We start from the raw sequence: 115,343 nt of genomic DNA, 5'->3' as shown, positions 1-115,343 counted from the left end.
CCGCCTGTACGACCTCAAGGTGCCGGAGACCGCCCTGTCGGCCGCCGCCACCCCGACCGCGAAGATGTCCGCCGGGCAGGTGCCGGCATGACCCCGGTCACCGCCGCGAGCGCACCCCCCACCGGGGCCGCCGAGCGGTCCGAGGCGGTCACCGCCGCCCTGGGCACGGTGCTGGACCCCGAACTGGACCGGCCCATCACCGAACTCGGCTTCGTCCGCAGCGTCAGCGTCGACGGCGGGCGCGTGGCGGCGCGGCTGAGGCTGCCCACCTACTTCTGCGCTCCGAACTTCGCCTGGCTCATGGTGGAGGGCGCCCGCCGGGCGCTCGCGGGCCTGTCCTGGGCCACCGAGGTGACGGTCGTGCTGGAGGACCACTTCTCCTCGGACGAGATCAACCACGGGGTCGCATGCGGCCAGGAGTTCGCCGAGGCGTTCCCGCTGCTGTCCGACCCCGACCGGCTGGAGGAACTGCGCCGGACGTTCCTGCGCAAGGGGCTCCTGGCCGTACAGGAACGCCTCGGGCGGCGCCTCACCGACCACGGGTGGACCACGGGCCAGATGGCCGAGGCCCGTCTGGGGGACCTGCCCGGCCGGCTGACCGTCACCCTGGTGCGCCGGCGGAAGGCGCTCGGCCTGCCCGCCGCCGACGGTGATCCCGTCTTCACGGACGAACGCGGGCGCGCCGTCCTCCCCGCCGGCATGGAGGCGCACCTGCTGCGGTGCCGTACCACCGCCGTGGGCATCGCGGCGAACACCGAGATCTGCGAGGGGCTGCTCGTCACCCGCTACGGCCCGGACCCGAAAGGCGGCATCGCGTGAAAGCCGTACGACTGCATGCGTACCACCGCACACCGGTGGTCGAGGAGGTACCCGAACCCACGATCACGGGGCCGCTGGATGTGATCGTCCGGGTCGGCGGAGCCGGGCTGTGCCGGACCGACCTGCATATCGTCGAGGGCCAGTGGGCGGAGAAGTCCGGCGTGGGGCTGCCGTACATCCAGGGCCACGAGAACGCCGGGTGGGTGCACGAGATCGGCAGTGCGGTGACCGGCCTGGCTGTTGGCGACCCGGTGATCCTGCACCCCCTGGCCACCTGCGGCCTGTGCCCGCCCTGCCGCCGCGGCGACGATGTGCACTGCGAGAACTCCGCCTTCCCCGGCATCGACTCCGATGGCGGATTCGCCGAACTGATCAGGACCAACGCACGCGCCGTGGTCAAGCTCGAGGACGGGCTCGCCCCGGCGGACGTCGCGGCCCTCGCCGACGCCGGGCTGACGGCGTATCACGCGGCGAAGAAGGCCGCGCGGCGGCTGGCCCCCGGCCGGCGGGCGGTGCTCATCGGGGCGGGCGGACTCGGCCACATCGGAATCCAGGCCCTGCGTGCGCTGAGCCCCGCCGAGTTGATCGTCGTCGATCGCTCGCCGGAGGCCCTCGAACTCGCCGGGACCCTGGGCGCCCGGCACACCGTCGTCGCCGACGGCACCCAGGTGGAGCGGGTACGAGAGCTCACCGGCGGATACGGCGCCGAAGTGGTCATCGACTTCGTCGGTGAGGGCGGCGCCCTGGAGGACGGCCTGGCCATGCTGCGCCGGGCGGGCGACTACCACGTGGTGGGCTACGGAGGGCTCCTGACGGTGCCCACGATCGACATCATCTCGACCGAGATCAACTTCATCGGCAACCTGGTCGGCTCCTACACCGACCTGGCGGAACTCATGGCCCTGGCCGCCCAGCACAAGGTCGCCCTGCACACCGCCGTCTACCCTCTGACCGACTTCGCCGAGGCCCTGCGCGACCTGGACGAGGGCAAGGTCCGCGGCCGGGCCATCCTCGTTCCCTGATCCGGGCGTCCTGCCCCCGCGTCCGGACAGGACGTTTCGTTCGCGGCAACCGCTGCACCACATTCACCACCGGCCCGAGAGGCGGTTACGAAAGATGGCAAAGGATCTGCGTTTCAACGTCGATGCGCGACGTCTCCTCGAGGGAGGCGTGAACGCCCTCGCCGACGCGGTCAAGGTGACGCTCGGCCCCAAGGGACGCAACGCCGTCATCGAGAAGCTGACCGGCCCACCCACCATCACCAACGACGGCGTCACCATCGCCCGCGAGATCCAACTGCGCGACCCGTTCGCCAACATGGGCGCCCAACTGGTCAAGGAAGTGGCCAACAAGACCAACGGCGTCGCCGGAGACGGCACGACCACCGCCACGGTGCTCGCCCAGGCCCTCGTGCGCGAAGGACTGCGCGCGGTGGACGCCGGCGCGAACCCGATGCTGCTCAAGGCGGGTATCAACCAGGCGGTCGCCGCGGTGATCGAGGCACTGCAGGAGAACACCCGGCAGATCACCGGCCAGGCCGACCTCGCCCATGTGGCCACGCTCTCGGCCAACAACGACGCCGAGATCGGCGAGACGATCGCGACCGCGATGGACCGCGTGGGCCGCAGCGGGGTCGTGACGGTGGAAGAGTCACCCTCCTTCGGGCTCCAGGTGAGTTTCGCCGATGGCATGGAATTCGATCACGGCTATATCTCGCCCTACATGGTGACCGATAAGGACCGGATGGAAACGGTCTTCGAGAACCCCTACATCCTGCTCACCAACGAGCGGATCTCGACGGTCCAGACCCTGATGCCGCTGCTGGAACAGGTCACCCGCGGCGGCAGCCCGCTGGTGATCCTGGCCGAGACGGTGGAGGGCCCGGCCCTGGGCATGCTCGTGGCCAACAACGTGCACGACACCTTCAAGTCGGTGGTGATACGGGCTCCGGGTTTCGGCCACCGGCGTATCGCCGAGCTCGAGGATCTCGCCGCCTTCGTCGGGGGACGCGTCGTCACCGGGGACGCGGGCCTGAGCCTGGACGCGGTGCGGCTGGACCAGCTCGGGCGGTGCCGCAAGATCACCGTCACCGAGTCCGGCACCACGCTGGTCGGCGGCGCGGGTGCGCTGGAGGACGTCTCGGCCCGCATCGAACAGATCAAGCGCGAACTCGAGCGGGCCGAGCACGAGCACGACCAGGACCACCTCCAACTGCGCATCGCCCGCCTGTCCGGCAGCGTCGCGGTCATCCACGTCGGCGCGGCCACCGGCGTGGAACTCAAGGAGAAGCAGCACCGCGTCGAGGACTCGCTGTCCGCCACCCGGGCGGCCATCGAGGAGGGGGTCGTCGCCGGTGGTGGAACGGCACTGGCACAGTGCGCATCGGTGCTGAACGGGCTGGAGCTGACCGGTGACCACTCGGCAGGACGGGACATCGTCCGCAGCGCCCTCGCGGAGCCGCTGCGCTGGATCGCGATCAACGCCGGCTACGACGGTCAGGAGGTCGTCGACCGCGTCGCCGCGCTGCCGGCGGGACACGGATTGAACGCGCTCACCGGGGAGTACGGCGACATGTTCTCGCTCGGCGTGATCGATCCGCTGAAGGTGACCCGCTCGGCCCTGCACAGCGCGGCCTCCATCGCGGCGCTGCTGCTCACCACCGAAACGCTGGTGGTCGAGGAGATCATCCAGAACCCGGGCGCGATCGTGGCCCCCGGCTTCGGCGACCTGGCCGAAGGCATGGTCCGGCCGTCGAACATCTACTGACCGGCCGGAGCGGACACCAGGAAAGCTGCTGCCGCGTTCACGAAGGGCCCGTAACGCGTTATGTACACCATCGACCCCAGACCGGCCGCAGGGGCAGAACCCCAGACATCCACTGCCCCTCGTCTGCGGCGGCTCCGCCTGGTCGGACCGGCGTTCGTCGCCGCGATCGCCTATGTCGACCCCGGCAACGTGGCGACCAATGTGACCGCCGGCGCCCGTTACGGCTACCTGCTCGTGTGGGTGGTCGTGGCGGCCAATCTGATGGCGTGCCTGGTGCAGTACCTGTCGGCCAAGCTGGGGCTGGTCACCGGGCAGTCACTGCCGGAAGCCCTGCGCGACCGGATGTCCCGAGCCGGCCGGCTGGCCTACTGGGCACAAGCCGAGTTGGTGGCGATGGCCACGGATCTGGCCGAGGTACTCGGCGGAGCGATCGCTCTGTACCTCCTGTTCGATCTGCCACTGCTCGTCGGAGGGCTGATCACGGGCCTGGTGTCGACCGCGCTCCTGGCCCTGCGGAGCCGGCGTGGACAGCGGTCTTTCGAACGGGTGGTCATCGGCCTGCTCGCGGTGATCGCCCTGGGGTTCGCCGCCGGACTCTTCGTGGCCCCGGCATCGGCAGCGGGTACCGCGAACGGCTTCGTCCCCCGGTTCGACGGCGCGGACAGTGTGCTCCTGGCGGCGGGGATGCTGGGCGCCACCGTCATGCCGCACGTCGTCCATCTGCACTCGGCCCTGGCCCGGGATCGGCACGGAAGACAAGAGGGCGAGCGGCGACGGAGACTGCTGTCCGCGACCAAGTACGACGTGGGCATGGCCATGCTGGTAGCCGGCGCCGTCAACCTGGCCATGCTGCTCCTGGCGGCGACCGCGTTGCGGGGCACTGGGACCGGCGGCTCTCTCGAGGGCGTGCACGCCGCGATCGGTGCCCGTCTGGGCGGCGCGGTCGCGCTGCTCTTCGCCGTCGGTCTCCTGGCGTCAGGACTCGCCTCCACCGCGGTCGGATGCTACGCCGGTGCGGCCATCATGGGAGGCTTGCTGCGCCGGCGGATCCCCCTGGTGGTCCGTCGGGTCATCACGCTGCTCCCGGCCCTGGCGATGCTGGCCGCTGGGGCCGATCCGACGCGGGCGCTGATCCTCTCCCAGGTCGTGCTCTCCTTCGGAATCCCATTCGCTCTCGTACCGCTGGTGATACTGACCTCGCGTCGCACCGTCATGGGTGCCTGCGCGAACCGGCGCCCGGTGACCGTGGCGGCCGCGCTCGTGACCGCCATCGTCATCGCGCTCAACCTCGCACTGGTCTGTCTGACCGCGACCGGCACCGCCTGACCGGGTCGCGCCGCACGCGCCAGTGGCCATCCGCAGCGCGGTCACCGTCATCGGAACCGGGGCGTGGTCCCCGAACTCCGCCCCCGAAGAAGGAGACCGAATGGACGCGCCCACACTCAGGGCGATCGCGGGCGCCCTGGCCATGGCCGGCCTATGGGGCATCGTGGCCATGAGCATCTACAAAGCCGGCTTGCGCCGCGTGGACTGGAGTCTGATTCCGGCCTCGGCCATGCCCCGCGTGCGCTGGTGGAGCACTCACGCGTCCTGCGTGCTCCGGCTCAGCCTGACCCTGGCGGGCCTCGGCCTGACGGTTCTCGGCTTGGCCGATCTCGCCACCACCTGAACGCCCGTGCGGAGCGGAGGGGCCGGGGCCACCGAGCACATGGACGCGGCCGAAGAACATGCGCCCGACCTGAAGAACATGCGCCCGACCTCCCCAGCCTGTGCCGTGTTCCCGCGCGAGCCGAAGAGCTGGGGCACGGGGCGCGGGCGCCGGCGCCGATCAAAGAAAACTTTGATGACGCCAACTTCTATTGTGCCAAGGTCAAAGTGCTGTTAGTTTCCGGCCATGTCGAACGAGCATTCTGATCTCCCTGTAAGCGTCGGTGCCCGCCTGCGCCGCCGCAGACGGGCCCTCCATCTGACGCTCAAGGACGTGGCTGACCAGGCAGGTCTCACCGAGGGGTACCTCTCCCAGGTCGAGCGGGATCAGGCCAACGCGAGCGTGCGTACCCTCCAGCGGCTGTGCGAGGTACTCAAACTCACCGTGGGGGACCTCTTCGCCCAGGGGGAGGCCAGGGCCGGCACGGTACTGCGCTTCCGTGACACCCACGGCATGTCGTTCGGCGAGGGTGCCACGAAGATCAAACTCACCCCTGGGACCTTCGACCACCTGGAAGTGCTCCTCGGCCACTTCGCCCCGGGCGGCTCCACCGGCGTGGAGCCCTATACCCACGGCAGTTCGGAAGAACTGCTCCTGGTCCTGTCCGGCGAGGTGGAGGTATGGGTCCGCGAACAGCGCCACAGGCTCTCCGCCCTGGACTCGATCCACTACCTCAGCAGCGACCCCCACCGGATCGTCGAGGTCACCGGCGCGCAGGAGGCCAGAGTCCTGTGGGCCATGGCACCCCCCACCTACTGAATCCCCACCCACCGAACCACCGCGCCCCCCTGTTGGAGTTTGCTGATGACCCCCTATCGCAACGGCGAGATATCGCACTGGATGCGGGCCTCCCGCACACCGGACGCGCAGGCCGGCCCGGCACGTCACCGGACCGGCCTGCCCGATGAGCAGCAGGACCTCGTCATCGTCGGCGGCGGCTTGACCGGGCTCTGGGCCGCATACCACGCGGCCGTGGACCGCCCCGGAACGAAAATCACCGTCCTGGAGGCCAAGGAGGTCGGCTACGGCGCCTCCGGGCGCAATGGCGGCTGGCTCTCACCGCTCATTCCCGGCAACCGGGCCGTGTACGCCAAGGCCGTACGCAAGGGGGGAAGGGACGGTGCCGCCGCTGTCATCTCCTTCCAGCAGGAGATGGACAGAGCCATCGACGACACACTCCGCATCCTGGAGCAGGAGGGCATCCAGGCCGACCAGTACCGGGGTGGACACCTGCGCGTGGCCACCACCCCGGCCGCCATGAAGCGCCTCGAACTGAACCACGCGGCGGACCTCAAGAACGGTTACCGCACGGAGGACCTCGCACTCCTCGACTCCGACGCCGTCCGCAAGCGGATCGCCATCCGGCCGGCGCTTGGCGGTCTGCTGACCCGAACCACGGTGCGCGTCGACCCCGCGAAGCTCCTCCACGGCCTCGCGGCGGTCGTGGAGGCCAAGGGCGTACGTATCGCCGAAGGCACCCGCGCCACCCGCATCGCGCCCGGAGCCGTGACCACCTCGCGCGGAACGGTGCGCGCCACGACCGTCCTGACCTGCCTCGAGGCCTACTCCGGCCAGGTCGACAGCGACGCCCGCGGCCTGGGAAAGCGCGATGTCATCCCCGTCAACTCCTCCATGGTCGTCACCAACCAGCTCCCGGCACGACTGTGGGAACGGATCGGCTGGCAGGAGCGGGAGTGCCTGGGCGATGCCGCGCACACCTTCGTCTACGCGCAGCGCACCGCCGACGACCGCATCGCGATCGGCGGCCGCGGCACCCCGTACGCCTTCAACTCCGGCACTCCTGGCCAGGGCAAGGTGGACACCCGCACCGTACGCACGCTGAGCGAGCGGCTCCGGCTCTTCTTCCCCGACGTGCCGTTCACCATCGAACACGCCTGGCGGGGTGCCATCGGCGTGACCCGTGACTGGTGCGCCGGAATCACCTTCGACCCCGCCACCAGGATCGGCGTCGCACGCGGCTTCGCCGGACACGGCGTGACCGCCACCCACCTCGCCGCACGGACCCTGCTGGACCGGGCCGCCGGACACGACACCGCACTGACCCGACTGCCGTGGAACGACCACGACTCCGGCCGCTGGGAGCCCGAACCCCTCCGCTGGATCGGGGTCCACGGCATGTACCGGCTCTTCGGCGTCGCCGACTGGTGGGAGGAGAGCCGGCACTCGGAGCACACCTCCCTCATCGCCCGTTTCGGCTCGCGATTGGCGGGACTCAGCGAATGAGATCACAAGCGCACTACATCAGCACGGCAGCCGACCCCGAGCCCGGCGGGAGCCCGGCCGAGGCGTCCGGCCATCCGTTCCGGCGCGGCCTGCTGAGCATGGCCTTCACCGAACTCTGGGAGCGCTACTCCTTCTACGGCCTCCAGGGCATCCTCTCGTTCTACCTGCTCTACACGCGCGCGGACGGCGGTCTCGCCATGGACCCGGCCGTCGCGGCGGGCATCGTCGGAGCCTACGGCGGCGCCGTCTACCTGTCCCAGATCCTCGGTGCCTGGCTGGGCGACCGCCTCGTCAGTCCGCAGAACATGGTGTTGTACGGCGCCGTCGTCATCACCGCCGGGCACGTGGTGCTCGCCTTCGCGCCCGGCCTGACCGGCCTCGGCGTAGGCCTGGTGTGCATCGTCCTCGGCACCGGCGCGCTGAAGACGAACATCACCTCGATCGTCGGCTTCGTCCTCGACCAGAACGAGGACGAGGGCTATCGAGACGCCGGATTCTCCTACTTCTACATGGCCATCAACATCGGAGCGGTGGTCGGCCCGCTCACCACCGGCCTCGCCCAGAACGAACTCGGTTTCCACTACGGGTTCGGCCTGGCCGCGATCGGTATGGCCGCGGCGCTCGTCCAGTACATCGCCTCGATGAAGAAACTTCCCGAGCGCGCCCGGACCGTGAACAACCCCCTCCCCGCCGGTCGCCGGCCGCTCGTCGCCCTTGCGGCCCTCGCCTGCCTCGCCGCTGTCGGTGCCGCCGTGGCCGCCGGCCTGCTCCGAGCGGAGAACCTGTCCACCGTGGTGACCGTCGCCGCGCTGGTGGCGGCCGCCGCCTACTTCCTCACCATGACCACGTCATCGGCGGTCAGCGCTGACGAGCGCAGGCGCATCCTCGGCTACCTGCCGCTCTTCCTGGCGTCCGGGATGTACTTCGGTTTCCTGTTCCAAAAGTTCACCGCCATTTCGATCCTCATCACCGAGCGCATTGATCTGCACATCGGCGGCTGGAGGTTCCCGGTCGCCTGGGTCACGACCGTCAGCCCGCTGGCGGCCGTCCTCATCACCCCGCTCATCGCCAAGGTGTGGAAATCCCTGGGGGAGCGCCAGCCCGGGCCGGTGGCCAAGATAGCTGTCGGACTGATCCAGATCGGCTGCGCCTATCTGTTCCTGCTCGTCATCTCCGAGGCCACCGGGAAGGCCGACATCCCGCTGGTCCTCATCCTTCTGTTCATGATGGCGGCCGGTTCCTCCGAGGTCTTCGTCGGCCCGATCGGGCTGTCCCTGGCCACGCGGATCGGCCCCGGGACGTTCCGCGCCCAGATGGTCGGGCTGAACTTTCTCACGCTGGCCCTGGGGTCGTCCCTGTCCGGCCTGCTCGGCCAGCTGTTCACCTCGATCGACAACGCCTCCTACTTCGCCGTCACCGCCGTGTGCGGAATCGGGATCGGGTCGGTGCTGCTCGCGGTACGCGGACCGCTGGGACGCCTGCTGACGGCGGGGCTTGATCGCTGAGTGGGTCAGCCCGGACAGGTGACCGGAGGAATTTACGAATCGCGGACGCCGAGGCGTCCGGCCTCGGCGCCTGGGCCGGCCGCGGACACCGACCCCGGGCGGCCTGCTCTGCCTGCCCGGCGCGGCGCTTTCAGCCGATCAGAGACAGAAGACGCCGCTCGTTGGCCGCGATGTGCTCCACGATGGCCAGCTGCGCGCCGAAGGCGTCCCTGGCGAGCAGATGGTCGTGAATCCGGCGGTGGTCGGCGACAACCTGGTCCGGAGTGGTGCGCGTGGCCATCTCGTCCTGGCGGATCATGGTGAGCGCCATCCGCATCTCGTGGCTGAACCGGGAGTAGAAGGCGTCCAGCCGCGGGCTGCCGGTCAGCCCCACGACCGCACCGTGGAAAGCGAGGTCGCGGAGGATGATGTCCTGCGCGTCGTCCGCGTGCGCGGCCGTGGCCAGGGCCTCCAGAGCGCTCGTCAGGCGCGCCCGGAGGCCGTCCTCGGCATCGGTGCAGGCACGCGCCCCCTGCACCTCCAGAGTGCGGCGGACACGGTAGAGGTCCACCACGTCCTCGGCGCGCAGGACTCGTACCGAGGCGCCGTGGTTGCGCACGTGGTCGACGAGCCCCTGGGACACCAGCACCAGGAGCGCCTCGCGCACGGTCCGGCGCGAGACCTGGAACTCCTCGGCGATCGGGATCTCGCGAAGGGGGGCACCGGGGAGCAGTTCGCATCGGTAGATGCGGTCGCCGAGCGCGTCGGCGACTTGCCGGCTCGTGGACACCGCGGCGCCGGTACTCCCCAACCGGGAGCGCGCCGTCATGCGGCTGCCCGCTGGGGGACGGTGGCGGCCTCGATGACGCGGGCGTCAGCCGCGTCCCAGTCCGCTGATGCGAGCGTGTGCAGGGCCGGCCACGTCCGTTTCATCCGCTGGGCCCCGTACGCGCTGTTGTGAGCACCGGCGCGGGCCGTCCACAACGTGGCGTTCAGCGCCAGCCGCGCCGCGCTGCCCGGCAGCAGCAGCCGCGCCTCTTGCTCGGAGAGCGGCTCGACGTCCGCGAGGCCACGCGCGACCTCCACCAGGGCGGAGACCGGGTCGCGCTGTCCGAGCATCGCGTAGGCGGAGGCGATCGCGGCCTCCGCGACCAGCGGGCCAGTACGGGCGTCGTCGAAGTCGATGACCCCGGTCACCCCCGGGCCTTCGGGAGTGACCCCGATCAGGACATTGAAGTCGTTGAGGTCGTGGTGGGTGACTCCGCGGGGCGCCTGCCGCACCGCCTCGGCCAGTCCCTCGAAACGGCTCACGACGGCTTCCACGGCCTCCAGACCAGCGCGCCCCATGCGGGAGCGGACGCCCGGATCGGCCAGGGTGTCCGAGATGACCGTCCCTGTCGTCTCGAACGACCACTCGTGGTCGTTGGCACGCGGGGGAGCGGGGTGGCTGGTGAACGCCTGCCGCAGCCTGGCCGCGCCGGCCCCGAGGGAGCGGCGGACGCGCAACGCGGCGCTGCCGGCGACGGGATGGTGCGCCAGGGCGGTCCCCGGCAGCCACGCCGACAGCTGGATGAGCAAGAAACGGCCACGGTCCTCGACGACCGCGACGGTGCCGCCCCGGGGAGCCGTCCTGGCACGGGCCACGGGGAGGCCCGCGCGGGCCGCTGCCGCCACGAGGGAGCTGCGCCACTCCAGCAGTGCCGCTACGGCCTCGACGTGAGCGGTAGTCCGTGCGGCGACGGCCTTGAACATGCAGGCCGTGCCGTCCGCCAGTACGACCTTCGCGTTCGTCGCTGTCTCGCCGCCCAGACGCGTGAGGCGGTCGACCGTGACGTCGAACCCCGCGTGCGCGGTGCGCACGATTTCCGCGTCCGTCAGCAACGGCGGCAGCGGTTGGAAGTCTCCCTCGGGCACCAGCGCCCTCCCCTCGTTGAAATTGATGACCAATCCTAGTCCGAACCGCTGAGTGATGGCCAGAATATTCCGGAGTTCAGGACCATCACCGTCCTTCCGAGCAAATATTGGTCATCAATCTTGCCTTGACATCAGCAATGAAGCTTGGGAAGTTTCACCTGTCTGCCGGTGGCCGGAAAGAGGCGATGACGTCTACGGCCCCGGGCTCCGCTCCGCGCCGGTGCGGCGCTGCCGCCCCCGCTCTCCCGGAGCGGCGGCGCCCGGACATCGACAACCCACGGAGCCCTGATGAGCGATTCCCTTGGTGCCGCCGGCGTCCACATGGCGAACGGGTTCGACCCGCGCGAGGGCGCCGACGTCGCCCCCGAGGTCGCGCGGCTGCTGCAGCGTCGCGACCGTGTCCTGGGACCGGCGTACCGGCTGTTCTACGAGAAGCCTGTCGCGGTGCGAGAGGCACACGGGGCGCGCCTGACCGGACACGACGGCCGCGTCTACCTGGACGCCTACAACAATGTGCCGGTGATCGGGCATAGCCACCCGAAGGTGCGGCAGGCCGTCGCGGAGCAGCTCGGCCGCCTCAACACCCACACCCGCTACCTGACCGAGCCGATCATCGAGTACTCCGAGCGGCTGCTGGCCACCTTCCCCGATCCGCTGTCACGCGTCACCTACGCGTGTACCGGAAGCGAGGCGGTCGACCTCGCCATCCGGATCGCCCGCCACCGCACCGGGCGTAGCGGCATCATCATCTCCCAGCACGCCTATCACGGCACTACGGTCGCGGCGGCGCAGCTGTCGCCCTCGCTCGGCCCGAACAACCGGCTGGGCGAGCACGTTGTCACCGTCCCGTCGGTCGACACCGCCCGCACTCCGGTGAGCGAGGTCGGGCCGCGCATGACGGCGTCGGTACGCCGGGCCGTGGAGGAACTTGAGGGACGCGGGGACGGGGTGGCCGCCGTCATCTTCGACTCGGTCCTCTCCAGCGACGGCGTGCAGACGGAGCCGGCCGGCTTTCTGCGCGGCGCCGCCGAAGTGGTCCGGGCCGCCGGAGGGCTGTACATAGCCGACGAAGTGCAGGCGGGCTTCGGGCGGACGGGCGGCTGGTGGGGGTTCGAGCGGCATGGACTCCTGCCGGATCTCGCGGTGCTGGGCAAGCCCATGGGCAACGGAATGCCGATCTCCGCGGTCGTCGGCACGCTGGACGCACAGGAGCGCTTCGGGAGCGAGGTTCGCTACTTCAACACCTTCGGCGGCAACCCGGTCAGTATCGCCGCCGCCGCGGCCGTGCTCGATGTCCTCGAAGAAGAAGGGCTGCTGGCGCACGCTCGCCACACCGGAGACCGGCTTCTGGCCGGGCTGCGCCGCATCATGGCCGACAACGAGCGCGTCTTCCACGTCCGGGGCGCGGGCATGTTCCTCGCGGCCGACCTGGGACAGCCTGATGACCCCTCCGCCCCGGACCCCAGGCTCGCCACCCGCGTGGTCAACGGCATGCGGGAGGCGGGAGTGCTCATCAGCGCCTCGGGCCCGGCAGCGGCGTCGCTCAAGATCCGTCCGCCGCTGGCGTTCACCGAAGACGACGCCGACGAACTCCTGGAGGTGCTCGAGAAGGTCGTCGCCACGGAATCGCGTCAATGAACCGCGCCCCGCATGGTCACCACCGGCAACATCCGCCGGAACCAGCCCGAAGCGGCCAGAACTTGATAGAGCAGAGCATGTGAAAAGGGCATGGACCGGGGTCGTTCAGCCGCTCGGGGCACCTGCGGCAGCCAGTTCGGTGGCGATGCCGTCCAGCAAGGTGTCAAGGACCACCGGGTAGGCGCTGTGCAGCATCCGGGCGGCGAGCAGGGGGGCGGTGGCGGCGATGTTCGGGTGGGACGTGGCCGGCAGCCGGGCGTAGGTGGAGTCCCACATCTCCTCGTCCCGTGTGCGGGCCTCCTCGGAGAGTGCCAGCTCCCCCGCGTCGAGCGCGGCGAAGGCCAAGGCGAGGTCGATGAACGCCTGGTAGAAGCGGACCGCGGCGGGATCGGGCAGGCCCGCCCCGCGCAGAATGCCGAGGATTGTCTCGTCGACCGCGATCTCCCGCGGACGTCCGCTGACCCGGCTGGCTGTGAGCACGGCGGCCTGCGGGTGTGCGAGATAGGAGGAGTGGAGGGCGAGCCCGAGGGCGCGCAAGTCGGCCCGCCAGTCACCGGTGGCCGTCCACCTGTCCAAGGCCCGGCCCATCAGCTCGTCGCCGATGGCTCGGGCCAGGTCGTCCATCCCCGCGAAGTAGCGGTAAAGGGTGCTCGGGTCCGCACCCAGCGCGGCTCCCAGGCGCCGGGCGGTCAGGCCGGCGCTGCCGTGCTCGCGCAGCATCCGCAGCGCGGATTCCACGATGAGCGTCTCGGACAACACCACGCCCTGTCGCGTCGGCCTGCGCCTGCGCCGTGCCTCTTCGGGCACCACCCGCTTCGGCATCCCCTTCTCCTCCTCCGTCACCGCCGGCACCCCTGGCTTATGCCAACACAGTTGACCTTACAGCGCCTCGTGCCGTTGCATCAGGGGCAATCCGGAGGCGCCCCGCTCCCGGAAGCGAAGAAGGGTCACTGACATGCGAGTACTTCTCGTCGGCGCGGGCGGCGTCGGCACTGCCGCCACCCGGATCGCGGCACGCAGGGAATTCCTGACCCATATGGTCGTGGCCGACTACGACCTCTCCCGCGCTGAAGCGGCCGTCGCCGCGCTGAAGGGGCACGGCGACCGGTTCAGCGCGCTGCGCCTGGACGCTTCGGACGAGGACGCGGTGCGGGCCGCGCTCACCGAGCACCGATGCGACGTCCTGTTCAACGCGACCGATCCGCGGTTCGTGATGCCTTTGTTCAACGCGGCCCTCGCGGCCGGGGCACACTATCTGGACATGGCGATGTCGCTGTCCGTTCCGCACCCCTCACAGCCGTTCGAGAAGTGCGGGGTGAAGCTGGGTGACAAGCAGTTCGAGCTGGCAGATCGCTGGGTGGAGTCGGGGCGCCTGGCTCTGGTCGGCATGGGCGTGGAGCCGGGGCTGTCGGACGTCTTCGCGCGGTACGCCGCGGACGATCTCTTCGACGAGATCGAGGAGATCGGTGTGCGCGACGGCGCGAACCTCACTGTCGAGGGCTACGACTTCGCGCCCTCGTTCAGCATCTGGACCACCATCGAGGAGTGCCTGAATCCGCCGGTGGTCTACGAGAAGGAACGCGGCTGGTTCACCACCGCACCGTTCAGCGAACCGGAGGTTTTCGACTTCCCCGAGGGCATCGGGCCGGTGGAGTGCGTAAACGTCGAGCACGAGGAGGTGCTGCTGATCCCTCGCTGGGTGGACGCGCGGCGCGTGACGTTCAAGTACGGGCTGGGCGACGACTTCATCACGAGGCTGAAGACCCTGCACGAGCTGGGCCTGGACTCGACCACCAAGGTCACAGTGCCCGGCGAGCACGGACCGGTGAAGGTCTCGCCGCGTGATGTGGTCGCCGCCTGTCTGCCCGACCCCGCCGCCCTCGGCGACCGGATGACCGGCAAGACCTGCGCCGGCACCTGGGCCAAGGGCACCAAGGACGGCGAGTCCCGTGAGGTGTACCTGTACCACGTGGTCGACAACCAGTGGACGATGCGCGAGTACGGCTCACAGGCCGTCGTCTGGCAGACCGCGATGAACCCGGTCATCGCCCTCGAACTCCTCGCCACCGGCGCTTGGTCCGGCGAGGGTGTTCTCGGCCCCGAGGCCCTGCCGCCCCGCCCGTTCCTCGACCTGCTCACCGAGTACGGCGCTCCTTGGGGCCTGCGCGAGGAGGGATGACCTCTACGCGAGCCGCGCGAACACGCCGTCGTTGCGAATGGCGCGTCGTGCTCCAAGGCCGGCAGGCGGAGTCGGCCTCCAAGGTCAGCAGCCGGAGTCGGCGAGGACGAAGTAGCCCGGGGAAGTCTCCTTGAGCGTGTGGATGACGGCGAGGTTGTACAGACCGAGGCTCTGGTTGGAACCGTTGGCATACGTCCGACCGAGGCTCTGGTGGGCGCGGCCGGCCTTGACCTGGTTGTAGTTGTTGTCGGTGTAGCACGTGGGTGCCGGCTCGGCGCCGGTCGTCGTCGCGGTGACCGGCGAGGACGCGGCGCCGACCGCGCCGGTGGAGTCGACCGCGGCGACGGTGTAGCGGTAGGAGGTGCCGGCGGACAGGCCGGTGTCGGTGTAGGAGGTGTTGGCCGGGGAGCCGACCTTGGTGCCGTCGCGGTAGACGTGGTAGGAGGCCGCCCCGCTGACGGCGTTCCAGGTCAGTGAGACGCCGTCGTCGGTGGTGCCGGTGACCGTGACCCCGGACGGCTCCGGCAGGGAGCCGCTGCTGGAGCCGTCCAGGCCCCAGAACTTCGCGGTGTGGTAGCTGGAGCAGATGGAGTCGATGTAGTAGGTCCCCGTGGTGCCGCACTGGTCGGCGCCGGAGCCCGGGTCCACGGCGAGGCCATGGGCCATGCCGGAGATCGAGAAGTGGGCGACGGCGGGCTTGCCGGCGGAATCGTTGTAGATGCTCTCGGTGGTGCCGCCGGTCAGGTCCCGTGTGCTGGAGGGCGTCTGGCCGATGCCCCAGACATCGGTCCACTGGTCGCGCAGCTCGGTGCCGTTGACCGGCCTGACGGTGGTGTCGGAGGTGCCCTGCCAGATCGCGACCCGTGGCCAGGGGCCGGTGTACCCGGGGTAGGAACCGCGGACCTTGTCCCCCCACTGCTTGGGAGTGAGGTTCTGGCCGGTGTACTGGCAGCTGGAGGCGGCGATCACGGTGGTGGCGCACTGCGCGGGGAGGCCGGAGTCGACGGCGCCGCCGGCGAACACGTCCGGGTAGTCGGCGAGCAGGTTCGCGGTCATGCCGCCGCCGGCGGACAGGCCGGTGACGAAGATCCGCCTGCGGTCGGAGCCGTACTGTGCCGTGGCGTGGTCGACCATCTGCACCATGGAGGCCGCTTCGCCCTTGCCCCGGGTGTCCTTGGTGGCGTCGAACCAGCTGAAGCAGGACAAGCTGTTGTTGGCCGAGCTGGTCTGCGGGTAGACCACGGCGAATCCCCACTGGTCGGCGAACTTCTGCCAGCCGGAGTGGGTGTGGTAGTCGCTCGCCGACTGGCTGCAGCCGTGCAGGGCCACGACCAGTGGCGCGTTCGCGGGGAGGTTCGTCGGCGCGTACTCGTACATCGCCAGATTGCCGGGGTTGGAACCGAAGTTGGTGACCTGCTGGAGAGTGCCGCCGGCCGTGGCCGCGGCATCGGCGACGGGGGCGAGCGGGGTGATGACGGTCAGGCCCGTGGCCAGCGCGCCGAGCGCGGCGGCCAGAGCAGTGCGTCTGAAGACTCTGCGCACGGTGGCGAAACGCATGGGGCAGCTCCATCGAGTGGGGGAGTGGAGGGAGTACGGACGCCGTACGGCGCCTTGCCATGCCACTTCACGGGACCGGCCGGGCCGGTCCTGTTGGCCGGTGCGTGGCGCTGACGCATCGGCGGGCTGACATACCGGCTTGCTGTAAGCGGACCGTACGACCGGGCGACCGGCCGCGATATGGGAGGGGCGGCCAGGGAAACGGCGGCCGACGTGGCTCGCGTACCCATGGTGTGGGCGGTGCGGCCATGACACGGGGGGCGGGCCAGGCGTCACGACCGGCCGTATGCGCCGGGCACTTCGGGCGGTCACCGCCCCGCGCCTGGCACGGTCCGTCGGCGCCCGGCCCGTCACAGGGCCGCCTTGCCGCCGGTGGCGGCGCGCAAGGTGCGCGCCGCGCGCAGCCGAGCCGGCAGCCGGACCAGGCCGCCGGGCAGCAGGTAGATCACCGCGACGAACAGCGCGCCGAGCAGGAACAGCGGCTGCGACAGTGGCACTCGCAGCACGGCGGGCAACCCGGTGACAGCACCGGAACCCGACAGGTCGCCGAGCCGGTGGTCGGCCCAGGTGTAGAGGATGCCGCCGGCCAGGGGACCCCACCGGGTGCCGGAGCCGCCCAGTACCACCATCACCAGCAGGGAGAGGGTGAAGTCGGAGGTGGTGGTCTGCGGGGTGGCGCCGCCGGTCAGCAGCAGGTGGACGATGCCGCCGAGCGCGGCCAGGGCACCGGCCAGGACGAAGGCGGTCAGCTTGAAGCCGTAGGGGCGCAGCCCCAGCACCTCGACCCGGCGCTCGTTCTCCTTGATGCCCTCCCAGACCCGGCCGGTGGGTGAGCGGACCGCCCATTGGACGACGAGCAGCACGACGACGAGGTAGGCCAGGGCGACCCAGTACAGGTTGGCGGTGTGCTCGATGCCGATCAGCGCGGCGGGCAGCTTGTCCGCGGGGGCGGCCCTGCCCTCCTCGCCACCCGTGACGCCGCCCGGGTCGCGTTGTACGAGGATCGAGGCGGCCTGCGCGAAGGCGAGGGTCACCATGGAGAAGCCGATGCCCGTCACCCGCAGGCTGACCGCGCCCAGCAGTGCGGACAGCGCCACCCCGGCGAGCAGGCCGAGCGGCGCGGAGACGGCGAAGGGCAGCCCCGCCTCCAGCATGATGGTGTTGGTGACGTAGGTACCCGCGGCGAAGTAGAGCGCGTGGCCGAACGACAGCAGCCCGGTGCGGCCGAGCAGCAGGTCGTAGCCGGTGGCCAGGGCTCCGAATACCAGGCACAGGGAGAGCAGTTGGAGGTTGCCCGGGCTGCCGATCGGTCCGTCCAGCAGGCCGGGCAGGGGCAGCGCGCTGTAGGGGACGAGGAACAGGACCACCAGCGGCAGCGCCGGCCACCAGCGGGTGGCTCGCCTGAACCTTTCGGAGCGGGTGACAGGGGGTCGGTCCGCCGCGCGGGTCTCACCGCGCGGCCGGGTGGCGGTGGTCATGCGAGTCTCCCGGTCAGCCCACGCGGCCGGATGAGCAGCAGGGCGGCGAGCAGGACGACGACGGCGAGGTCGCCGAGTCCTGCGGTGGTGTAGTAGTTGGCGAACTGCTGGACGAGGCCCACGGCGACCGAGGCCAGCGCGGCACCGGTGAGCGAGCCCATGCCGCCCATGACGACGACCACGAAGGCGAAGATCAGCAGCGAGGTGCCCTGTTCGGGGTCGACCGAGCCGAAATAGAGACCGCCGATCGCGCCGCCGAGGGCCGCTGCCGCTCCGCCGATGGCGAAGACCAGGGTGAAGGCTTTGCGCACGTCGATGCCGAGCGCGGTGACCATGGCCCGGTCCTCCACGCCCGCGCGGACGACCAGACCGTGCCGGGTCCGGCCCAGGAACAGCCTGAGAGCGGCCAGTACCACGAGGGCGGCGGCGATCAGCACCAGGCGGTTGAGCGGCACCTCGGCGCCCAGCAGGCCGACGGTGCCGGACAGCGCTTCGGGTCCGGGGAAGGGCCGGGCGTCAGCGCCCCAGATCGCGGAGAGCAACGCGGGAACGGCCAGGCCCACGCCGACGGTGGCCAGGATCTGCTCGCGGGGGCGGGCGTAGAGCGGGCGGATGACGGCGAGTTCGAGCAGAACCGCGGCGACGGTGCCGACCGCGGTGCCGAAGACGACCGCGAGGGCGAAGCCGGCGCCGCCGGGCCCGGCGCCGGGGAGGTGGCCGGAGGCGGCCCACCAGGTGCCGTAGGCGCCGACGGACATCAGGGCTCCATGGGCGAAGTTGAGCACGTCCATCAGGCCGAAGATCAACGAGAGGCCCGAGGCGACCAGGAAGTACAGCGCGCCCAGGCCGAGCCCGGTGAGGGCGAGCAGGACTACGGTGGACATCAGACCTCCGCTTCTTCGGTCCTGGTGGCGGGGTGGGCCGCGGGGCCGGCGGACGCGCCGGCCGGTGCGGGGCCGGCGCCGTCGTGGCCCGCCCGTCCGACACCGAGCAGCCGGCGAGCCGCGTCCGCGTCCGCGAGCAGTTCGGCGGCGGGGCCCCGGTGCGCGGTGCGGCCGTCGGCGAGCACGACGCAGTGCCGGGCGAGGCGGCGCACCACGGCGAGGTTCTGCTCCACCAGCAGGACGGGCACCGCCTCCGCGGCGCGCTCCAGCACCTGCGCGACCTCGGTGACCACTTTGGGCGCCAGGCCCTTGGTGGGCTCGTCGGCGATGATCAACCGGTTGCCGTTGAGCAGGGTGCGGGCGATGGCGACCATCTGCTGCTGGCCGCCGGAGAGAGTCCCGGCGGCCTGCCCGGCCCGCTGCCCGAGCTCGGGGAAGAGTTCGTGCACCAGATCGTAGGCCGGTTGGCCGGCGCCGGGCCGCTCGGCGAGCCGCAGGTTCTCGGCGACGGTGAGAGTGGCGAAGACGCCGCGGTCCTCGGGGGCGTAGCCGATGCCACGGCGGACCAGGGAGTGGGTGGCCAGTCGCACCGTCTCCTCGCCGCCCAGCAGCACGCTGCCGGTGCGCGGTACGAGGCCGAGGATTCCGCGTACGGTGGTGGTCTTGCCGGAGCCGTTGCGGCCCAGGAGCGCGGTGGTGCCACGGGCGGCGACGTCCAGGTCGACGCCGTGCAGGATGTGGCTGTCCCCGATCACGACCCGCAGGTCGCGCACCGTCAGCAGCGGCGCCGGGCTCGTGCTCACAGCTCCTCCCCGAGATAGGCCTGCTGTACGGTCGGGTCGGCCATCACGACCTGGGGGGTGTCCAGGGCCAGCAGTGTGCCGTGGTGCATCACGGCGAGCCGGTCGGCCAGACCCAGCAGGACGTCCATGTGGTGCTCGACCATGAGCACGGTGCGCCCCTCCTCGCGGTGCAGCGAGCGGATGAGTTCGGTGAGGGCGGGCACTTCCTCGGCGCTCACGCCCGCCATGGGCTCGTCGAGCAGCATCAGCCGGGGTTCGCCGACGAGCAGCACCGCGAGTTCCAGCTTGCGTTTCTCGCCGTGCGAGAGGGTGTCGGCGGCGGTGTCCGCGCGGTGCGCGAGTTCGGTGCGTGCCAGCACCTTGGCGACCAGCTCCGGGTACGGGTCGGCGCGGCGCCAAATCCGGTACGAGCCGCCGTCGGCGGCCTGGGCGGCCAGCCGCACATGGTCGGCGACCGTCATGCCCGGCCACAGGCTGGAGGTCTGGAAGGTGCGCCCGAGACCGCGCCGGGCCCGTACGTAGGCGGCCTCGTTCGTGACGTCGGCGCCGTCGAGCTCGATCGAGCCCCGGGAAACCGGGGTGATGCCGCTGACCAGGTTGAACAGGGAGGTCTTGCCCGCGCCGTTGGGACCGATGAAGGCCAGGAACTCTCCTTCGTGGAGGTCGAAGGAGACCGAGTCGACGATGGTCGCGCCGCCGACCGTCCAGCCGATGCCGCGCAGTCTGAGGACCGGCGCCGGGGAGGTGGGGGGCTCCCCGGCAGCCGTGGTCCCCGGAGAACTCGGCGTCATGTCCGAGGAGGTCATCCGCTCAGCCCGCCGCCTTCTTCACCGGGGGAGCGACCGTTGCCATCAGGACGCTGTCGACCAGCTCTGGTTCAGCGGCGCCGCCAGTGCCCTTCAGCTTGGCCGTGAACATCGGCTGCAGCAGGGCGTGGTCCGCGGCGCGGATCCGCTCCTTGCCCTTGGGCCCGTCGAAGCTCCAGCCTTCCAGTGCTTTGACCATGGCAGTGGTGTCGGTCGCGCTGCCGGACTCGATCGCGTGCACGATCATCTGGGCGGCGGTGAAGCCGTCGGGGCTGAACAGGTCGGGGGCGCCACCGGCCTTGGTGATGCTGTCGAGCATCGCCTTCTCCACCGGGTTGCCGCCGCCGGCGCCCGGGAAGTAGTGGGCGAGGAAGGAGACCTTGGAACCCGCCGCGCCGAAGATCGGGTACGAGGCGGTGCCGGCCAGTCCGGTGACGACCTTGCTCGAATCCAGTACGCCCTGCTGATTCAGCGCGGTCCACAGGGCGGGGGCGGTGGCACCGGCCCAGGCGACGAAGACCAGGTCCGGCTTGCGGGCCTTGGCCTGGCGGGCGAAGGGGGTGAGGTCGGTGGCGCTGGGTGGGGCCAGCACGGAGTCGACCCTCGCGCCCCTCCCGCCGAGTACGGTCTTCACCGCGGCCACGTTGGCCTGTCCGAACGCGGAGTTCTGGGCGAGCACGGTGACCTTCTTGCCCTTGGCGTCGCCGAGCATCGTTCCGGCGGTGAGGATGTCCTGGTAGGACTGCCGGCCGGAGCGGAAGGTGTAGGCGTTGACGCCCGTGACGGCGTCGGTGGCCGCGGGGCCGCTGACGTAGAGCACCTTGTTCTGGGCGGCCAGCGGCGCCATCTGCAGTGCCACGCCGGAGTCGGTGGTGCCGGTGATGATCTTGTACCCCTTGCCGACGAGGGTTTTGGCCGCGGCCACGGCCTTCGCCGGGTCGCCCGCGTCGTCCTGCTCGGTGACCTCGATCGGGTGGCCGCCGGCCTTGTTCGTCCTGTGCGTCGCGTAGGCCAGGCCCGCCTTGAAGCCCTCCTCGTACTGTTTGCCGTAGGCGGCGAGCAGCCCGCTGCGGGAGTAGACCAGACCCACCCGCACGGGGGCGGTCTTGCCGTCGGAACCGCCGGTCGCGGTGCCGGCGGTGCCGGCCGAGGAACAGCCCGCGACCAGGGCACCGACGGCGATCAGGGTGAGCGCGCGAACAGATCTGCTTCGCACGGTGTCCGTGGTGCTGCAACGCATGATGACCGGCTCCTGACGGTGTGCCGCCCACCCGCCGCCGCGGGGTGCCGCCCTCCCCCTTGAAGGCGTCCCCGCAGACCCGACGGCGGAAGCGCGGTGAGTGGTTGCCGGAACGATAGGAGTGCCCCGCGACCGGCGGCATGGTGCCGACCGCCGATCCTGGAGGCACCGTCATGGGGCCGGCACACATGGCCGGAACGACCGGTGCCGCAAGGTGGAGACCACCCGGTCTCCGCTGTGGCCGACGCCCGGACGCCGCGCGGCCCCGGGGCCGACCGGCGCGGTGCTGATCACTATGCGGATCGTCAGGGCCATGGTGGCGGACTACATACCCGCGGGGCCCTCCCGCGGTGAAAGGTGAGGGGAACCAGACCCCGGGCCGGGTCGCCGGACACTCCGTCAGGAGGCCGGTGAATCCTGGGCCGAGAAATTCGGAGAGACGACATGGACAAGGTGGTGGATTCGGTCGCGGACGCCGTGGCCGACATCCCGGGCGGGGCGACTCTCGCCGTCGGAGGTTTCGGGCTGTGCGGGATCCCGTCGACGCTGATCGCCGCGCTGGCCCGGACGGAGACGGCGGGGCTGCGGGTGGTGTCCAACAACTGCGGTGTGGACGACTGGGGCCTCGGTCTGCTGCTGCGGGCCGGCCGGATCGCCCGGATGACGTCGTCGTACGTGGGCGAGAACAAGGAGTTCGCGCGGCAGTACCTCTCCGGTGAGCTGGAGGTGGAGCTCACCCCACAGGGCACCCTGGCCGAGCGGCTGCGGGCCGGCGGCAGCGGGATCCCGGCCTTCTTCACCCCGGCGGGCGTGGGAACCCAGGTCGAGGAGGGCGGTCTGCCGTGGCGGTACGCCGCCGACGGCAGCGTGGCCGCGGCCTCCCCGCCCAAGGAGGTCAGGGAGTTCGGTGGCCGCAGGTACCTGCTGGAGGAGTCCATCGCGGCCGACTTCGCGCTGGTGCGTGCGGAGGTCGCGGATCGGCACGGCAATTGCGTGTTCCACAGCGCCGCCCGGAACTTCAACCCGCTGTGTGCGATGGCGGGCCGGACCACCCTGGTGGAGGCCGAGCGCATCGTGGAGGCGGGGGAGCTCGGCCCGGACGCCGTACACCTCCCGGGCGTGTACGTCGACCGGATCGTCGCCGCGGACCCCGTCGACAAGCGCATCGAACGCCGCACCGTCCGACCCGCCGCCCAGGAGGCATGATCCATGGCACTCGACCGCGACCAACTCGCCGCCCGCGCCGCCCGTGAACTGCGGGACGGACAGTACGTCAACCTGGGCATCGGCCTTCCCACACTCATCCCCAACCACCTCCCGGCCGACATCCACGTCGTGCTGCATTCCGAGAACGGCCTCCTGGGGGTCGGCCCCTACCCGGTGGACGGCACGGAGGATCCGGACCTGATCAACGCGGGCAAGGAGACGGTCACGCTGCGGAAGGGCGCCGCGTGCTTCGACTCCGCCTTCTCCTTCGGCATGATCCGCGCCGGGCGCATCGACGTGTCCGTGTTGGGCGCCATGCAGGTCTCGGCCCGAGGTGATCTGGCGAACTGGATGATCCCCGGGAAGATGGTCAAGGGGATGGGCGGGGCCATGGACCTGGTGCACGGGGCCCGCCGCCTGATCGTCGTCATGGAGCACACCGCGAAGGACGGCACCCCGAAGATCGTCGACGAGCTGGCCCTGCCCGCCACGGGGCGCGGCGTGGTCAACCGCGTCATCACGGACCTCGCCGTCATCGACGTGACGGCCGAGGGCCTCACTCTGGTCGAACTCGCGCCCGGCGTCGGCGTGGACGACGTACAGGCGGTCACCGTGCCCGAGTTGCGCGTCCCGGCCGATATCACGGCTCCGTGATCCCGTGCGGCCCGCGGCCGGTGCCGGGCCGCTCCGGGTTTCCACGGAGTGCGGACCGCTACGGGCAGGCCTGGGAAACGAGGTGGATCCGCAGCGCCAGCTGGATCTCCAGCGCGCGTTCCGGGTGGTCCCAGTCCTGCCCCAGGAGCGCGGCGATCCGCTCGATCCGCTGCACCACGGTGTTGACGTGGATATGCAGCAGGTCCTTGGCCCGAATGTGGCTGCCCTTCACGGCGAAATACGCCTGAAGGGTCCTGACCAGTTCGGTTCCCCTGCGTTCGTCCCACTCCAGGACGGGGCCCAAGACCCTGTTGACGAAGCTTCCGGTGTCCTGTTCCTTGCCCAGGAGAACACCGAGGAAGCCCAGGTCCGCGGCGCAGGCACCGTCACCGGTGAGGCCCAGCACACGCATGGCGCCCAGACAGCGGCGGCCCTCGGCGTAGAAGCCGGGCAGGGCCGCCAGCCCCTGGCACGGTCCCGAGGCGACCACGCTGACGGGTGTGCCGAGCCCCTGGGAGAGATGTTCGGCGGCGGCGCGGGCGGCCCGACCGGGCGCTGTTCCGTCGTCGGGGACCAGCATGACCACGTGCTGCCCATACTCGCAGCACAGGCCCTCGCGGCCGAAGAGGTACTGCTGGGCCCAGCCAGTCAGCCTGCCGTCCGGCTGCGTCTCGGCCTCGGCGACCAGCACCAGGTGCGGCCGGGTCAGGTCCACCCCGAGCCGGTGCCCGCGCTCGGCGAGGAGCGCCGGATCGCGGCCCGCCCCCTCCAAGAGGTCGGTGAGCAGCTCGCCACGCACGCGGTTCTCGGTTTCGACGACGGTACGGCGCAGCAGCAGGAGCAGCGCGGTGATGGTGCCGGTGCGCTCGAACAACCGGCGGTCGGGGCCGTCGAGGTCCGGGCGCCCGCGGAAGGCGAGGCTCCCCAGCAGCTCCTGTCCGGCCAGGACGGCGCAGTACCAGCACTCGCCGTCGCGGACGGAGCGGCCCTCGGCACGGGCACGGGTGACGGCTCTCAGGAGTGCGTCGGGATCCGGCGGACAGGCTTCCGCTTCGCCGCCCGCTTGGGCCAGCACGTCGCCGCGCGGGTCGAAGATGGTCAGTCGGCCGCCGAGGAACTCAGCCACCGCAGCGGCCACTTCGGATACCTCCGAGCCGCGCAGCACGAGGTCGGTCAGCCGGTCGTGCGCTTCCGCGGCGCGCTGCGTGGATGCCGCGTGTTCCTGGATGACGGCGTTGGCCTCGGTGAGTTCCGCCGCGGCGTTCTTGGCATCGGCGAGCGCCCTGGCGGTGTCGATCGCGATGGCGGCGTGCGCGGCGAGCGAGCTGAGCAGGGCCACCTCGTCCGGGGAGAAGCCGCGGGGGCCGCGGTCGGCCGCGAACAGGACACCGATCACATGGTGATCGCCGGCCGGGCCCGAGCCGAGGAGCAGCGGCACGCCGAGGATGGCGACGAGACCTTCGTCCAGGACTCCATGGTCGATGGTCTGGGTGTGCTGGAACCGTTCGTCTCTGCGGTAGTCCGGGGACGCGTAGGGACGCATGGTCTGGGCCACCAGCCCGCCCAGGCCCTCGCCCAGCTTGAGCCTGAGCTGTTGGAAGGCGAGGGAGACCGAGCCGTCGGTGACCCGCATGAAGGTGTCCTGAGCGGCCTCGTCCACCAGGGTGAGGTAGGCGGTGTCCGTCCCCAACAGGGTTCTGGCGCGCCGCACGATCGAGTGCAGTACCGCGTCGAGGTCACGCAGGGCGGCCAGATCGCCGGCGGTGTCGAACAGCGCCGTGAGTTCGGCTTCGCGGCGGCGTTGGCGATGGAGCACCCGCCGGACCCCGAGGGCGGTGGAGACGGCCCGGTCGATCTCTTGCAGCTCGTGGTCGTCGATGCCGTCGGCGCGGGCGCGCGAGGCCACCGCCGTTAACTGTTCGGCGGAGGCGTCCGTGGCCAGCAACTCCATCAGATGTCGTAGGGCGGCGGTGGAAAGAACAGTGGTCTGCGACATGGAACGAACCTCGGGGAGGGCGGGTGCGCGCGGCTCGATCCGCGCGCACCCGCGGGCATGGCGATTCGGGTCACGGGACGGTCAGTGCGCGGTCCAGCCACCGTCCAGGGGCAGCGAGGCGCCGGTGACGAAGCCGGCGCTCTCGGAACACAGCCACAGCACCGCGGAGGCGACCTCCTCCGGCTCGATGAGGCGTTTGATGGCGCTGCGCTCCAGCATGATCTTCTCCAGTACTTCCGACTCCGCGATGCCGTGCGAGCGGGCCTGGCCGGCGACCTGGGCCTCGACCAAGGGGGTGCGGACGTACCCGGGGTTCACGCAGTTCGACGTGACGCCATGGGGCGCTCCCTCCAGGGCGGCGACCTTGCTCAGCCCTTCCATCGCGTGCTTGGCGGTCACGTAGGCGCCTTTGAAGGCCGAGGCCCGCAGGCCGTGTACGGAGGAGAGGTTCACGATGCGGCCCCATCCCCGCGCGTACATATAGGGAAGGGCGCGCCGGATGATATGGAACGGCGCCTCGACCATGATCTTCTGGATGAGGGCGAAGCGGTCCGGTGGGAACTCGTGCAGCGGCGCGATGTGCTGGAGCCCGGCATTGTTGACGACGATGTCGATGGTGGTGGGGAGGCCGTCGATGGCCGTCGGGTCGGAGAGGTCGGCCACGCAGGGGCTGCCGCCGATCTCCCCGGCCACCCGCTCGGCGGCTTCCTTGGCCAGATCGACGACGTACACGAAGGCCCCGGCGTCGGCGAGGGCGACGGCACAAGCCCGTCCGATGCCACTCGCCGCGCCGGTCACCAGGGCGCTGCGCCCTTCCAGGAACTGGCTTGCGGGGACGAGGGACGGGTCAAGGCCGGCGTGCCGGGCGGCGTCGCCCTCGGTGGTGCGGGTGGTGTCCATGGCCGTCACGGTAGGCAGCGGGCCCACCCCCGGACATGGTGCGGGACGCCACGTTCGAAGCGGTCGGGGTGGCCACGTCCCACACGGGGAGCACGCATGTCGCGGGGTGGCGGCCCGACGCGGCCATGTGCCCGGTTTCGCCGGCACCGCACGTCGCGACCCCCTGTCCAAGGCCTGCACCACGCTGCCCCGCTCGGCTCACACGTCGGGCGAGGGCTCCCTTGATCACTCCGACCGCGTGGACCGGTCCCCGCGTCGGTGTCCGAGCGCCATCTTCACCGCGCGCCGGACCGGCCGGCGCAGCCGCCCCATCGCGGCGCCGGCCCTGCGCGTCTTCTTTTCGGGGGAAGCGGGCCCCGCACGCTCCGCGCGTGCGGGGCGGGCCGCGAGGGAGCCCGCGCCACGACGGCGCTCCTCGGACGCGGTCTCGTGGTCCGCGGGACACGCGTCCTGCCGCTGTCGCCCATGGGCCCCGAGCCATACGGCGAGGATCACACAGGTGGCCATGCACCCCAGGGCGGTGGTCTGCAACGCGGTGTCGGAGGCCGCTTCGGAACCCACGCCGCGTTTCTGGTCGGCGACGGCCCCGGCCAGGGCGATGCCGAGGCCCGCCGCCACCGTGATGACCGTCTTGGTGACTCCGGACGCCTCCCCGGCCCGCTCCGGTCTGATCACCCCCTGAGTGGCGACCAGGGTCAGTGAGTTGGCCGTGCCGAGAACCGCACCGCCCGCGGTGGCCGCGATCAGATACACATCGAGCGATGAGGCACGGGCAAGGCAGGCGAGGACGAGGGCTCCCGCGCCCAGGCATACGGTCATCACGCGCACCGCGGCGGGTGGCGGCACCCGGCCGGCGATCGGACCGGCGAGTGCCATGGCCAGCGCCGGGGCGAGGAAGGCGATGCCCGCCACGGCGACAGACAGGTCCCACTGCCCCTGGAGCGTCAGGGGCACGACGAACAGGAACATGACCGTCGCGGTGTTGGCCACGGCCCCGGCGAGCGTCAGCGCCACGTAGGGCCCGTTGCGGAACAGCGTGAGCTGGACCAGCGGGCTCGCCGCCACCCGTTCAAGCCGTACGAACCAGGTCAGCAGGGCCGCCGCGGCGGCCAGGCCGGCCAGGATGACGGGCCACTGCCAGTGGCGGCCGCGATCGACGACGACGGCGAGGGTGACGAGCGCGGCTGTCGCGGTGGCAAGCCCGCGCCAGTCGACCCTCCGGGGCGCACTGGTGTCATAGCTCTCGGCGGTACGCGAGGCCCATGCCGCGCCGAGCGCGGCGAGGGGGACGTTGAGCCAGAACACCGCCCTCCAGGACACCGCGTCGGTGAGGGCACTGCCGATGAACGGCCCGCAGGCGGTGGCGATTCCGCCGATGCCCAGCGCCCGGCCGGTGGCGCGGCCCCGCAGTTCGCTCGGGTAGACGTTCGTCAGCAGGGACAGACCCACCGGCATGACCATCGCGGCCCCCGCCCCCTGGACCACCCGGGCGCCGACCAGGACGTGCAGCGCCGGGGCGAGCGCGCAGACCAGGGACGACGCGCCGAAGACGGCGAGGCCCAGGATCAGCAGCCGCCGTCGTCCGAACAGGTCGCCGAGGCGTCCGGCACCCAGCATGAGGGTCCCGGTGGACAGCAGATACGCGCTGGTCACCCATTGCAGGCCGGCGCCTCCGGCGTGGAGATCGCGGCCGATCCGCGGCAGGGCCAGGTTCAGGGCGAACGCGTCGAGCTGGATGCAGAACACGCCCACGGACATGGCCAGCAGGGCCCATCGTCTGGTGGTGGGTGTCGATGTCACTGCGACCCCGGCCTCCTTCCTCACGCTGCGGCGGCAGCATCGTCGGGAACATCCGCACGGCTGTGCGGCGGTTGCGGTGCTGTTGGCGGAGGGGGAGGGCGCAGCCAGAGGTCGCCCCTGGACAGGGGGCGCCGCTGCTCGAGGAGGGGGATTGCGAGACCCGCAAGAGTGGAGACGTCCATGGAGACGCCGCAGAACGCCGCATCGCATGGGGCGGGCAACGCGGGCCCGCCGCTCGCCGAGCGGCTGAGGAACTCACCGTAACCGACACCGAACCGCTTGCCAACCTCGTTCCGGCAGGCGCGGAAGCCGATACGGATGCCATGTGAGGTGTTCGGCCATCACCGACCCGGTCCCGGCCCGCTCGCCCACCGGGGTCCCCGTGCGCTCTGCCGCCCGGTGGCGTGTCGTCGCGCGTCCGCCACTCGTACGGCAAAAGCCCAGTTCATCGCCCGTCATATGCGCGTGGCACGGAGCGGCGTCACGCGGGTGCCGACTCCCGGCGCGGCGAGGCCGCCGCCGCGCCCCGCGCCCCGCCGTGCCTGTGCCCATGACCCCGCCGTGACCTGCGTATTTCCTGTGGGGACAGGAGCTGATGAGCCATCAGGCCGAATTCAGTGCCCTGCCATTGGCCGACTCCAGGGCCGCCTGCTAACAATTTTGAGCGGCCTCCGGGTGCGATCCGTGGAGGTCTCGGAGACATGCCCACTTTCCTGGGCCATGTCAGGCTGCGCGTACATCCCAAAGAGAAGCCGAGAGTGATCCCTGCACTTAGCGACGAACTCAGGCGGATGCAATGGTGTTGGACACGCAAGCGATCTCTTCCCCCCGTCGACAGGTGGAGCCGGCGCGCAGGACGCGCTACAAGGCAGAAATAGCATCGGTCTCTCCCGCGACCAGCAGAACCACTTTCGAGCAGCACGACACATGCTTTCTCGGGGTCAGCCTCGAGAACAGCAACTTCACCACCGCGAAACTTGCGGGCATGGTCAAGTGGATCTCCCGGAGATTCGCCCGCTGCACCGTGCTCATCGGTGACAGCATTCATCGGCTCACGCTGGAATCAACCTGTGGAATGGCGCCAGAAGAGGCCCTGGAGCAGGCGCTTGAACTCGGCCGGCAGTTCGTCGAAAGCGAGCGGAAGGTATTTGACGAGTATGGCACATCGACCGACTTCACCTTCCTGAACTGCAGTGATGTGCAGCGCTGTCGTGAGTTCGCCGAGTTCCACGACGAGTTGCGGACGTTCTTCACCAAGGACGAGATGTTTCGCTCGTCGGTGGAGTCGTTCGGCCGCGCCTATCACCGCAAGCACTCTCACGGAATCAGTGGGGCCGAGTGGGAAAACCGTATCAGGACGTCCAGTGAGTACTTCCTGGAAGAATTCTCCATATTCGCCTGTCTCAAGCGGCAGGGACTTCCGGTCATGGTGTATCCAGGATCCTTCAGCACGCTCTCCGAGATAGCGAGAGGGGAACATCCGGGAGCACCGGAAGAGCTACGTGATCTCGTCGTCGTGTCCCTCCACCTGAAAGGCCGGTGAGCATGGAAACAACGCCTCGTGCACTGGCTCCGGAGATACGCCGGGGGAAGATATACAAGGACGTCTACGCGAAGCGTTCGCCTGGTCTTTCGGCCTTCGGTGAAGCGCGTCTCGAAAAAGCCAGGATGTCGAGTGGGGAGCTGTCCTTCGTGGATTCCGCTGCGCGGGATCAGGCATTCCGCGACGGAGTCTTCTTCTTGGAGATCCCTGCCGAGATCGACGTTTCGGCCGGTGACGCGTTCGCCCAGCAGTTCTACCGCGGCCCGTCCACCGCCCCGTACGGCCGGTTCAGCACCCTCGGCAGCGACCGCTTCGGGGACCCGCTGCTCGGCTTCCACCAGCGGATCAACCAGATCGAGCAGTTCCTTCTGGAACGGCGCTTCTGGGCCACTGACTATCCGCGAGAGATCGCCGCCCTCGGCGAGGCGCTCACTCGGCTGTCGGAGCAGGTGCTGTGCTCCGTGCTGCGCCACGTGGGCATACCCGAGCAGGACTGGGCACGGGCGACCGGCGGCTGCTCGCGGTCCGAGGGCGCGTACCACCTGACGTTCAATCACTACCGGCCCGCCCACGAGGACATCGGCCTCAGCTCTCACAAGGACGACGGCTACCTCACCATCCTGCGGACCACCTCCCCAGGGCTGGAGGTCGCCCGCGGCGACCACTGGGAGGTCGTGCCGGCCGACCCGGACTGTTTCGTCATCAACTTCGGCCTGGCCATGGAAATCCTCACCTCGGCGTGCGACACACCCGTCGCGGCGATCATGCACCGGGTCGCGCGCCAGCGGGAGGACCGGTCCAGCTATGGGCACTTCGCCTCCAGCGGCTGTCTGCCCGGTCAGGACCAGGGCATCTACCGCTACGTCCAGGGCGCCGGCCTGGAACGCGTCTGTGGCTCGCGTGAGCTCATCGACGAGAACGACTACGAGATCTACGCCGGTACCGAGGCCCCGAACGCGTCCGCCCGCACCACCGGGAAGGGTGACCGCGAATGACCACCGGGGCGATGACACTCCAACGTGCGTCGGTGCGCGGGACGGGCCTCGCGTTCGGCACCGAGGACGGCCTGTCCAAGGCGCTCGCGGACGGCTGCTTCCTGCTCGCCGTACCCGCCGGATTCGACCCCGGGCCCGGTATCACCCTGTGCCGGGAGTTCTACCGCGCCCCCGAGGACGGCCCCGAGGCGACCCGGCCCTATCGCGGCTTCCGGGCGCTGGAGGGCGTCTACTTCGACCGGGAGCACTTCCAGACCGAGCATGTGCTCATCGACGGCCCCGGACGCCGCAGCCACTTCCCCCCGGAACTCATCGCCATGACCGAGCGGATGGGCGAACTCACCCTGCTGGTGCTGCGGTGCGCGATGGCCGACCTGGGCATCGCCACGCACCTGTGGAGCGAGATCACCGGCGGGGCCGTCGACGGACGGGGCACACACTGGTTCGCGGCCAACCACTACCGCTCCGACCGGGCCCAACTGGGCTGCGCGCCGCACAAGGACACCGGATTCGTGACCGTCCTCTACAACGAGGAGCCGGGCCTCGAAGCCTTGGTGAACGGCGTCTGGGTACCCATCGATCCAGTGTCCGGCCACTTCGTGGTGAACTTCGGTGGGGCCTTCGAGTTGCTCACCGCCGCCCTGAGCCGGCCGGTGCACGCCATCCTGCACCGGGTCCGGCAGTGCACCCCGGACCCCGGAGCGGCCGACCGCTTCTCGTTCGCGGCCTTCGCCAACCCGCCCGCCACCGGCAACCTCTACCAGGTCCGCCGGGACGGTTCCGCCGCGGCGGTGCGCAGCTCCGAGGACTTCCTGCGAGAGTTCAACGAACACACCTGGTCCGACCGGCACACCGACTTCGGGATCGCCCGGTCCGTCGGCGCGGGCCGGGGTGAGCCGTCGTGACCACCTCGGCCGACGACCGCCACGCCGTCCGCAGGGCTACGACCGTGGCCCCGCCGGACCCGCCCGGCGCGCCATTCCCAGGAGTGCTGGCCCATCATCCGGGCCCCAGCCGGCTGCACGGCCACGCCCCGGCCTTCCACCAGGCGACCGTGGTACGGGGGGAACCCGCCTCGCACTACTTCCGCGCATCAGGCATCAGCGCCCTCGCCGAGGAGAACGGCGGCCTGTGCACGTTCTGGATGGGGCAGCGACTCGCCCTCTACCAGATCACCAACGTACCTCTGGCCGGCGACGATGCCCTGGCACCGTCCACCGATGCCAACCGCGAGCTGTTCGGCGACTTCATGGGCTCCATGCCCCACGACCACCCGGACCGCCCGGGGAAGCGGGCGGCGGTCGAACGCTCCCTCGGCAGCGCCAAGTTCGTGGAGCGCCTCGAGCCCGCCGTCCGGCGGCACACGGCCGACCACCTGTGCCGGGTGGCGGGGCAGGAGATGCCGCTCGACGACTTCACGCTGTCCCTGACCGCGTATGTGGACAGCATGATCCCCGGCGTTCTCGACCTCACCCGGCGGCCTCTGCCGGAATACCTGCGCTCGGCGGAGTACGGCCACGTGGTCCGTGGCTTCTTCGACCTCGCCTCCGATGTCATCAGCAACGACAACCCGCGGGCGATGCGGGAGTTCGACGTCATCGTCCCATTCGTACGCGATCTGCTGACGGCCAACTTCGAGTCCCTCGCCGAGGCTCCCGACTCCAACCTGATCCGGCGATACTTCGCCCTGTGGGGACGTCCGTTCACACGTGGTGGCGTCGCCGCTCTGGACCCGGCACAGATCAAGGAACTCGGCACGATCATCGTGGCGACGTACGACACCACAGCGCTGAGCCTGATGTGGGCACTGGGCTATGTGGAGAGCACACCGCGGGTCAAGAGCGCCATTGTGGCGGAGGCACGGAACGGCGGTGGCGACCGCCGGTGCCCGCGCGGCGGATCGTCCCCGTCCGTGATCGACCTCGCGGTCCTGGAAGCGGTACGACTGGGCGGCAGCAACCCCAGCGCCCTGTGGCGCCGCACGACCGCGCCCTTCACCCTGCACCACCGGGGAGCGCGGGTGACCGTTCCGCCGGGCACCATGCTGTGGCTGGACCGGCGGCAGGCCAACCGCGATCCGGCGGTCTTCCCGGAGCCGTGCCGCTTCGCCCCCGCCAACATCCAGGCCATCGTGCGCTCCGATCGTGAAACGGTTTCGTCCCTGCTCTCCCGGGGGCGCTACGAGATCAACTCATTCAGCATGATCAACGCCGAGCGGAACCCGCGTAAATGCCCCGGCCGCCTCTTCTCCGTGCGGATGCAGGCCCTCGTCCTCTCCGAGCTGTACGGCCACTACACGGTCAGTACAGAGGGCGCCGACCTCCGGCTGAAGCGCCACGCTTCCATGCCCCGCCCCGCACGGCCCGGAACGATCACAATCCACCGCGACACCGGCACACCGAGGGAGCCGAGCCGATGACGACTTTCAACCCCGTGACGGCCCGCCCACCCGTTGCCCTGCCCTCGATGCCCGGCGAGCGGGAGGCCCGCGCCGCCCACCCGCCGATCTCGCTCGAAAGGTCCTGGCTCCACGGCGAGGACCTGGTCTTCGACCGCGAAGAAGGGTTCGACCGGGCCCTGGCCCAGGGCTTCTTCCTGCTGCGTATCCCCGACGGCCTCGACACCGGGCCCGGCGACCGATTCGCGGCGCACTTCCACCAGGACCGGTGCGGCGACGCCCTCGACCGCTACCGCGGCTTCCGGAACGTCGACGTCCCCGGCGCCTACCAGGGTTACTTCGACCGCGAGCACGACCAGTGGGAGAACTTCTACGTCGAGCAGGCGAACTGGCCACTGCTGCCCGCCGAGGTCGCCGAGCTCGGGCGCGGGATGGCCGACCTCGGCATCGCCGTGCTGCGGGCGGTCTTCCGCCACCTGGAGATCGACCCACAGCTGTGGGGCGAGATCTCCAGCGGGCTCACCGACCACCGGGGCCACCAGATGCTCGCGTTCAACCACTTCCGTTCACACAAAGCCACCCGCGGCTGCAAGTTCCACCGCGACTCCGGATGGGTGACCGTACTCCGGTCCGTCGAACCCGGTCTGCTCGCACTCGTCGAAGGGAAGCTGAGCGCCATCAACCCCGCGCCGGGACACTTCATCGTGAACTTCGGCAGCTCCCTGGAAGTGCTCACCGCGGCCCTGCCCACGCCCGTGCGCGCCAATATCCACGGCGTGGTCGCCACCGAGCGGGCCCCCGGCCGACCCGACCGGACCTCGTACGTGACCTTCCTGGACTCCGGCCTCGACGGCACCGTCTACCGCTTGGAGAACGGCACGGCGTGTCCTGTTCAGTCTGTCGCCGACTTCGCCGCGCAGGAGGTGAGCCGGACCTACGACAACGATGCCGCGCTGTGAGCGCGCCGCGGCCACGACGGTAGTGACCAAACCACGATGGGAGAGTCCCAGCATGACGACGGATGTCGTTGAGGAAGAAGCCCACCTCACCCTCCCCGCGGCGACAGTGGAGGCGGGCAGACTGCGGTTCGCCTCGCCGGGCGACGCGGACCAGGCCCTCCGCCTCGGCGCGTTCAACCTGGCCGTTCCCGAGGACCTCGACGTGAGCGCGGGCCTGGCCTTCTGCCGCACCTTCTACCAGCCCGCCACCGGCGGCCCCGGCGACCGCCATCGCGGCCACCGGGAACACGGTCACCCCGAGTCCAAGCTGGGCTACGAGGACCGGCCCGACCAGGTGGAGCAGTTGCAACTGGAGAGCTTCCTGTGGCAGCGGTATCTGCCCGACGAGGTGACGGCCGTGCTCCGGAGGATGAGGGAGCTGACTCTGGACACCCTCTACGGAGTCTTCGACGCCGCGGGGATACCCGAGGAGGACCGGGAGCTCGTCACCGGTGGCGCCCGTCAGGACACCGGACTGTGCTACACCACGGTCAACCACTACCGCACGGGCCTGAGCGACCGCGCCGGGATCGTCGAGCACTCCGACAGCGGGTTCATCACCACGATCTGCACCGACCAGCCCGGCTACGAGATCCTGCACGAGGGCCGTTGGACGCCCGTCCGCGAACGGGCGGGGCACTTCACCGTCAACCTCGGCGACGCCTTCCGCGTCCTGACCAGGAAGCTGCCGCGACCGGTCACCGCCGTCTACCACCGCGTGCCCGAACTTCCCTCCGACGCCGACACCCCGGACCGGTCCTCGTTCACGATCTACATGGGACCGCGGTACGACATGTTCCTCTACCAGTACGACACGGAAGGGAGGCTGCGGAGGTTCCAGGACTTCCGCGCGTTCTCGGTGGAGAAGGCGGGCAAGCTCGGCTACGAGTTCCACTCCCGCGTATGAACACGGCGTGGGAACAGGCGCGGACCGCCTCACGACAGGGCTGGCAGCTGGCTGAACTGCACCACGGCGGTCTCGCCTTCACCGCCGAGGACGGACTGCGACGTGCGCTGGAGGACGGCTTCTTCTACGTGAGGCGGCCCGCCGGCCTGGATCTCTCCGCCGGAGACCGGTTCGCCCGCGGCTTCTACCTCCCCGCCCCGAGAGGGCATACGGACCCCTACCGGGGCTACCGAGGGTGGACATCGGAACAACTGGGCCCGCGCCAGGGCTACTTCTGCCGCGACGCCGACCAGACCGAACAGTTCTTCCTGACGAGCACCTGGTGGAACAGGGTCTACCCGGTCGCGCTGGCGCGACAGGCCGAGGCCATGCGCGACTTCGCGCTGGACATCCAGCGCGCGGTGCTCGCCCGTCTCGATCTACCGCGTGAACTCTGGCACGAGGCCACCGGGCACAGCCTCACCCCGCGGGGCACCCACACCCTCACCTTCAACCACTTCCGGCCGGAAGTGGCCGCCCGCGGCCTGAACATCCACAAGGACTCGGGCTGGGTGACGGTCCTGCGCTCCACCGAGGCCGGGCTCGAGGTGGACCGGGACGGTGACTGGTACGCGATCGACCCGATACCGGGCACCTTCATCGTCAACTTCGGCTGTGCGATGGAGATCCTGACGCGATCGACGGCCACACCGGTGGCCGCGGTCGCTCACCGGGTGGTGCGCCAGACGCGCCACGACGGGGCGAAGCCGGATCGCTTCTCCTACGCGCTCTTCGTCGACAGCAGCCTCGACAACAGTGTCTGCCCCGGCCTCTTCAGCTACGATCCGCGGACCGGCCTCCAGTTGGAGACGGGCTTCGGGGACTTCCTCGACGACATCCTGGACAACACCTACCGGCACGACACGACCGGACTGTACTGATCCCCGCCGTCACCCGGCTCGCGGTCGGTGTGCCGGGGGCGCGAGACCCCGCCGGACTTGCTCGGGACGCGCTCTTGTCCATGGTGGCCTTGAGTGCACCATGGACACGGGGGCGTCTCGGATGTCGATGCGAACAGCGAGTCCGTAACGTCTCCGACATGAGTGATGAGAGGCACAAATCCCAAGAAGAACAGACCAGTCGGCCGATACGGAAGCGGCTCTCCGCGGTGGCGGCCATGCTCCTCGCCGGATTGGCCGTCGCGCCGGTCGCCACGGCGGTGGAGCGCGGCACCGCCCACCGCGGCACCGCCCACCGCGGCACCCTCGTCTCCGTCGCCCCGGTCGCCGACCGTGACGCGGGGCAGGTCAGGGAATTCCTGGCCGAGAAGGGCATCGCGACCGATCCGGTGCGGTACGGCGTACGGGCGTACCGGCTGACGTACCGGACCGTGGACCCATATGGGAAACCCACGACCGCGACCGGTCTCCTCACCCTTCCCAAGGGCGGAACCCAGCGGCTCGACCTCGTCTCGGACACGCATGGCACCATGGTCAAGCGCACCTACGCGCCCTCCGCGAGCGAGGACTTCGGCCGTGTGCCGTCGTATCTGAACGCCTCGGCCGGGCGTGCGGTGGCCGCGCCCGACTATGTCGGGCTCGGTGAGGGGCCGGGCCCGCACCCGTACATGGACACCCGCTCCGCCGTCACCGCCTCCGTCGACATGCTGCGCGCCGCCCGCACGGTCGCGGACCGGCTCGGCCGTCCGCTCACCGGTGACGTCTACGCGACCGGCTTCTCGCAGGGCGGCCAGGTCGCGATGGCGCTCGGCCGGGCGCTGGACGGGGGTGCGGACCAGCACTTCCGGCTGACGGCGCTGGCCCCGGTGAGCGGGCCGTACGACCTGGCGGGCCAGGAGGTCCCGGCCCTGTTCGACGGTCGGATCAACGACATCAGCGGCGTCCTCTACATCTCGTACTGGCTGGTCGCCCAGAACCGGCTGCATCACTTCTACAAGGACCCGGGCGAGGTCTTCCGGGCGCCGTACGCGAGCCGCGTGGAGTCACTCTTCGACGGAGGGCACGACGAGGAGGACGTGGTCAAGGGCCTCGCCCCCTCGGTGAAGCAGTTGCTCACGCCCGCTTTCCACGACCGTCTGCGGCACCCGGCCGGTCCGCTGCTGGACGCCATGCGCTCGGCCGATCACACCTGCGACTGGAAGCCGGACGCCCCCGTGCGACTGTACGCGGGCGCGGCCGACACCGACGTGCCGATCGGGAACGCGCGCAGTTGCGCGCTCCAACTCGCCGCTCACCAGGCACCCGCTCCCGTCGTGAACCAGGGCGAGGTGGACCACTTCGGGTCCTTCGTGGTGTCGGCACCGCAGGTGGCGCGCTGGTTCGACGCGCTGGCCGGACGCGGGTCGACACGGTGACCACGTTGCCAATGCCGTGCGGCACTGTTCGACGACGGCATGAGTCGGTGAAGGAAGTTCCAGACTGAAGCCAGTGGATGATTCATCCTTCGTTCATCAACTGGAGTGAACTGTTTTCCACCAGAGGTCTACGGTCGCGTCATGGAACAGATGCGTGTAATGACCGTGGGAGACGTTGTCGGCCCCGAAGCGGCTGCGTGGCTCGGTGCCCGTCTGCCGGAACTGCGTGCCGAGTACGAGCTCGACTGGATCGTGGTGAACGCGGAGAACGCGGCCGTCACCGGCCCGTTGCCGCAGAACGGATTCGGGACCACCCGGAAGGAGCTGGATGCTCTCATCGCGGGTGGTGCCGATGTCATCACCGGCGGGAACCACTCGTGGGACGGTCCCGAGGTCGCGGAGTCGTTCGCGTATCCGCAGGTCGTCCGCCCGCTGAATGTGCGGGAGACGCGCGGGAAGGGGGTCCTGACCCTCGGTGAGGGCGACAGGACCCTGACGGTGGTGAACCTGCTGAGCCCCGGCGCGGTGGGCAAGGGGTGCCTGGCCCCGGCGCCGACCGACCTGTGGGACGCGTGGACGGAGCTGGCCGGGAGTGGTCTGCTCCGGGGGGCGGTCGTGGTCGACCTGCACAGCGGGTCGCCGTCGGAGAAGGCGTGGTTCTCCGGCGCCGTCGACGGGCAGGTCGCCGCGGTCGTCGGGACACACACCCACGACGGGACGATCCACGCGCACCTGCTGCCCGGCGGCACCGGCTTCGTCGCGGAACTCGGTATGGCAGGCCGGTCGGGTTTCAGCGGGTACGGGTTCGACCCGATCCACTTCGTCAAGGAGTTCCGCGGTGAGGACACCTCCTCACTGCCGCCTTTCCAGCTAGCCACCGGTGACTTCACCCTGGGCGCGGCGATCTTCGACATCGCCGGCGGGCTCACCACGTCGGTGGTCCGCGTCGATGCCGACTGATCACCGTTCCTCTCCTCTCCTTCTCGAACTCCCTCCGCAGAGAGCAGTCATGATGTCCATCTCCCAGGTGCGCAGACGGTCGCGGCGGCTTCCGGTCGTCGCCGTGACCGCGGCGGTCGCCGCGCTGGCCCTGAACGCGTGCTCGTCGCCGTCGGTCGGGTCGAACGCCGTGAGCGACGAGATCACGATCGCGGACCACGCGATTCCGCAGTCGCTGGACCCGATGAGCTCGGCGTCCTACGAGACGACGCAGCTGACCTTCCTGTGGGGTGGCTACCTCACGAACTACGCCGACGGGAAGGACAGCGGCAGCCCGCAGCTCGCCAGGTCGGTCACCGCCTCTCCCGACGGGCTGACCTGGACGGTCAAGCTGCGTTCCGGGCTGAAGTTCTCCGACGGGTCCGCTCTGACCTCCAAGGATGTCGTCGCGTCGCTCGATCGGATCCTGTCGACGCCGAACGTCGCCGGTGACAACTTCATCGGCCCGGTGATGAGCAGTATCAAGAAGGTCACCGCGCCTGACGGGCACACGGTGTCGCTCGCGATGAGCCGTCCTTATCCGGGTCTGCCGGCCGCTTTGTCGACGCCGGAGATGGTCATCCTCCCGGCGTCGGGCATCGCGAAGGGCGACAGCTTCTGGAAACACCCGGTCTCGGCCGGCCGGTTCAAGCTCGACACCCTCGACACGACCAACGGCAAGTTCACCCTCTCGGCGAACCCCAACTACTACGACACCGCGCCGCGCAGGATAAAGAAGATCAACTTTGTCGCCGTCACCGACGCCGCCACACGTCTCGCACAGCTCAAGAGCGGGCAGGTCGACTACGCCGACAACATCCCGGGGAACCTGCTGTCGCAGGTGAAGAGCCCGCTCACGCTCGACACGGCGAAGTGGAACGGCGGCCAGATGGGGCTGTCGGTCAACTTCAACGACCCCGTCGCCGGTGACAAGCGCGTCCGACAGGCGATCTCACTCGCCGTCAACCGTCAGCAGATCGCCGCCTCGGCGCTCGGCGGCGAGCGCGTCGGGCGGCCGCTTTACGGCATCCCGTGGAATCAGGACAACGACTCGCCGAACGCCAAGGCCACCAAGCGGGACATCGGCGCGGCGAAGGCGAAGCTCAAGGGCACCAAGTGTGAGAACGGGTGCACCATCCCGCTCGTCACCGTCACCGACTCCGCGTGGCAGGTGCCGCTCGTCGCGCAGGTCGTGCAGCAGCAGCTCAAGGCCATCGGCATCCGGCTCGAGATCGAGAACACGCCCTTCACCCAGGTCGGCGACCGTCTCAAACAGGGCGACTGGGGTCTGTTCACCCGCTGGATCGGCTACTACGAAAACACCCGGACCTACCTCGGTGGCTACATCTACGGCGACCCGACATCGGGCAACAACGCCAACTTCTGGGGAACGCTGCCGACGACGCCGGACATGCCGGGGCTGAAGGCGCTGTCCGACCGGCTGAAGACCGCCTCCTCCAGTGCGGCGCCCGGACTGGTCGAGAAGATCAACGAGGAGTACGCGAAGGAACTTCCGTCGATCCCGCTGACGACCCTGAGCTACGTGGGTGTGTCCCGGTTCCCGGGCAACGTCATCCACAGCGTGGGCGCTTCGTACCTGGTCCTGCCGTAACCGGCGCGAGGGGCTCGCGTCGCGGGCCCCTTCCTCCCTCTTCCGTACGGCTCACGCCGTTCTCCAGAGAAAGCACCACCGATGTCCTCAGCAGTCCTGCCCGGTCCGGCAGCCCGCCGGACCGGCGGCCGGGCGGGCAAGCGCCTGGCCGCCATGGCAAGTCCCCTCGTGCAGGCGATCGTCGTGACGCTGCTCGTCATGGTCATCACCTTCTTCCTCATCCGGACGCTGCTCGGCGACCCGGCCGTCGTCCTGATCGGAGGGAACACGGGCGCGAGCCCGCAGCGGATCGCGGCGCTCCGCGCCGAACTCGGACTCGACAAGCCCCTCCCGGCGCAGTTCCTCGACTACGTGGCCGGTCTTCTCCACGGCGACCTCGGCAACTCCTTCCAACACCCGACCACCACCGTCGCGAGTGTCGTCGTGAACGGCGCCGGGGTCACGTTCGCCCTCGTCGGCGTGGTGCTGCTGATCTCGTGCGTCGTCGGCATCGGGGTCGGGCTGCTCGCCGCGGGCGGCGACTGGCCGGTATTCGACAACATCATCCGCGTGTTCTCACTGATCGGCCTCGCGGCACCGGGCGCGCTGATCGGTCTCGTGCTCATCCTCACGGCCGCGCTCGGCGGTCGGCTGTTCCCCGCGGGCGGGTGGGGGAGCGGCTACCCCGACAACTTCCAGTACCTCATCCTGCCCGCGGTGACCGTGTCGTTCTGGCTGACCCCGATCATCCTCCGTGCGGTGCGCGAACGCGCCGGCGAGGTGCTGCACGAACCCTTCGCCGAATCCGCCGCGGCGCGCGGTATGTCGCGGACACGGCTCATGCTCCGCCACGTCGCCCCGAACTGTGCCGGTCCGGTGCTGGCCATCATCGGTGTCAGCCTGAGCTACCTGATCAGCGGCGCGGTCATCGTCGAGATCGTCTATGGCCTCCCCGGTATCGGACGGGCGATGACGACCGCGGTCGGATCGCTGGACTTTCCCGTCATCCAGGGCATCGTCCTCCTCACCGGCGCGGTCGTCGTGGTGCTCAACCTGATCATCGAGATCGCCACGCGTGTGATCGACCCGAGGGCCGCCCGGTGACCGCCGTCGTCGAGCCGCCCACCCCGGCGGCGATGCCCCGGCCCGCTTCCTCGCGTCGCCGTCGCACGCCGAACCTCCGCGCGGAGCGGCTGGTCGGACTGACGATCGTCGTGGGCCTCGCCCTGGCGTTCATCATCGTTCCGTTGGTCAGCCCGGTGTCGTCCTCCGACATCGGCGCGATGCCACTCGCTCCGCCCAGCGCCCGGCATCTGTTCGGCACCGACCAGCTCGGCCGGGACATCTTCGTCCGCACCTTCGAAGCCGGCCGGATCGACCTCGGGCTCATCCTCGTCAGCATCGCCGTCGCGGCATTCGGCGGTGCGCTCCTCGGCCTGGTCGCCGCCTATCTTCCGGCCGTGGGCCGCGCCGTGATCAGCAGGATCACCGACGCGACGATGGCGTTCCCGTACATCGTGCTCGTGATCGCGCTCGCCGCGGCGCTCGGTAACCGTGAGCTGATCCCCGGTCTGCCGCGCGGCGCCGCCGCGATCAGCATCGCGATCATGATCGCGTGCTGGCCCCCGTACACCCGGCTGACCATGTCCCGCGCGATCGTGCTCCGTCAGCGGGACTCCGTCGTCGCCGCCCGCGTCCTCGGATACGGGCCGATGCGCGTCCTGTTCCGGCACATCGGGCCGGCGCTGGTGTCGACGAACCTGTCCTACGCCGCCACGCAGGCGGTCGCGACGACCGCGCTGGTCGGTTCGCTGGCGTTCCTCGGCGTCGGCATCGCCCCGCCGACGCCCGAACTCGGCCGGATGATGGCCGACAGCATCGCCCTGCTGCCGATCGCCTGGTGGGTGCCGATCATTCCCGGCCTTGTCGTGCTCGTGCTCGGCATCGGCTTCGCCCTCATGGCCGACTCGGCCGGTGGAAGGAACTCCCGGTGACCGCTCTGCTCGACGTCCGCGACATCAACGTCACCATCGCACGGACCAAGGTGCTCACCGACGTGTCCCTCGCGCTGGACAGCGGTGAGGCGCTCGGCATCATCGGCGAGACCGGCTCCGGGAAGACCATGACCCTGCGCGCCATCACGGGGCTGCTGTCCTCGATCGGCGGCCGGATCGAGTCCGGCGCGATCCACGTCGACGGCCGCGACGTGACCCGTGAGCCCCTGCGGAGCCGGCAGCGCACCCTCCGCGGGATCGTGTCGATGGTGCCGCAGGCGAGCATGTCGAGCCTCGACCCGCTGCAGCGAATCGGCAGTCAGGTGCGCGAAGCCCTGCAGCTGAACCGGCGCACCCGGGCGACCGATGACGACGTCCGCCACGCGCTCGAGGCGGTGCGGCTCACCCCGACCGAAACACTGCTGCGCTCACGGCCTCACGAACTCTCCGGTGGGATGCGGCAGCGGGTGGTGATCGCGCTCGCGCTCGCGTCCGAACCGCGCCTGCTCCTCGCCGACGAGCCGACCACCGCTCTGGACGCGTCCGTCCGCTCCAGCGTGCTGAACCTCTTCACCGGGCTGCGGATCGAGCGTCAGCTCGGGCTCGTGATCGTCTCGCACGACATCAACGCGATCGCGTCCGCGACCGATCGCGTCGTCGTCATGCACCAGGGGCGGGTGGTCGAGACCGGCCGCACCGCCGAGGTGCTCCGAAGCCCGCGGGATCCGTACACGCAGATGCTCGTCGGTGCCCTTCCGGAACGCACGCCTCGCGGGTACTACCTCCTGGCCCGCCGGGGGAGCGAGGACGAGCGGGCCGCCACCGACGGCGGGTACGTGCCGGTTCCGGCCCGAGCGGTGCCGACCGGGAACGTGCCGGCGGTCGAGGCTCGTCGGCTGCACTTCTCCTACGGCGACCGGCAGGTTCTGCACGACATCCACGTCCGCGTCCGGGCCGGCGAGCGGCTCGGGATCGTCGGCGAGTCCGGCAGTGGGAAGTCCACGCTCGCCCGGCTGCTCACCGGCGTCCTCCCCTCGGACCAGGTGACCGTTGACGGCAGGCCGTGGCGCCGCTTCGGCGGCCGGCAGCCGGAGCGGCACGAGGTGCAGCTGATCCTGCAGGACCCGTTCGCGTCCCTCACCGAAACGCAGACCGCGCTCGCGAGCGTCGAGGAAGCATGCCGGACGGTACAGCGGCTGCCTCGGCGGGCAGCGCACGGGCGTGCCCTCGAACTGCTCGAGGCGGTCGGCCTCACCGGCGATCTCGTGCACAGGCGACCGGGCCGTCTCAGCGGTGGGCAATGCCAGCGCGTCTCGATCGCCCGCGCCCTGGCCGCGAATCCGTCCATCCTCGTCGCCGACGAACCGACGTCGGCGCTGGATCTCTCCGTGCAGGCGGGGATCGTGAACCTGCTGCTCACGCTGACCACGCGGCGTCCGCTCGGCCTCGTCGTCGTTTCGCACGACCTGGCGGTGATCTCCCATCTCTCCGACACCATCGTGGTGATGGAACGGGGGCGCATCGTCGAGGCCGGTCCCACCGAGCAGGTCCTCTTCCGGCCGGAACACCCGTACACCCGGCAGCTGGTGTCCGCGAACCCTTGGCTCGCACCGAACGCGGCACCCGGTCCGGACGCGGCACCCGGTCCGGACGCGGCACCCGGTCCGGACGCGGACCGGCCAACCGGGACCCGCACGCTGGAACGGACCGATGCGAAGCCGTGAACCGAACCGAACCGATTGCGGCGATGGCGCGTCCAGTGCCGACAGTGCTTGGATGTGACCATGTCCGCTGACCTGACATCGGCGCCGCACACGAGCCACGATCGCGGCACGCTCATCGCCCGGATACGGGCGCTCTCCCCATCGATGTCACCCACCCAGACAGCCGTCGCGAACGTCGTGCTCACCAATCCCGCGGGAGTCGTCCGCATGACGGTCACCGACCTCGCGACGGTGTCGCGAAGCTCTGTGGGCAGCGTGGTGCGGTTCTGCAAGGACCTCGGGCTCAAGGGGTTCCACGAGTTCAAGCTGCAGCTCGCGGCGGAGGCACCGGCCGGCGCAGGCGATCACGACGTCGCGCAGGACGGCACACCGAGCGCGATCATCGCGTCGGTGTTCCAGTCGACGTCCCGGTCGATCGCGGCGGCGGAGTCGAGCATCGACCCGAAGGAGTTCGAGCGCGCGGTCCACGCGCTCGACGCCGCGCGGCGGATCGTGCTGGTCTCGGCCGGCCCGTCCGCGCCGCTGGCGATGGACACCGCCCTGCGGTTCCGCAGCGCCGGCCTGCCGATCGAGAATCCCGCGGACCCGATCTCGCAGCACATCTGCGCGTCGATGCTCACCGGGGGCGACGTATGCCTGGCGATCAGCCACACCGGCAGAACGCGCGAGACGGTGGCCGCGGCGGAAGCGGCCCGTGATGTCGGCGCGACGGTCGTCGCGCTGACGAGCTTCTACCGCTCACCGCTGGTCGCGGCCTCGTCGGTGGCCCTTGTCGCAGGTTCCGGCGAGACCCGGTTCCAGATCGAGGCGATGATGAGCCGGTTCGTCCATCTCGCGGTCCTGGACGCGCTCTACTCCGCGGTGACCGCGGAGAACGCCGAACGCACCCTGCGCGGCGCGGCGCTGTCCGCGCGTGCCGAAGAGACGCACCGGATCTGACCACCCGCTCCCGCTCCCGCTGCCCGGCACCGGCCGGGCAGCGGGAGCGGGTTTGTCGTGCGCCGTGCGTCGGGACGCGGGCGAAACGGCGCGGCCCCCCGGGACAAGGGGAACCGCGCCACGGTCGCCGCTGACGCCTACGCCCACGCAGTGGGCTTGTCGAGCGCGTTGAACTCGAACTCGGTGAGCACGCCGTAGTGGTCGCTGGCGGTCGGGTACTCGTTGAACACGACCTTGCTGCTGTTGATCACGCTCTCCACCTCGAGGTGGTTCTCCGTCGAGCCGGCGAACACGTAGTCGATGCGGCGATGGTGCGGCTCCTGCACCCAGTAGTTCGGGACGATGCCCTGGGCGTCGACGACGCTGCGTGCCACCCACGGGCTGTCGGTCGTCCAGGTGTACCCGGGAGTGCCGTCCCCGGCGATCGCCCAGCTGTCGCGGAACGCCGCGCTGCGGCCGTTGATCGCGGACTTGCCGGTGTAGAAGCGGATGCAGTCCTGGTCGGGAGCCGCGTCGAAGTCGCCGGCGAGGATCGTCGGCGCCGCCTGGCGTCGCTTCTCCTCGAGCTCGGTGATGAACAACGCCTGCTCGACGCGGGCCGCCTCGCGGGTGAACTTGAAGCTCGGCCGGGCGCCGAGGAAGAGCATGTCCACACCGATCGGGAGAGGCAGAACCGCCTCCCACACATACGGTCCGTCCTCAGCCGGGAGCCGGTGCACGTCGATGCTCTTCGGTGCCCAGCGGGTGCCGACGGCGGTGCCCCACGCGGGCCAGCCCGACTGGGTGTAGTCGGAGGCGTGGTGCCAGTGGAGGGGCGAGTTGTCGGACACGAGCTTGAACGCGTCACGCTCCGGGGTGCGCATCACCTCCTGAAGGAACACGATGTCGGCGTCGAAGGTGCGCAGCCCCTCGAGCAGAAGGGAGTCCCGCTTCTCACGGTCCCGCGGGTCCAGCCAGATGTTGAGGGTGAGCACGCGGAGGTTCATTTTCTTGGACATGGCCGCGACCGTAGGACCCTTCGGTGAACTATCTTCCATCCATGGCTGAACGGCGGAAGTAGACTCAGCCCCTTCATCAGTGTCCGCCGAGGTCCTCGAGCGCGTCGAAATCGATGTCGAGCTCAACGCGATCGGCGCGGAAGCGCGTGTTCGTGTACTGCAGCGGCGTGCGGTCGACAAGCGTGTTGACGGACCGCACGACAAGGACGATCGATCCCGCCGGAAGGTTCATGTCCTCGGTTTCGGTCGCGTTCGCGATGCGGGAACTGACCGCGCTCCAGGTGCGGACGTAGTCGTCGATGCCGACCGCGCGAAGCGCCTTGGTGATGGATCGGGTCTGCCGCAGGTGGATGTCGAGGTCCGGCGTCAGAGCGACGTCAAACCAGGCGGTCGACCGCGCGACCGTGCTCCCGTTCACATCGGCGACCGTCTCGACCCGCAGTGCGGGCCGTCCGTCGAGTCGCAGCCGGGTGGCTACTTCATGCGGTGGGCTTGCCGCGATCTCCGCGGCGATCGGCCGGTGTGACGTCGCGCCCGGCCGGCCGCTCTCGCTGAGACGCGTGCGCAGGCTGATCCGGTGCACCAGGAGTGGGTGCGGGACGACGAACGTGCCGCTGCCCTGGCGGGTCGCCACCAGGCCCTCGGCGGCGAGAGCCGCGACGGACTGACGCACGGTGTTGCGGTGCACGCCGAACCGGTCGGCCAGCTCACCCTCGGTCGGCAGTTTCACTTCGGGCGGGAACGAGCCGTCGACGATCTCGCTGCGGAGTTGGTCGGCGATGAGGCGCCACGTCGAGTAACCGGTGGCGGAACGTGTCACATGAGGCATGGTGGCCGAACAGTACCCGCCTGCCCATGACCCCGCGGACAACTCGATCGCGCGTTCGCCTCGCGTCCATCCGATATTCGTCCAGCTAGATAGATGATTCCAAGAGGGCCTCGTTACGGTCAATTCATCCAAAGAGCTGGACAAATTTGGAGGTTCGAGTGACGACTCCGACTGAGACCCACGCGGCGCGAAGGCGGTGGATGCGGACCCTTGCGCAGGCGTCCGCCCGTCAGCTCGCCGACGCCTGGGGTGCCTGGGAAGCGCCCCCCGAGATCGAGGCGATCCGCGGCCCCGAAGCGGGGCTGGTCATGGTCCGCGGCCGGGTGGGCGCCGGTGGGGACCGGTTCAACCTCGGTGAGGCGACGGTGACCCGCGCCACAGTACGGCTTCACGGCGGCCCGCTCGCGGCGGCCACCGTCGGCAGTGCGTACGTGCTCGGGACCGACTTCGAGCACGCCTGGTTCGCGGCGGCGTTCGACGGTCTGCTGGCGGACGAGAAGTTGCGCGCACAGGTGCTCAACGACGTCCTCGCGCCGCTGGAGCGTGGCCAGGCGTCCCACGACGACGTCCGACACGCCGAGGCGCGCAGCACCAAGGTCGACTTCTTCACGGTCGCGAGGGAACACGTATGAACACCACGTCCACCGCCGTGCCGACGCCCGGGTTCGCCGATCCGCCGACGGAGGGGCAGCGCGTGTTCCGCGCCATCCTCGACGCGCTCGCCCACCCCGGCCGCTCGTATCGGATCGCCGGTCCCGCTCAGGCACCGGAGGCGCTCGGCACGGGGCTCGCGGCCGTCGCGCTGACCCTGTTCGACGAGGAGGTGTCGGTGTGGCTGCACCGGACGGCGGCGGAGAACCCCGACGTGACCTCGTACCTGGCGTTCCACACCGGCGCGCGGGTGGCCACCGGGCATGGGTCGGCCAACTTCGTCCTCGCCACCCCGGACACGCTCCCGGCTCTCGATGAGCTCGCGCTCGGCACCGATGACGCGCCTCACCAGTCGGCCACCGTCGTCCTCGACGCGCGGACCCCGGGCGTCGGGGCGCGTTTCACCGCGACGGGTCCCGGCATTGACGGCCAGGCCGAGATCGAGGCCCCGTGGGCGCCCGCGGGGTTCTTGGCCGCGTGGACGCGCAATGGCGCGCTGTTCCCCCGCGGCGTCGATCTGCTCGTCGCGAGCGACGACCGGGTCCTCGCACTTCCTCGCACCACGCGTCTGCGCGCGGTGTCCGACCAGGGTCAGGAGGCCTGATGTACGTCGCAGTCAAGGGCGGCGAGAAGGCGATCGCGAACGCGCACGCGTTGCTCGCCAAGGAAGGCCGCGGCGATCCCGGCATCCCGGCGATCGGCCGGGACGCCGTCGCCGGCCAGCTCCCGGTCCTGGTGTCCCGGGTGATGACCGAAGGGTCGCTCTACGACCCGAAGCTCGCGGCGCGAGCAATCCTGCAGTGCCAGGGCGACGTGCTCGAGGCGATCACGCTGGTGCGTTCCTACCGGACCACGCTGCCGCGATTCGGCTACTCCGAACCGATCGACACCGCCGGGCTCGCCCCGCAGCGCCGCGTGTCCGCGACGTTCAAGGACATCCCCGGCGGGCAGCAGCTCGGTGCCACGTTCGACTACACGCACCGGCTGTTCGCCGACCCCACCGGCGACGGCCCGACGGACACCGGCGCCGACGCCGTGCCCATGCCGCGCGTGTCCGACCTGCTCGGCTCGGACGCTCTCCTCGAGCCGGACCGCGCCGCGGACTGGACAGACCCGGAACCGGCCGACCTGACGCGCGAACCCACCGTGTTCCCGATGACCCGGGCGGAGCGCCTCCAGGGACTGGCTCGCGGTGACGAAGGGTTCCTGCTCGCCCTCGGGTACTCCACCCAGCGCGGGTACGGGAGCACGCACCCGTTCGCCGGTGAGATCCGTGTCGGCGAGGTCGAGGTCGAGTTCGACGCACCCGAGCTCGGGTTCCCGGTGCCGCTCGGGCGGATCGAGGTCACCGAATGCCAGATGATCAACCAGTTCACCGGTAACGCGGACACCCCCGCTCAGTTCACCCGCGGCTACGGGCTCGTGTTCGGGCGCGGAGAGCGGAAGGCGATGTCGATGTCGCTGGTCGACCGTGCACTGCGGGCGGACGAGTTCCAGGAGCGGATCGTCGCCCCCGCGCAGGACGAGGAGTTCGTGCTCAGCCACGCCGACAACGTGCAGGCCGCGGGCTTCGTGGAGCACCTCAAGCTCCCGCACTACGTCGACTTCCAGGCCGAGCTGCACCTCATCCGGCGGCTGCGGCGCGACTTCCACGACAACGCCGGAAGCAAGCGGGAGACGAACGCGTGAGCGCCCAGCAGATCGAGTACAACATCGGCTACCTCGACGAGCAGACGAAGCGGATGATCCGCAGGACGCTGCTCAAGGCCGTCGCGATCCCCGGCTTCCAGGTCCCGTTCGCCTCCCGCGAGGTGCCGCTTCCCCGGGGCTGGGGCACCGGCGGCGTGCAGCTCACCGCGGCGATCATCGGCTCCGACGACGTGCTCAAGGTGATCGACCAGGGCGCCGACGACACCACGAACGCGGTGTCGATCCGTGCGTTCTTCAACTTGGTGGCGGGCGTGCCGACCACGACCCGCACCGAGGACGCGACGATCATCCAGACCCGGCACCGCATCCCCGAGACGCCCCTCGGCGAAGGGCAGATCATGGTCTACCAGGTGCCGATCCCGGAGCCGCTGCGCTTCCTCGAGCCCCGCGAGACCGAGACCCGTCGCATGCACGCGCTCAACGAGTACGGGCTGATGTACGTCAAGCTGTACGAGGACATCGCCAAGTACGGGCATATCGCCAAGACGTACGACTACCCGGTGCTGGTGAACGATCGGTACCTGATGGCGCCGTCGCCGACGCCGAGCTTCGACAACCCCAAGCTCCACCAGAGCCAGGCGCTGCACATCTTCGGCGCCGGCCGTGAGAAGCGCATCTACGCCATCCCGCCGCACACCGACGTCGAAAGCCTCGGGTTCGAGGACTATCCGTTCGAACCGCAGAGCTTCGACCAGCCGTGCGCGATCTGCGGGTCCACCGGCGTGTATCTGGACCAGATCATCACCGACAACGCCGGCGGCGCCATGTACGCCTGCTCGGACAGCGACCATTGCGAGCGGACAGCCGCTCGCGCCGACAACGAAGAGGCCGCCTCATGAGCGACGAGCGTCCGCTCCTGGAAGTGCGAAACGTCAGCCATCGATACGGTGACCGGTTCGGCTGTCGCGGTGTCGACTTCGACCTGTGGCCGGGCGAGGTGCTCGCGGTCGTCGGCGAATCCGGGTCCGGCAAGTCCACCTTGCTCGGCACCCTCTCGCAGCGCCTGGACACCAGCGAGGGCAGCATCCGATACCGGCTTCACGACGGTGACGTCGCGAACCTCGCGGAGCTCAGCGAAAGCGCGGTGCGCCGGCTCTGGCGCAGCGAGTGGGGCTTCGTGCACCAGAACGCGGCGGACGGGCTCCGCATGCAGGTCAGCGCCGGCGGCAACGTCGGTGAGCCGCTGATGGCCAACGGATGGCGCCACTACGGGCGCATCCGAGCGGAAGCGACCGACTGGCTCGAACGCGTCGAGATCCCCCGGGACCGGGTCGACGACACCCCCGCCGCGTTCTCCGGTGGTATGCGGCAGCGGCTGCAGATCGCCAGGAACCTCGTCGTCTCACCGCGCCTGGTGTTCATGGACGAGCCGACCAGCGGCCTGGACGTTTCCGTGCAGGCACGCCTGCTCGACCTCATCCGTTCGCTCGTCAGCGATCTGGAACTGGCCGTCATCATCGTCACGCACGACCTCGCCGTCGCCCGCCTGATCTCTCATCGGACTCTGGTGATGAAGGACGGCCGGGTCGTCGAGTCCGGTCTGACCGACCGGGTGCTGGACGATCCGCAGGCCCCGTACACACAGCTGCTCGTCTCCTCAATCCTGCAAGGGTGACCCGTGACCACCGACCAGCCGACCCTCGCCGTCTCCGGCCTGGACAAGACCTTCACCATGCATCTGCAGGGCGGGCAGCGACTCGCCGTGCTGCGCGGGCTCGACTTCGACGTGAGCGCCGGGGAGTGCGTCGTCCTCGGCGGCGCGTCGGGCGCCGGTAAAAGCTCGATCCTGAAGATGGTGTACGGCAACTACGCCGTCGATCGCGGCGGTGTGCGCCTTCGCGCCGGGAACATCGACATCGACATCGCGACCGCGAACCCCAGAGAGATCCTCGCCGCCCGTCGCCACGCCATGGGATATGTCAGCCAGTTCCTGCGCTGTGTGCCCCGTGTGCCCGCCCTCGAAGTCGTCGCCGAACCGCTCGTCGCGCGGGGTGTCGACGCCACGGAGGCGGGCGAGCGCGCCGCCGAGCTGCTGTCCCGCCTCGGCATTCCGGACCGCCTGTGGGGGCTACCGCCGGCGACGTTCTCCGGCGGCGAGCAGCAGCGGGTCAACGTCGCGCACGGCTTCATCGCCGACCTGCCGATGCTGCTCCTGGACGAGCCCACCGCCTCCCTCGACGCCCGCAACCGCCGCGTGGTCGTGGAGCTGATCGCCGAGAAGCTCGAAGCGGGCACCGCGATGCTCGGCATCTTCCACGACGCGGAGGTCCGCGAAACCGTCGCGGACCGCGTCGTGCCGGTCGAGGACTTCACCCCGATGAGCAAGGTGGCGGCGTGAGTCACCGGTACGCGATCTACGCCGCACCAGGCATGGGAAACACCGACACCACAGGAACGCTGCTGCGCGAGCGCGCGGAATCCTGGCTCGGGCGAAGCGTCACCGGCCGCGCCACCCCCCGGGGCGTGCCGGAAGGGTGGACACGCCCGGCCATCGACCGGATCACTCACGACGCGCGCCGGTACGGCTTCCACGGCACCCTCAAACCACCCTTCCGCCTCGCCCCCGGACACACCGTCGCCGACGTCGCCACCGCCACCGCACGACTGGCCGCGTCGACCCCGCGGGTCACGATTCCGCGGCTCACGGTCAGCCGGATCAGCCGGTTCTACGCGCTCACCCCCGGCGAGGACGCCCCGGCCCTGAACGCGCTCGCCGCGTCCGTCGTGACCGGACTGGATCACTTCCGGGCAGCGGCGACACCCGAGGAGCTCGCGCGGCGGAAACCCCACACGCTCACGGAACGCCAGCGCACCCTGCTCACCGAACTCGGATACCCCTACGTGCTCGACGAGTTCCGGTTCCACCTCACCCTCACCGACCGCGTGCCGGACGACCGGCAGGACCAGGTCGAACAGACACTGCGGCACTGGTTCCGCGACTGCCTCGACCGCGACGTCACCCTCGGCGCGCTCGCCCTCTTCGTGGAAAACGAACCCGGCGCCCCGTTCCGCATCCACTCACTCCACCCGCTGGAGGGCTCCCGATGACCCACGACGAACTCGTTCTGACCAATGCCCGCGTGGTGCTCGGCGATGAGGCCATCCTCGGCTCGGTGGCCGTCCGGGACGGCCGGATCGCCGACATCAGCACGGGCATCGTGGCGGCGGGGGAGGACCTCGACGGCGACTACCTGCTGCCCGGCATCGTCGAATTGCACACCGACCACGTCGAGTACCACCTCCGTCCCCGGCCCGGCGTGCACTGGGAGGCGATGCCCGCCGTGCTCGCGCACGACGCTCAGATGACGGCCGCCGGTGCCACCACCGTTCTCGACGCGGTCCGGCTCGGATCGGAGCCGAGCAACCGCGAGACGGTGACCCGCTCGGCCCGGCGGCTGATGGACGCGATCACCACCGCGGCGGCGGCCGGAGCGTTCCGGGCCGACCACGCGATCCACCTCCGATGCGAGGTGTCCGCCGAGGACTGCCTGGACCGGTTCGAGGAGTTCGCGGACCACCCGCTGGTGCGACTGGCGTCACTGATGGACCACACCCCCGGCCAGCGGCAGTTCCACGACCTCGCCGAGTTCAAGAAGTACTACATCGGCAAGGGACTCGTGTCCGAGAGCAACATCGACGTGTACGTTGACGAACTCCTGCGCGAGTCGCGCCTGCACGCCGACCGGAACCGCCACGCCGTCGCCGAGGCGGCGCGCCGGCGCGGCATCGCCCTGGCGGCGCACGACGACGCGACGGCCGAGCACGTGGCGGAGTCCGTCGGACTCGGAGTGCGCATCGCCGAGTTCCCCACCACGATCGTGGCTGCCGAGTCCGCCGTCGCCCACGGCCTGTCGGTCGTCATGGGCGCGCCGAACATCGTGCGCGGCGGCAGCCAGTCCGGAAATGTGGCCGCGTCGGCGCTCCTCGAACGAGGGCTGCTCCACGTCCTCTCGTCCGACTACGTGCCCTCCAGCCCCATGCAGGCCGCCTTCCAACTCGTCGCGGACGGAACGATCCGTCTCGAGGACGCCGTCAAGCTGATCAGCTCCAACCCCGCCAAGGCCGTCGGTCTGGACGACCGGGGCGACATCACCGTCGGCAAGCGCGGTGATCTGGTGCGTGTCCGCACACACGCGCTGCCCGGCACCCCGGAGCACCCGGCGGGGCTGAGCGTGCCGATCGTCCGCACCGTGTACCGGAAGGGCGTGCGCGTCGCATGACCACACAGAAAATCGGCCCGGGCGCGTTCGTCGCGATCGTCGGAGCGAGCGGCGTCGGCAAGGACGCGCTCATCGCGGAGAGCCGACGCCATGCGGGTCCGGACGTTTCCCTGCCGCAGCGGCACATCACGCGTGCACCCGGGCCGGGCGAAAACCACCTCCCGAGGTCCGCGCGAGAATTCCGGATCGCCTCCGAGGCGGGCCACTTCGCGATCGAGTGGAACGCACACGGCCTGCGGTACGGGATCCCGGTCGGGATCGACGACGACATCAGGGGCGGACGCTCCGTCGTCGTGAACGTGTCCCGAGCCGTGCTCGGCGAACTGGCGGCACGCTACGAGCACCTTGTCGTCGTCCGCGTCACGGTCTCCGAAGCCGTCCGGGCGAGCCGACTGCGGACCAGGGGCCGGGAGGACGCGGACGACATGGCCCGACGGCTCCACCGCCCCGATCCCGCCCCCGACTACGCGGTGGACGCGGAGATCCACAACGACGGAACCATCGCGGAGGGCGCCGCCGCACTGCTGCGCGTCATCCGGGCAACTCCGCGCCGCACCTCCGCGCCGGGCGCCGTCTCCGCGTCGGTCTACGGATCGGGCGCGGTGCCGGCGGCGGGGATCGTGCACGAGGGCTCGACCGTCGTCGCGGGCACGCTCGGCCGATACACGGAGGTCGGGCAGGGCTCTCGGCTCGCCGACGTCGAGCTGGGCGACTACAGCTACTGCGACCGGTACTGCGACCTCGCGAACACGACCGTCGGGAAGTTCTCGAACATCGCGAGCTTCGTGCGGATCGGCGCGACCGATCACCCGCTCGACCGGGCGAGCCTGCACCACTTCATGTACCGCTCCGCGAGGTACTGGCCCGACGCCGAGGACGACGCGGAGTGGTTCGCGCGGCGGCGCTCCCGCCGGACGACGATCGGGCACGACACATGGATCGGGCACGGGGCGCAGGTGAAGCCGGACGTGGTCGTCGGGAACGGGGCGGTGATCGCGTCGGGCGCGATCGTCACGAAGGACGTCCCGCCGTACGCGATCGTCGCAGGCGTGCCGGCGCGGGTCATCCGGTTCCGGCAGCCGCCCGAGATCGCGGAGCGGCTGGAGCGGCTCGCCTGGTGGGACTGGGACCACGCCACGCTCCGCGAGCGGCTCGACGACTTCCGCACGCTGAACGCGGTCGATCTGCTCGACTGCTATGAGCCCTGATTCTCGGCGCGGTCGGCGCGGTCGGCGCAGCGACGCCGATGGTCGGCGAACAGCATGGTCAGATCTCTGCTGACCGAAGCCGCACGATGGTCGGAGCACCCTTCGCTGGATTCGGGCCGCTCCGGCCGAACCGCCGGCAATCAGGGACCTTCGACCCCGCCACTGGACTCTTCGGCCCTGTGCGGCCATTGGCCCGACCGATGATCATGTTGTGATCCGGAAGGAGCGGCGAATAGCTCGCGTATCGCCCTTCCGGCTGTTTCAGCATTGATCAAAGAAGCGGAGGGCGCGGCTCGGTGGACGGAATGAGTACCAAGGGGAACCACGTGAGGGGAACCGCTCCCGGAGCGGACTCCCCGCCGCCGCGCAGGCATCCGCTGGTGGAATGGCTGACGACCACCGATCACAAACGGATCGGGACGCTGTACCTGGTCTCGGCTTTCGCCTTCTTCCTCGTCGGCGGCCTGATGGCGCTGGTCATGCGGGCCGAATTGGCGCGCCCGGGAACCCAGATCATGTCCAATGAGCAGTACAACCAGGCATTCACGATGCATGGCTCGGTCATGCTGCTGCTCTTCGCGATGCCTCTGTTCACCGGGTTCGCCAACTGGATTATGCCGCTTCATATCGGGGCTCCGGACGTGGCCTTCCCCCGTCTGAACATGCTCTCCTACTGGCTGTTCCTGTTCGGCTCGCTGATCGCCGCCGCCGGATTCCTCACCCCGCAGGGCGCCGCCGACTTCGGCTGGTTTCTGTATGCGCCCCTGTCGGACGCCATCCATTCACCCGGTATCGGCTCCGACATGTGGATCATGGGCGTTACGCTCTCCGGCTTCGGCTCCATCCTGGGCGCGGTCAACTTCATCACCACCATCACCTGCATGCGCGCTCCGGGCATGACGATGTTCCGGATGTCCATCTTCACCTGGAACGTGCTGCTGACCTCGGTGTTGATTCTGCTTGTCTTCCCGGTGCTGGCCGCGGCGCTCCTCGCGCTGGAGTGCGACCGCAAGTTCGGATCGCATATCTTCGACCCGGCCAATGGTGGTGCCTTGTTGTGGCAGCATCTGTTCTGGTTCTTCGGACATCCCGAGGTCTACATCCTCGCGCTGCCGTTCTTCGGCATTGTCTCCGAGGTCGTCCCGGTGTTCTCGCGCAAGCCGATGTTCGGTTATGTCTCGCTGATCGCCGCGACGATCTCGATCGCCGGTCTCTCGGTCACGGTGTGGGCCCACCATATGTATGTCACCGGTGGTGTGCTGCTGCCGTTCTTCTCGTTCATGACGTTCCTCATCGCGGTTCCCACCGGCATCAAGTTCTTCAACTGGATCGGGACGATGTGGAAGGGGTCGCTGTCCTTCGAGACGCCCATGCTCTGGGTCACCGGCTTCCTGATCACTTTCACCTTCGGCGGTCTGACCGGTGTGATCCTGGCATCGCCGCCGTTGGACTTCCATGTATCGGACTCCTACTTCGTCGTCGCGCACTTCCACTACACACTGTTCGGCACCGTCGTCTATGCGATGTTCGCCGGATTCCACTTCTGGTGGCCGAAGTTCACCGGAAAGATGCTCGACGAACGACTTGGAAAGATCACCTTCTGGACCCTCACCGTCGGGTTTCACCTCACCTTCCTTGTGCAGCACTGGCTGGGGGCCGAGGGAATGCCCCGCCGGTATGCCGATTACCTGGCGGCCGATGGCTTCACCGCTCTCAACACGCTGTCCACCATCGGTTCGTTCCTGCTCGGTCTTTCGGTCCTGCCGTTCTTCTACAACATCTGGAAGACCGCCAAATACGGAAAGAGGGTCGAGGTCGACGATCCGTGGGGATACGGACGCTCCCTGGAGTGGGCCACCTCGTGCCCTCCACCACGGCACAACTTCACGCGGCTGCCCCGGATACGCAGTGAATCCCCGGCCTTCGATCTGCACCATCCCGAGATCCACGAGCTCGAGGCCGCGCGGCGGTGAGCGGACCGCCACGGTCCGACGCCCTTGCCGATGTCCAGGTGTCTGATGGAGGAGAGTGCCATGTCCCACGCCGTCCTCGCACTGGCTGCCGCGGTGTCCTGCGCCGGCGGGTGCGTCTGGTCCCTGCCCGCGGTGGCGGACATACGGGCCCGAGACGACCGGCCGCTGTCCCGGCGGATCGCGGCGGCCGGATGCCTCACCGGCTGGGGGACGGTCGCGCTTCTCGCGCCGCTGCTTCTCACCCCGGTGCCCTGGAGCGTCATCGGTGCCGTGGCCGCGACGGGCGCGGCCACGGCCACGGCGCTGGCCGCCCGGTCCCGCGTCCACCGAGCACGTGAACTCCGGGAGGCCGAACGACACTGGGCGGCCTGGGGGTATGGGATCCCGGGCCGGTCCGCCTCCTCGCGGCGCCGCGCTTTCCTGGTATGGCTGCTGCCCGGACTCGTCGTGGCGACCGCGGTGGCTGTCGCGATCCTGTGGACGGGACAGGCGAACCCGGGCCGCACGGCTGCGGCGGCGTTGACCGCGGCGGGCGTCGTCAGCCTGTTCCTCGTCCTCGCCATCGCCGACGCGGCCCGGGGACAGGCCGTGCGCCGTGGCAAAGCGCCGACGGGGTCGATCCGGCCGTAGCGGTCCGGGACCGTCGATGAGACCGGGCGCGTGGACGTGACGAGGGCCCGGAGCGGCCCTCGTCACGCTCCCGGAACCGGGCCGGTGCGATCCACCGGCCCGGTTCCATCCGACGCGTACCGGCCGGGCTTTCGCACCCGAGGCCCTCAGCCCGCCGCATGTCCTCCGCGCCACGGCGGCACCACCGGCCCGCGGGCCGCGCGCCCGCTGTGCGCGGCCTGGTTCACCTGGCGGCGCATCCGGTCCTGCAACCGGTCGGCGACCTCCCGGCCGGTGGCTTCCCGCGCGTGGACGACCACGACGGCTCGACCCACCCGGAGGTTGGCCGTGGCCGACCAGGGGCGCTCGATGTGCGGGGCCGCCGCCTTGGCGATCCTCACCTCGCCGGTGACTACGGGCAGCCCCGGCCGGGCCAGGACCGCGTCGACCTTGGTCCGCGCGTAGCCGAGCGTCTCCTCATCGACGCCGTTCTCGGCGCGTACCGTCACGGCCGCGTCCTCATCAGTGGTCCTGAGAGTCATGTTCGATCGCTCCTTGTGCCGTTGACAGCGGTTTTGGATCTCCCCGGCAGCGGGGCGGGGCCCAGGGCCCATCGGTCCCGGTGGGCGGGGCGGTGTACCCGGCCCACCGGGAGCGAGAGCGGGAGCGAGGCCGGAGGCCCGGCCGGCGCGGGGAGCCGGCTTTCAGTCGTGCGGTACGACGGCCACCGGAACGGTGGAGTGGTGGAGCACCGCGTGCGTGACCGGGCCGATGTGGGTGCCCGGGACGGAACGGTGCGCCCGGCGGCCGACCACCAGCAGCCCGGCCTCGGCGGTGGCCCGCAGCACGGCCCCGGCCACGAACGCGAGATCGATCGTGCGTTCCACCGTCACCCGCGGGTACTTCTCCCGCCACGGTCCCAGGGCCCTTTCCAGGTCCCGGTTCACCCGGCCCTCCAGATCACCGTTCAGATAGCCGACGGGTGCCGCGCCGAGGCCGTACCCGTAGTCGGACGACGGCAGCTTGCAGACGTGCACGGCCCGCAACGTCGCCCCGCGCGCGGACGCCGCGGCGAACGCGAAGTCCAGCAGTGGCGCGGGGGCCTCCTTGAGGTTCTGGAGCGCGACGACGACCTCGTCGCCCGGCCGCTCGGCGGCGGACCGTTCGTTCGCCCGCACCATCACCACCGGGCACGTCGCTCGGGCGAGGACCCGCTGGCCGACGGAGCCGAGCAGGAAACCGGTGAGGGCGCTGAGCCCACGCGAGCCGAGCACCAGCATCTCGGCGCCCTCCGCCCGCTCCAGCAGCGCCGTGACGGCTGTGGTGGACACGTGCTCGGCGGTGACTGGAAGGTCCGGGTAGCGGCCGCTCAGTTCCTTCTCGGCGTCGCGCAGGATGCGCTGCGCCCAGTGCCTCACGGTGTCCTCGCTGTCCGGGGCGGGCAGCTCGCCGGTCCGCCAGAGCCAGGCGTGCACCAGGTTCAATGGCAGTTGGCGGCGCTGGGCCTCGTGGGCCGCCCAGTTGGCCGCGGTGAAACTCTCGGGGGAGCCGTCGAGTCCGACGACGACGGGGCGGAGCATCACATGTACCTCCGTGCGTGAGGGGGTGGGCAGCGGTCGTTCCGCGCCGGGGAGATTCATGCCGGGAAAGGCGTCGGCCGCGCGGCTGCCTCCCGAAGGGGGTCAGCCGTGCGCGATCACTGCCACCGGCGCGGAGGAGTGGTGCAGTACGGAGTGACTGACCGGCCCGAGGCGCGGGCCGGGCCGCGGGCCCTGGGTGAAGCGGCCGACGACCACCAGGGCGGCGTGGGCCGACGCGTCCGCCAGATGCCCCGCGGGGCTGCCGACCACGGCGTGCTCGCTCACCTCGACGCCGGGGAACCTCGCCCGCCACGGGCGGAGTACGTCAGCCAGCTCGCTCACGACCTGAGCCGAAGCTCCGGTGCCGAAGGGGACCGGGCGGCCGGAGGCGGGGGGCGGGCTCCATCCGTGGATGACGCGCAGTGTCGCCGCCCGGCGGGCGGCGGCGTCGAACGCGAACTCCAGCACCGGAGCGGCCGGCCGCCGGAGGTCGAGCCCCAATACGACATCGCGGCGTGCGCCTGATGCGAGATCGTGGCGTGCGAGGGCCGGAGAGGCGGTGGCGGCCGGTCCGGTCCGCTGATTGCCCCGCTCGGTTCCGCCGGTCCGTACCAGGACGACGGGGAGCTCGGCGCGGGCCACGATCGACAGCGCGACGGAGCCGACCAGAATCCCGGTGACCCTGCTCAACCCCCGTGAGCCGAGCACCAGCATCTCGGCGTTCTCGGCGGCCGCCAGCAGCGACGGCACCGGTTCGCGGGCGACCTGCTCATGGACGATCCGTAACCCCGGGTGGTCGCTTCGCAGCCGCGCCGCGGTATCGCTCGGCAGCCGCTCGGCCCATCGGGTCAGCGACTCGACTCCGGTGAGCGGCGCGTAGGTGAACGAGTGCCAGTCCAGCGCGTGGACGAGGCTCAGCGGCAGCCCGCGGCGCTGGGCCTCGCGGGCCGCCCAGTCCGCCGCGGCGAGGCTCTCGGGTGAACCGTCCAGGCCGACGGTGACAGTACCGGGCATGGTGCGGACCTCCTTCTGGGACGCGCTTCCACCCTCTCGGCGGGGACGGGGCGGCGGGATGGGTCCCAGGTCCCCTGAGCGCGGCCGACCGGCCCCATGCCGTGCCCGTGCGTGGTCGGGCACGGCATAGCGGGCATCGGCACAGCGGTCACGACGCCGTGCTGGAACGCGGGCTCAGGCCCGTCAGGACGGCTGGGTCACCGGCGCGGGCTGGTCGCGGGGCGGCGAGCCGTCCGGCGCGGAGGTCTCGGAGAGCGGGCGGTCCTTGGTCTCCGGGGCCCATATGACGATCACGACCAGGCCCGAGGCGGTGATCGTCGCTCCGAACCGTCATGATCCGCGCTTGATCCGGTCAGCACATGTGCAACCGCTCCTCGATCTCACCGGCCGCCTCCTTGAGCACGGGGGCGAGCGCACGCAGTTCGGGATCGGTCCAGCGGTAGGTCGGCAGCGTGAGGTTCACATACGCCAGATCCCGTCCGGCCCGGTCCCGGATCGCCGCCGTGATGCCGCACCACTCTTCCTGATGTTCCTTGTAGTTCACCGCGACGCCCGTCCGCCGGCATTCGTCGAGTTCGGCACGTAAGGCGCGGGCGCTGGTGATCGTGTACGGAGTGGGGCGGGCCAGCGGCGCGGCGAGGTGGTCGGCCAGTTCCCGCTCGGGCAGCGAGGCCAGATAGAGCTTGCCCGCCGAGCCGCAGTGCAGCGGAACGTCGAGGCCCGCCAGGTCGACGTGAACCGGGCTCGCGGGGCGCGCCTCGTCGAGGACGACGAGCGTGCCCCGAGTGGCCACCTCGAGGAAGGCGCTGCCGTCCGTCCGCGCGGCGAGCCGTTCCAGGGCGGGCCGGGCCCGGCGGATCAGCAGTGACGCGTCGGTCGCGCTCGCCAGGCGCACGGTGCCGTAGGCGATCGTGTACCGACCGGAGAGCGGGTCACGTTCGACGAGATCGAAGTGTTCGAGGGTGCTGAGCAGGCGCCATGCGGTGGCCCGGTTGACTCCGGCGCGCTGGGCGATCTCCGACGCCGTGGGCGGCACCGGACTTGCCGCTACCTCTTCCAGCAGCAGCAAGGCGCGTTCCACGGCCTGCACGCGATCACTCATGAGCGACTCCAGAGCCTTCCTCGGACAACCTTTCCCCTCATCGTATGCGCTGCTATCGTGCAACACCGGTTGCATCATAGCGGCACAGGTCCAATCCCCTTACGGGAGAAGGCTGGTGAGAGCATGCGCATCACCGGGATACGGAGCCGACTCGTCGAACTGCCACTCGATGCGCCGTTCCGCCCGGCGTGGGGACGGGGGCGCGTCCAGACAACGCTCGTCCTGGTCGTCTTCGAGGTCGGGACCGACCAAGGCGTCGTGGGACTCGGGGCGGCCCATGGCGGGCTCGAGGCACAGATCGCCGTCGACCGGTTCGTCACCCCTCATCTGATCGGCCAGGACCCGGCCCGGATCGAGACCCTGGCCGGGATCATCCGCGACGCCGAGATCCTCGGCCCGCCCCCCTACTGCATGGAGATCCCGCTCTGGGACATCCTCGGGAAGGCCGCCGGGCTGCCGGTGAGCCGCCTGTGGGGCGGTGCGTCCGACCGCGTGCGCGCCTACTGCTCCACCGGTGAACTGCGCACCCCGGACGAGCGCGCGGACGGTGTGGCCCGGCTCGTCGAGGAGGGCTTCACGGCCGTGAAACTCCGCTTCCACCATGATGATCCACGCGATGACATCGTCGTCGCCGAGGCCGTTCGCGCCGCCGTGGGCCGCGGCGTCGAACTCATGGTGGACGCCAACCAGGCCGGTGCCGACCCCGGCGTCGGCGGTCACGCCGTATGGGACTTCCGCACGGCCCTATGGGTGGGCCGCGAACTCGAACGACTGGAATACGCCTGGCTGGAAGAGCCGCTGCCCCGGCACGACTGGACGGGGCTGGCGCGGCTACGGGACCGGCTGGACGCCATCAAGCTGGCGGGCGGAGAGGACAACCACGGGTTGCACGAGTTCCGGCTGCTCCTCGAACGCGGCTGCTTCGACGTTCTCCAGCCCGATGCCGTCAAGTCGGAGACACTCTCGGGCATCCGTCATCTCGCGGCGTTCGCTGAGCTGTCGGGTGTCGATGTCATCCCCCATACCTGGGGCAACGGCCTGGGCATGCTCGTCCATCTGCATCTGGCCGCCGCACTCCCCAACTGCGGCTACCTCGAATATCCGCACGATCCGCCCAGTGGGCTCACCGCCTCCGCCCGCGACCGGATGCTCACCGAGCCGCTCACGGTCGACACGGAGGGCTATGTGCACGTACCCGACCGGCCGGGCTTCGGCTTCGTACTCGACGAGGACCTGGTCGCGCATCACACCGTTCACACCATCGAGCGCGGCGACTGCGGGTTCGCGGTCGCGGAAGGAAGTGCGACGTGAGGGTCAAGGCAGCGATACTGACCGGCACCGGCAGGCCGTTCGAGGTCGACGAGGTGGAACTGGCCGGGCCGAAGGCCGGCGAGGTACTCGTCAAGGTCGCCGCGAGCGGTCTGTGCGCCAGCGATCTCAATGTCATCGACGGCAAGCGCGGCCTCGCTCCCTTCCCCGTCGTCCTGGGGCACGAGGCGTCCGGTGTCGTGGCGGAGACGGGCCCCGGCGTGACCCGGCTGAAGGCCGGCGACCCTGTCGTGATGTCGATCGTCCCGTCCTGCGGCCACTGTCCGTCCTGCGCGAACGGTCGCCCGAACTACTGCGCGGTGGCGGGCGACGCCATGAGCCGAGGCGGCCTCTTCGACGGCACGAGCCGGTTGTCCCGCGGTGGCCGGCGGCTCAACCACTTCCTCACCGTCTCCTCATTCGCCGAGTACGCGGTGGTCCCGGAGTCCGGAGCGGTACGCGTGGACCCGGCCATGCCCCTTGACCGTGCCGCGCTGATCAGCTGTGCGGTGCTCACCGGACACGGTGCGGTGCACAACACCGCCCGAGTGCGCCACGGCTCCCGGGTCGCGGTGTTCGGATGCGGCGGTGTGGGACTCAACGTCGTCCAGGGCGCCAGGACCGCCGGCGCGTCGCGGATCGTGGCCGTCGACGTGAATCCCGACAAGCTGCGACTGGCCGAGCGCCTGGGCGCGACGGACGCCGTGCACGCCGACCGGCAGGACCCGGTCGCCGCGATCGGTGAGCTCACCGGCGGCGTCGACTACGCCTTCGAGGCACTCGGCCTCGAGCAGACCGTCCGGCAGGCGTGGCAGAGCCTCGACGTCGGGGGCGAGGCGGTGATCGTCGGGCTGATGCGGCACGGCGCGACGGTCACCTTGGACGCCAATCCGTTCGTCGACGAAAAGCGCATCGGCGGCTGCTACTTCGGCTCGTCCCACCTCATGCGCGACGTACCCGCGCTCGTCGAGCGTTACCTCGCCGGAGAGCTGCTGCTCGACGAGATCATCAGCCGGCGGGTCGGACTCGACGACCTCACCGAGGCGTTCGGCCGCCTCCGCGCGGGCGACGGCGCCCGCAGTGTGCTCGTCTTCGACTGAACCCGGCGATTCCACTGAACCCAGCGATCTGCCGGACCAGCCCTCCGGTGTTCCCGAGCCACCGATCCCTATCCCGATGTGAGGTGACACCGTGCCGATCGAGCACGACCAGAACTATGTCGACGGTGAGTGGACAGACGCCGCCGAAGGCGGCAGGACCGACGTCTTCGACCCCGCGACCGGGGCGACGATCGCCACCGTCCCCAACAGTTCCGGCCGGGACGTCGACCAGGCCGTCGCCGCCGCCCGCCGGGCCGCCGGCACCTGGTCCCGGACCACGCCCGGCGAACGCGCCGAGACGCTGCTGGCCCTCGCCGATACGCTGCTCCAGGACGCGGACGCGATGACCGGCATCGAGTCGCTCAACGCGGGCAAGCCGCTCGGCGCCGCACGGGCCGAGACCCATGGGGCGGTCGAGCGGCTGCGGTTCTTCGCCGGAGCGGCGCGCTGTCCGGACGGCCGGGCCGCCGGTGAGTACGTGCCCGGCCACACCTCCATGGTCCGCCGTGAGCCGATCGGCGTCGCGGGCCTGATCACACCGTGGAATTACCCCCTGCTGGCCATGGTGACCAAGCTCGGACCGGCCCTGGCCGCGGGCAACACGGTCGTCCTCAAGCCGTCCGAGCAGACTCCGCTGACCGCGCTCCGGCTGGCCGCGCTGGCCTCCGGAATCCTCCCGCCGGGTGTGCTCAACGTCGTCAACGGCGAGGGCCGTTCGGCAGGTGTGCCGCTGGTTCGCCACGGCGGAGTGGACATCGTCTCCCTCACCGGGGACTCCGCGACGGGCAAGGACGTCACGCGGGCGGCGGCCGACAGCCTCAAGCGGGTCCATCTCGAACTCGGCGGCAAGGCACCCGCCGTCGTGCTCGACGACGCCGACCCCGTCGAGGTCGCGGATGTCCTGCGCGGCGCCGGCTTCTACAACGCGGGACAGGACTGCGGCGCCGCGTCCCGGGTCATCGTCACGGCCCGCGCCTACGACCGGGTGGTGGAGGAGCTGGTCCGCGCCGTCTCCTCGCTGCGGGTCGGTGCCCCCACCGACCCCGGCACCGAGATGGGCCCCCTGGCCCACGCCGCGCACGCCGAACGCGTCCGGGGCTTCCTCGACCGCGCCGCCGAGGCGGGGGCGTCCTTTCTCACCGGTGGCGGTGGAGCCGGCCCCGGTGGGTGCTACGTCGCCCCGACCGTGGTGACCGATGTCGCCCAGCACAGCGAGATCGTCCAGCGGGAGGTCTTCGGGCCCGTGATCTCGGTGCAGCGCGCGGCGGACGCCGAAGCCGCTTACACGATGGCCAATGACGTGGTCTACGGGCTCGCCGCGTCCGTCTTCACGCGGGACGTCGGGCAGGCCATGGACGCGGCCCGCCGGCTGCGGTTCGGGACGGTCTGGATCAACGACCACGGAGTGTCCGCCTCCGAGATGCCGTGGGGCGGCTTCAAGGAGTCCGGGAACGGCAGGGAGCGGTCCGTCTATTCGCTGGAGGAGTTCACCGAGCTCAAACACGTCATGGTCAAGCTACCCGCCTGACGACATCAGCCAGTTCCTCGGGCCACCATGAAAGAGGCATCCCGTGCGCACAAGGAGAACGTTGGTCGCCGTCGGCGCCGGTCTCACCCTGCTGTTCGCCACCGCCTGCGGCCCGCCCCCACCGCCACCCGGCACCTCCCGTACGGACGCGGCCGGACCCGCGGCGAGGGCCGAGTCCGCCGCCGACCTCGGGGGTTTGGCCGAGCTCGTCGCCGCGGCCGAGAAGGAGGGGACACTGAACGTCATCGCCCTTCCGCCGGACTGGGCCGACTATGGCGGCATGATCGCGGGCTTCGAGGCGAAGTACGGTGTCAAGGTCCACTCCACCCAGCCCGACGCCAGCAGCCAGGACCAGATCAACGCGGCCAGGCAACTGAAGGGCCAGAACCGCGCACCCGACGTCTTCGACCTCGGCAGCAATGTGGCACTGGCCAACACCGCACTGTTCGCTCCGTACCGGACGGCTGCCTGGAAGGACGTCCCGGACCGCCTCAAGGACCCCAAGGGGCGCTGGACCAGCGACTACACCGGCTACCTCTCCATCGGCTACGACGCCTCCAAGGTCCCCGCCCCCGTGACGATGAACGACCTGCTGGGGCCCGCCTACAAGGGCAAGGTCGCGCTCAACGGCGACCCGACCCAGGCATCCGCCGGCTTCCACGGAGTCGCCGCGGCCTCGGTCGCGAACGGCGGATCGGCGGACGATCTGGCGCCCGGCGTGGAGTTCTTCCGGAAACTCAAGGCCAGGGGAAATCTCATCCCGGTCGACCCCACTCCGGCGACGATCGCTTCCGGGCAGACACCCGTCGTCCTGGACTGGGACTACCTCAACGTCGCACAGACCGCCGCACTGAAAGGCAAGGTCGACTGGAAGGCGGCGATACCGGAGCACGCGGTCGTGGGGGCCTACTACTTTCAGGCGATCAACAAAGACGCCCCGCACCCCGCGGCGGCCCGGCTCTGGCAGGAGTACCTCTACTCCGCCGAAGGCCAGAACACCTGGCTGCGGGGGTACGCGCGGCCCGTGCTGAGTGACGTCATGCGCCGGAACGGCACGATCGACAAAGCCGCCTTCGCCAAGCTGCCGAAGGCGTCCGGGACGCCGGTGGTCCTCACCGAGCCCGAGCTGAAGGCCGGCCAGGACTACCTCCAGACCCACTGGCGAAAGGCCGTCAATTGAGCACCGAAGCGCCCCCTGAAGCGGTCACGCCGCCGCTCGGTCCGGCATCACCCGGTGCCCGTCGCCGGCGCCTCCCATGGCTGCTGCCCCATCTCGGGCTGCTGCCGTTCTTCGGCTACCTGGCGGTCTTCCTGCTCTGGCCGACGTACCTGGTGCTCATCGGCGCGTTCCAGGACGACAGGGGACGGCCCACCCTGCGCAACGTCCGAACCGTCACGACCAGCGACTATCTCCACGGCTTCGTCCGCTCCATCGAAGTCTCGGCCACCACCGCGCTGGCGGGCTCCGTGCTGGGCGCGCTGCTCGCCTGGGCGGTGGCCGAGAGCAGGCCCGACGGCCTGCTGCGCCGCGTCACGGTCGCCTCGTGCGGCGTTCTCGCACAGTTCGGTGGCGTCATGCTCGCCTTCGCCTTCCTCGCCACCTTCGGCTTCAACGGCGTCGTCACCCTGTTCCTCCACGACCACCTGGGGGTGAACGTCCTCTCCGGCGGCACCTGGCTCTACGGTCTCACCGGGCTGGTCGTCGTCTACACCTACTTCCAGATCCCGCTCATGCTCATCGTCTTCCTGCCCGCCGTCGACAACCTCCGGCCGGAATGGCGCGAGGCATCGATGAGCCTCGGCGGATCCACCTGGGCCTATTGGCGTTACGTCGCCGGCCCGGCGCTCGCGCCGAGCTTCTTCGGCGCGGCCCTGCTGCTCTTCGCCAACGCCTTCTCCTCCTACGCGACGGCCGCCGCCCTGGTCAGCCAGGGCAGCCCGATCGTGCCGCTGCAGATCGGCAACTTCCTGACCAGCGAGGTCGCCCTGGGCCGGGGAGGTGCGGGCAAGGCACTGGCCCTGGGCATGATCGTGGTGGTGGCGGTGGTCATGTCGCTGTACGCGCTGGTGCAACGGAAGGCGGCGACATGGCTGCGGTGAACACCTCCGTACCCGACGGGCGTACGCGCCCCCCACGGCCGTCGGCCAGGTCACGCAGGGCGCGGCCATCACCGGTGTCGGCGCTGCGCTGGGCGGTGCTCATCGTGATCGGCGGCTATCTGCTGCTGCCGCTGCTCGCCATGGCCGAGTTCTCCACGCGGGGCACGGCGACGGGCCGCTCACTCGACGCCTGGAGGGAGATCGGTTCCAACGCGGATCTCCTCGGTGCCATCACCATGTCGCTCGAGCTCTCCGCACTCACGGTAGTGGCTACGCTCATCCTGTTGGTGCCCACGATGACCTGGGTGCATCTGCGAGTGCCGCGGATGAGACGGCTCGTGGAATTCGCCTGCCTGCTGCCGCTGACCATCCCCGCGATCGTACTCGTCGTCGGTATCGGCCCCATCTACCTGTGGGTGAATTACCTGCTCGGGGACTCCCCGCTCACCCTCACCTTCGTCTACGTCATCTTGGTACTGCCCTACGCCCACCGCGCCATCGACGGGGGGCTCGGCAGTGCCGACATCGTGACGCTCGCCGAAGCGGCACGCAGCCTGGGAGCGAGCTGGCCCCGGGTACTGGTGAACATCGTCCTGCCCAACATCCGCGGCGCGGTGATCTCGGCGTCGATCATCTCCGTGGCGCTGGTGCTCGGCGAGTTCACCGTCGCCTCGCTGCTGAACTTCGACACCTTGCAGGTCGTGATCAATCTGCTGGGCAAGCGCGATGCCGCCGTGTCCGTCGCCGTGTCGGCCGCGGCCCTCCTCTTCGCCTTCGTCCTGCTGTACGCACTCGCCCAGGTGGCTTCGCGTCGTCCCGGAACCGTCGCCGCGGACGCCACCGAGGAAGGACCCACACCGTGACCACCGACATCGCGGACTCCTCGCCCACCGATCGGCTCGCCGAGCGGCCGGGGGCAGCGGTCCAGCTGGTCGGCCTGCACCGTTCCTTCGGCAAGGTGCGCGCACTGGACGGCCTGTCCCTGGACGTCGCGGCCGGTGAGTTCGTCGCCCTTCTCGGCCCCTCCGGCTGCGGAAAGACCACCGCGCTGCGCGCACTCGCCGGTCTCGACGAGCTGGACTCCGGGCGGATCCTCGTCGGCGGCCAGGACATCACCCGGCTGAGCTCGAACCGTCGCGGCATGGGGATGGTGTTTCAGGCGTACAGCCTCTTCCCCACCATGACCGCACGCGACAACGTCGCCTACGGTCTGCGGCTGCGCGGTGTCGGCACCCGGACACGGCGCCGCCGTGCCGAGGAACTCCTGGAACTCGTCGGGCTGGCCAGCCACGCGGTCCACTATCCGCACCAGCTCTCCGGAGGGCAACAGCAGCGCGTGGCCCTGGCCCGCGCCCTGGCCGTCCAGCCCGAGGTGCTGCTTCTGGACGAGCCGCTGTCGGCGCTGGACGCCAAGGTGCGCGCCCAACTGCGGGACGAGATCCGGCGTATTCAGCTCGACGTCGGCATCACCACGCTGTTCGTGACCCACGACCAGGAGGAGGCGCTCGCGGTCGCCGACCGGGTGGGCGTCCTCCACGCCGGCCGGCTGGAGCAGATAGCCCGGCCCGGCGATCTGTACGACCGGCCGCGCACCGCGTTCGTCGCCGAGTTCGTCGGCCTCAGCAACCCCCTGCGCGGAAGGGCCCGATCGGGAGAGTTGGGCCTGCTGGGCACTCGGCTGCCGCTGCTCCCCGGAAGCGCCTTCGAGGGGCCTGTCAGGGCGTTCGTACGCCCGGAATCCGTAACCGTGGATCCGGTGCCGGACCAGGACCAGGGGCACGGCGCACCGATCGGGCGGGTCCTCTCCGTGAGTTTCCTCGGATCGCTGTGCCGGGTGCGGATCCAGCTCCCGGACCAGGACCCGGTGCTCGCCCAGATCCCGAAGGCGGAAGCCGCCCGCCTCTCTCCCGGATCACCGGTGCGGGTGACGATCCGCCCCGTACCGGTGTTCGCGGAACCCGCCTGATCCGGACCGGCTCCCGGTGGGCCCGGCCCGGGTCCCCCCCCTCATCAGGGCCGGCCGGGGCGTCCGGCGGCGGCGAGGGTGATGCGCTCCAGTTGGTCGGTGAGGGGGTGGGGAGCGCGGGTGGGGCGGACGAGGACCAGGGGTACGGGCGGCGCGTCGGCGATGGCGATGTAGCGGACGTCGGGGTGTGGGTGGGCGCGTGCGGATTCCGGGAGGACTCCGACGCCCCGGTCGGCCGCGACCATCTCGATCCATTCGTCGTACGTGCGGCAGGTGACGGCCACCTCGGGCCGTGCCCCGGCCGGCCACATGGCGGGGTCGACGGTGCCGCTGAGCTTGTTGACCACGAGGGCGTGGTCGGCGAGTTCCGCCCAGCGCAGACGCCTGCGGCGAGCGAGCGGGTGGCGGAGGCCGACGGCCGCCACGCGGTCCTCGGCGCCGAGCTCGACGACGCGCAGGCGATCGCCGGACGGGGGTGTGCCGTGGAGGACCGCGGCGTCGGTGTGTCCGGTGGCGACGCCGGCCGTGCGCTCGTCCCTGCGTACGAGTTCGACCCTTCCCCCGGTGGCCTGCTCGAATTCGGTGATGAGGTGCCGCGCCAGGCCGCTGGGCAGCAGCCAGGTGAAGCCCAGGCGCAGTGTCCGCTGGGAGCTCAACGAGCGCAGGGCGGAGTCCACCTGCGGGAGGAGTGAGCCCATTTCGGCATGGAGGCGGTGCCCGGCTTCGGTCAGGCTCACACTCCGGGTGGTGCGGTCGACCAGGCGAACTCCCAGCGCCGCTTCCAGCCGGGCGAGCGAACGGGTCAGCGTGGGCTGGGTGACCCGGCACCTGGCGGCGGCGCGAGAGAAGTGTTCCTCTTCGGCGAGGACCAGGAACCAGCGCAGATCCCGGAGCTCAACATTCATACGCCAAGTGTATAAAAGGTGGCAGCTCATCCCGTTCTCTCCGGACGGGCTGTTCCCGAGGCCCCCGCACGCCCCGGCTCGGCCGGCCAGCGGCGGGTGCCGTGGATGGAGCGGATGCGGTCGGTGTGCGCGAGGATGGCGGTGGTCAGCGCCTCGACGGGTTCGGCTGGGGCGTGCGGGTTGGTGAGCAGGACGAGGTCGAGTTCGCCGAGTTCGGGCAGGCCGGCGCTGCCGGGTAGCTCGACCAGGTCGCTCGGCAGCAGGCTGCGGACGAAGCTCGCGAGGCCGAGCCCGGCACGGGTGGCGGCGAGGACGGCGTTGACCCCGCGGGCCGTGCAGACCACGCGGTGCCTGATGCCCGCCTGCTCCAACGCCTGCACGGCCAGATCCCGGCTGGGACTGGGCGCCTGGTACACGATGAGCGGCACCGGCTGTTCCTCGTCCCACCGCAGGCCGGTTCCCTCGGCGGCTGCCCAGACCAGCCGGTCCCGGCGCACCAGCCGCCCTCGCCCGTCTCCGGCGTTGGTCTTGACGAAGGCGACGTCCACATGGCCGGATTCCACTCTGCGCTGCAGATGCACCCCTTGGGAGACGGTGAGGTCCAAGGTGACACCGGGGTTGAGGTGCCGGAAATCCCGCAGGATCCGCGGCACTTGGGTCAACGCGAGGTCGTCGGTCACCCCGAAGCGCAACCGGCCCCGCACCCCTGTGCCGGTGAAGTAGTCCGCCGCCTGGGCGTGTGCGGCGAGGATGGAACGGGCGAAGCCGACCATGGCTTCCCCGTCGACGGTCAACACCACGCTGCGAGTGTCCCGGACCAGCAACGGCCGGCCCACCGCCTGCTCCAGCTTGCGGATGTGCTGGCTCACCGTGGGTTGCCCGAGACCCAGCGCCGCCGCGGCCTGAGTGAAACTCAACGACTGCGCCACGGCCAGAAATGTTCGCACTTGCTCCGGAGGAAAGACCATGGGCTCCGATGCTAAGCACTCTCATCACGATTCACAATAAGAATTATTGGATCAATTCGCTTCCTAAATTGGTGTGAGGGTCACAACGATGGCAACGCAGACCCGGCCAATGAAGGAGGCACTCCACGATGACCAGGGCGGCCGACGGACGCGGGCATCGCCACACCCGGCCGACACCACTCACCCCGCGAACGCCAGAAGACCCCGGGACGGGCAGCACCGAACCCGCGGTATGTGACAACGGAACGGAGCACACCCCGCCACGGAAGCGGGGCGCCGTCGCCGTCGCCCTCATGCTGGCCATGGCGCTGGCGGCGCTCGACTCCACCGTCGTCTCCACCGCCGTTCCGCAGATCGTCGGCGACCTCAGCGGCTTCTCCGCGTTCTCGTGGCTGTTCTCCGGCTACCTGCTCGCCGTGACGGTCTCCCTGCCCCTCTACGGCAAGTTGTCGGACACCTTCGGTCGCAAACCAGTGCTCATCGTGGGCGCGGCCATTTTCCTGCTCGGCTCCCTGCTGTGCGCCACCGCCTGGAGCATGGTGGCGCTGATCGCCTTCCGCGTCGTACAAGGACTCGGCGGCGGTGCCCTCCAGGCCACGGTGCAGACGCTCGCCGCCGACCTCTACCCCCTGGCGGAGCGACCCAAGATCCAGGCACGGCTCTCCTCGGTCTGGGCGGTGTCGGCGATCGCCGGCCCGGCTCTCGGCGGCCTCCTCGCCGCGTACGCCGACTGGCGCTGGATCTTCCTGGTCAACCTGCCGGTCGGCGTGGTGGTGTTGTGGCTCGTCGTCCGCCACCTCCACGAGACCGACCACCGGCCGGCCGGCCGGCCGCCCATCGACTGGGCGGGCGCGTGCGCGGTCTTCGCGTGCGGGGGAGTGCTGCTCGGCGCGCTGGTCCAGGGCGGAGTGGCCTGGCCATGGCTGTCGGTCCCGTCCCTCGCCCTGTTCGCCACCGGACTCGGGCTCGCCGCGCTCGTGGTCGTCATCGAACGGCGGGCCCGCGAACCCATCATGCCGGGCTGGGTGTGGCGCCGCCGTCCCATCGCCGCCGTCAACCTCGCCCTCGGCGCGCTGGGCCTGCTGACGGTGGCCCCCAGCCTCTTCCTCCCGACGTACGCCCAGTCGGTTCTGGGCCTGGGACCGGTGGCCGCCGGATTCGTCCTGTCCGTGTGGACGCTCAGCTGGCCCGTCTCGGCGTCCCTCAGCCAGCACGTCTACCGGCGCATCGGCATCCGCAACACCGCGATGCTCGGCATCGGCGCGGCCACACTCCTCCTGTTCGCCTTCCCCCTCCTGCCGTACCCGGGCCAGGCATGGCAGCCAACGGCCCTGATGCTGGTGCTGGGCGCCGCGCTCGGACTGTTCCAGCTCCCGCTCATGGTCGGCGTCCAGTCGACGGTGGGGTGGACGGAGCGGGGTACGGCCACCGCCTCCGTTCTCTTCTGCCGCCAGACCGGCCAGACGATCGGCGCATCGGTTTTCGGCGCGATCGTCAACGGGGTGCTGTCGGCGCGGCTCGTGGGCATGGGCGACCTCGATTCGGTGACCCGGGCGCTCCACACCGGGACCGCGCCGGAGGCGGCCCGGCGGGCCGTCTCGGACGCCGTCCGCACCGTGTACCTGGGCGCGGGCTGCGCGGCGGCGCTGGCCTTCCTGGTCCTGCTGTTCCTGGCGCCGCGCCGCTTCCCGGCCACGGACTGACGCCGGCCCGGACGGCCATTGCCACACCTCGGCCGGCGCGGCGCCGCGGGCGGAATGGGGCCGACCGGCCCTGGTCCTCCGGCCCGAATACGAGAAGGATCTCGGTTCGGTGCCCGATCCCGACGCGATCGGGCACCGACGGACAGCGGAACCTACAGGGAGCGATCCATGGCGGACAGCGAGCGGCCCGGCCCCGGCAACCCCACCCGGGTCTTCCTGCTGGACGACCACGAGGTGGTACGGCGCGGTGTGCGCGACCTGCTCGACGACGAGCCGGACATCAGCGTGGTCGGTGAGGCCGGGACGGTGGAGCAGGCCCTGGTCCGCGTCCCCGCGCTGCGACCGCGGGTGGCCATTCTCGACGTTCGGCTGCCCGACGGTGACGGCGTGTCCGTGTGCCGGGAGTTGCGCTCGCGCATGCCCGAGCTCGTCTGCCTGATGCTGACCTCCTTCGACGAGGAGGAGGCCCTGCTGGACTCGATCATGGCGGGCGCCTCCGGATACGTACTGAAGCAGATCCAGGGCTCGGACCTGGTCTCCGCGGTACGCACCCTGGCCGACGGCCAGTCCCTGCTCGACCCGAGCGCCGCCACCCGGCTGATGGCCCGGCTGCGCGACGGTCAGCGGCAGGAGGAGCCCGACGGTCTGCCCGGCCTGACGCAACGGGAGCGCGAGATCCTGGCCCTGATCGGCGAGGGGCTGACCAACCGCCAGATCGGCCAGCGGCTGTACCTGGCCGAGAAGACGGTGAAGAACCACATCTCCCGTCTGCTGGCCAAGCTCGGCGTGGAACGTCGCATCCAGGCCGCGGTCATCGCCACCCAGGCCCAGGACCGGCAGCGGCGGGAAGGGCGCTGAAGACCAGGGCCGGTGGACGCCACGACTTCTCGTCGGACTTCCTCCACGCACTCCCTCGCGCTCTCCTCCGCGCTCTCCTTCGCCGCCTTCCGCCCGCTCAGACGGCGCTGTCCGCGCCGTAGGGGGCGTAGCGGTCCAGCAGCCGGGTCCTGGCACAACGCAGCCGGTGGGCGAGCACCTCGCCGACCCACTGGGTGACGGCCTGGCCGAGAGCCGGGTCGTCCAGGCACATGGAGCGGATAGCCGTGGCGTCGAATTCGTAGGCCCGCACGGGTGTTGTCGCCGTGCCGCCCAGATGCCACACATGCGGTGCGAACAGCCAGGACCAGCCGACGAGTTCATTGGCGCCCAGAGTCTCGATGACGGCGGTGCGCCGACCGGGCACCTGCGTGTCCAGCTCGACCGAGCCGGTGCGAAGGATCCAGAACCGGTCCGCGCGGCCACCTTCGTCGAAGAGGCGCGTTCCCTGCGGGAAGGACACCTCCCGGGGGAGGCGCATGAGCCGTCGCCGGTGATCGGCGGGCAGTGCGCGCAGCATGGTGGGGGTGTTCATGATCTGCCTTCCGGACGGGGTCTGCAATCTGCCGCCTCCAGCGTCTGGCAGCGGCCGGGCCCGGACGAGGGGCCATCGGGTCCGTACGGCGGGCCACCCGGCCCCGTCGCGTGCTCGGCCTCGCCACGCCCCGGTGCGGTCGGCGAAACCCGCGCGGAGCGACGACTTGTGACGCCGCTACTCGTGCGAGCCCGTCGTCTCCAGCCGGTAGCCGGTCACGAACTCGGCACGGATGCGGACCACGTGCTCCATCTCCGTGTTGATCCAGGGCGTCAGCTCGGTGCGGTAGCGGGAGAGCGTCCGCGGATCCGTGACGCGGCACGCGGTGCCGGTGACCATCACGCTCCAGCCGGTGTGCGTGGCCTCGTCGATCTGGTCGGCCTCGTACACCACCACCTCGGACGCCGACGCGGTGGCCAGGAGCGCGGCACCGGCGTGGGTGCGGATGACGATGTCGCCGTCGTCGTTCACGAGGTGGTTGACCGGCCGGATCACCGGGAGCGCCTGGTGGGTGAAGCCCACCCGCCCCATGGACACGCCCGTCAGCAGCGTGAGCGATTCCTTCCGGTCCAGCTCGACCATCCGGGTCCCCGGAACAGGGGGAAGAGGCTGAACGGTCATGACGGTTCCCGGCGGACGGTCCCGTGCCTGGCCCCCCGCGGCCAGATCACCTCGACATCGACCCCATGACTGCGCGCGTAGGCCACCAGATGCGCCGTGACGTCCCGGCCGTTGGACGGCGAGCCGTCCCACACCGCGAGCACGCGGGCGCAGTGGCGCAGCATGCTCTCGTCCGCGGTCACGCACGAGCCGCGGTCGCCGGGGTCGTACTCCACCAGCCGCACCTGCTCGGACAGCAGCAGCAGTTCGCCGGCGGCCCCGCGGTCGAGCTCGGCCAACTGCGTGGGCACGCCGTTCCGCGACGGCAGGACCGTCACCAGGGCCAGCCCGGCCCTGCGGGCGGCTCGCCCGAACGCCGTCGGCAGCCCCTTTCCGGCGCGGACCAGACCGGCTCTCCCCGCCCGTGCGAACTCGACCAGCCGCGCCCGCAGTTCCTCCTCCACCAGCACGAGTGTCGACGCGCTGAGATCGGGATGCCCTACGACAGCGATCATCCTCGACCGTCCTTTCTCCTCACCACCCACTGGTCCGCTTGATCGTCTCCGGGCTCGGGCGCGGCGCGCCAGAGCCGAGCGGAACGGGGAAAGGGCCGGTCGGTCCTTGCGGAGGGGGAAACCGGCGTCGCCCCGGTTTCCACCGGCCCGCCCGCGAACGGTCGAATCTCAGAGCCAATCGGCCCGACGGGCCCTGGCGGCAAGGAAGTTCGGCCCTACTCGGGAACACCGGGCCACCGGCACGATCGATGTACCGGTGCGATCCGCACGACGGACCCGGCCGTGGCGGTGAGCGCCGTCCCCCTACGTGCCCGCACAGAGGAGAGCCATGATTTCGCTTCAATCGGCCGCTGTCATTCGCACCACGCTGCCCATGGTCGGCGAGGCACTGGACGAGATCACGGAGCGCTTCTACGGCACCATGTTCGCCGAGCAGCCCGAGCTGCTGGACGGGCTGTTCAACCGCGGCAACCAGGCCAGCGGCGAGCAGCGCAAGGCCCTGGCGGGGTCGATCGCGGTCTTCGCCCAGGCGCTGCTGGCCGAGCCCGGCACCCGTCCCGGCGCCCTGCTGTCCCGGATCGCCCATAAGCATGCCGCACTCGGCGTCACCGAGGACCAGTACACGATCGTCCACAAATACCTGTTCCGCGCCATCGGCGAGGTGCTGGGCGATGCCGTCACCGCGGAGGTGGCCTCCGCCTGGGACGAGGTGTACTGGCTGATGGCCGATGCCCTCATAGCCCAGGAGACCCGCCTCTACCAGGAGGCCCAGGTCGATCCGCGGCACCCGTGGCGGCGGTGGACCGTCGTGGAGCGGCGCGAGGAGACCCCGGACGTGGCCTCCTTCCTGCTGCGCCCGGCCGATGACGGCCCGCTGCCCGCCGCCCGCGCCGGTCAGTACGTCAGCGTCCGGGTGCTCATGCCCGACGGAATCCACCAGACCCGCCAGTACAGCGTGTCCAACGCCCCCGGCGACCGGCTGCGGCGCATCACCGTCAAGCGCGTGGCGAGCGTGGCCGGCGCCCCCGAGGGCGAGGTGTCCAACCAGTTGCACCGCACCGTGCGGGCCGGCGGCGAACTCACCCTGTCGGCCCCGTTCGGAGACATCGTCCTCGATGACACCGACACCCCGCTCGTGCTGGTGTCCGCCGGTATCGGCTGCACCCCCATGGTCGCCATGCTCGAACACCTCGCCGCCACCGCCTCGGCCCGTCCGGTCCGTGTCCTGCACGCCGACCACGCCCCGGCCGACCACGCCCTGCGCGCCGACACCCGCCGTCTCGTGGCCCAACTGCCCTACGCGCGAGCGGAGTTCTGGTACGAACGGGACGCGGCCGGGGAAGCCGGGGCGCGCACGGGCCTGATGGACCTCGACGGCCTGGACCTGCCCGCCGACGCCGACGTGTACCTGTGCGGCTCGCTCCCCTTCATGCGCGCCGTCCGGGCCCAACTGCTCCGGGCCGGTGTCCCCGCGCGCCACATCCGCTACGAGGTCTTCGGCCCCGACCTGTGGCTGGCCCACGGCGAGGGCTGAGGCGCCCGGTCGCCGGGCGGCAGGAAAGCTGGCCCCACGGACCCGTCGGTCCGTGGGGCCTCGCGCTCGTTCACAGCAGGCTGCTCCAGGAGGACCAGAAGCGGGTGAGCACGAGGACGGCGATCACGCCGTACCAGCCGGCCAGGAGCAGCCAGTGGGTCTCCAGGACCAGATCGAGGGCGCCCCGGCCGGCCGCCGGTACGGGGATGACTCCCCGCCCGAGGTTGTGCAGCGTGACGTACCAGAACAGGGCGATGGTGACGGCCCAGACCACGGCGCAGTAGGGGCAGAGCCTGCCGAGCCCGAACAGTGACTGGTAGATCAGCCAGTGCGCGAACACCACACCGGCGAGGGCGCCGGTGTTCAGGGCCAGCCACAGCATCCGGTGCAGACGGGCCCCGGTGAGCACGGCCACTCCGAGGACGGCGACCGCGGCGAAGGCGCCGAGGCCGAGCAGCATGTTGGGGAACCCGAAGACGCTGCCCTCCGGGCTGGACATGACGCTGCCGCAGCTGACGATCGGGCTGATGTCGCACGGCGGCTGATAGGCCGGGTCCTTCAGCAGCCGCCAGTCGTCCACCGCGAGCTGGAAGGAGGCGAGCCAGCCGACGGCTCCGGTCAGGGCCAGCAGCCGGCCGATGCGTCGGCCCGCCCGCCGCGGGCGGGCCCGGCTCATGGGGCGCGCCCGGTCCTCGGTCTCCTGGGGCGACGGACGCGACGGACGCGACGGACGACGGACCGCGGCGCGCAAACGGGTGCGCACCATGGCGGACACGGTCGCGGGCAGCGGGCTCACGCACGGCCTCCCTCGGTGTCGCGGATCGGGCCGTCCTGGCCGCCGCCCGCCACGAGCCTGCGGGTGGCCGGGGGCCGGCCCCCGGCCGTGCGCCGTCGCGAGGGGCGCGCAGTCTTGTCGTTCTCCATGGGCATGAACGCTAGGCGTCGGCCCCGCTCCGAGCCCGGGGCCGAACGTCCCTGTCCGGGAGCCGCTTCGGCTCTCTCCGGAGCGGTGGTCAGGGCCGAGTGGGCGGCGCCCGAGGGCCGCTCGGCCCGGCCGCCGACCGCCGCGGAACGGGGAGGCTTGCCTCTGACCGCCCCGGCTGGACCGCCGGCATCTCCTACCCGGGCGGCGGCCGACCCCAACCGGCCCGGCTCCCAATGGACTTGGCAGAGGGGACCCTTGGCCCACCTCCAAGGGCTCATCGGCCGCCGCGCCGGGACCGCCCGATGCCGGAAGCTGGTTGCCGACCGATCCGGAGGTATCCCGTGTACGACCGCATCGAGCGCCCGTTCGGCTGTCTCCATCGCCGTCCCCCGTGGCGGGCGCCGCGCACGGGCCGGACCGGTCACCGTCCGGCCGCTCGCCACGTCTGCCCTGACTCCCGGGCGGCCGGACGCACACCGCGCGCCAATCCCCTACGGAGGACCAGGTGAGCGGCGCACGAGCGTTCCGCCGACAGCGCCGGAACGTCGCGCACGGGCCCCACGGCCGAACCGCGCGACGGAACCGGCCCGGGTGCTCGCCGTCGGTTCGCCGGTGTCGTCCTGCTCGCCACCGCCCTGTCCGCGCCACGCGGTCACCCGCCGGGTTCCCGCACCCCATGCGCACTCCGCCCCGGCACCGTCGACCGGCCGACGGCACGCGCCCGGCGCCGTAACCGCATGTGCGCTGCCGAGCTGCTCCTCGGGGCGCCGTCGATCCGGGTCCGTGTCTCGGGCATCCTGGTGTCGGTCGGCGCGACGGAAAAGGGGAGCAGCTGTGGTGGACGAGTGCGGCCAAAAGCCCTGCGAAACCGCGGTGTCCGGGGCCTTGCCCCAGCTGCGTCTGGATGAGCTGCTGGAGGGTCTGCAGCAGCAGGTGGCGCAGGTTCGGGCGGCACGCGACCGCATCCATACGCTGCTGGACGCGGTGCTGGCGATCGGTTCCGACTTGGAGCTGGAGGTGGTGCTGCAGCGCATCGTGGAGTCGGCCGTCAGCCTGGTCGACGCGAAGTACGGGGCGCTCGGCGTGCTGGCCGAGGAAGGCACGATCAAGCAGTTCCTCACCGTCGGCGTCGACGAGGAGACCATCGCGGAAATGGGTCACTACCCGCGCGGCGAGGGCATCCTGGGGCTGCTGATCCGTCACCCGGAGCCGCTGCGCCTGGCCGATCTGGCGCGGCATCCCTCTTCTGTGGGTTTCCCGTCCGGGCATCCGCCGATGACCAGCTTCCTCGGCGCCCCGATCAAGGTGCGCGAGCAGGTCTTCGGCAACCTGTACCTGACCGACAAACAGGGCGCCGCGGAGTTCGACGCCGACGACGAGGCGGTGCTGCGCACCCTGGCCGCGGCGGCCGGAGTGGCGATCGACAACGCCCGGCTGTACGACGACGCCCGCCGCCGGCAGCGGTGGCTGGCGGCGAGCAACGAGCTGACCCGTAGCCTGCTGTCCGGTACCGAACCCGCCGCGGTGCTGGAGTCCTTCACCGACACCCTGCGCGAGATGGCCGGCGCCTACCTGGTCACCCTGGCCGTCCCGGTCGGCGACAGCGGCGAGCTGGTCATCGAGGCCGCCTCCGGAACCCGTGCGGAGGACGCGCGCGGTCTGGTACTGGGCGCCGCCACGCTGGCGGCGAAGGTCTTCGCCTCCGGGGAGACCATCACCAGCGACGCGGTCAGCGCCGATCCGCGCGCCACCGGTGGCAGCGCCGCGATCGTGGAGCTGGGCCCCGCCTTCCTCGTCCCCCTCGGTACCCGCGACCATGTACGGGGGGTGCTGCAGGTGGCCAACGTACCGGGCGGCGCGGTCTTCACCGACGCCGTCATCGACACGGTGATCGGGTACGGCAATCAGGCGGCGCTGGCGCTCGAGGTCGCGGAGCACCGGCAGGACGCCGATCGCATGCTGGTCCTCAACGACCGTGACCGGATCGCCCGCGATCTGCACGACCTCGTCATCCAGCGATTATTCGCCGGGGCGCTGACCTTGCAATCCACGCTCGGCCGCCTCGCCGACCGGCCGCAGGTGGGCGCGCGGATCCAGCGGGTGGTCGACGACCTGGACGACACCATCAAGGTCATCCGCTCCACCATCTACTCGCTCGGCGAGCAGGACCGGGCCCGGAGCGAAGGGCTGCGAGCCCGGCTGGTGGCGGCCATGGAGAGGGCCGCCGAAGCCCTGGGCTTCGCGCCCGCGCTGCGCATGACCGGCCTGCTGGACACCAACGTCCCCGCCGGTCACGCCGAGCATATGCTCGCCGTGGCCGGCGAGGCCCTGTCCAACGCGGCCCGGCACGCCCAGGCCACCGCCGTCGACGTCGGCGTGGAGGTCACCGACACGGCGCTGCGGCTGAAAGTGGCGGACAACGGCCACGGCATCGACTCGGCCGTCACCCGCCGAAGCGGCCTGGCCAACCTCCGGCGACGCGCCGAGGAACTGGGCGGCTCGTTCTCCCTCCGCCCGAACGAGCCGAGCGGCACCGTCGTGGAATGGGCCGTGCCGCTGCACACCGCCCCGTGAGCGGGGGTGAGATCTCGGGCTCAGCGCAGGGCGTGGACCACGGAGTCGAGTAGTGCGAACAGCTCCGGGTCCACGTCGACCCCGGGCCGCAGAGCGCTCCATACCACGGTGACGACGCCCTCCGCGGGGTTGATGTAGAGCTTCTGCCCGCCGTGTCCGAGCCCTACGAAGGTCGGGACGGGGCCACGCGCACCGGCGACCCCGGGCGGGATGGCCCACCACAGGTAGCCGTAGCCGTACGGGGATCCCTCGTACAGGCGGCCGTAGTCGGTGATCCTCGATTCGGGCCGGCCGGCCCGGTCCCGCCATCCCCTCGGCACCACTCCGTCGCCGCCGGTCAGGATGGACTGCCCGAAGCGGCCGTAGTCGCGCAGTGTCGCCTGGATGCAGCTTCCGCCCATCTCCCGGCCCCCGGGCGCGTCGAGTATCCAGTACGCGTCGGCTTCCATGCCCAGGGGGCGCCAGATCTTCTCCGACAGGTAGTGGCTCGCGGTCTTCCCCGTCGCGTTGGCGACGACGGCCGAGAGCACGTAGGCCTCGCCGGTGGAGTAGTTGAAGACGCTGCCGGGTGCCGCTGCCCGCGGGCGGGTCCGCATGAGTTCCATGACCGCGCCCCGCTGTTTGCCGTATATCCCTTTGAACATGCGGGCGATGTCGTTGTCGCCATAGGGATCGTTCGCGCCGGCCTCGATCCATTTGACGCCCGAGCTCATCTGGAGGAGCTGCCGGATCGTGTTGTCCCGGTAGGCGCTGCCCTTCAGCTCGGGGACGTACCGCAGGACCGGGTCGTCGAGTCCGCCGATCGCGCCGTCGGCCAGGGCCGCGCCGATCAAGGTGGCGGTGACGGACTTGGCAATGGACATCGACGTCCACCGCGTCGTCTCGGTGTTGCCCATCGCGTACTGCTCGTGGGCGATGGCGCCGTCCTTGAGCACCAGGAGACCGGCGATCCGGTTCTCGGAGACGAAGCGCCGGACGGTGCGCCTGGTCCCCTTGTAGACGTAGCGCACGTCGCCCAGCGACGTTCCGTTGTGCGGGAGCGGGGTGGTTCGGGCCGGGTCCGTGTGGATGGCACGGATCGCGAGCCGTTGGCGGTCGACGTGCCGATAGGTCGCGGCCTGGTTCTCCGGGGTGGTGTCGAGCAGGTTCTCGGCGATCGGCTCGGCGCCCGGCGCGAGGCCCGAGCGGCTGGACGCGCTCGGGTGCCTCGGCCGGGCCTCCGCGCCATGCACGCCGAGAGCGCTCACGGCCGCGATCCCCGCTGCGGTGAGCGTGGATCGGCGGCTCAGGACGTGGTGACTGTCGATGGGCCTGAAGGTCATCGCGGCTCTCCCCTCGTGAGCGAGCCGCATCCCTCGTCTGTGATGCGGCTCGCGGAACGTCGGAGGCAAGTGTTCATACACATTGGTGGTGAGGCCAATGTGCGGTACACACACCGGGACGGTCGAGGGTGTGGCCGGGTGTCCCATGGGCGGAGCCGCCGCCGGGCACCGGGGGGCGTCGCGTCAGGCCGAGACCACCGTCAGCCCCTCCGGCGCCGTCACGTTCACCGCTCCGTCCGCCGCCAGTGTGATGTCCAGCCGGGCCCCGCCGACCTGGAGCCCCGTCACCGTCAGCGGGGCGTACGCCCCGGCGAAGGCGGGGGCCACCGTGACCGTGCCGCCCGGGACGTCCGCCTCCAGACCGAGGACCGAGCGCAGCACCTGGACCGAGGAGGCGGCCGCCCATGCCTGGGGGCGGCAGGACGCGGGGTAGGGGGCCGGGTGCGGGCCCGCCGCTCCGCCGTGGCCTGCGAACAGCTCGGGCAGGCGTCCGGCGAACCCCGCCGACGCCGTCAGCAGGCCCGCCGCCAGCGGCGCCGCCGCGTCCGGGAAGCCGGCCCTGACCAGGCCGTGCACCGCGATCGCGGTGTCGTGCGGCCAGATGGAACCAATGTGGTAGCCGTACGGGTTGAAGCCCACCGAGTCGCTGCTCAGGGTGCGCAGACCGTGGCCGGAGTCGAGGTCGGGGCCGGTCAGCCGGGCCGCGAGCGCCGCGCTCTCCTCCTGGTTGAGCAGGCCCGTCCCGAGGAGGTGGCCGAAGCCCGAGGTGACCGAGTCCACCGGCCGGCCGTCGCGGTCCAGCGCGACCGCCGGGTACGGGCCCTGGGCGTCCGCCACCCAGAAGCTCTTCCGGAAGCGGGTGGCGAGCGCCTCCGCCCATTCCTCCCACGCGTCCGCGCCCGGCCGCCCGAAAGCGCGCAGCAGCGCCGCGCCGCCCCGCGCCGCCTCGTAGGCGTACGCCTGCACCTCGCACAGCGCGATCGGGGGGTCGGCGAGCCGGCCGTCGCGATGGCGGATGGCGTCGCCGGAGTCCTTCCAGCCCTGATTGGCCAGGCCCCGGCCGGTCCGGTCGACGTACCTGAGAAAGCCGTCGTCGGCCGCGGCCGCCTGGTCGCGTATCCACGCGAGCGCCGACTCGGTGTGCGGCAGCAGCTGTTCCACCTGCTCGGGGGCCAGACCCCAGCGCCAGGCGTCATGGAGCAGGGTGATCCACAGGGGGGTCGCGTCGACCGTGCCGTAGTACACCGGCGGGACGGCGAAGGTGTCGGTGAAGTTCTGGGTGGAGCGCCGCACTTCGTGCAGGATCTTCCCCGGCTGCTCCTCCGTGGCGGGGTCGGCCACCGCCCCCTGGCGGCGGGCGAGCGTGCGCAGCGTACCGGCCGCGAGCTCGGTGCCGAGCGGGAGCAGCATGCGGGCGGCCCACAACGAGTCACGGCCGAAGAGGGTCAGAAACCACGGGGCCCCGGCGGCCAGGAACTGATCCGGCCTGTTCGCGCCGTCCGCGCGCCCCTCCGTGGACCGGGGGTCCATCAGGCGCAGCCGGTCCGCGTCGGCCACCGACTGGTCCAGCCACTGGTCGAAGCGCCGGTCCGCGCTGCGCAGGGCCGGGCCGCGCCACGGCACGGCGTCCGCCGGGGCGGCCGGGAACTGGTCGCCGTCCGCGTACGCCGCCGTGCAGCGCAGCGTCGCCGTCCATGAAGCGCCGGGGTCCAGTTCCACGTCGTACGACAGCCGGCCCTCCGGCGCCTCCAGGGCGTCCGGCGCGGGCTCGCTGACCAGGCGTACCGTGAACCCGTCGCGGGACCACACCAGATCGCCGCCCTCGGCGCCTTCCGAGTCTTCGGCCCGCGCCGGCACCGGGTCCAGGACGTGGCCCGACTTCACCCGCTCCATCAGGGCGAGGTCCGTGCCGGCCGTGACCGTGAGCCGGAAACCGACCCGCCGGGTGCCCGCGTTGGTGACCTCGAAGCTCTCCTCCAACCGCCCGGAGGCGACGGTCCGGCGGCGGTCCAGGGCGACCGCCGGGTCGGGCGTCGCCTCGCCGAGCCCGCGCAGGATCGCCCGGAAGTCCGCCCGGTCGGCCCCCCTGAGTCCGCCGCCGACCGGGGCCAGGTCGATCGACTCCACCGCGACGGTCAGGTGGGACAGCGCCCTGCCGTCACCGTGGTAGAAGCCATCCGCACCCCCGTCGAGCTGCCCGTCCGCGCGCGAGATCACAAAGCTCGGCGCGTACAGCGTGACGACCGCGTCGTGCAGGAACGGCTGCAAGTTCGCGGCCACCGAAGTGGGGGTAGTGACCGTTTCGTTGGTGTCCTGGGTCTTGACAGTGGTGTCCAAAGGAGTAGAACCTCTCAGCATTAGATCGATCCAAAGACACTAACGGCCTCTTCAGAGCGCTGACAATGCTTTTGGAACGCTCAAATCAACTTTGTAGGACCAGGCTTCAGACCCTCGTACGCCGGAGACCCGTATGCCCCGCTCCACCAGCAGTCCCTCGCCCAAGGGCAGCCCGGTGACCCTCGCCATGGTCGCCCGCCGGGCCGGTGTCTCCCCGCAGACCGTGTCCAACGCGATCAACTCGCCGGAGCTGCTGCGCCCCGAGACCCTGGAGCGAGTCCGCGGAGCGATCGACGAGATGGGCTACCGCCCGAGCCGCGCCGCGCAGACCCTGCGCACCCGCTCCAGCAAGCTGATCGGCTACGGCATCCAGCCCACTCCGGGCGGCGACACGGCCCCGGTCATGGACCGCTTTCTGCACGCCCTGTCGCAGGCCGCCGACGAGGCCGGCTACCGGATGCTGCTCTTCGCCTGCCCGCCCGGCGGCCCGAGCCTGGAAGGGTACGAGGAACTGCTCGGCCGGCACGAGGTCGACGGCTTCGTGCTCAGCAACACCGCCCGCCAGGACCCGCGCCAGGCGTGGCTGGCCAAGCGGGGCGTACCGTTCGTCGGCTTCGGCCGGATGTGGTCGGGGCGGCAGATCGGTGATTGGGCCGACGTCGACGGCGCCTCGGGCACCGACGCCGCCGTGGAGCATCTGGTCGCCCTCGGGCACCGCAGGATCGCCTTCCTGGGCTGGCCGCGCGGCTCCGGCGTCGGTGACGACCGTGCCGGGGGCTGGCAGCGGGCCATGCGCCGGCACGGGCTCCCGACGCGCGGACGGCGCGCGGAGAGCGCCGGGGACGTCGAGGCGGCCCGGATCGCCGTGAAGCCGCTACTGGACGCGGGTGCCACGGCCGTGGTCGCGGCCAGCGACATGCTGGCGCTCGGCTGCTATCACGCGCTGCGCGAGCGGAACGCCGTCCCGGGCCGGGACGTCGCCGTGGTCGGCTTCGACGACTCGCCGATCGCCGGGATCCTCTCGCCCTCCCTGTCCACGGTCGCCCAGCCGCTGGAGGCGGTCGGCAGGGAGTGCGTACGGCTGCTGCTGGCCCGGATGGCCGACCCGGCCGCGCCACCGGAGCGCGTCCTGCTGGAGCCCTCCCTCGTCATCCGCGACAGCGCCCCGGCGCCCGGTTCCGACACACCGGCGCCCTGACGCACCGTCGCTCCCTGTCGCCGGCGCCGTGAGGCGCCGCGCCCCGGACATCACCTCTCCTCCACCCCCCTCGAGCCGCACGTACCATCCCTAATCCACGGAGGAATCATGGCCCCCCGCACGGCCACGGCCGCCCTCGTCACCTGCGCGGCGCTCCTGGCCGCCACCGGTTGCTCGTCGAGCTTCGGCGGCGACAAGGAAACCCAGCAGGACACCGGCGCCAAACAGCATCTGAAGGTCCTGATAGCCACTTCGGGCGACGCCGAGACCAAGGCGGTCAAGGAGGCCGCGGCCGCGTACGAGAAGCGGTCCGGCAACAAGGTGACCGTCGAGGCCGCCAAGGACATGAACCAGCAGCTGGCCCAGTCCTTCGCCGGGCACCGGCCGCCGGACGTCTTCTACGTCAACTCCGACCAGTTCGCGAACTACGCCAAGGGCGGTTCCCTCTACCCGTACGGCGACAAGGTCAAGGACGCGGACGACTTCGCCGAGCCGCTGCGCACCGCCTTCACCTACGACGGGAAGCTGGTGTGCCTGCCCAAGGACACCTCCACCCTCGCCCTCGCCATCAACACCGATCTGTGGAAGAAGGCGGGGCTGACCGAGAAGGACTACCCCACCTCCTGGGACGAGCTGAGGAAGGTCGCCGGGAAACTCACCGGCGACGGCGTCACCGGCCTGGTCACCAGCGACGAGTACCAGCGGCTCGGCGTCTTCATGAAGCAGGCGGGCGGATGGATCACCGACGCGAAGCAGACGAAGATGACCGCCGACAGCGCGAAGAACGCCGAGGGGCTCGGCTTTGTGAGGTCACTGCTGCGGTCCGGCTCGCTGAAGTACGCCAAGCAGGTCGACACCAGCTGGGGCGGCGAGGCCCTCGGCAAGGGCAAGGCCGCCATGACCATCGAGGGCAACTGGCTGACCGGCGGCATGAAGCTCGACTACCCGGATGTGCCGTACAAGGTGGTCCCGCTGCCCGCGGGACCGGCCGGAAAGGCCACGCTCGCCTTCAGCAACTGCTGGGGCGTGGCCGCCGAGAGCGCCCACCGGTCGGCGGCCGTGGACCTGGTGAAGTACCTCAGCTCCGGTGAGCGGCAGCTGAAGTTCGCGGAGGGATTCGGGGTGATGCCCTCGCGCACCAGCGCCCTCGCCGAGTACGCGAAGCAGGAACCGGACGCCAAGGCCTGGGTCGACGCCAACGCCTACGCGCAGGGCCCGGTGACCGTCGCCGGGTTCGACAAGGTGCTCAGCCAGTTCAACACCGAACTCCAGTCGCTGCGCACCACGGACCCGAAGAAGATCCTCGCCGACCTGCAGCGCAACGGCGAACAGACCATGGCGAAGGGCGACTGAGCCGTCATGCCCTTCCGCACCACCCACCGCACGGCGCGCCACCTCCCGCGTGGCGCGTCGTCCGGTCCCCGCCCGGCCCCCGGGGCCGCCGGCGGGGACCCCCGTACGGCCGGTTCGCCGGGCGCACCTGACGCGCCCGGCGGGTCCGGCCCCAAGGCGGCGCCCCGCACCCCAAACACCCCGCCCGCGGGGCGCCGCCGCGGCGAAGGCGCCTGGGGCTGGCTGTTCGTCAGCCCCATGGTGCTGATCCTCGGCCTGTTCCTGGTGCTGCCGATCCTGATGGCCCTGTGGGTCAGCCTGCTGGACTGGGACGGGCAGTCCAACCCGTTCACCGGGCAGGCGAAGTTCGTGGGCCTGGACAACTACCGGACGCTGCTCACCGAGGACGGCCTCGACCGCACCCTCTTCGCGACCTCGCTGCGCAACAACGTCTACTACGTGGCGCTGACCGTGCCGCTGCAGACCGGGCTCGCGCTGGTGCTCGCGCTGATCGTCAACCAGCGGCTGCTGCGCGCCCGGGGCGCCCTGCGCACCACGTTCTTCTTCCCGTCGGTCACCAGCTCGATCGCGGTCTCCACCGTCTTCCTCTTTCTCTTCCAGGGCAGCGGTGCCGTCAACACGCTGCTGTCCTGGATCGGGGTGAAGGGCCCGAACTGGTTCGCCGACTCGCGCGGGGTGCTCTCGACGCTGCTCGGCGGCCTGGGGATCGTCGACCCCGACCACCCCCCGGGTGTGCTGGCCGACCACTCCTTCATGGGCCTTTCCTGGTACGAGTGGCTGTCCGGTCCGTCCGTCGCGATGTGCACGATCATTCTGCTGGCCGTGTGGACGACCTCCGGTACCTTCATGCTGATCTTCCTCGCGGCCCTCCAGGACATCCCGCGCGAGCTGGAGGAGGCGGCCGCCATCGAGGGCGTGAACCGCCGCCAGATGCTGCGCCACATCACGCTGCCCGCACTGCGGCCGGTGCTCTTCCTCGTCCTCACCCTGGGGACGATCGCCACCTGGCAGGTCTTCGACCAGGTGTATGTGATGGGCCAGGGCGCCCCGGGCAACACGACGCTGACGCCGGCCTTCCTGTCGTACTCGACGGCCTTCGACGACGCCGACTTCGGGCAGGGCGCGGCCATCGCCTTCATCCTGCTCGTGCTGATCCTGCTCATCACCGCCCTGCAGCGCTGGGCGCTGCGGGAGCGCGGTCCCCGCCCCGGGAGGAATCGATGAACGCCACGGCCACGGCTGCCCCCGAGGCCAGGGCCAGGGACGCGGGCCGCCCGGTGCTCGGCCGGTTCCCGCTGCCGCTGCGGGCGCTGGGATACGCGCTGGTGGTGGGGGCCGCACTGCTGTACCTGCTGCCGTTCGCGCTCCAGTTGGTGACCGGGTTCAAGACGGACCCGGATGCGGCGGCGCATCCGCTCGGACTGGTGCCCACCACCCCGACGACCGCCGCCTACCAGCGGCTGTTCGGGCTGAGCCAGGCCGGGGACGGGGTGCCGTTCCTGCGCTGGCTGGGCAACTCGACCCTGGTCGCGGTCCTGGTCACCGCCGGGCGGGTGCTGTTCGACTCGATGGCGGGGTACGCGCTGGCTCGGCTGCGTTTCCGGGGCCGCTCGCTGCTGTTCGGCTTCGTCGTCGGGGTGATGGCGGTGCCCGGGGTGGCGCTGCTGATCCCGAAGTTCCTGGTGCTGAACACGTTCGGGCTGTTCGACACCTACACCGGCATGATCCTTCCGCTGATGGTGGACGCGGCCGGGATCTTCATCATGAAGCAATTCTTCGAGTCCATCCCCCGGGAGGTCGAGGAGGCCGCGCGGGTGGACGGCGCCGGGGTGATCCGGACCTTCTGGTCGGTGGTGCTGCCGATGGCCCGGCCCGCGCTGATCACCCTGACGATCCTGTCGTTCCAGGGCTCCTGGAACGAGTTCACCCACTTCCTGGTGGCCACGCAGTCCGGCCAGTACGAGACGCTGACGACCGGGCTCGCGCGGTTTGTCTCGGGCGGACTGGGCGGCGGTACGCAGTACCCGCTGAAGCTGGCGGCGGCCCTGCTGGCGACCCTGCCGGTGGCGGCGCTGTTCTTCTGCTTCCAGCGCTACTTCGTGCAGGGGGCGAACTCGGGGGCGGTCAAGGAGTAGCCGGGCACAATGGAGTAGCCGGGCACATCAGGCTCGCGCTTCGGCGGATGTCCAGCGGTTGACGGGGACCGGCAGCCCGAGATTGCCGCGCAGGGTGTCGGCCCGGTACTCGGTGCGGTACAGCCCGCGCCTCTGGAGGATCGGGACGACGCCGTCGACGAAGAGGCCGAGGTCGTCGTCGGTGCGGAAGGCGAGGTTGATGCCGTCGAAGGCGCCGGCGGAGAACCACCGCTCGATGGTGTCGGCGACCGTCTCCGGCGCACCGACGAACGGGGCGCGCCGGAACTCGCCGATGGACTCGGCCACCTGGCGCAACGTCAGGTGCTCCGCCGTGGCGCGGGCGATGATCTTGGCGGCGCCGGTCCGGCCGCCCTTCTCGGCGAGGTGCGCCACGTCCGGGAACGGCGCGTCCAGATCGTGTGCGCCGAAGTCGTAGGCGCCGAAGGAACGGCCGAGAAGCGCGAGGTTGCGGTCGAAGTCGTCGTCCTCCTCGAAGATCTCCCGCTCCCGGCGCCGGGCCGCTTCGTCGGTCGCGGCGACGACCGGCCCGCCATGGATGAAGATCTTGATGCGCTCGGGATCGCGCCCGTGGGCGGCGGTGCGGCGCTTGATGTCGGCGTAGTACTCCCGCGCCTGCTCCAGCGAGCCGCCCGGCGCGTAGATGCCCTCGGCGACCCGCGCGGCGAGGTCGCGGCCCTCTTCGGAGACTCCGGCCTGGAAGATCACCGGCTGTCCCTGGGGCGAGCGCGAGAGGTTGAGCGGACCCGCCACCTTGAAGTGCTCGCCCTCATGGTCGAGTCGGTGCAGTTTGGCCGGGTCGAGGAACAGGTCGCGCTCGACGTCGGCGGGGAACGCGTCGTCCTCGTAGGAGTCCCACAGGCCGCGGGCGACCCGCACGAATTCCAGGGCGCGGCGGTAGCGGGTGGTGTAGTCGAGGTGTTCTTCGAGCCCGAAGTTCCGGGAGGCTCCCGTGTCGAAGCTGGTCACGACGTTCCAGCCGGCGCGGCCACCGCTGATGTGGTCGAGGGAGGCGAACCGCCGGGCCAGGTTGAAGGGCGAGTTGTACGTCGAGCTGGCCGTGCCGACCAGCCCGACGTGCCGGGTGTGGGTGGCGACCGCCGACAGCAGGGTCAGCGGCTCCAGCCGGTTGAGGTAGTGGGCCGGGTAGGTGGCGTCGATGAACTGGCTGTCGACGATGAACAGGGCGTCGAAGAGGGCGTGTTCGGCCGCCTTGGCCTGCCGGATGTAGTAGTTGATGTCGATGCTCGCGTTCTTCGCGACCCGCGGATCCTTCCACAGTCCGTGCTGGCCCGGGCCGCCGACGCCGTACGGGTGCAGCGCGAGGTGGAGCGTGCGGGACATGGGGGTCTCTCCCTGTGGTCGGTTCAGGCGTGCGGCGGCGCGCGGAGTGCCTCGCGTCCGGCCCGGTCGGCGGGCGCGGCGCGTGGCGTGGCGGCGGAGCCCAGCCGGCGGGGGAGCGGCAGGAGGCCCACTTCGGCGCGGCGGTACGGCGGTACGGCGGACGGCCGGTTCCGGCGGACCGGACCGGACCGGGGCCGGTGGGCCATGGGCGGCGGCTGGTCAGCGACAGAGCGCGCTGGAGGTGCGCCGCAGATCCACATAGCGGCACACCACACCGGGGTGCGTCGTGAGCATGCCGCAATCCTGGCGGCAGGCGTCACCGACTGTCAATGGACACCAATTGGTGTCTCATCGCGCGGGACGTTTTCTGAGCGCTGTTGACGCAGCTCGGAGCCTGATGGGCAGGGGGAGGCATCATCCCGTCAGATCGCCCTCCCGCTCGTTCACCGCCGCATAGTGCCGCAGCTTCTCCTCGTCGACGCGCACGCCCAGGCCCGGTCCCCGCGGGACGGCGAGGCTGCCGTCGATGAGCGGGATCGGGTCGGCGATGTCATCGGCGTGCAGGTAGTACATGCTGTCGATGGCGCGGCTGAGCACCGGAGTGCTGGCGACCACGGCGAGGTGGGCGGCGGTGGCGATGCCCAGCTCGCCGCCGCTGTGCAGGTTCATGCCCAGGCCGAAGGTCTCGCAGTGGGCGGCGAGGGCCTTGGTCGGCGCGATGCCGCCCCACTTGTAGACGTCGCCGTGGACGACGTCCACCGCGCCGAGCCGCACCGCCGGGGCGAAGTCCTCGAAGCGGACGACGCACATGTTCGTGCACAGCGGGATGCGTACCTTGGCCCGCACCTGGCTCATGCCCTCGATGCCGGGGCACGGGTCCTCCAGGTACTCCAGGTCCAGCTCCTCCAGCTTGATGCCCGCGCGTACCGAATCCGGCACCGACCAGGCGGCGTTGGGATCGACGCGCAGCTCGGTGTCCGGCAGCGCGGCCCGCAGCGCGCGGAGGTTGGCGACGTCGCCGTCCACATCCGTGGTGCCCTTGAGCTTGACCGCCGGGAATCCGCCCTCGGCCACCACCCGGGCGGCGTGCTCGGCGAGGGCTTCCGGGGTGGCGCCGTCGGCGCGGGTGACGAGCGCGGTGAGCGGGACGGTGTCGCGCACCGCCCCGCCGAGCAGGTCGGTGATTGAGTGGCCGGTGGCCTTGCCCATGGCGTCCCAGCAGGCGACGTCCAGGGCGGCGATGGCGGCGTAGCCGAGGTAACCGTGGAAGAACGGCACCATGTGCTGCTTGCGGTGGAAGGACTCCAGGGCGAACGGGCTGGTGCCGATGAGATCGGGCGCGAGCTTGCGGACGAGCGCGGCCACCGGCCGCCCCCACATCGTCTCGCCCCAGCCGTCCACCCCCTCGTCCGTCCGGATCCGGACCACGGTGCGGGTCTCGCCCGTCTTGGTCTCGAAAGAACTGGTGAACGGGGAGGTGAGGGGGAGGTTCACGACCCGGACGTCGACGTGTGTGACCTTCATGTACGAGGCTCCTCAGATGGCACCGGGGGCGGTTGCTTCGGCGAATGCCCGGATCGCCCGGGCCAGTTCGGCGGCGCGGGCGGACAGCTCGCCCGGGTCGGGGCGAGCCGTGGACGGGTCGTCGGTCATCCCGCCCACCCGTGCCCACTCGCCGTGCCGCTCGGCGGTGAGGCCGGGGTGCGGCGGGGCGTCGAAGAGCGGCGGGGCACCGGCGGGACGGTGTGGCTCGATCGGGGTACGGACCAGGTCCGGGTGGGCGGCGAGCATGAGGGAGGTCTCGTAGCGGCCGGCGTGCCCGGGGTTCTCCGACGCCTCGCCGAGGCTCCAGTAGGAGCAGGCCGCGAACGTGCCCTCGGCACGCAGCGCGTGTTCCTTGACCGCCAGGCGCATGATCTCGTCATTGCCACCATGGCCGTTGACGATCAGGACGCGGTGGAAGCCGCTCGCGGTGAGGGAGCGCAGGATGTCGGCGAGGACCGCCGCCAGGGTGCCCGCCGACAGCGACACCGCGGCCGCGAAGAGATGGTGCGGACTGTGCCCGTACGGCAGGGCGGGCAGCCGCACGACCGGCGGCCCGGCGTCCGCCAGCAGCTCGGCCGCCCGGTCCACCACCGCCGTGACCAGCAGCGTGTCGGTGCCCATCGGCAGGTGGCCGGCGTGCTGTTCCTGCGAGCCGATGGGCAGCAGGGCGATGGCGTCCGCGCCCGCGGCCCGGGCCTCGCGCCAGGTGAGTTCGGTCAGCCGGAGCACTGTGGTACTACCTCCTGGGTTCATGGCGTGGCAGAGTCTGCGCATGGCCGCACTCGCCCCCGACGGCGGACGCCCCCGGCTCCGCTTGGTGCCCGATCCTCCGGTCGCTCCCGCACGCCCGCTGCTGGGCGCCGTGGAGGTGGTGCCCGGACAGGTGCGCGCGGCGCTGGTCGACCACTCCGGCGAACTGCTGCGGCGCGCCGCGGCCGGCTTCGACCCGGCGGCGCGGGAGGCGGCCGGGGTGGACGCGGCGGTGCGGCAGGCCGCCCGGGAGTGCTTCGACGGGCGTGAGCTGACCGGGGTCGGAGTGGCCGCGGCCGGTCTCGTGGACCCGGAGCGGGGCACCTTCATCGAGGTCAACGACGTCCCGGCGCTGCGCGGCTACCCGGTCGCGGAGGTGCTGCGGCGGACGCTGGGGGTGCCGGTGTACGTCGAGCACCGGGCCCGGCTCCAGGTGCTGGGCGACCGGTGGTTCGGCGCGGGCCGGGGCCTTCGGTCCTTCGCCTCGGTGTCCACCGGCGAGGTGCTGGGCGTCGGGGTGTTCCTCGGCGGCGAGTTGCTGGCCCCGCACGGTGGCCGCAGCGGGGCCCATATGACGGTGCTGGCCGGTGGCGAGCCGTGCACCTGCGGGGCGCGCGGCTGCTGGAAGACCGTGGCCACGACGCGCTGGCTGCGGCGGCGGGCGCAGGCGGAGGGGCTGGGCACCGGAATGACGCTCGAGGCGCTGGTACGACGTGGGGACGGCGGCCGGCCGATGGTCGAGGAGTACGCCGACAACCTCGCGCTCGGCCTGGTCAACATCCAGCAGCTCTTCGCCCCCGGTCTGTTCGTGCTGCACGGCGAGGCCGTCGACGGCGGAGAGGGGTTCCGGGCCCGGGTCGAGGAGCGGCTGCGCCGGGACAGCGGCTGGTCGACGGCCGCCCCGCCGCGGGTGGTGCTGGGCGAGCCGGGCCGCCCGGACGACGTGGCGCTGCTCGGGGGCGCGGGGCTGGTCCTCACGCACCGCTAGCCCCGCTCCCGGTCCTGGTCCGGTACGCGTCGGGGCGTGGCACGGCGGCCAGCAGTTCGCGGGTGTACGGGTGCCGGGGCGCGCCCAGCACGGCGGCGGTCTCCCCGCACTCGACCACCCTGCCGCGCCGCAGCACCGCCACCCGGTCGGCGATCCGCTGGACCACGGCGAGGTTGTGCGAGACGAACACGTAGGTCAGGCCGTGCTCTCGCTGCAACTCGGCCAGCAGATCGAGGACCTGGGACTGGACGGAGACATCGAGGGCGCTGGTCGGCTCGTCGAGCACCACCAGCCGCGGCGAGGACGCCAGCGACCGGGCGATGGAGACGCGCTGGCGCTGCCCGCCGGAGAACTCGTGCGGGTACCGGTCCTGCAACCGCGCCGGCAGCCCGACCGACTCCAGCAACTCGCCGACCCGCTCCCGCAGCCGCGCCCGGGAGCGCCGTCCGCGGTAGGTGACGTCATGGGTGACCAGCGGCTCGGCCACGATATCGGTGACTCTCATGCGCGGATTCATGCTCGAGTACGGATCCTGGAGCACGACCTGGATCCCGGCCCGCAGCGCACGCATCTCGGCGGGCGAGAGTGCGGCGAGGTCGTGGCCCTCGAAGCGGACGGCCCCGGCGGTGGGGTCCAGCAGGCCCAGCAGCAACCGGGTCAGGGTCGTCTTCCCGGAGCCGGACTCGCCGACGAGGGCGAGGGTCTCGCCGTCCTCGACGGTGAGGGTGACATCGTCGACGGCGAGGGTTCGGGTGGCGCCGGGTCCGGTGAACTCCTTTGACAGAGCGTCGAGTTCGAGCAGTGGCCGCATCGCGGGCGTCTTCGTCCCGGCGGTCGTCATGAGGTGGGCTCCAGTCGCGGGGTGGCGGCCAGCAGGTCGCGGGTGTACTGCTGCCGGGGCGTTTCGAAGACCTCGGCGACGGTGCCGTGCTCCACGACCCGGCCGGCGTTCATCACCACGACCCGGTCGGCGGTCTCCGCGACCACTCCGAGGTCGTGGGTGACCAGCACCACCGCCATTCCGTGCCGGGCGCGCAGCTCGGCGATGAGGTCCAGGATCTGCCGCTGCACGGTGACGTCCAGGGCGGTGGTCGGCTCGTCGGCGATGAGCACCCGCGGCCGTCCGACCAGCGCCGTCGCGATCATCACGCGCTGACGCAGCCCGCCGGACAGCTCGTGCGGGTACTGCCGCGCCCGCAGCTCCGGATCCGGGATGCCGACCTCGTCCAGCGCCCGTACCGCCTCCGTCCGGGCCCCGGCGCGCGAGGCCCCGCGGTGCGTGCGCAGCACCTCGGCCACCTGGTTGCCGACCCGCTGCAGCGGGTCGAGGCTGGTCATCGGGTCCTGGAAGACCATCGCGACGTCGTTGCCGCGCACCTCGCGCAACCGCTTCTCCGGCAGCGCGAGCAGGTCGCGGCCGTCGAGAAGGATCTCGCCGCCGGAGTAGACGCACGGCGGCTCGGGGTTGAGCCGCAGCGCGGCGAGCATGGTGGCCGACTTGCCGCTGCCGGATTCGCCGACGACGGCCAGGGTCTCTCCGGCGTGTGCCGCCAGGCTCACGCCGCGCACGGCGTGCACGGGGCCGGTGGCGAGCCGGAAGTCGACGTGCAGATCGCGGATCTCGAGCACGGGAGCATGTGTGGTCATCGGCGGTACGCCTTCGGGTCCGCGACGTCGCGCAGCGCGTCGCCGGTGATGTTGATGGCCAGGGAGGTGAGCATCAGCGCCAGTCCGGGGAAGACCGCGACCCACCACGAGGTGCCGAGATAGAGCTGGCCGTCGGCGAGCATCGAGCCCCAGGTGACGGTGTCCTTGGGCACGCCGAGACCGAGGTAGCTGAGCGAGGCCTCGGCGACGATGGCCGCCGCGATGTGCAGGGTGGCGATGGTGGCCAGGTGCGGCAGGACGTTGGGGAGCAGATGGCGGCGCATGATGGTGAGGTCGGTGACCCCGGTCGCCCGTGCCTGGGTCACATAGTCCCGGGTGCGCAGCGACAACACCTCGGAGCGGACCACGCGGGCGTACGCCACCCAGCCGGTGAAGCCGAGCACCAGGACGACGTTCCACAGCCCGGAGCCGAGGAAGCCGACGATGGCGAGCGCCAGCAGCAGCGAGGGGAAGGCGAGCTGGATGTCGGCGAAGCGCATCAGTATCCGGTCCGGCCATCCGCCGCGGAAGCCGGCGAACAGCCCGCACACCGCCCCCGCCACACCCGCGAGCAGCGCCGCCCCGATGCCGACGAGGAGCGAGACCCGGGAGCCGTAGATGACGCGGGACAGCACATCGCGGCCGAGCTGATCGGTGCCCAGCGGGTGGGCGAGGCTGCCGCCGCCCTCCCAGGCCGGGGGTGTGAGCCGGGCGAGGAGCTGCTGCTTGGCCGGGTCGTCCGGGGCGAGCAGCGGTGCGAAGACGGCGGCGATCACCAGCAGCGCGAGGACGCAGAGGGCGGCCAGGGCGAGCCGGTTGCGTATGACGGTCACGATTGGGCCCGCACTCTCGGGTCGAGGAGGCTGTAGGAGAGGTCGACCAGCAGGTTGACGATCACGAAGGCGGCGGCGAAGAACAGGACGGCCGCCTGCACCAGCGGGAAGTCCCGGTGTGAGATGGCCTCCACGGTCAGCCGTCCGATGCCCGGCCAGGAGAAGACCTGCTCGGTGAGGATCGCTCCGCCGAGCAGTCCGCCGAACTCCAGGCCGATCACGGTGACGGTCGGCAGCGAGGCGTTGCGCAGCCCGTGCGCGAGCACCACCTTCGCCGGGCCGAGCCCCTTGGCCTTCGCGGTGCGGATGTGGTCCGAGCCGAGGACGTCGATGAGTGAGGAGCGCAGCAGGCGGGCGATGACCGCGATGGAGTAGACGGACAGGGTGACGGCCGGCAGCACCAGATGCGCGAAGGTGCCGTAGCCGGAGGCCGGGAGCACCTTGAGCCGCACCGAGAAGAGCAGGATCAGCAGGATGCCGACCCAGAACGGCGGGGTGGACTGGCCGAGCAGCACCGCGGTCATCACGCCCGTGTCGCCGGCCCGGCCGCGGCGCGTCGCGGCGTAGATCCCGGCGGGGATGGCGATGACGAGGCTCAGCACCAGGGCGCCGGCGGCGAGTTCGAGGGTGGCCGGGACGCGGTCGGCGATGACCTGGCCGACCGGCTCGTGGTAGACGAGCGAGTCGCCGAGGTCGAGCCGGAGCAGTCCCCACAGGAAGTCGCCGTACTGCGCGATCAGGGGCTGGTCGAGGCCGAGTTGGGAGCGCAGCGTGGCCTCCTGGGCGGCGGTGGCGTCCGGGGGCAGCAGCTGCTTGACCGGGTCGCCGGAGAGCCGTACCAGAACAAAGGCCAGGGTGGCGGCCGCGAAGAGCACGCCGACGGCGGTGGCGAGGCGGACCAGGACATGGCGGAGGAGGCCGGACTTCGGTCTCCGGACGGTGGCCGTCGGCTGGACGGAGGCGGCCGTCATGTCCTCACCTCCGCGCTCTCCATGGCCAGCGAGCCGTTGACGACCGGTGTCCAGCGCACCCGGGTGGTCCGGGCGAGGATGATGTCCTGCTGGTAGAGCGGTACGAACGGGGCCTCGCGTTTGATCAGCCGCTGGAGCGCGGTGAACGCGCGCTGCCGGTCTTCGGGGTCCATGGACAGCTCCTCGGCGTCGATGAGCCGGTCGGCCTCCTTCGACACCCACCGGCTCTGCCGACGGTCATGGCGCACGTTCGACTGCACCATGGACGCGCCGTCGAGCGTCCAGGCGGTGGAGGCGGCCAGGTAGATGGGGCCGAGCGCGTGCCGGTTGTCGGAGGTGAGGCGGGCGGAGAAGGTGCCGGGGTCGAGCAGATCGACGCGGGCCCGGATGCCGGCGCGGTCGAGCAGGCCGGAGATGGCCTCGGCGACCTGGGCGTCGTCGTTGGAGGCGGCGAGCGTGGTGGTGAGGCCGTGCGGGTGGCCGGCCTCGGCGAGCAGCCGCCGGGCGGTGCGTACCGAGCGCCGGAAGGGCTCGATCGACCCGTCGAAGCCGACGACGCCGCGCGGCAGCATGGCGGGCACCTCGCGCGCCTTGCCGTCCAGTACGGCCTTGATGAGCAGCGGCACGTCGACGGCGTGGTTGAGCGCCTGCCGCACGCGGCGGTCGCGCAGCGGCCCGGAGGTGGTGTCGAGGTTGAGGTACGCGGTCCTGACGCCCCGGTGGCTCTCCAGCTCCACGCCCGCGTAGCCGGACAGCTGCCGGGCGGCGTCCGGGGTGAGCCCGGTGACCAGGTCGACCTCGTCGCTCTGCAACGCGGCCAGCGCGGAGGCGGGGTTGGGCAGCGCGCGGAAGACGAGGCGGTCGGCCCCGGGGGAGCCGTGGAAGTGGCGGTGGTTGGCGCGCAGCCGTAGCTCGCGATCGCGCCGGAAGGATTGGAAGACGAACGGCCCGGTGCCGACCGGCCGCTTGGCGAAGGCGGCGTCGCCGACGTCGGCGAGGTACTTCGGCGGCACGATCACGCCGCCGAAGAGCGACAGCTTCGCGGGCAGGATCGGGTCGTGCAGCGTGGTGTGCACATCCACGGTGTGGCGGTCGACCACGCGGACCGAGGTCACATACCGCAGCTCGACGATCGGCGACCGCGTCTTCGGGTCGAGGACCCGCTCGATGGAGAACTTGACGGCGTCGGCGTCGAACTCCTCCCCGTTGTGGAAGCGCACGCCTCTCCGGAGGCGGAAGCGCCACACGGTCCTGGAGCGGGGCTCCCAGGAGGTGGCGAGCCGGGCGGCGAGCCGGCCGCGGACATCCCGGGTGGTGAGGGTGTCGAAGATGTTGATCAGGACGTTCATGGAGACCATGTCGCCCTGCTTGTGCGGATCGAGCGTGGTGGGGTCGGTCGGCTGCGCCACCCGGAGGGTGCCGTCGCCGCCCGCGCCCACGGCCGTTCCGCATCCGGTGAGCGCTGTCGGCGCGGCGATGACGGGGAGTGCGAGCCCGCCCAGCCGAAGGGCCCTACGGCGCGACAGTGATGGAGGAGTCACGATCTGCCCTCCGCGTGATGTTCCATTGAACAGTTCGTCCGTTCCGGGAGCCGGAACGATGATGCGTTAAGCTAGGCGACATGCCGAAGCCGGTCAATACCTCCGTCTCCCGCCGTGAGGAGCCGCCCGCCGCCTCGACGGGTCCCGTGGACAAGGCACTCGCGGTGCTGGACGCGCTGGTCCAGCCCGACGCCCCGCACCGCCTGGCCGACCTCGCCGCCCGCACGGGGCTGCCGAAGCCGACCGTCCACCGCCTGCTGCACACCTTCGCCGAGGCCGGGTACGCGGTCCCGGGCCCCGGCGGCAACTACCAGGCCGGGCCGCGCCTGCTCGGGCTCGCCGCCACGGCGCTGGCCGCCAGCAGCGAGCTGCGGCTGGCCCGCCCGGTCCTGGACGACCTGCGGCTGCGCACCGGCCACTTGGCCCACTTCTCGGTTCGGGACGGCGCCGTGGCGGTGCATGTGACGCAGTCGGAGCCGTCGTCCACGTACCGCATGCCGCTGACCGCGGGCGGCGAAGTCCCGCTGTACTGCTCGGCGGTGGGGTGGGCGATGTTGTCGGCCCTGCCGTCACCCGCGGCGGCGGAGCTGCTGGGCGGCGAGCCGCTCCCGGCCCGTACGTCACGGACGGTGCGGGACCCGGGGGCGGTGCTCGCCGCGCTGCCCACCGTGCGCGAGCGAGGCTACGCGGTCGACGACGAATACGCGGAGCAGGACGTCCGCGCCATCGCGGCCCCGGTGCTGGGGCCGGGCGACCGGGTCGCCGGCGCGGTCGGCATCGTCGGACTGACGTTCACGCTGGACGAGGAGAGCGTGGCGGTGCTGGGGCCGATGGTGCGGGCCGCCGCCGGCACGGTGTCGGCGGCGTTGCGCGGCGGGACGGGGCCGCTGGGGATCGTGCGGGGTCAGGAGTGAGCGGGGCGGTGGGCGGCCGGATCACACCGGGGGCGGAGCGTAGGGGAACGGCCCGCCGGCCCCCGGCGGACCGGCCGGCACGGCTCGAGGCGCTCCTGGCGGCCGGCCGCCGGGCCGGGATCTACTCCGCGGCCGCGTGGTCGGTCGGCACCGCGGCCGGGCGGGAGACACACGGGCACCTGGGCACACGTCGTTGGGGCGGGGCGGAGCTGGACGGCACCGAGCTGTGGGATCTGGCCTCGGTGACGAAACCGATCGTGGGCCTGGCCGCGCTCCGGCTGGCGGAGACGGGAGCGCTCCGGCTGGACGACCCGGTCGGCGCGTATCTGCCGGAGTACCGCCGGGTGCCGGGCAAGGCGGACATCACCGTCACCCAACTGCTCACCCATACCTCCGGTCTGCCCGGCGGCACCCCGCTCTGGCGCACGCACTCCGACCGGGACGGACTGCTGACCGCCCTCCGCGGGCTACCGCTCCGCGGGGCGCCGGGCACGGTGGTGGAGTACTCCTCCGCGGGCTTCGTCCTGCTCGGCCTGATCCTCGAACAGGCCACCGCCACCGGCCTGGACGAGCTGGTGGCGAAGCAGGTGTGCGAGCCGCTCGGCATGCGCGAGACGGTCTTCGCACCCGGCCCGGCGGCCCGTGACCGCGCGGTCTCCACGGAGCTGTGCACCTGGCGCGGCCGCCTGGTGACCGGCCAGGTGCACGATGAGAACGCGGTGGTGCTCGGCGGAGTCTGCGGCCACGCCGGCCTGTTCGCACCGCTGGCGGACATGGACCGGCTGGGCCGGGTGCTCGCGGCGGGCGGCGACGGCCTGCTGAGCGCGCCCGGCTTCGCCCGTATGACCGCCTGCCATACGGAGGGCCTTCCGCTGCGCCGCTGCCTCGGCTGGCAGGGGCGGGACGCGGTGGGGTCGCCGGTCGGTACGGCGATGGGGCCGTCCTCGTACGGCCACACGGGCTTCACGGGGACGAGCCTGTGGGTGGAGCCGGCGGTGGACGGGGCAGAGGCGGACGGGGCGGGAGCGGACGGGGCAGAGGCGGACAGGGCGGGAACGGACGGGGCGGGAGCGGAAGGCCGCTACTACGTCCTCCTCACCAACCGCGTCCACCCCAGCCGTGACCCCCGCCGCTTCCCGGCGGTCCGCCGCGCCTTCCACCACCACGCGGCGGCCCTCGTCCGCCGCGGTCCGGCTCAGCCGCGGCGTCCGGTAGCCCCATGAGCCGGCAGATCGTTGGGGGAAGCCGTGGCCACCCACGAGCCGCGCGCCGTCTCGGACGCCGTGACCGACGCGCGGAAGCTCACTTCTTCTCGATCGGCAGACCGGGCGGGTTGAGCCGCGAGGTGCTCACCGCGTCGCTGGTGAGATCCCAGCGCGCCAGGATCTTCCCGTAGACGCCCTTCTTGATCAGGTAGTTGATCGCGTCGTTGAGCGGCTTGCCGAGGCCGTTGTCCTTCTTGGTGGTCGCGGCGATCAGGCCCTCCAGACCTTTCCCGGCTCCGATGATGTCGCCGACGACCTGGGTCTGGCCGGAGGTCCTGGCGTGGTACTGGGCCTCGGGGTTGGGATGGAGATAGGCGTCGATCTGGCCGGACTGGAGGGCCAGATAGCAAGCCGATTCGTCCTGGTAGTACTTCACGTTGACGGCCTTGCGGCCCGCCTTGACGTTCTGGGCGCTCCAGTCCAGCAGGGCCTTCTCCTCACTGGTCCCGGTGGGCACGGCGATGGTCCTGCCCGCCACGTCCTTGGGGCCGGTGACGCGCCACGTCGCGCCCTTCTTGGCCTCGAACGCCTGCGCGTCCTTGCGGTAGGTGGCCATGTCGTACTTCTGCTTGCGCAGTTCGGTGACGGTGATGTTGGTGACGCCGACGTCGTACTTGCCGCTGTCCAGACCGACGAAGACCTGCTCGAAGGAGACCGGGTTGTAGTGCGCCTTGAGGCCGAACACCGAGGCGATCGCGTACGCCATGTCCGTTTCCACGCCGATGAGGGTCTTGTTGTCGGTGGCGAAGAAGGTGAGCGGTGCGGTGCTCCCCTTGGAGTTGCCGATTTCGAGGGTGCCCCGGGACCGGATGGCCGCGGGTACCTCGGCGGCGATGGAGTCGACCTTGGGCGCCGCGTAGCGGTTCTGGTGCGGGCCGGTGTTGAAGGGCTCCTTGGACGCCGATCCGGATGCGTCCTTGGACGGGCCGCCGCAGGCGCTCAGGGTGAGCGCGGCGGCGATGGCCAGGGTGCACGCGGTGAGCTTGGGGCGGGTGAGTATGGACATGGTGGTCCTGTCTTTCAGAAGAAATGGGGTCAGAGGACCTTCGAGAGGAAGGTGCGGGTGCGCTCGTGCCGAGGGGAGTCGAGCACGTCGGCCGGTGTCCCCTGCTCGACGATCCGGCCGTCGTCCATGAAGACCACGGTGTCGGCGACCTCACGGGCGAACCCGATCTCATGGGTGACGACGATCATGGTGGTGCCGGCGCGTGCCAGATCCTTGATCACATCCAGCACCTCGCCGACCAGCTCCGGGTCGAGGGCGGAGGTGGGCTCGTCGAAGAGCAGCACCTTGGGTTCCAGGGCGAGCGCGCGAGCGATGGCGATGCGCTGCTGCTGGCCGCCGGACAGCTGCCCGGGGTAGGCGGTCGCCTTGTCGCGCAGGCCCACTCGCTCCAGCAGCCGCCCGGCGCGCTCCTGGGCCCGGGTACGCGGCACGCCCAGGGCGGAGACGGGCGCCTCGACCAGGTTCTCCTCCACCGTGAGATGCGGGAAGAGATTGAAGTTCTGGAAGACGAAGCCGATGTGGGTGCGCTGACGCAGCACCTCGCGCTCGCGCAGTTCGTGCAGCCTGTCGCCGACCCGCCGGTAGCCGATCAGTTCGCCGTCGATGGTGACGGTGCCGCGCTTGACCTTCTCCAGGTGGTTGATGCAGCGCAACAGCGTGGACTTGCCCGATCCGGAGGGGCCCAGCACAACGGTCACCTCGCCCACGTGGACCTGGAGATCGACCCCCTTGAGCACCTCGACCAGGCCGTAGTTCTTATGGACGTCGCGTATGTCGACGACGACCCGGGCGGGATCGGCCGCGGCATCGCCGGGACGGCGGCCGGCGGAAGGCGATGTCGTGGTCACCGCGGGGTCCCTTCATCCGCGGCAGCCGCGCGGAGGTCGCGGATGGCGAGGCGCACCCGCTCGACGGGGGTCGGCGGCAGCACCCGCGTCGTGCCCTTGGCGAAGCGCCGCTCGACGTAGTACTGGAAGATCGTGAGGAGGGTGGTCAGCAGGACGTACCAGACGGTCGCGACGAGCAGCATGGGCACGATGCGGGAAGTGCGCCCGTAGATGACCTGGACGGTGTAGAAGAGCTCCATGATCGCCATCACGGAGACGATCGAGGTGTTCTTGAACAGCGAGATCAGCTGGTTGGCCGCGTTGGGCGCGATGGTCCGCATGGCCTGCGGCAGCACGATGCGCATCAGCTGACGGCGCCTGGGGATCCCGAGCGCGGCGGCGGCCTCCAGCTGACCGTGGCTGACGGACAGCACGCCGGCACGGACGATCTCCGAGGCGAAGGCGGCCTCGTTGACCGAGAGCGCGATGACGGCCGCACTCACCGAGCTGACCAGATGGGTGGTGCTGAAGGAGAAGAACTCCGGCCCGAACGGCACCCCGATGCTCAGACGCGAGTACAGGTAGGAGATGTTGAACCAGAAGAGCACCTGCACCAGCAGTGGCACGGAGCGCACGACCCAGACGTAGGCGTAGGCGGTCACTCGCAGCAGGGGGTTGGGGGAGAGCCGCATGAAGGCCAGCACCATGCCGCCCGCGAAGCCCGCCACCGCGGCGTAGAAGGTGAGCTCGATGGTCAGCCATACGCCGTGCAGAACGCTCGGGTCGAAGAAGTACTGCCGGAAGGTCGCCCACTCCAGGCCGGGGTTGGTGACCAGGGCATGCACCAACTGCGCCACCAGGACGAGGGCGATGGCCACGGCCACCCATCGGCCCGGGTGCCGGACGGGGACGATCTTGAGGGGTCCGGACCGCTCGGCACCGCTGTCCGGTGGCGCGAGCGAGGCTTCGCCGTCAGTGGTCGTGGTCATGATGACGTCTCCGGTTCAGCGCTGAGTTCGGGGAGCCCGGACAGGCGGAGCAGACGGTGGAACACGGTGCGGGGACCAACGCCCGCCGGTCGGGCGGGCACATCAAGCGGCCCGGCCGTCGAGGAGTTCGGCCATGGTCGACAGTCCGCGGCGCAGGTCTTCCTCCGCGATGGCGAAACTCAGCCGCAGATGTCCCGGAGCCCCGAAAGAGGCACCGGGCACGGTGATGACGCCGGCGTCCAGGAGACGGTCCGCCACGGTGACGTCGTCGGGGGCGAACGCGCGGATGTCGGGGAAGACGTAGAACGCGCCGTCAGGAGGCGTCCGGAACAGCCCGAGAGGCTCCAGTACGGCCTGGCACGCCGTCAGCCGGTCGCGGAGGACCGCCCGGAATTCGGCCGTCACATCCGGTCCGGTGAGGGCGGCGAGAGCGGCCGCCTGCGCGATGCGGCCGACGTTCGAGGTGGTATGGGACTGGACGGCGGCAGCCGCGTCGATGACCTTCTTCGGGCCCGACATCCAGCCCACCCGCCAGCCCGTCATGGCGTACGACTTGGACACACTGCCGACTGTGATGAGTCGGTCGCTCACCCCCGGCTCGACCTGGCCCGGTGCGGGGACGGGCCGGAAGCCGAGGTCGACATAGGTCTCGTCCGAGACGATCCAGACGCCGTGCTCCGCCGCCCACGTGAGGAGTGCGCGCAGCTCCGACGCGTCGTAGACCATTCCCGTCGGGTTGTTCGGTGAACACAGCACCATCGCCCGGGTGGACGGGGTCCGAGCCGCCTCCAGATTGTCCGGGGTGATCTTCAGCTCGCCGGCGGACGGCTGGACGATCACCGGACTGCCGCCCGCCAGCCGGACCGAGGACGGGAAGGTCACCCAGTACGGCGCCGGGATCAGCACCTCGTCCCCAGGCTCGAGCAGCGCCATGAACGTGTTGAACAATGCCTGTTTCGCGCCATTGGTGACCAGTACGTTCGAGTCGTCGAGGGCTGTCGTGGTCCTCGGGGCGAGCCGGTTGGCGATCGCCTGACGCAGGCGGGTCTCGCCGCCGGTCGGCCCGTAGCGGTGGTTCTCCGGCCTGCGCGCGGCGTCGATGGCCGCGGTGACGACGTGGGCGGGGGTCGGCAGGTCGAGTTCGCCTGCCGAGAAGTCGAAGACTTGGACGCCCTCACGTCGCAGTCTCGCGGCGCGTTGGCGCAGGGCGGCGGTCGGCGAAAGGGTGATCACGGGGTGTTCCTCGTTTCCGGAGTTGATCGGCCGCCCGGAGGCGGCGGACGCAAGGCGCTGGTGTGCGGGGTGGCTGCCGCGCCGGTGCCGGTGGGCCCGACGGGCCACCTGGAGGCGGTAGTGGCTCTCCGTGCTCTGGGGGCACTTCGGGGCCGGTATCGCCCTCCGGGGCGGCCGCTCGGCGTAGCGGCGTTCGACCACCTGTCGATCTGCGCCGGCGGTGCCAGGTTCGGAGTCGGGGGTGGCGCGGGAGCCAAGCCCGGATTACGGGAGGATGAACTATCCAGATATGGATTGGGATCCAGGATGGATAATCCATCCTGTGTTAGCGTCCTGCTCGTATCGACAGTCGATCCGAGCTTCGCGAGCGAATTGAGGTCCCGTGGTTGCAGCCAAGTCGTCCCTGGTGAGCGGCGAGTTCGTCACTCGTGCCCACGCCGCGCTGCCCAGCCTGGGCGCGACGGACAAGCGGTTCATCGAGCTGATCCTCAGCGACCCCGAAGCGGTCGTGCGCGGCTCGGTGACCGAGCTGGCCCAGCGGGCCGGCGTCGCGCAGTCCTCAGCGGTCCGTGCCTGCCAGCGCATCGGGTACCGGGGCTACCAGGACGTCAAGCTCGCCATCACACGCGACCTCGCCCAAAGGGACGAGCAGGAGCAGGAACTCGCCCACGAAGAGGGAATAGGCGGTCAGACACCTGTCGGTGACATCCTCGACCGCATCCTGCGCCGTAGCGCCCGGGCCCTGGTCGACGCGGCACAGACCGTCGACCCCGAGCTGCTGGCACTCACCATCGATCGCATCGCGGCGGCGGGCCGTGTCCTCGTCATCGGGAACGGCACCTCCGCGGCGCCGGCCCACGACGCCGCCTACCGGCTGTCCGCGCTCGGCCTCGTCACGATGTTTCCCACCGACGTCATGGCCCAGCACCTGGCCGCTCGGCACCTCGACGAGTCCTGTGTGTGCCTTGTCGTCAGCCACACCGGTGCCAGCCGCGAGTCGCTGCGGGCCGCCGAGGCGGCGCGGGCGGCAGGTGCCTTCGTCGCCGCCATCACGAGCTTCACCAACTCGCCCCTGACCCGCGTCGTGGACGCCGCGCTGGTCGCGGGAGGACCCGAGTACGGGTTCCGCCTGGAAGCGATGGCCAGCCGCCTCGCCCACCTGGGGATCGTCGACGCACTCTTCGTCGGCATCGCCGTCCGCCGTCCCAAAGCATCGACCAAAGCGCTCGACGTGATGGCCGACACCACGATCGAACACTCCCTGTAGACCGAACACTCCCTGTAGACCGAACACTCCCTGTAGACCGAACGCTCCCTGTAGAAGGAACGCATCCGTGCCCCACCACGACCACTCACCGGTGATCGACCTGGCCGTCCTCGACATGGCCGGCACCACCATCGCGGACAACGGCATCGTCGAACGGACCGTGGACGACGCCCTGTCGCTCGCGGGTCTCGACGCGATCACCCCGGAAACGCTCCGGCCGCTGCGCGGCATGGCGAAAACCGACATGTTCCACCGACTGGCGCCCGATCCGCACAAGGCTGCCGAGGCCCACCAGAACTTCGTGGACCTCATGCTCAAGGCGGTGCTGGCCGGTGAGCTGCCCGCCAGGGACGGCGCCGAGGAAGTCCTCGTCGCGCTGCGAGAACGCGGAGTCAAGACCTGTCTCATGACCGGCTTCGACGCCATGGTCCAGGAGGCGCTCCTCCACACGCTCGGCTGGGGCGACCTCGTCGACCTCACCGTCGCCCAGTCCGGAACACTCCGCGGCCGCCCCTACCCCGATCTGATCCTCACCGCGGTCATCAGCCTCGGGATCGACGCGGTGCAGCGCGTCCTCGTCGCCGGCGACACGGCCAACGACCTGCTCGCCGGCACGCGCTCCGGAGCCGGACACGTCATCGGCGTCCTCGGCGGGGCACACGGGAGGGAGCAGCTCCAGGCCGCACCCCACACCGCCATCGCCGGCACCCTGGAAGAAGTGCTCGTGAACGCCCGGGTGGCGTGAGGAGGCCGCCGCCCGCGCCCCGCACCGGGCCCGCACCCCCGGGCCGATGTCGGCCGTCACGCCTGCGCAGGTCAGGGCCTGTGTTATGGTGCCGCGCCGACAATCCTCGCCTGCGACGACCAGGGTGATCCCGTGGTAACGCTCTCGCCGCTGACCGGGCACAACCTGGCCGCCGCGCAACACGTGGTGGGCCGCTGTCCCGAACGGGCGCTGGGGATCGAGGACGACGGCCGCCGCACCCCGGACCGTTGAGTCGCCCTGTCAGCCCAGCCACGGCGGTCTCGCCGTCATGAGCCGTCATGAGCCGTCATGAGCCGTCATGAGCCGCCATGCGGACCTGCCCGCCGGGGGGGGACCGGGATCCGTGCGGGGGACCCCTTACCGACCTCGGAGGAACCACAGCGATGACGCCGACCGACCCCACCGACCAGAGCTCCGAGGCGCCCGCCCCGCCACCCGGCTGTCCCGCACACCGAAGCGGCGAGCCCTCGCACGGCGGGGACCATGTCAGCCCTTTCGCCGTGCCCTTGAGCGGCCCCCGCTTCCATGTCGAACCCAACCTCCTCTACCCGGAGATGCGCCGCGAACATGGAGCGGTCGCCCCCATCGTGCTCGAGGGCGGGATCCCGGCGTGGCTGGTTCTCGGCTACCGTGAACTGCACCAGGTCACCGCCGACCACGTGCTCTTCACCCGTGACTCCGAACTCTGGAACCAGTGGGACCGCATCCCGGAGGACTGGCCGCTGGCCCCGCTGATCGGCCGTGGTCAGCCGTCCATCCTGTACACGACGGGTGAGCGGCACCGCGTACGGGCCAGGATGATCAGCGACGCGCTGGAGTCGGTCGACCCCTTCGAGATCCGGCAGCACGCCGAGCGACTTGCCGACGAACTGATCGACGGCTTCTGCGCCGAGGGCGGCGCGGACGTCATCGCCCGGTACGCGATGCCCTTCCCGGTGCGTGTCCTGGCGAAGATCTACGGCTTCCCGGACGAGCAGGGGGCCGGACTGGCCGCGGCGGCCATCGACCTGGCCGACGGGGGAGATCTGGCCCAGGCGGCCCAGGTCCACCTCGCCGAGGCCACGGCGGCCCTGATGGCCGAGCGGAAGGCGGGGAACGGCCCCCGGGACGTCGCCGCCCAACTGGTCGGCAACACCCTCGGCTTCACGGACGAGGAGATCCTCCACGACCTGATCGTGCTGGTCATCGCGGGCCACACCCTGACCGCGGACTGGATCGGCAATTCGCTGCGGCTGATGTTCACGGACGAACGGTTCGTCATGTCCCTGGCCGGTGGGCGCAAGAGTGTCTCGGAGGCCATGAACGAGGTGCTCTGGGAGGACACCCCCGCCCAGAACGGCGTCGGACGGTGGGCGTCCCGCGACACCACGCTCGGCAACCGCCGGATCAAGGCGGGCGACATGGTGTGCCTCGGACTCGCCGCCGCCAACAAGGATCCGCAGATACGCCCCGACGGCACGAGGCTGACCGGCGGCAACAACGCGTTCCTCTCGTTCGGGCACGGCGAGCACCGCTGCCCGGTCGCGGCGCAGGAGATCGCCGAGACCATTGCCCGTACGGCCATCGAGGTGCTGCTCGACCGGCTGCCCGACGTCGACCTCGCCGTCCCGGCCGAAGAACTCACCCGCCGTCCCTCCCCCTGGGCGCGAGGCATGACGACACTGCCCGTGCGCTTCACCCCGACTCCGGCGCTGAACGGGACGGCCGGCTGACCCACCCTCATCCCCCGACGGCGCGACGGCGCCTGTTCAGCGGGCCCGACCACCGTCGGCGCTCTGGTCCGGCCCCCGGCCTTGTCCTGCCCCCCGGCGCCTCGCTGCCGGGCGGCAGGACGGGACGAGGGATTCGCCGGGGGAGAGGCCGCGGGGGCTGCGATCGGCCGCGAACAGGACGCCGACAGGGTGAGGTGAGCGGCGTCCGCGCCCAGCGGGGATCCGGGCCCGCCGGACGCCCCCTCTTACGCGGAGCCGTTCTTACGCGGAGCCGTTCTCGCCGGGCCCGCCGCTGTCGTACGTGGCGGGTGAAACGGCCCGCCATGGTGTCCGGCGTCCTTGCCCTGGCCGGCACCCCGGCGGGCCCGCGCATTCTGTCCGGCAAGATCACGATAGTCCGGATATTCACATTAGGGTGCAAAGCAGTGTTATGAATGAACTGTGAAGGGGCTCTCCCGCCGAAACCGGCCTTGGCTCCGCCGTCTCGCCGCCGGTCCACCGCGAGCAGGATCGGACCCAGGCCCCGGTTCGGGTTCGGGACTCCGCTCCCTGCTGGACCTGGGCAGCGCCGCCGGGCAGGTGTTCGTCGCGCAGGTCATCATCGTGGTGCTGCTGGTCGCGGCCGGGGCGCTGGCCCTCGTGCTGCTCGCGCGGCAGTACAGCATGCGCGAGGCCCGGCAGCAGTCGGTGACCGCCGCCGAGACGTTCGCGAACTCGCCAGGCGTAGCGGCGGCGCTGGACAGCCGGAATCCGACGGCGGTGCTCCAGCCGCGCGCGGAGGCGGCCCGGCAGCGGGCGGATGTCGACTTCCTCGTCGCCATGAACACGCACGGGATCCGTTATACCCATCCCTCCCCGGGGGCGATCGGGAAGAAGTTCGGGGGCCCGATCGGGCCCCCGCTGGCGGGTCACGTCACCGTTGAGCAAACGCATGGGGGGCCGCCGCTGCCCGGGGGCAGCGGCCCGGCCATCGAGGCCATCGTCCCGGTGTTCCGGGACGATGGCTCGGTCGCCGGCCTGGTCGCCGCGGGAGTCAAGATCCAGAACGTGACCAGATTGGCCGGGCAGCAACTGCCGATCGTCTTCGGCGCCGGCGCGGGCGCGCTCGCCGCGTCGACGGCCGGCACGCTGCTGGTCTCCCGGCGGCTGCGGCGGCAGACGCATGGGCTGGGGCCGACGGAAATGACACGGATGTACGAGCACCATGACGCGGTGCTGCACGCGGTCCGGGAGGGCGTGCTCATCATCGGAGCCGACGGGCGGCTGCTGCTGGTCAACGACGAAGCACGGCGACTGTTCGATCTGCCGCTCGACGCGGAGCGCCGGTATGTGGACGATATAGGTCTGGACAGCAGGACGGTGCGGCTGCTGGCGTCGGGAGACCCGCTCACGGACGGGGTGCATCTGGCGGGGGACCGGCTTCTCGCGGTGAACAAGCGACCGACCGCCCCCTTCGGCGGACAAGCGGGCAGTGTGGTGACGTTGCGGGACACCACGGAGCTTGCGGCGCTGTCGGGGCGGGCGGAACAGGCGGGGGAGCGGCTGAGGCTGCTGTACGACTCCGGGGTGAAGATCGGGACCACACTGGACGTCGTCCGCACCGCACAGGAGCTGACGGAGGTGGCGGTGCCGCGGTTCGCCGACGTCGCTGCCGTGGATCTTCTGGATGCGGTGGTGCGGGGGGAAGAACCGGCCCGGGAGCCGCGGTGGCAGATGCGGCGCACGGCGATCAGCGGCCACCGCGACGGGTTGCCCCTGTATCCGGTGGGTGAGCTGATCACGTTTCGGGCGGGAACACCACAGGCCCTGGCGTTGGAGACGGGGCGTGCGCTGGTCGAGGCGGATCTGCGAGGGACCAGGGGGTGGCAGGAGCAGGATCCCGACCGGGCCCGCGGGATGCTGGAGCGCGGATTGCATTCCCTGATCGCCGTGCCGTTGCGGGCCAGGGGAGTGGTCGTGGGCATGGTGGACTTCTGGCGCGCGGCTGATTCACCGGCGTTCGCGGAGGACGATCTTTCCTTCGCGGAGGAGCTGGCGTCGAGGGCCGCCGTCTGCGTCGACAACGCGCGGCGGTACACACGGGAGCATGCGATGGCCGTGACGCTGCAGCGCAGTCTGCTGCCGCGAGGGCTGCCACAGCAGAACGCCCTGGAGGTGGCGTGGCGCTACCTGCCCGCGCAGGCCGGGGCCGGCGGGGATTGGTTCGACATCATCCCGCTCCCGGGAGCGCGCGTCGCACTGGTGGTGGGCGATGTGGTCGGCCACGGTCTGCACGCGGCGGCGACCATGGGACGGCTGCGCACCGCGATACACAACCTGTCCGCCCTGGACCTGTCAGCTGACGAACTGCTGGGTTACCTGGATGAGCTGGTGGCCCACATGGACGCCGGGGAAAGCGAAGAAGGGGTCGAGCAGGAGGTCACTGGGGCCACCTGTCTGTACGCGATCTACGATGCGGTCTCCGGAACGTGCACCATCGCCCGCGCCGGCCACCTGGGCCCCGCCCTGATCCACCCCAACGGCGCCGTCTCGTTCCCCGACACCCCTGTCTCACCGCCCCTCGGCCTCGGCGCCGCTCTCCCGGTCGAAACCGCCACACTGCAGCTCCCAGAGGGCAGCCAGCTGGCCCTGTTCACCGACGGATTGATCGAGGACCGCCACCGCGACCCCGACACGGGCCTGGAGCTGCTGCGAGACGTCCTCGCCCAAACCCACCGGACCCCGGAACAGACCTGTCGGGCGGCGTTCGACGCTCTGCTGCCCGAGCGCCCCACCGACGACGTCGCCCTGCTCGTCGCCCGCACCCGCATCCTGGACCCCGCTCAAGTTCGCGAATGGGACATTCCCTCCGACCCCGCAGCGGTCGCCCGTATTCGTTCCGAGGTCACCCGCCAGCTGGAAACCTGGGGCCTGGAACAGCTGGGCTTCACCACTGAGCTGATCACCAGCGAACTGGTCACCAACGCCATCCGATACGGCACACAACCCATCCGGCTGCGCCTGCTGCACGACCGCACCCTCACCTGCGAGGTCGCGGACGGCTCCAGCACCTCGCCGCACTTGCGCCGGGCGGCCACGACCGACGAGGGCGGGCGAGGCCTGTTCCTGGTTGCCCAGTTCGCCCAGCGTTGGGGGACCCGGTATCTGGCCCGCGGCAAAGTCATCTGGACTGAACAGTCCCTCCACGACGACGGCGCGGCCCCCACCGCCGCGCTGACCGATGCCCTCCTGGACCAATGGGAAGAGTGAACGACACCCGGCGGACTCGCTTGGGCGCACGGCGCGGGCCGGGAGAGGATCTGGACCCGCCGGTTCCGCTGCGTCTAGCCTTGGCCACGACCTGACGTCCCATCACGTGGCATGAGCGGGGCCGTCGTCGCGCCCTGCCGTGATGCCCCGTGCCATGGTGCGTACGGCCGGTGACCGCCGCCGCTCGCCCAGGAAGCGCTCCGTCATGACGACCACCCCCTCCACGGCGCCCGACATCCTCTCCCCGGAGTTCGCGGCGGACCCGTACCCCGCCTACCGGACCATGCGCGAGGACTTTCCGCTGATCCACCACCACACGACCGGCGGCTACATCATCTCCCGCTACGAGGACATCGTCCGGGCCTTCAAGGACCCGGTGTTCACCAGCCGCAACTACGACTGGCAGATCGAGCCGGTGCACGGCCGGACCATTCTCCAGATGGACGGGCGTGAGCACTCCGTGCGCCGCGCGCTGGTGGCGCCCGCCTTCCGCGGGAAGGACTTACGGGAGAAGTTCCTGCCCGTCATCGAGCGCAACTCCCGGGAACTCATCGACGCCTTCCGGGACGCGCCGGAAGCCGATCTGGTGGGACAGTACGCGACCCGCTTTCCGATCAACGTGATCGTCGACATGCTCGGGCTGGACCGGGCGGACCACGGCCGGTTCCACGTCTGGTACACCTCGATGATCGACTTCCTGGGCAATCTGAGCCAGGATCCCGAGATCGCGGCGGCGGGGCTGCGCACCCGGGACGAACTCGCCGCCTACATGATCCCGATCATCCAGGACCGGCGCACGTGTCCGGGGGACGATCTGCTCTCCGTCCTGTGCACCGCCGAGATCGACGGCACCCGGATGAGCGACGAGGACATCAAGGCGTTCGTCAGCCTGCTGCTCGCGGCGGGCGGGGAGACGACGGACAAGGCCATCGCCGGTCTCTTCCGCAATCTGCTGGCCCATCCGGAGCAGCTGGCGGCCGTGCGCGAGGACCGTACGCTCATCCCGGCGGCCTTCGCCGAGACGCTGCGCTTCACCCCTCCGGTGCACATGATCTTCCGTCAGCCGTGCGAGGACGTGGAGGTGAGCGGTGGCACCATTCCGGCGGGTGCCACCGTCACCTGTCTGATCGGGGCGGCCAACCGTGACGGGAGCCGTTACGCCGATCCCGACACCTTCGACATCTTCCGCGAGGATCTGACGACCGGCAGCGCCTTCTCGGCCGCCGCGGACCATCTGGCGTTCGCGCTCGGGCGGCACTTCTGTGTGGGGGCGCTGCTGGCGAAGACCGAGGTCGAGGTGGGCGTCAACCACCTGCTGGACGCCTTCCCGGCGATGGCCTTCGCCGATGGTGAGACCCCCACCGAGACGGGGGTGTTCACCCGGGGCCCCGGCTCGCTGCGGGTGCGGTTCGCCGGGCGGGCCTAGGCGCGGACCGGGGAACACCGTCAGGGGCTCCAAGGCAGCGACTCCCGGCGCCGTCCGGGTCAGCGGAAGGCCGCGTGCCCGGTCAGCGCCTGGCCGAGCGCGAGGGTGTGCATCTCGGATGTGCCCTCGTAGGTGAGGACGGACTCCAGGTTGTTCATATGGCGGATGACCGGGAATTCGAGGGAGATGCCGTTGGCGCCGAGGATCGTCCTGGCCGTGCGGCAGATCTCGAGGGCTTCCCGTACGTTGTTCAGCTTGCCGAGGCTGATCTGCGCCGGGTGGACGCCGTCGGCGGAATCCTTGAGGTCCGCCAGCCGCATGGCGGTCATCGTCGCCTTGTGCAGTTCCAGGGCCATGTCGACCAGCTTCTGCTGGGTGAGCTGGAAGGCCGCCAGGGGCTTGCCGAACTGCTCGCGCCGGGCCGCGTAGTCGGCGGCCGTCCGCCAGGCCGAGCGGGCCGCGCCGGTGACGCCCCAGACGATGCCGTACCGCGCCTCGTTGAGGCAGGTGAGCGGGGCGGAGACGCCATGGGCGCGGGGCAGCGTCGCGTTGGCGGGCAACCGGACGGAGTCCAGGACGAGTTCGCTGGTGACACTGGCCCGCAGCGACATCTTGTGCTTGATCTCGGGTGCCGAGAAGCCGGGGGTGTCCGTGGGTACGACGAAGCCGCGGATGCCGTCGTCGGTGCGTGCCCAGACGACGGCGACCGCCGCCACCGAGCCGTTGGTGATCCACGTCTTGCGGCCGTCGAGGATCCAGTCGCCGCCCTCGCGCCGGGCGCGCGTGGCGATCGACGAGGGGTCCGAGCCGTGGTCGGGTTCGGTCAGGCCGAAGCATCCGATGGCCTCGCCCGCCGCCATCCGCGGCAGCCACTGGTCCTTCTGCTCCTCGGAGCCGAAGCGGTGGATCGCGAACATGGCCAGGGAGCCCTGTACGGAGACGAAGGAACGCAGGCCCGAGTCGCAGGCCTCCAGCTCACGGCAGGCCACTCCGTACGCCAGGGCCGACATGCCCGCACAGCCGTAGCCGTCGAGGTGCATGCCGAGCAGGCCCAGCTCTCCGAAGTCGCGGGCGAGGCCGGCCAGGGTGGGGAGTTCGCCCCGTTCGAACCATCCGGCGATCTGCGGTTCCACCTTGTCGGCCAGGTACTGGCGGACGGTGTCGCGGACGGCCCGCTCCGTGTCGGTGAGGAGGGATTCCAGGCCGAGCGGGTCGACCGGGTCGAGGGTGGTGGACGGCATGGTCAGGCTCCTCGCGGGTGTGAGTGCGGGTTCGAGTGGTCGAGCAGGCGGGCGATCTCGGCCTCGCCGTAGCCGAGTTCGGCGAGTACGTCGCGGCTGTGCTGGCCGAGCGTGGGCGGGGCGGTGCGCACCGGTGGGCGCTCGCCGCGGAAGGTGACGGGGAAGGCGACCTGCCGCAGCGGTCCGATGGCGGGGTGGTCGATGCTCTGGACCATGCCCAGCGCCTCGGTCTGCGGGCAGTCGTAGACCTCGTCGAGATGGCGGATGGGGGTGACCGGGATGCCCTCGTTCCCCAGCAGGGCGCACCAGTGGGCCACGGTGTCGTCGACCAGGACGGCCTGGAGCTTGGCGTTGAGCGCGGCGCGGTTCGCCACCCGATCGCGGTTGGTGGCGAACCGCGGGTCGTCCGCCCATCGCGGCTGGCGGAGCGCCGCGCACAGCCGGCGGAACAACGCGTCGTTGCCGACGGCGATCACGAAATGTCCGTCGGCGGCCGGGTAGGCCTGGTACGGGACGAGGCTCGGGTGGCCGGAGCCCAGGCGCCCGGGGCGCTCCCCGGTCGCGAAGTAGCCGGTGGCCCAGTTGATGTGCAGGGCCAGCTGGGACTCGTACAGGGAGGTGGTGACGTACTGCCCGCGTCCGGTGCGCTCCCGTTCGACGAGCGCGGAGGTCACCCCGATGAGGCCGAAGAGAGCGGCCGCCAGGTCTCCCATCGCGTATCCGGCCTTGACGGGCGGGCCGTCCGGCTCGCCCGTGAGCGACATCAGACCGGCCGAGGCCTGCGCGATCATGTCGTAGCCGGGCTCGTCGCGCAGCGGCCCGTGGTCGCCGAACGCCGAGATGTGCAGCAGCACCAGCCGCGGGTGGCGGGCGGACAGCTCCTTGTAGCCGAAGGCGTGTGCGAGGGAACTGCCGGGGCGGAAGTTCTCCACGACCACGTCGGCGGTCGCCAGCAGCCGGTGGACGGCCTCCTGGCCCTGGGGCGACTTCAGATCGAGCGTCACCGAGCGCTTGCCGCGGTTCGCGGCCAGGTAGTACGTCGCGTCGGGGCCGTTGAAGGGCGGGCCCCAGCCACGCGTGGGATCGCCGCCGTCGGGGTGTTCCACCTTGATGACATCGGCACCGAGGTCGGCGAGCGACATCGTCGCATACGGTCCGGCCAGGATCTTCGACAGATCGACGACCTTGATCCCGGCGAGCGGGGCGGCCGCGGGCTGCTCAGACACGGGCGGCCTCCGTCGCCTCGTACCCGGCGCCGAGGGCGGGGACCACGGAGAGGGGCACCCGGCCGCCGTCGGCGAGTTCGGCGAGGTGGTCCAGCGCGGCGCGGGGCAGGGCGTCCCCGTCGTTCAGCAGGGCGAGGCAGGCATGGGCGACCAGGAGCTTGCGGCCGTTGCCGGTCGCCTCGGCCTCGTACTCGGCCTGCTCGAAGAGGAGTGTGGCCATGACGGTGCGGGCGAGTTCCCCGGCGTACCGCCCGATCCTCGTCTCCGCCTCCTCCCCGGGGAGCCCCAGGAGCCGGTCGCCCTTCTCGCGGAGGGCCGTCCAGCGGTCGGCGAGGCGGCCGGCGGAGCGGTCGGTCCCGTAGGTGTCGGCGAGGGTGTGGTGGGCACCCCGGCGGCGCATGCAGCGCAGCACATCGAGCGCGATCACGTTCGACGACCCCTCCCAGATGGAGCCGAGGTGGGCGTCGCGCAGCAGGCGCGGGTTGACCCAGTCCTCGATGTAGCCGTTGCCGCCGCGGATCTCCATCGCTTCGCCGGTGACGGTGCGGGCGCGCTTGCACAGGGTGTACTTGGCGAGCGGGGTGAGGACGCGGATCAGGTCCCGGGCGGCGGTGGATCCGTTGTCGGCCTCGGTCAGACGGGCGGCCGCCTCGAGCACGAGGCCGAGCGCGGCCTCCGCGTCGACGACCATCGGCAGCAGGGTGGCGCGCATC

103 protein-coding genes (2 of these 103 running past the window's edge) are annotated in these 115,343 nt (G+C 70.8%); 61 read left to right on the top strand and 42 right to left on the bottom strand.

What is annotated here, in order from left to right; translation table 11 throughout:
• The 9 genes from NP777_RS01480 to NP777_RS01440 form a co-directional block, all read left to right on the top strand.
• A protein-coding gene (locus NP777_RS01480) for an amidohydrolase family protein (RefSeq protein ID WP_256648142.1) crosses the window boundary here: on the top strand, positions 1–91 show its 3' portion. Its footprint begins 941 nt before the window's first position; only the last 91 of its 1,032 coding nucleotides appear in the window; its start codon lies off the left edge, out of view; the stop codon is at positions 89–91.
• Positions 88–819 (top strand): iron-sulfur cluster assembly protein, encoded by a 732-nt coding sequence (locus NP777_RS01475; protein WP_256648141.1) that lies wholly within the window; start codon positions 88–90, stop codon positions 817–819. The genes NP777_RS01480 and NP777_RS01475 overlap by 4 nt, the downstream gene beginning before the upstream one ends.
• Positions 816–1,841 carry an NAD(P)-dependent alcohol dehydrogenase gene (locus NP777_RS01470; RefSeq protein WP_256648140.1) on the top strand — a complete coding sequence of 342 codons (1,026 nt, stop codon included), beginning with the start codon at positions 816–818 and terminating at the stop codon, positions 1,839–1,841. Before NP777_RS01475 ends, NP777_RS01470 begins: the two co-directional genes overlap by 4 nt.
• 94 nt (positions 1,842–1,935) lie before the next feature.
• Positions 1,936–3,585 (top strand): chaperonin GroEL, encoded by a 1,650-nt coding sequence (groL, locus tag NP777_RS01465; RefSeq protein WP_256648139.1) that lies wholly within the window; start codon positions 1,936–1,938, stop codon positions 3,583–3,585.
• 60 nt (positions 3,586–3,645) lie between these two features.
• Positions 3,646–4,911 (top strand): Nramp family divalent metal transporter, encoded by a 1,266-nt coding sequence (locus NP777_RS01460; RefSeq protein ID WP_256648138.1) that lies wholly within the window; start codon positions 3,646–3,648, stop codon positions 4,909–4,911.
• A gap of 100 nt (positions 4,912–5,011) precedes the next feature.
• Positions 5,012–5,254: a hypothetical protein gene (locus NP777_RS01455; RefSeq protein WP_256648137.1), complete on the top strand. Its 243-nt coding sequence runs from the start codon at positions 5,012–5,014 to the stop codon at positions 5,252–5,254.
• Between the two features lie 225 nt (positions 5,255–5,479).
• The gene (locus NP777_RS01450; RefSeq protein ID WP_256648136.1) at positions 5,480–6,052 is read left to right on the top strand and encodes a helix-turn-helix domain-containing protein; all 573 of its coding nucleotides are present in this window, start codon (positions 5,480–5,482) and stop codon (positions 6,050–6,052) included.
• Positions 6,053–6,097: 45 nt separating this feature from the next.
• On the top strand, positions 6,098–7,537 hold the full coding sequence (locus NP777_RS01445) for an NAD(P)/FAD-dependent oxidoreductase (protein ID WP_256648135.1): 1,440 nt from the start codon (positions 6,098–6,100) through the stop codon (positions 7,535–7,537).
• Positions 7,534–9,042, top strand: coding sequence for a peptide MFS transporter (locus NP777_RS01440; protein ID WP_256648134.1), 1,509 nt, complete (start codon positions 7,534–7,536; stop codon positions 9,040–9,042). Before NP777_RS01445 ends, NP777_RS01440 begins: the two co-directional genes overlap by 4 nt.
• Before the next feature lie 130 nt (positions 9,043–9,172).
• Here NP777_RS01440 and NP777_RS01435 read toward each other — a convergent pair whose 3' ends face one another.
• Positions 9,173–9,811, bottom strand: coding sequence for a GntR family transcriptional regulator (locus tag NP777_RS01435; protein ID WP_256648133.1), 639 nt, complete (start codon positions 9,809–9,811; stop codon positions 9,173–9,175).
• A gap of 35 nt (positions 9,812–9,846) precedes the next feature.
• Complete coding sequence (locus NP777_RS01430; protein ID WP_256648132.1) at positions 9,847–10,935, bottom strand: phosphotransferase; 1,089 nt, start codon at positions 10,933–10,935, stop codon at positions 9,847–9,849.
• 288 nt (positions 10,936–11,223) lie between these two features.
• On the opposite strand from NP777_RS01430, the gene NP777_RS01425 reads away from it, so the two are divergent.
• Complete coding sequence (locus tag NP777_RS01425) at positions 11,224–12,573, top strand: aspartate aminotransferase family protein (protein ID WP_256648131.1); 1,350 nt, start codon at positions 11,224–11,226, stop codon at positions 12,571–12,573.
• 105 nt (positions 12,574–12,678) lie between these two features.
• Here NP777_RS01425 and NP777_RS01420 read toward each other — a convergent pair whose 3' ends face one another.
• Entirely contained in the window at positions 12,679–13,395 is a 717-nt protein-coding gene (locus NP777_RS01420; RefSeq protein ID WP_256648130.1) for a TetR/AcrR family transcriptional regulator, read from the bottom strand.
• A gap of 133 nt (positions 13,396–13,528) precedes the next feature.
• On the opposite strand from NP777_RS01420, the gene NP777_RS01415 reads away from it, so the two are divergent.
• Positions 13,529–14,752, top strand: a complete 1,224-nt coding sequence (locus NP777_RS01415; protein ID WP_256648129.1) for a saccharopine dehydrogenase family protein — start codon at positions 13,529–13,531, stop codon at positions 14,750–14,752.
• 84 nt (positions 14,753–14,836) lie between these two features.
• On the opposite strand, the gene NP777_RS01410 is transcribed toward NP777_RS01415, so the two are convergent.
• The 6 genes from NP777_RS01410 to NP777_RS01385 all read right to left on the bottom strand — a co-directional run bounded on the left by NP777_RS01410 (position 14,837) and on the right by NP777_RS01385 (position 21,520).
• A complete protein-coding gene (locus NP777_RS01410; RefSeq protein WP_256648128.1) occupies positions 14,837–16,309 on the bottom strand; it encodes an extracellular catalytic domain type 1 short-chain-length polyhydroxyalkanoate depolymerase in 1,473 nt (490 codons plus the stop codon).
• 350 nt (positions 16,310–16,659) lie between these two features.
• The gene (locus tag NP777_RS01405) at positions 16,660–17,787 is read right to left on the bottom strand and encodes a branched-chain amino acid ABC transporter permease (protein ID WP_256648127.1); all 1,128 of its coding nucleotides are present in this window, start codon (positions 17,785–17,787) and stop codon (positions 16,660–16,662) included.
• On the bottom strand, positions 17,784–18,671 hold the full coding sequence (locus tag NP777_RS01400; protein ID WP_256648126.1) for a branched-chain amino acid ABC transporter permease: 888 nt from the start codon (positions 18,669–18,671) through the stop codon (positions 17,784–17,786). The genes NP777_RS01405 and NP777_RS01400 overlap by 4 nt, the downstream gene beginning before the upstream one ends.
• Complete coding sequence (locus NP777_RS01395; RefSeq protein WP_256648125.1) at positions 18,671–19,474, bottom strand: ABC transporter ATP-binding protein; 804 nt, start codon at positions 19,472–19,474, stop codon at positions 18,671–18,673. The genes NP777_RS01400 and NP777_RS01395 overlap by 1 nt, the downstream gene beginning before the upstream one ends.
• Positions 19,471–20,265 carry an ABC transporter ATP-binding protein gene (locus NP777_RS01390; RefSeq protein WP_256648124.1) on the bottom strand — a complete coding sequence of 265 codons (795 nt, stop codon included), beginning with the start codon at positions 20,263–20,265 and terminating at the stop codon, positions 19,471–19,473. The genes NP777_RS01395 and NP777_RS01390 overlap by 4 nt, the downstream gene beginning before the upstream one ends.
• A gap of 19 nt (positions 20,266–20,284) precedes the next feature.
• Positions 20,285–21,520 (bottom strand): substrate-binding domain-containing protein, encoded by a 1,236-nt coding sequence (locus NP777_RS01385; RefSeq protein WP_256648123.1) that lies wholly within the window; start codon positions 21,518–21,520, stop codon positions 20,285–20,287.
• Positions 21,521–21,964: 444 nt separating this feature from the next.
• Here NP777_RS01385 and NP777_RS01380 point away from each other — a divergent pair, with 444 nt between their 5' ends.
• Both NP777_RS01380 and NP777_RS01375 read left to right on the top strand, forming a co-directional pair.
• Entirely contained in the window at positions 21,965–22,726 is a 762-nt protein-coding gene (locus NP777_RS01380; protein ID WP_256648122.1) for a CoA transferase subunit A, read from the top strand.
• Positions 22,727–22,729: 3 nt separating this feature from the next.
• Positions 22,730–23,380, top strand: coding sequence for a 3-oxoacid CoA-transferase subunit B (locus NP777_RS01375; RefSeq protein ID WP_256648121.1), 651 nt, complete (start codon positions 22,730–22,732; stop codon positions 23,378–23,380).
• Positions 23,381–23,438: 58 nt separating this feature from the next.
• On the opposite strand, the gene NP777_RS01370 is transcribed toward NP777_RS01375, so the two are convergent.
• From NP777_RS01370 to NP777_RS01360, 3 genes are all read right to left on the bottom strand, one after another.
• A complete protein-coding gene (locus NP777_RS01370) occupies positions 23,439–25,376 on the bottom strand; it encodes a helix-turn-helix domain-containing protein (protein WP_256648120.1) in 1,938 nt (645 codons plus the stop codon).
• 81 nt (positions 25,377–25,457) lie between these two features.
• Positions 25,458–26,276 carry a 3-hydroxybutyrate dehydrogenase gene (locus tag NP777_RS01365; RefSeq protein WP_256648119.1) on the bottom strand — a complete coding sequence of 273 codons (819 nt, stop codon included), beginning with the start codon at positions 26,274–26,276 and terminating at the stop codon, positions 25,458–25,460.
• 225 nt (positions 26,277–26,501) lie between these two features.
• Positions 26,502–28,076 carry an MFS transporter gene (locus tag NP777_RS01360; RefSeq protein WP_256648118.1) on the bottom strand — a complete coding sequence of 525 codons (1,575 nt, stop codon included), beginning with the start codon at positions 28,074–28,076 and terminating at the stop codon, positions 26,502–26,504.
• Between the two features lie 796 nt (positions 28,077–28,872).
• Here NP777_RS01360 and NP777_RS01355 point away from each other — a divergent pair.
• From NP777_RS01355 to NP777_RS01290, 14 genes are all read left to right on the top strand, one after another.
• Positions 28,873–29,619, top strand: a complete 747-nt coding sequence (locus NP777_RS01355) for a tRNA-dependent cyclodipeptide synthase (protein WP_256648117.1) — start codon at positions 28,873–28,875, stop codon at positions 29,617–29,619.
• 197 nt (positions 29,620–29,816) lie between these two features.
• A complete protein-coding gene (locus NP777_RS01350; protein WP_256648116.1) occupies positions 29,817–30,614 on the top strand; it encodes a 2OG-Fe(II) oxygenase family protein in 798 nt (265 codons plus the stop codon).
• A gap of 11 nt (positions 30,615–30,625) precedes the next feature.
• Positions 30,626–31,519, top strand: coding sequence for a 2OG-Fe(II) oxygenase family protein (locus NP777_RS01345; protein ID WP_256648115.1), 894 nt, complete (start codon positions 30,626–30,628; stop codon positions 31,517–31,519).
• Complete coding sequence (locus NP777_RS47985; protein WP_256648114.1) at positions 31,516–33,033, top strand: cytochrome P450; 1,518 nt, start codon at positions 31,516–31,518, stop codon at positions 33,031–33,033. Before NP777_RS01345 ends, NP777_RS47985 begins: the two co-directional genes overlap by 4 nt.
• Positions 33,030–33,971 carry a 2OG-Fe(II) oxygenase family protein gene (locus NP777_RS01335; protein WP_256648113.1) on the top strand — a complete coding sequence of 314 codons (942 nt, stop codon included), beginning with the start codon at positions 33,030–33,032 and terminating at the stop codon, positions 33,969–33,971. The genes NP777_RS47985 and NP777_RS01335 overlap by 4 nt, the downstream gene beginning before the upstream one ends.
• Before the next feature lie 52 nt (positions 33,972–34,023).
• Entirely contained in the window at positions 34,024–34,917 is an 894-nt protein-coding gene (locus NP777_RS01330) for a 2OG-Fe(II) oxygenase family protein (protein WP_256648112.1), read from the top strand.
• Complete coding sequence (locus NP777_RS01325) at positions 34,914–35,837, top strand: 2OG-Fe(II) oxygenase family protein (protein WP_256648111.1); 924 nt, start codon at positions 34,914–34,916, stop codon at positions 35,835–35,837. The genes NP777_RS01330 and NP777_RS01325 overlap by 4 nt, the downstream gene beginning before the upstream one ends.
• A 158-nt stretch (positions 35,838–35,995) precedes the next feature.
• Positions 35,996–37,270 (top strand): alpha/beta hydrolase family protein, encoded by a 1,275-nt coding sequence (locus tag NP777_RS01320; protein ID WP_256648110.1) that lies wholly within the window; start codon positions 35,996–35,998, stop codon positions 37,268–37,270.
• A 141-nt stretch (positions 37,271–37,411) separates the two neighbouring features.
• Positions 37,412–38,230 carry a YmdB family metallophosphoesterase gene (locus NP777_RS01315; RefSeq protein WP_256648109.1) on the top strand — a complete coding sequence of 273 codons (819 nt, stop codon included), beginning with the start codon at positions 37,412–37,414 and terminating at the stop codon, positions 38,228–38,230.
• A 49-nt stretch (positions 38,231–38,279) separates the two neighbouring features.
• Positions 38,280–39,860 carry an ABC transporter substrate-binding protein gene (locus NP777_RS01310; protein ID WP_256648108.1) on the top strand — a complete coding sequence of 527 codons (1,581 nt, stop codon included), beginning with the start codon at positions 38,280–38,282 and terminating at the stop codon, positions 39,858–39,860.
• Between the two features lie 81 nt (positions 39,861–39,941).
• Positions 39,942–40,943 carry an ABC transporter permease gene (locus NP777_RS01305; RefSeq protein ID WP_256648107.1) on the top strand — a complete coding sequence of 334 codons (1,002 nt, stop codon included), beginning with the start codon at positions 39,942–39,944 and terminating at the stop codon, positions 40,941–40,943.
• A complete protein-coding gene (locus NP777_RS01300; protein WP_256648106.1) occupies positions 40,940–41,833 on the top strand; it encodes an ABC transporter permease in 894 nt (297 codons plus the stop codon). The genes NP777_RS01305 and NP777_RS01300 overlap by 4 nt, the downstream gene beginning before the upstream one ends.
• Positions 41,830–43,557, top strand: coding sequence for an ABC transporter ATP-binding protein (locus NP777_RS01295; protein ID WP_256648105.1), 1,728 nt, complete (start codon positions 41,830–41,832; stop codon positions 43,555–43,557). Before NP777_RS01300 ends, NP777_RS01295 begins: the two co-directional genes overlap by 4 nt.
• A gap of 54 nt (positions 43,558–43,611) precedes the next feature.
• On the top strand, positions 43,612–44,496 hold the full coding sequence (locus NP777_RS01290) for a MurR/RpiR family transcriptional regulator (protein WP_256648615.1): 885 nt from the start codon (positions 43,612–43,614) through the stop codon (positions 44,494–44,496).
• 137 nt (positions 44,497–44,633) lie between these two features.
• Here the strand turns inward: NP777_RS01290 and NP777_RS01285 are convergent, their stop codons facing one another.
• Both NP777_RS01285 and phnF read right to left on the bottom strand, forming a co-directional pair.
• The gene (locus NP777_RS01285) at positions 44,634–45,494 is read right to left on the bottom strand and encodes an endonuclease/exonuclease/phosphatase family protein (RefSeq protein ID WP_256648104.1); all 861 of its coding nucleotides are present in this window, start codon (positions 45,492–45,494) and stop codon (positions 44,634–44,636) included.
• A 76-nt stretch (positions 45,495–45,570) separates the two neighbouring features.
• Positions 45,571–46,314, bottom strand: coding sequence for a phosphonate metabolism transcriptional regulator PhnF (phnF, locus tag NP777_RS01280; protein ID WP_256648103.1), 744 nt, complete (start codon positions 46,312–46,314; stop codon positions 45,571–45,573).
• Positions 46,315–46,481: 167 nt separating this feature from the next.
• Between phnF and phnG the strand changes: the two genes are divergently transcribed.
• The 11 genes from phnG (at position 46,482) to NP777_RS01225 (ending at position 56,715) form a co-directional block, all read left to right on the top strand.
• Positions 46,482–46,955 (top strand): phosphonate C-P lyase system protein PhnG, encoded by a 474-nt coding sequence (gene phnG / locus NP777_RS01275; protein WP_308404990.1) that lies wholly within the window; start codon positions 46,482–46,484, stop codon positions 46,953–46,955.
• Positions 46,952–47,578: a phosphonate C-P lyase system protein PhnH gene (gene phnH, locus NP777_RS01270; protein ID WP_256648101.1), complete on the top strand. Its 627-nt coding sequence runs from the start codon at positions 46,952–46,954 to the stop codon at positions 47,576–47,578. Before phnG ends, phnH begins: the two co-directional genes overlap by 4 nt.
• Complete coding sequence (locus NP777_RS01265; protein ID WP_256648100.1) at positions 47,578–48,663, top strand: carbon-phosphorus lyase complex subunit PhnI; 1,086 nt, start codon at positions 47,578–47,580, stop codon at positions 48,661–48,663. The genes phnH and NP777_RS01265 overlap by 1 nt, the downstream gene beginning before the upstream one ends.
• The gene (locus NP777_RS01260; protein ID WP_308404989.1) at positions 48,660–49,523 is read left to right on the top strand and encodes an alpha-D-ribose 1-methylphosphonate 5-phosphate C-P-lyase PhnJ; all 864 of its coding nucleotides are present in this window, start codon (positions 48,660–48,662) and stop codon (positions 49,521–49,523) included. Before NP777_RS01265 ends, NP777_RS01260 begins: the two co-directional genes overlap by 4 nt.
• Entirely contained in the window at positions 49,520–50,299 is a 780-nt protein-coding gene (gene phnK / locus NP777_RS01255; RefSeq protein WP_256648099.1) for a phosphonate C-P lyase system protein PhnK, read from the top strand. The genes NP777_RS01260 and phnK overlap by 4 nt, the downstream gene beginning before the upstream one ends.
• 3 nt (positions 50,300–50,302) lie before the next feature.
• Positions 50,303–51,022 carry a phosphonate C-P lyase system protein PhnL gene (phnL, locus tag NP777_RS01250; protein WP_256648098.1) on the top strand — a complete coding sequence of 240 codons (720 nt, stop codon included), beginning with the start codon at positions 50,303–50,305 and terminating at the stop codon, positions 51,020–51,022.
• Complete coding sequence (locus tag NP777_RS01245; protein WP_256648097.1) at positions 51,019–51,732, top strand: DUF1045 domain-containing protein; 714 nt, start codon at positions 51,019–51,021, stop codon at positions 51,730–51,732. Before phnL ends, NP777_RS01245 begins: the two co-directional genes overlap by 4 nt.
• Positions 51,729–52,904 (top strand): alpha-D-ribose 1-methylphosphonate 5-triphosphate diphosphatase, encoded by a 1,176-nt coding sequence (locus tag NP777_RS01240; protein WP_256648096.1) that lies wholly within the window; start codon positions 51,729–51,731, stop codon positions 52,902–52,904. Before NP777_RS01245 ends, NP777_RS01240 begins: the two co-directional genes overlap by 4 nt.
• Positions 52,901–54,112: a phosphonate metabolism protein/1,5-bisphosphokinase (PRPP-forming) PhnN gene (phnN, locus tag NP777_RS01235; RefSeq protein WP_256648095.1), complete on the top strand. Its 1,212-nt coding sequence runs from the start codon at positions 52,901–52,903 to the stop codon at positions 54,110–54,112. The genes NP777_RS01240 and phnN overlap by 4 nt, the downstream gene beginning before the upstream one ends.
• Positions 54,113–54,417: 305 nt before the next feature.
• The gene (gene ctaD, locus NP777_RS01230; RefSeq protein ID WP_256648094.1) at positions 54,418–56,085 is read left to right on the top strand and encodes an aa3-type cytochrome oxidase subunit I; all 1,668 of its coding nucleotides are present in this window, start codon (positions 54,418–54,420) and stop codon (positions 56,083–56,085) included.
• A 60-nt stretch (positions 56,086–56,145) separates the two neighbouring features.
• The gene (locus NP777_RS01225) at positions 56,146–56,715 is read left to right on the top strand and encodes a hypothetical protein (RefSeq protein WP_256648093.1); all 570 of its coding nucleotides are present in this window, start codon (positions 56,146–56,148) and stop codon (positions 56,713–56,715) included.
• A 146-nt stretch (positions 56,716–56,861) separates the two neighbouring features.
• On the opposite strand, the gene NP777_RS01220 is transcribed toward NP777_RS01225, so the two are convergent.
• From NP777_RS01220 to NP777_RS01205, 4 genes are all read right to left on the bottom strand, one after another.
• A complete protein-coding gene (locus NP777_RS01220) occupies positions 56,862–57,236 on the bottom strand; it encodes a hypothetical protein (protein WP_256648092.1) in 375 nt (124 codons plus the stop codon).
• A 162-nt stretch (positions 57,237–57,398) separates the two neighbouring features.
• A complete protein-coding gene (locus NP777_RS01215; protein ID WP_256648091.1) occupies positions 57,399–58,274 on the bottom strand; it encodes a universal stress protein in 876 nt (291 codons plus the stop codon).
• 102 nt (positions 58,275–58,376) lie between these two features.
• Positions 58,377–59,288 (bottom strand): universal stress protein, encoded by a 912-nt coding sequence (locus NP777_RS01210; protein ID WP_256648090.1) that lies wholly within the window; start codon positions 59,286–59,288, stop codon positions 58,377–58,379.
• A 352-nt stretch (positions 59,289–59,640) separates the two neighbouring features.
• Positions 59,641–60,390 carry an IclR family transcriptional regulator gene (locus tag NP777_RS01205; protein ID WP_256648089.1) on the bottom strand — a complete coding sequence of 250 codons (750 nt, stop codon included), beginning with the start codon at positions 60,388–60,390 and terminating at the stop codon, positions 59,641–59,643.
• A gap of 123 nt (positions 60,391–60,513) precedes the next feature.
• Between NP777_RS01205 and NP777_RS01200 the strand changes: the two genes are divergently transcribed.
• The 7 genes from NP777_RS01200 (at position 60,514) to NP777_RS01170 (ending at position 68,392) form a co-directional block, all read left to right on the top strand.
• Positions 60,514–61,701: a mandelate racemase/muconate lactonizing enzyme family protein gene (locus NP777_RS01200; protein ID WP_256648088.1), complete on the top strand. Its 1,188-nt coding sequence runs from the start codon at positions 60,514–60,516 to the stop codon at positions 61,699–61,701.
• Positions 61,698–62,798, top strand: a complete 1,101-nt coding sequence (locus tag NP777_RS01195) for a zinc-binding dehydrogenase (protein WP_256648087.1) — start codon at positions 61,698–61,700, stop codon at positions 62,796–62,798. Before NP777_RS01200 ends, NP777_RS01195 begins: the two co-directional genes overlap by 4 nt.
• 91 nt (positions 62,799–62,889) lie before the next feature.
• The gene (locus NP777_RS01190) at positions 62,890–64,326 is read left to right on the top strand and encodes an aldehyde dehydrogenase family protein (protein WP_256648086.1); all 1,437 of its coding nucleotides are present in this window, start codon (positions 62,890–62,892) and stop codon (positions 64,324–64,326) included.
• 43 nt (positions 64,327–64,369) lie between these two features.
• Positions 64,370–65,506: an ABC transporter substrate-binding protein gene (locus tag NP777_RS01185; RefSeq protein ID WP_256648085.1), complete on the top strand. Its 1,137-nt coding sequence runs from the start codon at positions 64,370–64,372 to the stop codon at positions 65,504–65,506.
• Positions 65,503–66,426, top strand: a complete 924-nt coding sequence (locus NP777_RS01180) for an ABC transporter permease (RefSeq protein WP_256648084.1) — start codon at positions 65,503–65,505, stop codon at positions 66,424–66,426. Before NP777_RS01185 ends, NP777_RS01180 begins: the two co-directional genes overlap by 4 nt.
• Positions 66,414–67,289, top strand: a complete 876-nt coding sequence (locus NP777_RS01175; RefSeq protein WP_256648083.1) for an ABC transporter permease — start codon at positions 66,414–66,416, stop codon at positions 67,287–67,289. The genes NP777_RS01180 and NP777_RS01175 overlap by 13 nt, the downstream gene beginning before the upstream one ends.
• Positions 67,286–68,392, top strand: coding sequence for an ABC transporter ATP-binding protein (locus NP777_RS01170; protein ID WP_256648082.1), 1,107 nt, complete (start codon positions 67,286–67,288; stop codon positions 68,390–68,392). The genes NP777_RS01175 and NP777_RS01170 overlap by 4 nt, the downstream gene beginning before the upstream one ends.
• A 44-nt stretch (positions 68,393–68,436) precedes the next feature.
• Here NP777_RS01170 and NP777_RS01165 read toward each other — a convergent pair whose 3' ends face one another.
• Both NP777_RS01165 and NP777_RS01160 read right to left on the bottom strand, forming a co-directional pair.
• Positions 68,437–69,297, bottom strand: a complete 861-nt coding sequence (locus NP777_RS01165) for a LysR family transcriptional regulator (RefSeq protein WP_256648081.1) — start codon at positions 69,295–69,297, stop codon at positions 68,437–68,439.
• 26 nt (positions 69,298–69,323) lie between these two features.
• On the bottom strand, positions 69,324–70,265 hold the full coding sequence (locus tag NP777_RS01160) for a LysR substrate-binding domain-containing protein (protein WP_256648080.1): 942 nt from the start codon (positions 70,263–70,265) through the stop codon (positions 69,324–69,326).
• A gap of 128 nt (positions 70,266–70,393) precedes the next feature.
• Here NP777_RS01160 and NP777_RS01155 point away from each other — a divergent pair, with 128 nt between their 5' ends.
• Entirely contained in the window at positions 70,394–71,968 is a 1,575-nt protein-coding gene (locus NP777_RS01155) for an MFS transporter (protein ID WP_256648079.1), read from the top strand.
• A gap of 168 nt (positions 71,969–72,136) precedes the next feature.
• The gene (locus tag NP777_RS01150) at positions 72,137–72,826 is read left to right on the top strand and encodes a response regulator (protein WP_256648078.1); all 690 of its coding nucleotides are present in this window, start codon (positions 72,137–72,139) and stop codon (positions 72,824–72,826) included.
• Between the two features lie 97 nt (positions 72,827–72,923).
• Here NP777_RS01150 and NP777_RS01145 read toward each other — a convergent pair whose 3' ends face one another.
• From NP777_RS01145 to NP777_RS01135, 3 genes are all read right to left on the bottom strand, one after another.
• A complete protein-coding gene (locus tag NP777_RS01145; protein ID WP_256648077.1) occupies positions 72,924–73,379 on the bottom strand; it encodes a cyclic nucleotide-binding domain-containing protein in 456 nt (151 codons plus the stop codon).
• A gap of 177 nt (positions 73,380–73,556) precedes the next feature.
• Positions 73,557–74,000, bottom strand: a complete 444-nt coding sequence (locus tag NP777_RS01140) for a pyridoxamine 5'-phosphate oxidase family protein (protein WP_256648076.1) — start codon at positions 73,998–74,000, stop codon at positions 73,557–73,559.
• Complete coding sequence (locus NP777_RS01135) at positions 73,997–74,494, bottom strand: hypothetical protein (RefSeq protein ID WP_256648075.1); 498 nt, start codon at positions 74,492–74,494, stop codon at positions 73,997–73,999. The genes NP777_RS01140 and NP777_RS01135 overlap by 4 nt, the downstream gene beginning before the upstream one ends.
• Positions 74,495–74,822: 328 nt before the next feature.
• Here NP777_RS01135 and NP777_RS01130 point away from each other — a divergent pair, with 328 nt between their 5' ends.
• On the top strand, positions 74,823–76,028 hold the full coding sequence (locus NP777_RS01130) for a globin domain-containing protein (RefSeq protein ID WP_256648074.1): 1,206 nt from the start codon (positions 74,823–74,825) through the stop codon (positions 76,026–76,028).
• 70 nt (positions 76,029–76,098) lie between these two features.
• Here the strand turns inward: NP777_RS01130 and NP777_RS01125 are convergent, their stop codons facing one another.
• Positions 76,099–76,824, bottom strand: coding sequence for a vitamin K epoxide reductase family protein (locus NP777_RS01125; RefSeq protein ID WP_256648073.1), 726 nt, complete (start codon positions 76,822–76,824; stop codon positions 76,099–76,101).
• Positions 76,821–76,952 (bottom strand): hypothetical protein, encoded by a 132-nt coding sequence (locus tag NP777_RS01120; RefSeq protein ID WP_256648072.1) that lies wholly within the window; start codon positions 76,950–76,952, stop codon positions 76,821–76,823. Before NP777_RS01120 ends, NP777_RS01125 begins: the two co-directional genes overlap by 4 nt.
• Positions 76,953–77,847: 895 nt before the next feature.
• On the opposite strand from NP777_RS01120, the gene NP777_RS01115 reads away from it, so the two are divergent.
• Complete coding sequence (locus NP777_RS01115) at positions 77,848–79,527, top strand: sensor histidine kinase (protein WP_305889263.1); 1,680 nt, start codon at positions 77,848–77,850, stop codon at positions 79,525–79,527.
• A gap of 20 nt (positions 79,528–79,547) precedes the next feature.
• On the opposite strand, the gene NP777_RS01110 is transcribed toward NP777_RS01115, so the two are convergent.
• A complete protein-coding gene (locus NP777_RS01110; RefSeq protein WP_256648070.1) occupies positions 79,548–80,849 on the bottom strand; it encodes a serine hydrolase domain-containing protein in 1,302 nt (433 codons plus the stop codon).
• 183 nt (positions 80,850–81,032) lie between these two features.
• Entirely contained in the window at positions 81,033–83,186 is a 2,154-nt protein-coding gene (locus NP777_RS01105) for an amylo-alpha-1,6-glucosidase (RefSeq protein ID WP_256648069.1), read from the bottom strand.
• A gap of 133 nt (positions 83,187–83,319) precedes the next feature.
• On the opposite strand from NP777_RS01105, the gene NP777_RS01100 reads away from it, so the two are divergent.
• The 4 genes from NP777_RS01100 to NP777_RS01085 all read left to right on the top strand — a co-directional run bounded on the left by NP777_RS01100 (position 83,320) and on the right by NP777_RS01085 (position 87,872).
• Positions 83,320–84,384, top strand: a complete 1,065-nt coding sequence (locus tag NP777_RS01100; RefSeq protein ID WP_256648068.1) for a LacI family DNA-binding transcriptional regulator — start codon at positions 83,320–83,322, stop codon at positions 84,382–84,384.
• A gap of 108 nt (positions 84,385–84,492) precedes the next feature.
• Positions 84,493–85,737 carry a sugar ABC transporter substrate-binding protein gene (locus tag NP777_RS01095; RefSeq protein WP_256648067.1) on the top strand — a complete coding sequence of 415 codons (1,245 nt, stop codon included), beginning with the start codon at positions 84,493–84,495 and terminating at the stop codon, positions 85,735–85,737.
• A gap of 237 nt (positions 85,738–85,974) precedes the next feature.
• Positions 85,975–86,961, top strand: coding sequence for a carbohydrate ABC transporter permease (locus NP777_RS01090; RefSeq protein WP_391858450.1), 987 nt, complete (start codon positions 85,975–85,977; stop codon positions 86,959–86,961).
• A complete protein-coding gene (locus NP777_RS01085) occupies positions 86,958–87,872 on the top strand; it encodes a carbohydrate ABC transporter permease (RefSeq protein ID WP_256648065.1) in 915 nt (304 codons plus the stop codon). Before NP777_RS01090 ends, NP777_RS01085 begins: the two co-directional genes overlap by 4 nt.
• Before the next feature lie 27 nt (positions 87,873–87,899).
• Here the strand turns inward: NP777_RS01085 and NP777_RS01080 are convergent, their stop codons facing one another.
• From NP777_RS01080 to NP777_RS01070, 3 genes are all read right to left on the bottom strand, one after another.
• The gene (locus NP777_RS01080) at positions 87,900–89,234 is read right to left on the bottom strand and encodes an NtaA/DmoA family FMN-dependent monooxygenase (RefSeq protein WP_256648064.1); all 1,335 of its coding nucleotides are present in this window, start codon (positions 89,232–89,234) and stop codon (positions 87,900–87,902) included.
• Positions 89,235–89,648: 414 nt separating this feature from the next.
• Positions 89,649–90,758 carry a mandelate racemase/muconate lactonizing enzyme family protein gene (locus tag NP777_RS01075; protein ID WP_256648063.1) on the bottom strand — a complete coding sequence of 370 codons (1,110 nt, stop codon included), beginning with the start codon at positions 90,756–90,758 and terminating at the stop codon, positions 89,649–89,651.
• Between the two features lie 12 nt (positions 90,759–90,770).
• Entirely contained in the window at positions 90,771–91,532 is a 762-nt protein-coding gene (locus NP777_RS01070; RefSeq protein WP_391858437.1) for a creatininase family protein, read from the bottom strand.
• A 19-nt stretch (positions 91,533–91,551) separates the two neighbouring features.
• Here NP777_RS01070 and NP777_RS01065 point away from each other — a divergent pair, with 19 nt between their 5' ends.
• Positions 91,552–92,517 (top strand): ROK family protein, encoded by a 966-nt coding sequence (locus tag NP777_RS01065; RefSeq protein ID WP_256648061.1) that lies wholly within the window; start codon positions 91,552–91,554, stop codon positions 92,515–92,517.
• Here the strand turns inward: NP777_RS01065 and NP777_RS01060 are convergent.
• From NP777_RS01060 to NP777_RS01040, 5 genes are read right to left on the bottom strand one after another with little or no spacing between them, the layout of a single operon-like run.
• The gene (locus NP777_RS01060) at positions 92,504–93,358 is read right to left on the bottom strand and encodes an ATP-binding cassette domain-containing protein (RefSeq protein WP_256648060.1); all 855 of its coding nucleotides are present in this window, start codon (positions 93,356–93,358) and stop codon (positions 92,504–92,506) included. The genes NP777_RS01065 and NP777_RS01060 overlap by 14 nt on opposite strands.
• Complete coding sequence (locus NP777_RS01055; RefSeq protein ID WP_256648059.1) at positions 93,355–94,164, bottom strand: ATP-binding cassette domain-containing protein; 810 nt, start codon at positions 94,162–94,164, stop codon at positions 93,355–93,357. The genes NP777_RS01060 and NP777_RS01055 overlap by 4 nt, the downstream gene beginning before the upstream one ends.
• Positions 94,161–94,997 carry an ABC transporter permease gene (locus NP777_RS01050; protein WP_256648058.1) on the bottom strand — a complete coding sequence of 279 codons (837 nt, stop codon included), beginning with the start codon at positions 94,995–94,997 and terminating at the stop codon, positions 94,161–94,163. The genes NP777_RS01055 and NP777_RS01050 overlap by 4 nt, the downstream gene beginning before the upstream one ends.
• Entirely contained in the window at positions 94,994–95,968 is a 975-nt protein-coding gene (locus NP777_RS01045) for an ABC transporter permease (protein WP_256648057.1), read from the bottom strand. Before NP777_RS01045 ends, NP777_RS01050 begins: the two co-directional genes overlap by 4 nt.
• Positions 95,965–97,509 (bottom strand): ABC transporter substrate-binding protein, encoded by a 1,545-nt coding sequence (locus NP777_RS01040; RefSeq protein ID WP_256648056.1) that lies wholly within the window; start codon positions 97,507–97,509, stop codon positions 95,965–95,967. Before NP777_RS01040 ends, NP777_RS01045 begins: the two co-directional genes overlap by 4 nt.
• An 80-nt stretch (positions 97,510–97,589) precedes the next feature.
• On the opposite strand from NP777_RS01040, the gene NP777_RS01035 reads away from it, so the two are divergent.
• Together NP777_RS01035 and NP777_RS01030 are read left to right on the top strand one after the other, a co-directional pair.
• Complete coding sequence (locus NP777_RS01035; protein WP_256648055.1) at positions 97,590–98,423, top strand: IclR family transcriptional regulator; 834 nt, start codon at positions 97,590–97,592, stop codon at positions 98,421–98,423.
• Positions 98,424–98,431: 8 nt separating this feature from the next.
• Positions 98,432–99,646: a serine hydrolase domain-containing protein gene (locus NP777_RS01030; RefSeq protein ID WP_391858436.1), complete on the top strand. Its 1,215-nt coding sequence runs from the start codon at positions 98,432–98,434 to the stop codon at positions 99,644–99,646.
• Between the two features lie 79 nt (positions 99,647–99,725).
• Here the strand turns inward: NP777_RS01030 and NP777_RS01025 are convergent, their stop codons facing one another.
• The 4 genes from NP777_RS01025 to NP777_RS01010 form a co-directional block, all read right to left on the bottom strand.
• Positions 99,726–100,694, bottom strand: coding sequence for an ABC transporter substrate-binding protein (locus tag NP777_RS01025; protein WP_256648054.1), 969 nt, complete (start codon positions 100,692–100,694; stop codon positions 99,726–99,728).
• A gap of 29 nt (positions 100,695–100,723) precedes the next feature.
• The gene (locus tag NP777_RS01020; RefSeq protein ID WP_256648612.1) at positions 100,724–101,467 is read right to left on the bottom strand and encodes an amino acid ABC transporter ATP-binding protein; all 744 of its coding nucleotides are present in this window, start codon (positions 101,465–101,467) and stop codon (positions 100,724–100,726) included.
• 71 nt (positions 101,468–101,538) lie between these two features.
• On the bottom strand, positions 101,539–102,510 hold the full coding sequence (locus tag NP777_RS01015; protein ID WP_256648053.1) for an amino acid ABC transporter permease: 972 nt from the start codon (positions 102,508–102,510) through the stop codon (positions 101,539–101,541).
• A gap of 102 nt (positions 102,511–102,612) precedes the next feature.
• Complete coding sequence (locus tag NP777_RS01010) at positions 102,613–103,743, bottom strand: pyridoxal phosphate-dependent aminotransferase (protein ID WP_256648052.1); 1,131 nt, start codon at positions 103,741–103,743, stop codon at positions 102,613–102,615.
• Between the two features lie 382 nt (positions 103,744–104,125).
• Between NP777_RS01010 and NP777_RS01005 the strand changes: the two genes are divergently transcribed.
• The 5 genes from NP777_RS01005 to NP777_RS00985 all read left to right on the top strand — a co-directional run bounded on the left by NP777_RS01005 (position 104,126) and on the right by NP777_RS00985 (position 112,163).
• Positions 104,126–105,010, top strand: coding sequence for a MurR/RpiR family transcriptional regulator (locus NP777_RS01005; RefSeq protein WP_256648051.1), 885 nt, complete (start codon positions 104,126–104,128; stop codon positions 105,008–105,010).
• A gap of 67 nt (positions 105,011–105,077) precedes the next feature.
• Complete coding sequence (locus tag NP777_RS01000) at positions 105,078–105,755, top strand: HAD family hydrolase (protein ID WP_256648050.1); 678 nt, start codon at positions 105,078–105,080, stop codon at positions 105,753–105,755.
• 404 nt (positions 105,756–106,159) lie between these two features.
• A complete protein-coding gene (locus tag NP777_RS00995; RefSeq protein WP_256648049.1) occupies positions 106,160–107,488 on the top strand; it encodes a cytochrome P450 in 1,329 nt (442 codons plus the stop codon).
• Between the two features lie 579 nt (positions 107,489–108,067).
• A complete protein-coding gene (locus tag NP777_RS00990) occupies positions 108,068–110,737 on the top strand; it encodes a SpoIIE family protein phosphatase (RefSeq protein WP_308404988.1) in 2,670 nt (889 codons plus the stop codon).
• 205 nt (positions 110,738–110,942) lie between these two features.
• A complete protein-coding gene (locus NP777_RS00985; protein WP_256648048.1) occupies positions 110,943–112,163 on the top strand; it encodes a cytochrome P450 in 1,221 nt (406 codons plus the stop codon).
• A 59-nt stretch (positions 112,164–112,222) separates the two neighbouring features.
• On the opposite strand, the gene NP777_RS00980 is transcribed toward NP777_RS00985, so the two are convergent.
• The 3 genes in view from NP777_RS00980 to NP777_RS00970 are tightly spaced (at most 2 nt apart) and all read right to left on the bottom strand, a layout consistent with a single transcriptional unit that may run on beyond the window.
• A complete protein-coding gene (locus tag NP777_RS00980) occupies positions 112,223–113,404 on the bottom strand; it encodes an acyl-CoA dehydrogenase family protein (protein ID WP_256648047.1) in 1,182 nt (393 codons plus the stop codon).
• Positions 113,405–113,406: 2 nt separating this feature from the next.
• Positions 113,407–114,630, bottom strand: coding sequence for a CaiB/BaiF CoA transferase family protein (locus NP777_RS00975; RefSeq protein WP_256648046.1), 1,224 nt, complete (start codon positions 114,628–114,630; stop codon positions 113,407–113,409).
• On the bottom strand, positions 114,623–115,343 hold the 3' portion of the coding sequence (locus tag NP777_RS00970; RefSeq protein ID WP_256648045.1) for an acyl-CoA dehydrogenase family protein. The gene runs 968 nt beyond the window's last position; the window shows 721 of its 1,689 coding nt (coding positions 969–1,689); the start codon falls outside the window, past its right edge; it ends in the stop codon at positions 114,623–114,625. The genes NP777_RS00975 and NP777_RS00970 overlap by 8 nt, the downstream gene beginning before the upstream one ends.

The sequence above is a fragment of the Streptomyces rugosispiralis genome (assembly GCF_024505145.1).
Taxonomy (GTDB): Bacteria; Actinomycetota; Actinomycetes; order Streptomycetales; family Streptomycetaceae; genus Streptomyces; species Streptomyces rugosispiralis.
The sequence above is the reverse complement of the archived record's forward strand: the minus strand, read 5'-3'. Positions and strand labels throughout refer to the sequence as shown.

Bases quoted from the DNA above. Each gene is read 5' to 3' on its own strand.
- NP777_RS01135 (WP_256648075.1), bottom strand. From the start codon at position 74,494: ATGATCGCTGTCGTAGGGCATCCCGATCTCAGCGCGTCGACACTCGTG.
- NP777_RS01365 (WP_256648119.1), bottom strand. From the start codon at position 26,276: ATGGACACCACCCGCACCACCGAGGGCGACGCCGCCCGGCACGCCGGC.
- NP777_RS01200 (WP_256648088.1), top strand. From the start codon at position 60,514: ATGCGCATCACCGGGATACGGAGCCGACTCGTCGAACTGCCACTCGAT.
- NP777_RS01265 (WP_256648100.1), top strand. From the start codon at position 47,578: ATGTACGTCGCAGTCAAGGGCGGCGAGAAGGCGATCGCGAACGCGCAC.
- NP777_RS01215 (WP_256648091.1), bottom strand. From the start codon at position 58,274: ATGCTCCGCCCCGTCGTCGTCGGACTCGACGGCTCCCCCGAGAGTTTC.
- NP777_RS01100 (WP_256648068.1), top strand. From the start codon at position 83,320: ATGCCCCGCTCCACCAGCAGTCCCTCGCCCAAGGGCAGCCCGGTGACC.
- NP777_RS01455 (WP_256648137.1), top strand. From the start codon at position 5,012: ATGGACGCGCCCACACTCAGGGCGATCGCGGGCGCCCTGGCCATGGCC.
- NP777_RS01120 (WP_256648072.1), bottom strand. From the start codon at position 76,952: ATGGAGAACGACAAGACTGCGCGCCCCTCGCGACGGCGCACGGCCGGG.
- phnH (WP_256648101.1), top strand. From the start codon at position 46,952: ATGAACACCACGTCCACCGCCGTGCCGACGCCCGGGTTCGCCGATCCG.
- NP777_RS01095 (WP_256648067.1), top strand. From the start codon at position 84,493: ATGGCCCCCCGCACGGCCACGGCCGCCCTCGTCACCTGCGCGGCGCTC.
- NP777_RS01155 (WP_256648079.1), top strand. From the start codon at position 70,394: ATGACCAGGGCGGCCGACGGACGCGGGCATCGCCACACCCGGCCGACA.
- ctaD (WP_256648094.1), top strand. From the start codon at position 54,418: ATGAGTACCAAGGGGAACCACGTGAGGGGAACCGCTCCCGGAGCGGAC.
- NP777_RS01315 (WP_256648109.1), top strand. From the start codon at position 37,412: ATGGAACAGATGCGTGTAATGACCGTGGGAGACGTTGTCGGCCCCGAA.
- NP777_RS01065 (WP_256648061.1), top strand. From the start codon at position 91,552: ATGGCCGCACTCGCCCCCGACGGCGGACGCCCCCGGCTCCGCTTGGTG.
- NP777_RS01080 (WP_256648064.1), bottom strand. From the start codon at position 89,234: ATGTCCCGCACGCTCCACCTCGCGCTGCACCCGTACGGCGTCGGCGGC.
- NP777_RS01450 (WP_256648136.1), top strand. From the start codon at position 5,480: ATGTCGAACGAGCATTCTGATCTCCCTGTAAGCGTCGGTGCCCGCCTG.
- NP777_RS01205 (WP_256648089.1), bottom strand. From the start codon at position 60,390: ATGAGTGATCGCGTGCAGGCCGTGGAACGCGCCTTGCTGCTGCTGGAA.
- NP777_RS01060 (WP_256648060.1), bottom strand. From the start codon at position 93,358: ATGACGACCGCCGGGACGAAGACGCCCGCGATGCGGCCACTGCTCGAA.
- NP777_RS01150 (WP_256648078.1), top strand. From the start codon at position 72,137: ATGGCGGACAGCGAGCGGCCCGGCCCCGGCAACCCCACCCGGGTCTTC.
- NP777_RS01055 (WP_256648059.1), bottom strand. From the start codon at position 94,164: ATGACCACACATGCTCCCGTGCTCGAGATCCGCGATCTGCACGTCGAC.
- NP777_RS01025 (WP_256648054.1), bottom strand. From the start codon at position 100,694: ATGTCCATACTCACCCGCCCCAAGCTCACCGCGTGCACCCTGGCCATC.
- phnK (WP_256648099.1), top strand. From the start codon at position 49,520: ATGAGCGACGAGCGTCCGCTCCTGGAAGTGCGAAACGTCAGCCATCGA.
- NP777_RS01460 (WP_256648138.1), top strand. From the start codon at position 3,646: ATGTACACCATCGACCCCAGACCGGCCGCAGGGGCAGAACCCCAGACA.
- NP777_RS01110 (WP_256648070.1), bottom strand. From the start codon at position 80,849: ATGACCTTCAGGCCCATCGACAGTCACCACGTCCTGAGCCGCCGATCC.
- NP777_RS01390 (WP_256648124.1), bottom strand. From the start codon at position 20,265: ATGACGCCGAGTTCTCCGGGGACCACGGCTGCCGGGGAGCCCCCCACC.
- NP777_RS01400 (WP_256648126.1), bottom strand. From the start codon at position 18,671: ATGTCCACCGTAGTCCTGCTCGCCCTCACCGGGCTCGGCCTGGGCGCG.
- NP777_RS01090 (WP_391858450.1), top strand. From the start codon at position 85,975: ATGGTGCTGATCCTCGGCCTGTTCCTGGTGCTGCCGATCCTGATGGCC.
- NP777_RS01420 (WP_256648130.1), bottom strand. From the start codon at position 13,395: ATGCCGAAGCGGGTGGTGCCCGAAGAGGCACGGCGCAGGCGCAGGCCG.
- NP777_RS01440 (WP_256648134.1), top strand. From the start codon at position 7,534: ATGAGATCACAAGCGCACTACATCAGCACGGCAGCCGACCCCGAGCCC.
- NP777_RS01305 (WP_256648107.1), top strand. From the start codon at position 39,942: ATGTCCTCAGCAGTCCTGCCCGGTCCGGCAGCCCGCCGGACCGGCGGC.
- NP777_RS01385 (WP_256648123.1), bottom strand. From the start codon at position 21,520: ATGCGTTGCAGCACCACGGACACCGTGCGAAGCAGATCTGTTCGCGCG.
- NP777_RS01405 (WP_256648127.1), bottom strand. From the start codon at position 17,787: ATGACCACCGCCACCCGGCCGCGCGGTGAGACCCGCGCGGCGGACCGA.
- NP777_RS01285 (WP_256648104.1), bottom strand. From the start codon at position 45,494: ATGTCCAAGAAAATGAACCTCCGCGTGCTCACCCTCAACATCTGGCTG.
- NP777_RS01045 (WP_256648057.1), bottom strand. From the start codon at position 95,968: ATGACGGCCGCCTCCGTCCAGCCGACGGCCACCGTCCGGAGACCGAAG.
- NP777_RS01445 (WP_256648135.1), top strand. From the start codon at position 6,098: ATGACCCCCTATCGCAACGGCGAGATATCGCACTGGATGCGGGCCTCC.
- groL (WP_256648139.1), top strand. From the start codon at position 1,936: ATGGCAAAGGATCTGCGTTTCAACGTCGATGCGCGACGTCTCCTCGAG.
- NP777_RS01165 (WP_256648081.1), bottom strand. From the start codon at position 69,297: ATGAATGTTGAGCTCCGGGATCTGCGCTGGTTCCTGGTCCTCGCCGAA.
- NP777_RS01320 (WP_256648110.1), top strand. From the start codon at position 35,996: ATGAGTGATGAGAGGCACAAATCCCAAGAAGAACAGACCAGTCGGCCG.
- NP777_RS01035 (WP_256648055.1), top strand. From the start codon at position 97,590: ATGCCGAAGCCGGTCAATACCTCCGTCTCCCGCCGTGAGGAGCCGCCC.
- NP777_RS00995 (WP_256648049.1), top strand. From the start codon at position 106,160: ATGACGCCGACCGACCCCACCGACCAGAGCTCCGAGGCGCCCGCCCCG.
- NP777_RS01075 (WP_256648063.1), bottom strand. From the start codon at position 90,758: ATGAAGGTCACACACGTCGACGTCCGGGTCGTGAACCTCCCCCTCACC.
- NP777_RS01345 (WP_256648115.1), top strand. From the start codon at position 30,626: ATGACACTCCAACGTGCGTCGGTGCGCGGGACGGGCCTCGCGTTCGGC.
- NP777_RS01210 (WP_256648090.1), bottom strand. From the start codon at position 59,288: ATGCCCGGTACTGTCACCGTCGGCCTGGACGGTTCACCCGAGAGCCTC.
- NP777_RS01325 (WP_256648111.1), top strand. From the start codon at position 34,914: ATGAACACGGCGTGGGAACAGGCGCGGACCGCCTCACGACAGGGCTGG.
- NP777_RS01240 (WP_256648096.1), top strand. From the start codon at position 51,729: ATGACCCACGACGAACTCGTTCTGACCAATGCCCGCGTGGTGCTCGGC.
- NP777_RS01410 (WP_256648128.1), bottom strand. From the start codon at position 16,309: ATGCGTTTCGCCACCGTGCGCAGAGTCTTCAGACGCACTGCTCTGGCC.
- NP777_RS01160 (WP_256648080.1), bottom strand. From the start codon at position 70,265: ATGGTCTTTCCTCCGGAGCAAGTGCGAACATTTCTGGCCGTGGCGCAG.
- NP777_RS01015 (WP_256648053.1), bottom strand. From the start codon at position 102,510: ATGACCACGACCACTGACGGCGAAGCCTCGCTCGCGCCACCGGACAGC.
- NP777_RS01225 (WP_256648093.1), top strand. From the start codon at position 56,146: ATGTCCCACGCCGTCCTCGCACTGGCTGCCGCGGTGTCCTGCGCCGGC.
- NP777_RS01310 (WP_256648108.1), top strand. From the start codon at position 38,280: ATGATGTCCATCTCCCAGGTGCGCAGACGGTCGCGGCGGCTTCCGGTC.
- NP777_RS00980 (WP_256648047.1), bottom strand. From the start codon at position 113,404: ATGCCGTCCACCACCCTCGACCCGGTCGACCCGCTCGGCCTGGAATCC.
- NP777_RS01380 (WP_256648122.1), top strand. From the start codon at position 21,965: ATGGACAAGGTGGTGGATTCGGTCGCGGACGCCGTGGCCGACATCCCG.
- NP777_RS01085 (WP_256648065.1), top strand. From the start codon at position 86,958: ATGAACGCCACGGCCACGGCTGCCCCCGAGGCCAGGGCCAGGGACGCG.
- NP777_RS01475 (WP_256648141.1), top strand. From the start codon at position 88: ATGACCCCGGTCACCGCCGCGAGCGCACCCCCCACCGGGGCCGCCGAG.
- NP777_RS01130 (WP_256648074.1), top strand. From the start codon at position 74,823: ATGATTTCGCTTCAATCGGCCGCTGTCATTCGCACCACGCTGCCCATG.
- NP777_RS01220 (WP_256648092.1), bottom strand. From the start codon at position 57,236: ATGACTCTCAGGACCACTGATGAGGACGCGGCCGTGACGGTACGCGCC.
- NP777_RS01355 (WP_256648117.1), top strand. From the start codon at position 28,873: ATGGTGTTGGACACGCAAGCGATCTCTTCCCCCCGTCGACAGGTGGAG.
- NP777_RS01370 (WP_256648120.1), bottom strand. From the start codon at position 25,376: ATGTCGCAGACCACTGTTCTTTCCACCGCCGCCCTACGACATCTGATG.
- NP777_RS01415 (WP_256648129.1), top strand. From the start codon at position 13,529: ATGCGAGTACTTCTCGTCGGCGCGGGCGGCGTCGGCACTGCCGCCACC.
- NP777_RS01335 (WP_256648113.1), top strand. From the start codon at position 33,030: ATGACGACTTTCAACCCCGTGACGGCCCGCCCACCCGTTGCCCTGCCC.
- NP777_RS01140 (WP_256648076.1), bottom strand. From the start codon at position 74,000: ATGACCGTTCAGCCTCTTCCCCCTGTTCCGGGGACCCGGATGGTCGAG.
- NP777_RS00985 (WP_256648048.1), top strand. From the start codon at position 110,943: ATGACGACCACCCCCTCCACGGCGCCCGACATCCTCTCCCCGGAGTTC.
- NP777_RS01425 (WP_256648131.1), top strand. From the start codon at position 11,224: ATGAGCGATTCCCTTGGTGCCGCCGGCGTCCACATGGCGAACGGGTTC.
- NP777_RS01330 (WP_256648112.1), top strand. From the start codon at position 34,024: ATGACGACGGATGTCGTTGAGGAAGAAGCCCACCTCACCCTCCCCGCG.
- NP777_RS01070 (WP_391858437.1), bottom strand. From the start codon at position 91,532: ATGAACCCAGGAGGTAGTACCACAGTGCTCCGGCTGACCGAACTCACC.
- NP777_RS01375 (WP_256648121.1), top strand. From the start codon at position 22,730: ATGGCACTCGACCGCGACCAACTCGCCGCCCGCGCCGCCCGTGAACTG.
- NP777_RS01145 (WP_256648077.1), bottom strand. From the start codon at position 73,379: ATGAACACCCCCACCATGCTGCGCGCACTGCCCGCCGATCACCGGCGA.
- phnN (WP_256648095.1), top strand. From the start codon at position 52,901: ATGACCACACAGAAAATCGGCCCGGGCGCGTTCGTCGCGATCGTCGGA.
- NP777_RS01175 (WP_256648083.1), top strand. From the start codon at position 66,414: ATGGCTGCGGTGAACACCTCCGTACCCGACGGGCGTACGCGCCCCCCA.